This window comes from Granulicella sp. dw_53 (assembly GCF_018449545.1).
GTDB lineage: Bacteria > Acidobacteriota > Terriglobia > Terriglobales > Acidobacteriaceae > Edaphobacter.
The window spans coordinates 1-82,265 of sequence record NZ_JAAVUR010000021.1 but is presented as its reverse complement, the minus strand read 5'-3'; the positions used below and the strand labels follow the sequence as shown (position 1 = coordinate 82,265).

The 82,265-nt window shown below is 57.5% G+C and carries 61 protein-coding genes; 32 read left to right on the top strand and 29 right to left on the bottom strand.

The features are described from left to right. From HB393_RS22860 to HB393_RS22850, 3 genes are all read right to left on the bottom strand, one after another. Positions 1 to 687 (bottom strand): cysteine synthase family protein (locus tag HB393_RS22860; RefSeq protein WP_345945392.1); only part of this gene is annotated, 687 nt, incomplete at its 3' end. Between the two features lie 5 nt (positions 688 to 692). Next, positions 693 to 1,805 (bottom strand): VWA domain-containing protein, encoded by a 1,113-nt coding sequence (locus HB393_RS22855; RefSeq protein WP_345945391.1) that lies wholly within the window; start codon positions 1,803 to 1,805, stop codon positions 693 to 695. 10 nt (positions 1,806 to 1,815) lie between these two features. Next, positions 1,816 to 3,006 (bottom strand): VWA domain-containing protein, encoded by a 1,191-nt coding sequence (locus HB393_RS22850; RefSeq protein WP_255551529.1) that lies wholly within the window; start codon positions 3,004 to 3,006, stop codon positions 1,816 to 1,818. Positions 3,007 to 3,009: 3 nt separating this feature from the next. On the opposite strand from HB393_RS22850, the gene HB393_RS22845 reads away from it, so the two are divergent. From HB393_RS22845 to HB393_RS22805, 9 genes are all read left to right on the top strand, one after another. Then, complete coding sequence (locus HB393_RS22845; protein ID WP_213807526.1) at positions 3,010 to 4,851, top strand: hypothetical protein; 1,842 nt, start codon at positions 3,010 to 3,012, stop codon at positions 4,849 to 4,851. 528 nt (positions 4,852 to 5,379) lie between these two features. Next, the gene (locus HB393_RS22840) at positions 5,380 to 6,714 is read left to right on the top strand and encodes a DUF1015 domain-containing protein (protein ID WP_213807525.1); all 1,335 of its coding nucleotides are present in this window, start codon (positions 5,380 to 5,382) and stop codon (positions 6,712 to 6,714) included. A gap of 42 nt (positions 6,715 to 6,756) precedes the next feature. Continuing rightward, complete coding sequence (locus tag HB393_RS22835; protein WP_213807524.1) at positions 6,757 to 7,608, top strand: N-acetylmuramoyl-L-alanine amidase; 852 nt, start codon at positions 6,757 to 6,759, stop codon at positions 7,606 to 7,608. Beyond that, the gene (locus HB393_RS22830) at positions 7,605 to 8,255 is read left to right on the top strand and encodes a GerMN domain-containing protein (protein ID WP_213807523.1); all 651 of its coding nucleotides are present in this window, start codon (positions 7,605 to 7,607) and stop codon (positions 8,253 to 8,255) included. Before HB393_RS22835 ends, HB393_RS22830 begins: the two co-directional genes overlap by 4 nt. After that, entirely contained in the window at positions 8,252 to 9,082 is an 831-nt protein-coding gene (murI, locus tag HB393_RS22825) for a glutamate racemase (protein ID WP_213807522.1), read from the top strand. Before HB393_RS22830 ends, murI begins: the two co-directional genes overlap by 4 nt. Before the next feature lie 48 nt (positions 9,083 to 9,130). After that, a complete protein-coding gene (locus HB393_RS22820; protein ID WP_213807521.1) occupies positions 9,131 to 9,514 on the top strand; it encodes an EVE domain-containing protein in 384 nt (127 codons plus the stop codon). A 115-nt stretch (positions 9,515 to 9,629) separates the two neighbouring features. Further along, positions 9,630 to 10,925 (top strand): GGDEF domain-containing protein, encoded by a 1,296-nt coding sequence (locus HB393_RS22815; RefSeq protein ID WP_213807520.1) that lies wholly within the window; start codon positions 9,630 to 9,632, stop codon positions 10,923 to 10,925. Between the two features lie 125 nt (positions 10,926 to 11,050). Next, a complete protein-coding gene (locus tag HB393_RS22810; RefSeq protein WP_213807519.1) occupies positions 11,051 to 11,818 on the top strand; it encodes an enoyl-ACP reductase in 768 nt (255 codons plus the stop codon). A 175-nt stretch (positions 11,819 to 11,993) separates the two neighbouring features. Further along, on the top strand, positions 11,994 to 12,668 hold the full coding sequence (locus HB393_RS22805; RefSeq protein WP_213807518.1) for a dienelactone hydrolase family protein: 675 nt from the start codon (positions 11,994 to 11,996) through the stop codon (positions 12,666 to 12,668). Between the two features lie 78 nt (positions 12,669 to 12,746). Here HB393_RS22805 and HB393_RS22800 read toward each other — a convergent pair whose 3' ends face one another. The 5 genes from HB393_RS22800 to bshC all read right to left on the bottom strand — a co-directional run bounded on the left by HB393_RS22800 (position 12,747) and on the right by bshC (position 19,693). Next, positions 12,747 to 14,036 carry an amidohydrolase family protein gene (locus HB393_RS22800; protein WP_213807517.1) on the bottom strand — a complete coding sequence of 430 codons (1,290 nt, stop codon included), beginning with the start codon at positions 14,034 to 14,036 and terminating at the stop codon, positions 12,747 to 12,749. 93 nt (positions 14,037 to 14,129) lie between these two features. After that, positions 14,130 to 15,953: an ABC-F family ATP-binding cassette domain-containing protein gene (locus HB393_RS22795; RefSeq protein WP_213807516.1), complete on the bottom strand. Its 1,824-nt coding sequence runs from the start codon at positions 15,951 to 15,953 to the stop codon at positions 14,130 to 14,132. A 79-nt stretch (positions 15,954 to 16,032) separates the two neighbouring features. Next, positions 16,033 to 17,598: an acido-empty-quinoprotein group A gene (locus tag HB393_RS22790; RefSeq protein WP_255551528.1), complete on the bottom strand. Its 1,566-nt coding sequence runs from the start codon at positions 17,596 to 17,598 to the stop codon at positions 16,033 to 16,035. Between the two features lie 103 nt (positions 17,599 to 17,701). Beyond that, positions 17,702 to 18,010: a hypothetical protein gene (locus HB393_RS22785; RefSeq protein WP_213807515.1), complete on the bottom strand. Its 309-nt coding sequence runs from the start codon at positions 18,008 to 18,010 to the stop codon at positions 17,702 to 17,704. A gap of 57 nt (positions 18,011 to 18,067) precedes the next feature. Further along, positions 18,068 to 19,693, bottom strand: coding sequence for a bacillithiol biosynthesis cysteine-adding enzyme BshC (gene bshC / locus HB393_RS22780; protein ID WP_213807514.1), 1,626 nt, complete (start codon positions 19,691 to 19,693; stop codon positions 18,068 to 18,070). A 155-nt stretch (positions 19,694 to 19,848) separates the two neighbouring features. On the opposite strand from bshC, the gene HB393_RS22775 reads away from it, so the two are divergent. From HB393_RS22775 to polX, 3 genes are all read left to right on the top strand, one after another. After that, the gene (locus HB393_RS22775) at positions 19,849 to 20,472 is read left to right on the top strand and encodes an NUDIX hydrolase (protein WP_213807513.1); all 624 of its coding nucleotides are present in this window, start codon (positions 19,849 to 19,851) and stop codon (positions 20,470 to 20,472) included. 190 nt (positions 20,473 to 20,662) lie between these two features. Further along, the gene (locus HB393_RS22770) at positions 20,663 to 20,881 is read left to right on the top strand and encodes a cold shock domain-containing protein (protein WP_213807512.1); all 219 of its coding nucleotides are present in this window, start codon (positions 20,663 to 20,665) and stop codon (positions 20,879 to 20,881) included. Between the two features lie 155 nt (positions 20,882 to 21,036). Then, entirely contained in the window at positions 21,037 to 22,803 is a 1,767-nt protein-coding gene (polX, locus tag HB393_RS22765; RefSeq protein WP_213807511.1) for a DNA polymerase/3'-5' exonuclease PolX, read from the top strand. Between the two features lie 27 nt (positions 22,804 to 22,830). On the opposite strand, the gene HB393_RS22760 is transcribed toward polX, so the two are convergent. Further along, positions 22,831 to 23,328 carry an FUSC family protein gene (locus tag HB393_RS22760; protein WP_213807510.1) on the bottom strand — a complete coding sequence of 166 codons (498 nt, stop codon included), beginning with the start codon at positions 23,326 to 23,328 and terminating at the stop codon, positions 22,831 to 22,833. 142 nt (positions 23,329 to 23,470) lie between these two features. Further along, positions 23,471 to 24,157: an epimerase gene (locus HB393_RS22755; protein WP_213807509.1), complete on the bottom strand. Its 687-nt coding sequence runs from the start codon at positions 24,155 to 24,157 to the stop codon at positions 23,471 to 23,473. Positions 24,158 to 24,233: 76 nt separating this feature from the next. On the opposite strand from HB393_RS22755, the gene cyoE reads away from it, so the two are divergent. From cyoE to HB393_RS22720, 7 genes are all read left to right on the top strand, one after another. Further along, positions 24,234 to 25,211 (top strand): heme o synthase, encoded by a 978-nt coding sequence (cyoE, locus tag HB393_RS22750; protein ID WP_345945388.1) that lies wholly within the window; start codon positions 24,234 to 24,236, stop codon positions 25,209 to 25,211. 1 nt (position 25,212) lies between these two features. Further along, the gene (locus HB393_RS22745) at positions 25,213 to 25,776 is read left to right on the top strand and encodes a DUF420 domain-containing protein (protein WP_213807507.1); all 564 of its coding nucleotides are present in this window, start codon (positions 25,213 to 25,215) and stop codon (positions 25,774 to 25,776) included. 69 nt (positions 25,777 to 25,845) lie between these two features. Next, complete coding sequence (locus HB393_RS22740) at positions 25,846 to 26,088, top strand: hypothetical protein (protein ID WP_213807506.1); 243 nt, start codon at positions 25,846 to 25,848, stop codon at positions 26,086 to 26,088. A 36-nt stretch (positions 26,089 to 26,124) separates the two neighbouring features. Further along, on the top strand, positions 26,125 to 27,432 hold the full coding sequence (locus HB393_RS22735; protein ID WP_213807505.1) for a hypothetical protein: 1,308 nt from the start codon (positions 26,125 to 26,127) through the stop codon (positions 27,430 to 27,432). A gap of 79 nt (positions 27,433 to 27,511) precedes the next feature. Further along, on the top strand, positions 27,512 to 27,973 hold the full coding sequence (gene ssb / locus HB393_RS22730) for a single-stranded DNA-binding protein (protein ID WP_213807504.1): 462 nt from the start codon (positions 27,512 to 27,514) through the stop codon (positions 27,971 to 27,973). 187 nt (positions 27,974 to 28,160) lie between these two features. Further along, complete coding sequence (locus HB393_RS22725) at positions 28,161 to 29,237, top strand: oxidoreductase (protein WP_213807503.1); 1,077 nt, start codon at positions 28,161 to 28,163, stop codon at positions 29,235 to 29,237. Positions 29,238 to 29,309: 72 nt separating this feature from the next. Then, the gene (locus HB393_RS22720; RefSeq protein ID WP_255551525.1) at positions 29,310 to 31,409 is read left to right on the top strand and encodes a beta-N-acetylhexosaminidase; all 2,100 of its coding nucleotides are present in this window, start codon (positions 29,310 to 29,312) and stop codon (positions 31,407 to 31,409) included. 37 nt (positions 31,410 to 31,446) lie between these two features. On the opposite strand, the gene HB393_RS22715 is transcribed toward HB393_RS22720, so the two are convergent. After that, positions 31,447 to 32,610: a hypothetical protein gene (locus HB393_RS22715; protein WP_213807502.1), complete on the bottom strand. Its 1,164-nt coding sequence runs from the start codon at positions 32,608 to 32,610 to the stop codon at positions 31,447 to 31,449. Between the two features lie 388 nt (positions 32,611 to 32,998). Here HB393_RS22715 and HB393_RS22710 point away from each other — a divergent pair, with 388 nt between their 5' ends. The 5 genes from HB393_RS22710 (at position 32,999) to HB393_RS22690 (ending at position 42,383) form a co-directional block, all read left to right on the top strand. After that, positions 32,999 to 36,373, top strand: coding sequence for a carboxypeptidase-like regulatory domain-containing protein (locus HB393_RS22710; protein ID WP_213807501.1), 3,375 nt, complete (start codon positions 32,999 to 33,001; stop codon positions 36,371 to 36,373). Positions 36,374 to 36,417: 44 nt separating this feature from the next. Further along, positions 36,418 to 37,638, top strand: coding sequence for an alginate lyase family protein (locus tag HB393_RS22705; protein ID WP_255551523.1), 1,221 nt, complete (start codon positions 36,418 to 36,420; stop codon positions 37,636 to 37,638). 65 nt (positions 37,639 to 37,703) lie between these two features. After that, complete coding sequence (locus HB393_RS22700; protein ID WP_213807500.1) at positions 37,704 to 40,217, top strand: glycoside hydrolase family 2 TIM barrel-domain containing protein; 2,514 nt, start codon at positions 37,704 to 37,706, stop codon at positions 40,215 to 40,217. 425 nt (positions 40,218 to 40,642) lie between these two features. Continuing rightward, positions 40,643 to 41,728: a PAS domain-containing sensor histidine kinase gene (locus HB393_RS22695; RefSeq protein WP_213807499.1), complete on the top strand. Its 1,086-nt coding sequence runs from the start codon at positions 40,643 to 40,645 to the stop codon at positions 41,726 to 41,728. Further along, a complete protein-coding gene (locus HB393_RS22690; protein WP_213807498.1) occupies positions 41,721 to 42,383 on the top strand; it encodes a response regulator transcription factor in 663 nt (220 codons plus the stop codon). Before HB393_RS22695 ends, HB393_RS22690 begins: the two co-directional genes overlap by 8 nt. Before the next feature lie 70 nt (positions 42,384 to 42,453). On the opposite strand, the gene HB393_RS22685 is transcribed toward HB393_RS22690, so the two are convergent. The 7 genes from HB393_RS22685 to HB393_RS22650 form a co-directional block, all read right to left on the bottom strand. Continuing rightward, on the bottom strand, positions 42,454 to 43,476 hold the full coding sequence (locus tag HB393_RS22685; protein ID WP_213807497.1) for an acetamidase/formamidase family protein: 1,023 nt from the start codon (positions 43,474 to 43,476) through the stop codon (positions 42,454 to 42,456). A gap of 102 nt (positions 43,477 to 43,578) precedes the next feature. Continuing rightward, complete coding sequence (locus tag HB393_RS22680; protein WP_213807496.1) at positions 43,579 to 47,115, bottom strand: carboxypeptidase-like regulatory domain-containing protein; 3,537 nt, start codon at positions 47,113 to 47,115, stop codon at positions 43,579 to 43,581. A 174-nt stretch (positions 47,116 to 47,289) separates the two neighbouring features. After that, a complete protein-coding gene (locus HB393_RS22675) occupies positions 47,290 to 48,756 on the bottom strand; it encodes an amidohydrolase family protein (RefSeq protein ID WP_213807495.1) in 1,467 nt (488 codons plus the stop codon). Positions 48,757 to 49,260: 504 nt separating this feature from the next. Beyond that, the gene (locus HB393_RS22665) at positions 49,261 to 49,839 is read right to left on the bottom strand and encodes a sigma-70 family RNA polymerase sigma factor (RefSeq protein WP_213807493.1); all 579 of its coding nucleotides are present in this window, start codon (positions 49,837 to 49,839) and stop codon (positions 49,261 to 49,263) included. Positions 49,840 to 50,206: 367 nt separating this feature from the next. Next, a complete protein-coding gene (locus tag HB393_RS22660; RefSeq protein ID WP_213807492.1) occupies positions 50,207 to 50,959 on the bottom strand; it encodes a rhodanese-like domain-containing protein in 753 nt (250 codons plus the stop codon). A gap of 14 nt (positions 50,960 to 50,973) precedes the next feature. Further along, complete coding sequence (locus HB393_RS22655) at positions 50,974 to 53,778, bottom strand: serine/threonine-protein kinase (RefSeq protein WP_213807491.1); 2,805 nt, start codon at positions 53,776 to 53,778, stop codon at positions 50,974 to 50,976. A 2-nt stretch (positions 53,779 to 53,780) separates the two neighbouring features. Then, positions 53,781 to 54,383, bottom strand: coding sequence for an ECF-type sigma factor (locus HB393_RS22650; RefSeq protein WP_213807490.1), 603 nt, complete (start codon positions 54,381 to 54,383; stop codon positions 53,781 to 53,783). A gap of 356 nt (positions 54,384 to 54,739) precedes the next feature. Between HB393_RS22650 and HB393_RS22645 the strand changes: the two genes are divergently transcribed. Then, the gene (locus HB393_RS22645; RefSeq protein ID WP_255551522.1) at positions 54,740 to 56,152 is read left to right on the top strand and encodes a tannase/feruloyl esterase family alpha/beta hydrolase; all 1,413 of its coding nucleotides are present in this window, start codon (positions 54,740 to 54,742) and stop codon (positions 56,150 to 56,152) included. Positions 56,153 to 56,173: 21 nt separating this feature from the next. On the opposite strand, the gene manD is transcribed toward HB393_RS22645, so the two are convergent. The 5 genes from manD to HB393_RS22620 form a co-directional block, all read right to left on the bottom strand. After that, positions 56,174 to 57,382 carry a D-mannonate dehydratase ManD gene (gene manD / locus HB393_RS22640; protein WP_213807488.1) on the bottom strand — a complete coding sequence of 403 codons (1,209 nt, stop codon included), beginning with the start codon at positions 57,380 to 57,382 and terminating at the stop codon, positions 56,174 to 56,176. Then, on the bottom strand, positions 57,379 to 59,928 hold the full coding sequence (locus HB393_RS22635) for an alpha-glucuronidase family glycosyl hydrolase (RefSeq protein WP_345945384.1): 2,550 nt from the start codon (positions 59,926 to 59,928) through the stop codon (positions 57,379 to 57,381). The genes manD and HB393_RS22635 overlap by 4 nt, the downstream gene beginning before the upstream one ends. Further along, a complete protein-coding gene (locus tag HB393_RS22630; protein ID WP_213807487.1) occupies positions 59,925 to 62,657 on the bottom strand; it encodes a glycoside hydrolase family 3 C-terminal domain-containing protein in 2,733 nt (910 codons plus the stop codon). Before HB393_RS22630 ends, HB393_RS22635 begins: the two co-directional genes overlap by 4 nt. A 66-nt stretch (positions 62,658 to 62,723) precedes the next feature. Beyond that, entirely contained in the window at positions 62,724 to 63,482 is a 759-nt protein-coding gene (locus tag HB393_RS22625) for a glucose 1-dehydrogenase (protein ID WP_213807530.1), read from the bottom strand. A gap of 263 nt (positions 63,483 to 63,745) precedes the next feature. Next, on the bottom strand, positions 63,746 to 65,179 hold the full coding sequence (locus tag HB393_RS22620; protein WP_213807486.1) for a glycoside hydrolase family 125 protein: 1,434 nt from the start codon (positions 65,177 to 65,179) through the stop codon (positions 63,746 to 63,748). 245 nt (positions 65,180 to 65,424) lie between these two features. Between HB393_RS22620 and HB393_RS22615 the strand changes: the two genes are divergently transcribed. Both HB393_RS22615 and HB393_RS22610 read left to right on the top strand, forming a co-directional pair. Then, positions 65,425 to 67,776 (top strand): GH92 family glycosyl hydrolase, encoded by a 2,352-nt coding sequence (locus HB393_RS22615; protein WP_213807485.1) that lies wholly within the window; start codon positions 65,425 to 65,427, stop codon positions 67,774 to 67,776. Between the two features lie 111 nt (positions 67,777 to 67,887). Further along, positions 67,888 to 68,922 carry a glycosyl hydrolase family 18 protein gene (locus HB393_RS22610; protein WP_213807484.1) on the top strand — a complete coding sequence of 345 codons (1,035 nt, stop codon included), beginning with the start codon at positions 67,888 to 67,890 and terminating at the stop codon, positions 68,920 to 68,922. A gap of 129 nt (positions 68,923 to 69,051) precedes the next feature. Here HB393_RS22610 and HB393_RS22605 read toward each other — a convergent pair whose 3' ends face one another. Continuing rightward, positions 69,052 to 72,447, bottom strand: coding sequence for a TonB-dependent receptor (locus HB393_RS22605; RefSeq protein WP_213807483.1), 3,396 nt, complete (start codon positions 72,445 to 72,447; stop codon positions 69,052 to 69,054). A 261-nt stretch (positions 72,448 to 72,708) separates the two neighbouring features. On the opposite strand from HB393_RS22605, the gene HB393_RS22600 reads away from it, so the two are divergent. The 5 genes from HB393_RS22600 to HB393_RS22580 all read left to right on the top strand — a co-directional run bounded on the left by HB393_RS22600 (position 72,709) and on the right by HB393_RS22580 (position 77,481). Further along, positions 72,709 to 73,494, top strand: a complete 786-nt coding sequence (locus tag HB393_RS22600; RefSeq protein WP_213807482.1) for a DeoR family transcriptional regulator — start codon at positions 72,709 to 72,711, stop codon at positions 73,492 to 73,494. Between the two features lie 252 nt (positions 73,495 to 73,746). Continuing rightward, complete coding sequence (locus HB393_RS22595; RefSeq protein ID WP_213807481.1) at positions 73,747 to 75,441, top strand: TIGR03118 family protein; 1,695 nt, start codon at positions 73,747 to 73,749, stop codon at positions 75,439 to 75,441. Positions 75,442 to 75,552: 111 nt separating this feature from the next. Continuing rightward, entirely contained in the window at positions 75,553 to 75,891 is a 339-nt protein-coding gene (gene cyaY, locus HB393_RS22590; RefSeq protein WP_213807480.1) for an iron donor protein CyaY, read from the top strand. Positions 75,892 to 76,067: 176 nt separating this feature from the next. After that, positions 76,068 to 76,979, top strand: a complete 912-nt coding sequence (locus HB393_RS22585) for a glycosyltransferase family 2 protein (protein WP_213807479.1) — start codon at positions 76,068 to 76,070, stop codon at positions 76,977 to 76,979. An 85-nt stretch (positions 76,980 to 77,064) separates the two neighbouring features. Continuing rightward, positions 77,065 to 77,481: a cobalamin B12-binding domain-containing protein gene (locus tag HB393_RS22580; protein ID WP_213807478.1), complete on the top strand. Its 417-nt coding sequence runs from the start codon at positions 77,065 to 77,067 to the stop codon at positions 77,479 to 77,481. Positions 77,482 to 77,518: 37 nt separating this feature from the next. Here the strand turns inward: HB393_RS22580 and HB393_RS22575 are convergent, their stop codons facing one another. The 5 genes from HB393_RS22575 to HB393_RS22555 all read right to left on the bottom strand — a co-directional run bounded on the left by HB393_RS22575 (position 77,519) and on the right by HB393_RS22555 (position 82,178). Then, positions 77,519 to 78,262: an SDR family oxidoreductase gene (locus HB393_RS22575; protein ID WP_213807477.1), complete on the bottom strand. Its 744-nt coding sequence runs from the start codon at positions 78,260 to 78,262 to the stop codon at positions 77,519 to 77,521. Between the two features lie 48 nt (positions 78,263 to 78,310). After that, a complete protein-coding gene (locus HB393_RS22570; protein ID WP_213807476.1) occupies positions 78,311 to 78,763 on the bottom strand; it encodes a thioesterase family protein in 453 nt (150 codons plus the stop codon). Between the two features lie 56 nt (positions 78,764 to 78,819). After that, the gene (locus tag HB393_RS22565; protein WP_345945381.1) at positions 78,820 to 79,605 is read right to left on the bottom strand and encodes an enoyl-CoA hydratase-related protein; all 786 of its coding nucleotides are present in this window, start codon (positions 79,603 to 79,605) and stop codon (positions 78,820 to 78,822) included. 31 nt (positions 79,606 to 79,636) lie between these two features. Further along, positions 79,637 to 80,509, bottom strand: coding sequence for a hydroxymethylglutaryl-CoA lyase (locus tag HB393_RS22560; protein WP_213807475.1), 873 nt, complete (start codon positions 80,507 to 80,509; stop codon positions 79,637 to 79,639). 274 nt (positions 80,510 to 80,783) lie between these two features. Beyond that, positions 80,784 to 82,178 (bottom strand): carboxyl transferase domain-containing protein, encoded by a 1,395-nt coding sequence (locus tag HB393_RS22555; RefSeq protein ID WP_255551519.1) that lies wholly within the window; start codon positions 82,176 to 82,178, stop codon positions 80,784 to 80,786. Between the last annotated feature and the right edge of the window lie 87 nt (positions 82,179 to 82,265).

Genomic DNA, 82,265 nt, shown 5'->3' with positions numbered 1-82,265 from the left:
ACAGAAATCGGCAGCCACCCCCCCCCCCCCAATCCCCTCCACCCGATGCGAACCAGGCTCCCCGCCCTGCAACACACTCCCCTGAGGCCCCACCGCCACCATCAAAACACCCGCATCCTTGACCTCCAAAACCCCCCCAACCCCCGTAAAGGGCCCCGCCGACCCCCCCCCCCCCACGCAAGCATCCAGCCGCCCCTCCATCTGCTCCCACACCTCCACCGCCGTCGTCTGCTCATGAAAATCCGGATTCGCCGGATTCTCAAACTGCAGCGCCGCAAACGCACCCTCCGTCTCCGCCTCAAACTCCAGCGCCCGCCGAATCGCTCCCGCCATCCCCTCAGCCTCGGGAGTCCGCACCACCGTCGCACCCAGCCCGCGCATCAGCATGCACTTCTCCTCAGAGAAGTGCTGCGGAACATACAGCATCACCTTGTACCCCCGATTCACTCCAATCAGAGCCAACCCAATCCCCGTATTCCCCGCCGTGGCCTCCACGATCGTCGCCCCCGGCCGCAACACACCCCGCCGCTCCGCATCCAGCACAATCCCCAGAGCCGCCCTGTCCTTCACGCTTCCGCCCGGATTCAGATACTCCAGCTTGGCCCATATCTCCGCTCCACCCGCAGGCGCAAGCTTCTTCAGCCGCACCATCGGCGTCTGCCCTACCAAATCAAGAATGCTCTCCACTACCCTCACTGAGGCCGCTTCCCCGTATCCGTCAGCACCGGGGCGTCCGTTCCAGCCACCCCCGCCTTATTCGCATCCCCACTCACCTTCGGGAAGTACCCACTCCTCGTCCGCACCGAGAGCCGCCCCATACTCTTCCCCTTGGCCTCGACATGCACCTGCCGATATCCGCCCAGCGTAGGGGACTTCGTCGAGTGGTACGCAATCGTGTATTGCGTCCGGATATCCTGTGCAACCTCCGCAGCAATCGCGTCGACCTCCTTGATCGACCTCGGAAAGTAAGCCGCCCCACCCGTCTGCTCGCTCAGAGCCTCCAGCACCCGCCGCGCATGCCTCGCCTCGCTCTTATCCGTATCGCTGCCAAACAGCAACCCAACGCAATACACCACCGGCCCATCCAGATCCTGAATCCTGCGAATCGCCTGCTCCAGCGTGGCGCTAGAAGCATTGTCCTCGCCATCCGTAATGATCAGTAGCACCTGCTTCGGATGCTTCGCATTCTTCGTCAGATAATCCGCCGAAGCCACCAGCGCGTCATACACCGCCGTCCCGCCGCTCGACTTGATAAAGCTAAGCCCCTGCTGCAGCTTGCTGATATCGCTCGTCAGGTCCTGATCGATGAACGCCTCCCACGAGAAGTCCACCACAAACGCCTCATCCTCAGGGTTCGACAACTTCACCAGATCCAGCGAAGCCTGTTCCACCGCCACCCGCTTGTCATACATCGAGCCCGAGCTATCGATCACGATCCCCAGCGACACCGGCAGGTCCTCATGCCGGAAAGACGCAATCGTCTGCGGCACACCGTCCTCATACACCCGGAACGCATCCTTATCCAGCGTCTGGATCGACTTGCCGCTTCCATCCAGCACCGTCGCATTCAGCCGAACCTCATAAGCATCCGTCCGCAGCGTGTACTTGCCGCGCTCTTTCTCGATCGCGCTCAACCCCTTCGCCTGCGGCGCGGTCGTTGTTCCTGCCGGCGGGTCAGGATCAGGCGACGCCACCGGATCGCGATCCACCGTCAGCGGAGCCTGCGGTTGAGATGGAACCTGTTGCGCACGTCCGCACACTGCGCCGACGCTCAAAGCCAGCACCCACACCCCGAATTTCTTCACCCAGATCCCTTTACTGCGAAGGTGCATAGTACCCCTGGCGATTATGCACCGTCAGCGGAGGCAGCCCGGACGGTGGCACGAGTCTCACCTTCAATTTACGCCAGTTACCGTCCCTCTTCACCTCGGAAGGTCTGTACCCGATCACATACTCATTACGCAGCTCCGCGCTGATCCTCGCCGCGATATCGCCCAACTCGCTCACATCCCCCACCTTGAACAGCCGTCCCCCCGTCATCTCGCACACATCCGTCAGCAACGTCGGCCCCATGATCTCCTCCGTCGTCGGCGCGTACTGGTCGAAGATTCCGATCGAGTAGATCTGCACATCGCTCTCCCGAACCACCCGCCGCAACTCATTCTCCGTATACCGGCTCCGGTTGTCTCCTCCGTCCGAGATCACCAGCAGCGCCTTCCGTTCGAACTTCGCCTGCCGCAGCTTGTTAATCCCCAGGTAGATCGCATCGATCAACGCCGTCCGGTTCTGCGGCTTCAGCATCACCATGCGCGCCTCCACGTCATCTACATCCGACGTATAGTCCACAATCACCGCTGGCCGGTCGTTGAACCCCACCACAAAAAACTCATCCTGCGGATTGCACGTCCGCAGAAATTCGCTCAACGCCTTCCGCGCCCGCATAAACTTCGACCCCATGCTTCCACTCAGGTCGAACACAATCCCAATCGTCAACGGAGCGTCCTGCGTCGAAAAGCTCTTGATCACCTGGCCGATATTGTTATCGAAGATCTGGAAATTATCCCGCTCCAGCCCCGTCACCAGGCGGTTCATCGGATCTGTCACCGTCATCGGCACCAATACCAGGTTCACATCCACTCGTATCCGGGCATCCCGCCGTGTCGTAGCCTGCGCGGCGGCATTCTCCGCCCCCTCGATCACCGGCTTCATATCCTCAGGAGTCTTCTTCGGCAACGGCGGAGGTGGAGTCTGGACCTGATTCAGAGGGTTATCTTGAGCCCACGCAGCCTCCCCGCACGCGCATAGGCAAAAGCACACGACCGCCAGCCGCAATCCCAACTTCAGTACCAAGCTGGCCCGACCTACCCGTCTATCCCTGCCGCAACCGCCGTTTATATATCGCATAATGATGCCTATGCCGTCCTCGCAACCAGTCACGCCCGTGCTGCAAGTCTCTTGCCATGCAAAGACCTCAGCCAGGTACTCCGCAATGCGCGAAAGATCCATCTGATGTCTCGCTCACAAATCAACCCACGCCCGCAGACTACACCGCCCGCACCCAATTCGATACACTCGGCAGACTCCTCCGTACCCCCAGCGCCACTAAATACGCCCGCCATCAAATCCTTCACCCTCCTGACCTTCGCCTCTTTCGGCATGGCCATCCTCATCTCGCTCCTCCCGGCCGTCGGTCACGACCAGCTATGGTGCCTCTACGTCGCCCAACGCATACTCCACGGCACGAAACTATACGGCCCAGAACTGCTGGAGTCCAACCCACCCCTCATCATGGCTATGCTTACCCTGCCCGCAGCCTTGGCCAGCCTGCTGCACCTCCCCATCACACTGCTCTTCAAAGCCGGAGTCCTCCTCACAGAAGCCGTCGTCGCCCTGCTCTCGCTTCGCATCCTGCTCCTCCTCCATCCCGCCCTCACCCCCGCAAAACGCTGGTCCCTCGCCTTCGCCTTCATCTCCATCTTCCTCATCCTCCCAGCCCGCGACCTGGGCCAACGAGACCACCTCCTCGCCCTCCTCTGCCTCCCATACATCCTGTCCGCCACCCTGACTACCCGAGCCAACAAAACAACCCCCATCCCAACTCCTAAAGTAGGCAACACAGCGGGTGCCCCACCCTTTTCGACAGTCTCATCGTCGAATAGGGTGGGGTATCCGGCGAAGCCCGACCGCCTTCCTTCCCCAGCCACAGACACAACCACAGCTCCCCCGCCGCAACCACCAACCCCCAACCAAAACGACCCAACCAACCTCTCCTTCAACCTCAAAACCACCATAGGCATCCTCGCCGGCCTCGGCATCTGCCTCAAACCCCACCACGCCCTCATCCCCATTGCCATCGAAACCTTCCTCCTCCTCAAAAACCGCACCCTCCGTCAACTCCTCCGCCCGACCATCCTCTCCCTCATCGCCACCGGCATCGCCTTCCTCATCGCCATCCGCCTGATAACCCCCGCCTACCTCACCGAAATCGTCCCTCTCCTCCGAGACGTCTACTGGGCCGTCGGCCACCTGACCTTCACCCAACTCATCGCCGAATCCCTCCAACTCCACATCCTCGCTACCGTAACCCTCATCCTCTACCTCACCCTCCGAAGACCCACAACCCCAAACCGACCCGCCGAACTCCTCATCCTCGCCGGCGCCGCCAGCACCCTCGCCTACTACCTCCAAGGCACCGGCTGGTACTACCAGCAAATCCCCGCGCTCAGCTTCTTCTCCGCCGCCCTCTGGCTCCTGCTCATAGAATTAGCCGACCGCGGCCAAATCTCGACCCCTCAATGGACTCCAAAAGCAGCCTTGGCGTTGTCCATGCTGGCCCTCGCCCTCACCGCCTACTTCTCCGGCTACACCTTCGCCCATCCCCTAAGCTTCCCCTCCGGCCTCTCCAACACCCCCGACCCCACCTTCTTCACCAACCTCCCCTCTGGAACTCCGGTCGCCATCCTCTCCACCTTCGTCGACGACACCGTCCCTCCCATCACCACCCACCACCTCCTGATGGCCCAACGCACCAACAACCTCTGGGTCCTGCCCGCCATCCTCCGCAACCAGGACCCCCAGGGTCATCCCCCGCCTCACCTCATCCCCCCAGACCGCCTCGCAGAGCTCGACCGCCTCCAACACACCTGGATGGTCGAAGACCTGAACCGCTGGCGCCCCACCCTCATCCTCGTTCTCCGCTGCGAAGACCCCACCGTCCAATGCCAGGTCCTCGAAGACCGCCACGACAACCTCCTGGCCTGGTTCCAGCGCGACCCCGCCTTCCGCACTACCTTCAGCCACTACCAATACCTCCGCCGCTCCGGCCCCTACGACGCCTACACCCTCCGCTAACCAAAACGCCGGATCTCCCCAACCACAAAAGCCCCAGATGTCCCAACCACAAGCCCCCGAGTCCGAACCACAAAAGCCCGGGTGCCCCATCCTTCGCGTCTTTGTCTCTGCGAAGGGTGGGATGTAATCCGTAAATCCAGCCCCGACACGAGCCAAGTGAAAGCCCCGGGTCGAACACCGATTCAATCCCTTCATTTTTTAATTCTCCATTTTCCCCAGCAAAATCACATGTCAAGCCCCAAAACAACCTAACCCATTGACCCCAAAAGAGATAAAAGTGGCACGTTAGTTTCAGCCCATCCCATAAAATAGAACTAGAAAGAAAAAAGGCCCGGCAAAAAGCCGGGCCTCTGCACTTAACAAACCCGCAAAACACGCGGCCAACAAAGAAGGAAGTCCAAACCGAATCCGTCTGGATAGAAGACTTTGCGCAAAAACCCCGGGGGAGGGGGTCCCACAGAAAGGGACCACCCTCCCACAACCACGACCCGTACAATCACCTCAGCACTTTAGGAGAAAACAACCCGCATGGCTCGCATCTACCCCTTCCGCGCCCTCCGTTACGACACCACCCGCGTCAAGATGGAAGAGGTCGTCACTCAGCCCTACGACAAGATCACCCCGGAGATGCAGCAGCGGTACTACGACGCCAGCCCCTACAATCTCATCCGCGTCATCCTCGGCAAGCACCTCGACGGCGACACCGAAGACAACAACGTCTACACCCGCGCCTCCGAATCCCTCCACGCCTGGCGCAAAGACCGCATCCTCACCGAGGAGTCCGAGCCCGCCCTCTACGGCTACTCCCAGACCTACGCCGTCCCTCACACCAACGAGGTCCGCGAGCGCCGCGGCTTCATCGCCCTCGGCCACCTCTACGACTACGCCGACAAGGTCATCTACCGCCACGAGCAGACCTTTCCCAAGCACAAGTCCGACCGCATGAGCCTCTTCAAGGCCACCCGCGCCTACTGCGAGCAGATCTACATGCTCTACTCCGACCCCGCCTTCACCGCCGAAAAGCTCATCTTCGATAGCGGCGCAGCCGCCGACCTCGCCATCACCGACGAGTACAACGTCATCCACCGCGTCTGGAAGCTCACCGACCCGAACCTCATCAACCTCATCGTCACCGCCATGGCCGACAAGAAGCTCATCATCGCCGACGGCCATCACCGCTACGAGACCTCCGTCGCCTACGCCAAGGAGCGCAGCGCCCAGCTTAAACTCCCCCTCAACCAGCCCCGCGACGAGGACGAGAAGCTCAGCCCCGGCAATCTTCCCACTCCACCCTTCCCGGAAGCCGCCATGATGATGACCTTCGTCAACATGGATGCGCCCGGCATCACCATCCTCCCCACTCACCGCGTCGTCCACGGCCTGGAGAACTTCAGCTCGCCCGACTTCATCACCCGCGCCAGCAAATACTTCACCATCACCGAGCTAACCCAACCCGACGTCTCCGCGCTCGCCAACACCTCTGGCACCGCCCTCATCGCCGCCACCGGCGACGGCAACTACCTCCTCACCGCCAAAGCCGACATCATCGCCGAGGCCCTCAAGGACGTCCCCCACCGCCAGGCCCAGCTCGATGTCGTGCAGCTCCACTCCATCATCCTCGACAAGCTCCTCGGCCTCGATCAGGAGACCATCACCCGTCTCGGCAACGTCCGCTACATCCGCGAAGCCGATGAGGCGGTTGCCCTCGTCGCCAACGGCGAAGCCAACATCGCCTTCCTCATCAAGCCCATCACGCTCAACCAACTCAAGGACGTCTCGCTCTCCGGCGACGTCATGCCTCAGAAGTCCACCGACTTCTACCCCAAACTCCTCAGCGGCCTGGCCATCTACGCCCTCGACTAAGAAGCCAACGGAATTACAATCCACCGAGGACCGTTCCAACCAGTGATCCAGATTCGTCAGCCAGCCACCAATCTTCGCCGCTCTGCCCTGGCACTCGCCACGCTCGGCCTCATTGGCAGCTTCAACCCTCACCTCGGGGCCCAGACGACGCCAACGTTCAACCACAACGTCATCGTCCTGGACCCCGCCCACGGCGGCGCCGACACCGGCGCCCGCATCTCCGACCGTCTGCCCGAAAAAGACGTGACTCTCGCCTTCGCCCAGCGTCTCCGTCCGCTCCTCGCAGCCGCAGGATTCACCGTAATCTCAACCCGCGACGCCGACCTGACCGAGACCGCACCAAACCTCACCACCGAACAGCGAGCCGGCATCGCCAACCATGCCCGCGCACTCGCCTGCATCCTCATCCACGCCACACCCAGCGGCTACGGAGTCCATCTCTACACCTCCTCTCTCCCCGCAGACGAATCCGCCGAACCCGCCACAACGCTCCCTTGGGACTCCGCCCAAAGCACCTACCTCACTCTCAGCCTCCGACTCGCCAACGAGCTAGGAGTCACGCTCCTCCACGCCGACATCCCACCAACCCTCAGCCACGCCTCAACCCGCCCCATCGACAACCTGACCTGCCCCGCAGTAGCCCTCGAACTAGCACCCCTCGAAGTACCCGACGCAAAACCGACGCCCCTCTCTGACAACAACTACCAGCAACGCACCGCCCAGGCCATCACGGAAGCCCTCATCTCCTGGCGCAGCCACGAAGCCCCACCCTCACCCACCGCAACACCAGCAACAAAACCTGCAACACCAAAGCCAACCTCACCTACCGCAAAACCACCCGCACCAAAACCCGCTCCAGCTCCCGCGCCTGCAGCTCCAGGAGCGCCACGTTGATCCCTCGCTACCAACGAATCCTTTTCTGGACCCTCATCGCCGGCATCCTGCTCATGACGCTCTTCCTCCTGCGCGGCTGCGAACAGGCGCACAAACGCCTCACCGCGGTAGATGACGCGACTCCCATCTCCGCTCCCACCAACGCGGAGACCGAGGAGATGACCCTCTACCTCGCCAACGACGCCGATGGCTCCATCACCACCGCCACTCGCCAACTCGCCCTTCCCCAGGAACCTACCGTTCGCGCCCGAACTCTCCTGAAGTACCTCCTAGCCAACTACGCCCTTCCCGCCTCCGCGCATCCTCTGCAAGGAGGTCCAGCGGTAGACGACGTCTTCCTCATGGCTCTTCCCGGAGTCTCACCATCCGAGTTCTCGCCCGCCACAGCGCAACTCGCCATCGTCAACCTCCACGGAGCCTTCGTCGCCAACCATCCCTCCGGAATCGGAGTCGAGGACCTCACCATCCAGTCCATCACCGGCACTCTCCACACAGCCTTCCCCGAACTTACCCAGATCCGCTTCCTGGTCGATGGTCAACCACACGACACGCTAGCCGGCCACGCCGACCTCCAACGCACTTACTCCGCAATCGACACCTCCTACAAACCCGGACCTCTAGCGGTCGAAGGAGCCAACCGCCGATGACCAAAGGACCTATCATCGGCGTATTCGACTCCGGCTTCGGCGGCCTCACCGTCCTCCGCGCCCTTCTGCCCCTCATTCCAGGCGCTCACTACGTCTACCTCGGCGACACCGCTCGTCTGCCCTACGGCTCCAAGTCCCGCGAGACCATCGTCCGCTACGCGCTCTCCAGTGCCCACTTCCTCCACGCGCAAGGCGCGACACTCCTCGTCATCGCCTGTAACACCGCAACCGCCCTCGCCCTGGAAGAGATCCAGGCAGCTCTGCCTATCCCCGTCATCGGAGTCATCCAACCCGGAGCGCACGCTGCGCTGGAGGTTCACACCCGAACCTCTGCAGGTCAAGTTCTTGTCCTCGCCACGTCTGCCACCGTCCAATCCCACGCCTACATGGAAGCGCTAACGAAGATCGGTCTTAACGCCACTGAAAAGGCCTGTCCACTTTTGGTCCCACTGGTGGAAGAAGATTGGCTCCAGGAGCCCGCCAAGATCGCCGTTACCGCGGAGGTGCTTCGCATCTATCTCAGTGAGGCCATCGCCGAGGCCGCAACCTCAGAACCCAAGATACTTCTACTGGGCTGTACCCACTACCCGCTGCTTACATCTCTCATCGAGCAGACCCTCATCGCCCTTAACCATCCCATGGTCATCATCGATTCAGCAGCCGCTACAGCCCGCGCCGTCGCCGCGCAGCTTCCAGGCAACTCCTCTATCGCTGCACCAACCTGCATCTTTTACGCCACGGATTCCGTCGAAAAGTTCCAACGCCTGGGCTCGGCATTTCTCGGCCAAGATCTGGATGAAGTCCATCTCCTCGACCTCGGCGGATAGACTAACTTGGCGACCTCTCTCACTTGAATCCCAGTCCTTGGAGTCCTTATGCCTTACCTGTTGAAGTCCGAACCTGACAAATACTCCTTCGATGACCTCCTTCGCGATGGCGAGACCACCTGGGACGGCATCTCCAACAATCAAGCTCTTCTCACCCTTCGTAACATGAAAAAGGGCGACCAACTCGTCATCTACCACTCCAATATCGGCAAAGAGGCCGTCGGCACCGCCAAAGTAGTCAGCGTCGCCATGGACCCCGCGAATCCAAAGATTCCCATCGTTCGTATCAAACCGGTTAAGCGGCTCAAACATCCCAAGCCACTCGCGGACATCCGCGAAGCAGCCGTCTTTCAGGGCTCAATCCTGTTTCGGCAATTTCGACTCTCCGTTGTGCCTCTTACCGAGGAGCAGTACGACTGGCTGACTAGCTGACTCTCTTCTTAACTCTCTTCTGATCGCTACCCTCCAAAGTTGTAGACATCTCGACGCGAAATGCTGTTCGGGGATACAACCTTTCCGTAGACTACGGAAAAGAAGGAAGTCAGGAATGTCTGCAATTGCAAAATTCGATATTCGGACGCTGCTCGCATGTCAGTTGCTCTTGGCCCTCGTCTTCAGTCTGGTCTTCCTGGCGATGAAGTTGGCTTACCGCAAGCTGCATGGGATGGGTAGTCTCTCCTGCGCTTTCCTATTAGGAGTACCGGGGATAGTGCTGGTCACATTCCGCGGCTCTGTTCCCTATTTCGTTTCAGTCGTCGTCGGAAATGGCCTCATCCTCTTCGGCTTCCTGCTGATGTATCGATGCGTCCTCCGCTTCCAGGAGAATCGGCATCCCGAAGCTCGCCAGCCCTCCAGAAAATTCTGGGGCGCCGCCGCAACTGTCTTCTGCGCGATGCTCAGCATGACATGGTTTACCGTGGTGCACGATAGCATCGTTCCACGGATTGTTACCGTCTCGATTAGCACTGGCATTCTTTTTTCTCTTGTATCCGTCGAGCTCTTCCGCCAGGCTGCAGGACGTGTCGCCATGCACCTCTTCGCGCTTTCCATGATCGGCCGCGCGCTCGGCTGCCTTTATCGCGTCATCTTCACCCTCATCAAGGGCGCGCCCTCTGACTTCATGCAATCCAATAGCGTTCAGGCGATCTCCATGTCCATGGCGGTGCTCTCGGTCAGTCTGCTGGGAATTTTCTTCCTCATCATGGTCAGTGGCGAGCTCACCTTCGCCGTCCAACATCTCGCCAGCCATGACCCCCTTACGGGCGCTCTCAATCGCCACGGCATCGAGTCTATCCTCACAGCCGAACTTGACCGCGCCCGCCGCAATAAGCACCCTCTCTCCGCCGTGCTTATCGACCTCGACCGCTTCAAGTCCATCAACGACACCGGAGGCCATGCAGCAGGCGACGCCGCGCTCCGTACAGTCGCCCACGGTATCTCCAGCAGCCTGCGATCCTACGATCTTCTTGGGCGCTATGGCGGGGACGAGTTCCTACTCCTGCTTCCAGAGACCTCTGCCCTACACGCCGTAGAGGTGGCGGAACGGATTCGAACTCTTCTTACTGTCTCGACCGCATTCCTCGAACCGGCGCTCCGTCCTACCGTCAGCATGGGAGTCGCTGAGACGCTGTCCGGAGATACCGTCGAGACGCTCCTGGCTCGTGCCGACGCCGCTCTCTACGACGCGAAACATGCTGGCCGCAATTGCGTCCGCCACCGCATCACATCTGGCTCTCACCCCATACAAACTCCGGTTTCGACATCCAACCAGACCGCACCTCCCGCGATCGAGTTTCTTAAAGTCACTTCGTTCGATCCCACTCAAACCTCTTTACAGGCTTGAGTCCGGCTTAACGGGCTCCAAATCCCTCTGAGCAACCCCGCCCTCAACTGCTATCCTTACCATTGCGCCCGCAAGAAGGCGCAGGACATCGCGTCAGGATTTAGATCCACAGGAGCTAAAGCATCATGATCGACCTCACCGGCAAAGTAGCCGTCGTCTTCGGCCTCGCCAATAAGCGCAGCATCGCCTGGGCCATCGCCCAGAAGCTCTCCGAAGCCGGAGCCCGTCTCGCCATCTGCTATCAGAGCGAGCGCCTTAAAAGGGAAGCCGAAGCTCTCATTCCCGAGCTCCGCGACGCCCAGATCTTTCAATGCGATGTATCGAACGACGCCGAAATCGATGCCGTCTTCGAGCAACTCAAGACCACCTACGGCAAACTCGACATTCTCGTCCACTCCATCGGCTTCGCTCCCGCGGACGCCATCAAGAACGACTTCCTGCTCACCACCCGCGACGACTTCCGCGTCGCACACGATGTGAGTGTCTACTCCTTGATCGCCCTGGCTCGCGGCGCCGTTCCACTTATGACCGAAGGCGGAAGCATCCTGACCTTGACGTACTACGGATCGACCAAGGTCTTCCCAAACTACAACGTCATGGGCGTCGCCAAGGCAGCCCTGGAAGCCGCGGTTCGTTACCTTGCCGCCTCTCTCGGCAGCAAGAACATTCGGGTTAACGCCATCTCCGCCGGCCCAATTAAGACGCTTGCCGCACGCGGCATCGGTGACTTCTCCAAGATCCTCACCGCAGTGGAAGAGCGCGGTCCACTCCATCGCAATGTGGAACAAATCGAAGTCGGCAACGTAGCCTTGTTTCTAAGCTCTCCCCTCGCCTCCGGCATCACAGGTGAGATCACCTTCGTCGACTGTGGCTACAACATCACGGGTCTTTAGGGTTGGGCAGCAATCTAAAACCGATGCTTATTCTTCATAGGGCGAGCGTCGGTTTAGATTGTTTAAGTGCATTCGTTATTCGGAGACTCTGCTCGATTTTTATTTGATCGCAGTCACTTGGACGGTTTACACAAATCCACACTCTCAAACTTCATAACACAATAGAATCTTTCTAATGGGACACTCGATTACACTCACTTCCTCCGATGACTTCAAATTTGGCGCATACGTCGCGGAACCCGCAGCTCCCACGCACGCTGGCATCGTCGTCATTCAGGAGATCTTCGGCGTCAATTCTCACATGCGAAGGGTGACGGATGGCTTCGCCAAGGAAGGCTTTCTCTCCATCGCTCCTGCGATCTTTGACCGGGTAGAGCCCGGCGTTGAGCTGCCTTACGACCAGGCCTCCTCCAGAAAGGGCTACGGCTACGTCACCGCGCTGGACCAGAACAAAATTATCGCGGACATCGATGCCGCCATCTCTTACCTGCGCGCACAGCCAGGGATCACCAAGATCGGCGTAGTAGGCTTCTGCTGGGGTGGCACCCTCGCCTTCCTCGCCAATACGCGGCTCAATATCGATGCCAGCGTCTCCTACTATGGCGGGGGAATTCAGTTCTATCTCGAAGAGAAGCCCAAGGCTCCCTCCATCTACCACTTTGCAGAGAATGACGAGCACATCAAGTCGGATGTCTGGGATGCAGTCCGTGCAGCCGTTCCGGGCGCTCCTGTCTACACCTACGATGCAGGCCACGCCTTCAACCGCGACGTCGGTGAGGTCTACAAGTCCGAAGCGGCAGCCGAAGCCATGACTCGCACGCTGGAGTTTTTCCGCAAGGAGCTCGCTTAGCTGCAAATCAATGTGTTCTCGAACGAAGGGCCTGCAACTGCGTGGTCCTTCGTCGAGCGACCACAAGGCTTCGTAAACCTACCGTCTGTAGATCACTCCCCCCTTCATAACAAAACTTACTCTCTCAACCGCCTCGATATCCTCTAGCGGATTCCCACGTACTGCTATCACATCCGCCAGATATCCGGCTTTCAACTCCCCGATCTTCCCCTCCCAGCCCAGCAGCTTCGCCCCGTGCAGCAGATCCGCTTTCAGTACCGCAACTGGTTCCATCCCATACTTTGCCATCAGGACGAGCTCCCAAGCCTGCGTCCCATGCGGAAAAGGTCCCACGTCGCTTCCCACTGCGAAAGGTACCCCTACTGCTATCTGGCGTTTGAACTCGACCACATGTAGATCCTGTGCCTTCTGTCGCCGTGCCTTTCCTTCAGGAGTTCCTGCCTGCTCCACAAAATATTCGCTAATCGCGAAGGTAGGCACTGCAAAGATTCCCTTCTCCTTCATGGCACGCATCGTTGCGTCGCTTAACTGATCGGCGTGGTCCACACTCTCTACGCCGGCTGCGACGGCATACCCCGTTCCTGGCTCACCCGTCGCATGCACTGAAACTCCGCGTCCACTTCCACCCATACGTGCCGTCTCAGCCACGGCGGCCTTCAACTCCGCGACGGTGTACTGGTAGGGAGTCCGCAAGACTCCACCCTCATACGAATCCTTGCCCGTCTCGTAGATCTTCGTGAAATCCGCGCCACCCTTACGTTGCTCCCGGATCACCTTCACCAACTCGTCCGCCGAGTCCGCGGCATCGGCATTCGATAACACATGCTGCGCAGGGTTGTAACCGATCGCGTCTTCGTGCCCACCCGTCAGGTCGATTGCGTTACAGCTCACACGCATCCGCGGCCCGGGAATCAGCCCGCTGTTGATGGCATTCCGCACCGCGACATCCGCGCAGCTGGCTCCCTCGGTGCCCATGTCGCGCTCCGCCGTAAACCCGGCCATCAGGTCCTTTTTCGCAGCGTCTGCTGCAATCAGCACTCGTTGAGGGACACTCTCCTGCACCGTTTGGAGATCCTCTGGTCCCGGATGCAAAAACAGATGAACATGGGCATCGATCAATCCCGGCATCAACGTGACATCGCCCAGATCGATTACCTCAGCGTCAGCGGGCCTCTCGACCTTCGCGCCAACGGCCACGATGCGATCCCCCTCCACCAGGACCTCACCCGGCACCACCACCTTCCCGCCAGTAACATCGAGCATCCGCGCCGCATGCAACACGATCGTGCGCTTCGCCACCGTCGATGGCCCTTGAGCCGCATAGGAGACTGCCAACGCCGTCAGCAATCCAACGCCAAGAATTTTCATAGTCCAAGCAGCATAACAGCCCTGCCATGGACAGATAGACTTGTCGTTATTGCTTCCTGCGTTTTATTCGCATCGATTTGGGAAGATCGCCGGCTACCCGGCCTTCTCCGTCAGCTCTGCCCATCTGGCATAGAGTGCATCCGCGGCCTCCTGCGCTGTTTCCATCTCGGACAAAGCCTCGGTTAGCTTTGCCGCATCCCTTGCTACCTCGGGCTCTTCGATCTTCTCCCTGGCAGCCTGCAGTCGGTCTTCGGCTTCTTCGACCTTCCCTTCAATCGCGGCAAACTCTCGCGCCTCCAGATAAGAGAGCTTCTTCTTCCCGCCGGCCGAACTCGCGGCAACTGCCGCACTACCAGACGGAGCGACGGCGGTCCCTGCCGCTCCCGGAGCGATGGCCTCTTCGATCTTGACGCCTCTCCAATCCTCCCACTGGCTGTAATCCGCAAACGTCTGCGCTCCGCCCTTGCCGTCCAATCCCAGAACGATCGTCGAGACACGGTCCAACATGTAACGGTCGTGGGTCACCAACACCAGGGCGCCTGTGTACTCCAACAGGCTCTCTTCCAGAATTTCCAACGTCTGGATATCCAGATCGTTGGTGGGCTCGTCCAGCAACAAGAGGTCCGCAGGCTCCAGCATCAGTTTCGCAATCAACACCCGCGCCCGTTCGCCTCCGCTCAACCGTTCCACGGGTTGATTCAGCTGTTCACTCGTAAACAAAAACTTCGTTGCATAACTCGCCACATGCACGACTCGCCCTTGGTAGACCACCGAGTCCGAGTCCGGAGCCAGAGCTCGCCTTAGCGTTACGCCCTCCTCCAGCTCTCGCGTCTGGGAGAAGTACACAATCTTCAACGAGGAAGCCTTCTTCAAGGTTCCCGCAGTGGGCTCCAACTCGCCGGTCAGCAACCGCAGCAACGTCGTCTTGCCGCTTCCGTTCGGGCCTACCAGCCCGACTCGCATTCCAGAGGTAACCAGAAAATTGAGATCTTCCACAATCTTTCGATCACCCAATACGCAGCTTACCTTTTCGAACTCCACCAGACGCTTTGTCTGCCGGTCCGTCGCAGAGAAATCAATTCCGGCGCTCGACGTCTGCACTCGCGAGTTCACCTCTTTCAACTGTCCGATGAGGTCGTTGGCGTTATCGATTCGCGCCTTGGCCTTGGTGCTGCGGGCCTTCGGCCCTCGCCGCAACCAGTCCACCTCGATCTTTACCCGGTTCTTCAGCGCATCCTGGAGCTTGCTCTGAGCCTCCATATACGCCTGCTTGCCTTCGATGAACTTTGAGTAGCTTCCCTTCACGCGTAGGAGTCCATCCGCATACACGCGGTTTAACTCCACCATCTCCGTGGCGACGTTCTCAAGGAAATAGCGGTCGTGGCTCACCATCACGCAGGCAAAGTCCGCCTGGCTCAGCAACTCCTCCAACCATGAGATCCCAGCCAGATCCAAGTGGTTCGTAGGCTCGTCCAGCAGCAGCACATCAGGATGCGTTACGACAGCCTCTGCGATGGCCAGCCGCTTCCGCCAGCCGCCACTCAGCTTCGCAGCCTCAGCCTTCATATCCGGAAAGCCGGTGCGGCCGCTCGTCTCGCGCAGACGGCCCTCATGCTCTCCCTCGGCCACTTTAGCCGCGACCAATGCCTGTTCGAGGACGTCACGCACCGTCAAGCCAGGCGCAAATGTCGACTCCTGACGTACATATCCCACCCGAGCCCGCTTGCGGACAGCAACATCTCCAGCATCCGCATCTTCGTCCCCGGCCAGTACCTTCAGCAGCGTACTCTTCCCTGCCCCATTCGGCCCGATAAGCCCAATACGGTCTCCGTCATTCACAGTAAAGCTAATTTCACGAAACAAAGGCGTAGCGCCGAAGGCTTTGGTCAAACCTTGCGCATTTAAGATTGGTGGCATCTCTTCAGTCTACCGTGCGCCAATCAAATAGAGAACACGGCGGAGATCGTGGGAGCTCGATACTCCTAGTCCGTTGCTTCTATTTACCTGAATGATCGGGCAAAGCCCAAGCGAAGAGCACGCCGCCACTCCCCGTTATCAGATATTGCCGTCCATCCAGCTCATATGTAATCGGCGAGCTGCGCATCGGCGACCCTACCCCCGCATGCCATAACGTCTTTCCGTCGACAGTGTTGAGGGCAAGGAAGTTTCCCCGAACATCTCCCGTAAACGTTAGCCCGGTATCGGTTGTCAGGATGCCCGCGCCTGGATTTCCTTCCCCCAGCTCATGCTTCCAGCGGATCGTACCTGTCTGATAGTCAATTGCCTCCAGCACTCCCTTACCCCATAAGCCATAGTCCGCACCGGCCCAGCCATACGTGCCATCGGCTGGCTTCGTAAAATAGAGGCTGTAGCTGGGGTGGGCGCTCACGAGGAAGAGGCCTGTCTTGGGATCGAAGCTTGGCGAACGATAGTTAGTCAGTCCAGCCTCATCCGGCGCAATCAATCGTCCATCGGGAGCTGGTTCTTTGGCGGGGTCCGGCACCGGCTGCCCCTTCTTGTCCAAACCCTTCGCCCAGTTCACCGGTCCGAACGGAGTCGTCAGCAGGTTTTCGCCCGTCACCCTGTCTAGTACAAAGAAATAGCCGCTCCGTGACGCCTGCATCAGCATCTTTCGCGCCTTGCCCTTGAACATCCCGTCGACTAATACGGGAATCTCCACCGCATCCCAGTCATGGGTATCATGCGGGACCGCCTGAAACGCCCATGCCAGTTTCCCGGTATCAGGATTCAGGGCGACAATGCTGCAGGTGTAGAGGTTGTCTCCTGGACGAGCAGAACCGGCCAGCACCGGCGTAGGATTTCCCGTCCCCCAATAGATCAGGTTTAGATCAGGGTCATACGTTCCCGGTATCCAGGTCGTACCGCCTGTTGAGGCGTTCGGAGTGCCCGGCGGGGGAGTGACGTTCCACCTCCATTGCAACTTGCCGGTCTCCGGGTCGAAGGACTGCAGGAACATGGGGATGTTATCCAGATCCCCACCAACTCCCACCAGTACATGATTGCCGACCACGAGCGGAGCCATCGTCGTCCAATAACCCTCGCTGGAGTCCGCCACCGCGACATTCCAGCGCACAGCGCCATTCTTTGCGTTCAGGGACACCATGTGCGCGTCCGGCCCCATGAAGTAAATCCAGTCCTTGAAGATCGCCACACCGCGCTGCCCGATGTGGTCGCCCTTGTTCGGCGGGTACTGGTAGTACCAGATCTGGTGGCCCGAGCGCGCATCGACTGCCCAAAGCTTGTCGGGCACCGTAAAGTACAAGATCCCATCCACCAGGATCGGAGTGGATTTGATGCTCGCGCTCTGATCCGTCTGAAACGCCCAGGCCAGGCCCAGGTTGTTCACATTTGCCGGAGTGATCTGGGTCAGCTTGCTATGCCGGCGTCCCGAGTAGTCTCCGTGGTAGCCCGGCCAGCTATCCGCCGGCGGGTGCAGCAGCAATTTGTCATCGACGTTTTGGGCCTTTACGGGTACGACATTCGCAAGCGCCACCATACCTGTAAGCAAGAAGAGAAGAAGTGTTTTTTTTGACAGCATCATGGGCAGAAGAGAGTTTCAGAGACTTCTGATAGCGACAGCACCAGATGGGGAAGTATTGCACAAGCAGCCCTCGTAGGGACAGCCGTTCTCCGACCGTCACAACCTATTCCAAATCGAAGTCCCGAAGGGGCCGCTCCGTCATGGGACTCTCCTTTGCCTTCTTCACCGCTTCGGCAAACTTCTTGGCCATGACATCATCTTTATTCCGTTGCGCCTCGACACTCTGCGCAAAGATCGAATCCCGCCGCTGGTCGCTCTCTCGAAGAGCACGCGCCGCGTCGCCGAAGTCCTCAAACATCTTCTTCCTCGGAGCGGACGTATGCGCAATCAAGGACCGAGTCACCGGGTCGACCTTTAAAATTCCACCGCAATCCGGACACGTCACTTCAAATGGCTGATCGCTCAGACCCATGGCAGCTCACCTCAACCATCATTCTAAAACCCCACCCCGTAACACCCAAGCCAGAAACTACAGCCGGACCACGACGTGCCCCGGACAAAGATTCTCGGCCTCTTTCACCATCCGTTCTACCAGCCCATCCCCATACCGGCCTAGAAACCAAACTCCGGCCAGCACTCGCTCCTGCGGATGGCCATTGGGAAAGAGATGTAGCGTCAATGCCGCTGCATGCTTCTTCAGGCTGGCCTCCTTCTGCAACTCGAAGGTCGCCGCCACCCGCCGCAGGCGGTTCATCTGGTATCGCATCTTCGATCCCGAGACCTCTGCGGCGCGTCCCAGATTCTCATCCATAGCCGACATGTAGTCCGTTAAGGCTGTCAGCTCCGCGTCCATTGCGTTTCCAACCGCCGCCAACCGCCGCTTGCCTTCGATCGGCATCGCCCGCGCGCCCAGCCGCTGCCCCAACTCCTCTGCGGTCGACATCGCATCTGGGAGACTCACCTCGTGGTTCGCCATAACTGTAGCGATGGCCGGCTCCACCAGCGTCGCACTCAGCCGTGATAGTACCGGAGTGATGCGCCCCAGAATAGCCTCGTACGCCACCGCGCTCTGCGCAAAGTAAGCTACCTCCGCGGGACCGCCGACATATGCCGCTGTCGGCAAGATCGTATCCTGGAAGACCGGCCGCAGTAGAGCATTCGGACTGATGCGCTCCGGGGTCGCTCTCAGAATCTCCAGCAGGTCTGCCGTCGTATACGCCTTGCCCGAAGCCTTCCATCCACCGTCCGGCAGCCGGCGCAACGCCGCCCGCTCTCCCGTCGTGCCATCGATGAGAAAGAGCAGACTATGCCCCGGCAGGACTAGTACCTGAGCATGATATCCAGCGCTCTCCAGCTCCTGCGTGCGCACCAGCAGACACCTTTCCATCTCCTCCGCATGCTCGATTGCGAACCGCAGGGTGCGTTCGCCCAGTGCATGGAACTCACGTCCGGCTGCGTCCATCACAATGAGTCCCTGATCCGCGAAAATCCGCGTCATCAACCGCGCAAAGGCTCCGCCTAAAGTGGGTTTGTAGCTGTCCGTGGGGGCATAACACTCCCGCAACAACTCGCCGACGGGTCCGTATCCTAGCAACTCCTCTGCCTGAGCCAGCACGGCCTCGATCTCGGGGCCAATTTCGATCCCACCCACCGGAACCGCACCCGAGACCTTCAGACCCGCCCGAAGCGTCTCCACGGCATCTTTGGTCAAGAGTGAGACCTGGTCCACCTCTTCCAGATCGTGATCCTCAGTCGCCAGCCAGAAGACGGGTACGTGCTCCACCCCGGTCGCCTTGGTCGCCTGTTTCGCTCTCGCGACAGCCGTCGCAGCTTTTAGCAATGTCAAAAGGGGACCGCCCAGCAGACCCACCTGCTGCCCCGTCACGACAGCCCGGGCGCCAGTCCGCAACCTCTCGATATTCGCCAACGTAGCCGGCCCCGCGCCAAACTCGAGACTCTGCGCTCTTAGGGTATCGGCTAACCGCGCCGCATCGTCGATGCGTACGGGCGCCCCCATCCACTTCCCTGCAAACGGTTCTGCTCCATACCAACGGCGCACGGGAGCATCAACATTGCTCTCCGCCATCGCCAGATAATCGCGGTAAAGCTGCGATACGTGCGGCAGAATCGTGATTGGGTAACACTCAGCGCTCATCGCAATCCTTGTCTCATAATGACCGATCACAACACCTCGGCCATCCTCTCCGCCTAGCCCTGCGGAAAGATACACCGCACCTGACAGCTTACAGATAGATTTGATGGTTGGATGCCGATGATACTGTACTCGATGCAGGATGATACCGTAGGTTTATGGCCGCCTCAAAAACCAAGATACGCCCAGCCACCCCTGCCTCGTCGTCCCCTGCCAAATCCAAAGCCCAGAAAGCCCGCCTCATCTCCTCCAAGCTGGCCTATAAGGGCAAGGTCTTCTCCGTCTTTTCAGACAAGGTCCAAGAGCCAGAAGGCACGATCAATGTCCGCGACGTCATCCGTCACAACGGCTCTGTCGTTATCCTTGCCGTCGATGAGTCCAGAAACCCCAAAGACCCAGATGTCATCCTCGAGCGCCAATACCGCCACGCCGCCGGGCAATTTCTTTTGGAACTCCCGGCCGGACGCATCGAGCCCAATGAGTCTCCTCTCGCTGCGGCTAAACGGGAGATGATCGAAGAGACCGGCTACCGCGCCAAGCGTTGGACTCTCCTCACGAAGTACTTTGCCAGCCCCGGCTTCCTTGGCGAGTGGATGCAGATCTACCTTGCTCGCGATATCCGTGAAGGCGTCGCTCAACCAGAAGCCGACGAGCATATCGAAATTATCCGCATGTCGCTCTCCGAAGCGCTTCTGCTGGTAGCTTCCAACAAGATTCACGACGGTAAGACACTTATCGGCTTGTCGCTATTTGACGCCGCGCGGCGAGCAGGACGTGCGTAAGAAGCAACCCGGCTATGTTATGTACCAGACAGAGCCCTTGTAGGCTACAGTACGCAAGTACATCTCTATCCTCACTTTCGAGAGTTCCTCCAGGATGTCAGGCAACCCAAGTTCCACTCCTATTGTCACAGAACATATACACCGACCCGCATTACGCAAACCTCGGGGCGGCGCAATAGGAGAAAGAGACATGGCGCAGTACAAAGGCACCGTGAAATGGTTCAATAACGCAAAAGGCTACGGCTTCCTTGGCCGGGACGAGGGGGCCGATGTCTTCGTCCATTACAGTTCAATCCAGTTAGATGGCTACAAAACTCTCAAAGAGGGTGATGAGGTCGAATTTGACGTCATAGAAGGCGCGAAAGGTCCTCAAGCGGACCAAGTTTCACGCATAAAAGAGGCTCTTTAACTCCCATATTGTACTAGTTGCTCCATTCACTGCCCTAGTCGAATCAATCTGTTGCGGCTCTGCGATGCGCCAGCATCTGGATCAAACCGCCCGTCAGTCAAGTAAGGCATACTGAGGGGAGGAGGGCATATGTTCCGTCCTCCCCTCGAAACCTTATGGACAACATCACCATCGCTCGTCTTCTTGACGAAACAGCTTCTCTCCTCGAAATCGACGCAGCCGATCCCTTCCGCATCCGCTCTTATCGCCGTGCGGCCGAAGCCGTCGAACAGCAAACGACACAAGTCGCTCAATTGGTTGGACCAGACTCCGATCCCAAGTTGCTGCTTGCCATTCCGGGCATCGGAAAGGGTATGGCGGCCAACATCCGCGACCTTGTGGCCACAGGCTCCATGCCCCTGCGTGACGAACTTCTGCTCAAGTACAAACCCACCATGCTCGATCTGCTCCGTCTTCCCGGCATGGGTCCCAAGACGGTCGCTCTAGTTTGGTCTGCCCTCCAAGTCTGCGACATCGACGCTCTCGAAGAGGCGGCTAAGGCGGGGCATCTCGAAAAACTCCCTCGGATGGGCGCGAAGTTCACCGCGAAACTCCTCAAAGGCATCGAAGACTACCGCAAGAACTCAGGCCGCTTTCGCATCGATCAAGCTCAGGAGTATGCGGAGCGTATCAGCGCCCTCATCCGCGCCTTCCCTGGAATCGACCAGATCACTCCTGCGGGCAGTCTCCGTCGTGGACGCGAGACCGTCGGGGACCTCGATCTCCTTGTCACCGGCCCCGCATGCGAGTCCGATGTCGTCGCAGCCGCCGTTGAACATGTAGCTACACTGCCGCTCATCGACAAACTCCTCGCCAAGGGGCAAAACAAAGTCTCCTTTACCCTCCGTAACAACCTCCAGGTTGACGTCCGCCTGCTTCCCCGCGCCAGTTACGGCGCTGCCCTTCAATACTTCACCGGCTCCAAGATGCATAACGTCGCCCTTCGCCAGCGCGCCATCAAACGCGGTCTGACTCTTAGCGAATACGCGCTGCTGCGGCTGGAAGACAACGTTATCGTCGCCGCTGCCAGCGAAGCCGACATCTACCGTGCCCTGGACCTCGACTACATTCCACCCGAGCTACGCGAGAACTGTGGCGAACTCGAAGCGGCAGCCGCGCACACACTTCCCGAGCTCATCACCCTCGCCGACATCCGCGGCGATCTCCATATGCACACCGACGCCACGGATGGCCGCGACACTATCCGTCAGATGGCAGAGGCCGCCCTCGCTCGTGGTCTCAGCTACATTGCCATCACCGATCACTCCAAGAACCTCGCCATGACCAACGGCCTCGACGATGCTCGAGCCCTCGCCCACGTCCAGCGTATTCGAGAGATAGACGCCGAACTCCAGCAACAGTACGAAGGCCGAATCCGCGTCCTTCCTGGCATCGAGGTTGACATCCTCGCCGAAGGCCAGCTTGATCTCGATGACTCAACGCTCGCCCAGATGGATATCGTCGTCGCCAGCGTCCACTCTCGCTTCGATCAACCCGTCGAGCAGATGACCGACCGCGTCCTTCGTGCTCTGGAAAACCCGCACACCCGCATCCTCGGCCACCCTACCGGACGTAAAGTTCTCCGGCGCGATCCGTACGCCCTGCACATCGACGCCATCCTCAAGCGCGCTGCCGAATTAGGCGTAGCGGTAGAACACAACGCCAGCCCCGCCCGCGCCGACCTTAACGACCTCCACCTCCGACTCGCTAAACAACATGGCTGCAAGATCGTAGTCGACACCGACGCCCACGCCACCGAAGAACTCAATCAGATGCGCTACGGCATCACCCAACTTCGCCGCGCGTGGCTTACTAAAGCCGATCTTCTCAACACTCTTCCCACCGCGGAAGCGTTTCTCGCTCAACTCCGGCCTAAACCTTAGTTGGGGATTAAAGCTGCGATGAGCAGACTATTCATTCGCTGGCTTAGGCAAAACCTTTTCTACTGAAGAGTTCCTCCACAAAACCTGTGAGACAACGAGAGCCACCACAATCCCGAAGCTGACCTCCAGAAACCGGCCCCGCGCTACCGTCGCATGGGACTCACTAGAAGGCACCAACAGAACAATCGTCGCCGCCACCCCTGCCATTCGCCCAGCCCCCTTTAACCCCATAAGCTCTGGAAGCACCATGCAGGCTAGCACCGCCGCTGCATACCCCATCAGATGACCGTGCCACACAGCAGCCGTTGCCCATCCTACGATCGCACCGACCGCAGTACCCACCAGACGCTCTCTCGACACGGCTAACGTCGCGGCCGTCTCCGACTGCATGACCACCACCGCCGTTATGCAGGCCCAATACCCTTGCGAAAACGCGAATACCCTTACCAATGCCAGACAAAGACCTGCAGCTAGGGCGGTCTTTACACCATGCTTCCAGTTCACCTCATCGAGCAGTTTCGCCACGATATCTCCAGATTATTCGCACCCTTTGGCCGACCTTCTTCAAAGAGGCCAAGGCAAACTAGTCTTCCGCCGCTCCTCGAACAATCCTGAGCAAGATCGAAACCCTGGGAATGAGAGGGTGACACCCGCGCCTCATCGAAGGTCACACCGACACCCCTGAAGCAATCCTGTGAATTTCCAACGCCTCGATCACCGGCTTTGGATATCCTTCCTTCGCCACGCGGATCATCGCCCGTCCCATCTCTGCTGTCGAGGTCACATACTTCGGAAACAGCCGCTTCGCAAGTGGCAATATTGGCTCTATCAACGCGTACATTACCTGGTACGACTTCGTCTTCGACCGAATTCCGTCCAGCGGCTGGATAATTCCCGGACGAAGCATGTACGCAGCCTTGAACCCCATCCGCAGAAGTTCATTCTCCGTCTGGCCCTTCACCCGGGTCCACATCGCCCGGCTCTTTTCCGTGCTATCTGTCCCTGCTCCCGACACATACTCGAAGGTCATCTGCGGATTCAGCTTGCGCAGCGTCCTCGCCACCGAGATCGTCAGTTCATACGTGATTCGCCGGTACTGTGCCTCGCTCATCCCGCCCGAAGAGACCCCGAGACAGAAAAAGCACGCATCGAAGCCCGTCAGAACTCCCTCTACCCCAGATAGATCGTAGAGATCGGCCAGCACCATCGTCCGCAACTTGCTATCCGGCAGGCCTTGTGTCTCCACTGGACTGCGTCCGAGGGAGAACACCTCGTCGATGTCACTGTCCAAAAGGCACTCCCGCAAGACTCCCTGCCCAACCATTCCCGATCCGCCAAACAGAACTACCTTCATCGTTCCACACCTCTATCTCCGAGCCTATACCGTGCCAGAAGCTCCGCCCAACTCCAAAAGGGTTATCCTAGAGAACGTGGCTACCTCCGCGACAACCGATCACATCCTCGCCCCCGCCGAGAACCCCACAAAGGCCAAAGCCACGCCGACTCTGCTCGCCGACTACGTCACCCTCCTCAAGCTCCGCGTCACCGTCATGATCGTCATTACCGCTGGCGCCGGTTTCTATCTCGGATCGCTCCGCAGCGGCATCAGCCCCTTCCACATCGGCCTACTTCAAGCTCTCTTCGGAATCGCCGCCGTCACCTGCGGCTCTAGCATCCTCAATCAAGCCCTCGAGCGCCGCACCGATCTCCTGATGCACCGCACCGCCAACCGTCCCATGGCAGCCAACCGCATCTCTCTCGCCCATGGACTTATCCTGGGCTTTGCTGCGGTCTTCCTCGGCTCTCTCTACCTTGCCTACATCACCAATCTCCTCACCGGAACCCTCACCCTGCTGACGGCCACGGGCTACGTCGCTATCTATACCCCGCTCAAGCGCGTGACCAACATTAATACCTTCATTGGAGCCTTTCCTGGAGCCCTCCCGCCCCTCATCGGCTGGACCGCCGCCCGCGGACTGATCGAGTGGCCTGGAGTCGCCCTCTTCGCCATCCTCTTCGTCTGGCAGTTCCCCCACTTCATGGCCATCGGCTGGATGTACCGCGACGACTACGCCGCCGCAGGCGTTCGCCTGACACCCACCCTGCCCGACGCCCGCGAAGCCGCCCGCAGCACCGTTATCCAATCCCTCTTCTATGCCATCCTGATGATTCCGGTCAGCCTCTGGCCGACTACCCTCCACGTCACCGGTTATCCCTATGCCGTGGCCGCGACTATCCTCTCGCTGGGCTACCTCTTTTACACCATTCGTTTCGCCCGAATCCTTCGCCAGCCCGAGGCTCCAAGCTCCCGCGCCTATGCCCGCGACCTCCTCCGCGCCTCCGTAATCTATCTGCCGCTGTTACTGGCAGCCATGATGCTAGACGCCAAAGGACGACTCCTCTTCTAAGATGACGACACCTATTACTACCCGGCCACACGAAAACTCCGTCCGCACTCCGCCCGCCATAATCGCAGCCATTATCATCGCCTCGGCCGCTGCTAGTGCGCTCATCTGCTATCTCGTCTACTTCCATGCTCCACTCGACGTCTCCGGAACCCATCTTCGTTCCCTGCCTCTTCTAAATGCCGTCCTCAACGCCTGCTGCACCGTGGCTCTGCTCATCGGCTTCAGTTACATCCGCTCCCGGCGCATCCCCGAGCATCGAGCGGCGATGTTCACCGCTTTCTTCTTCTCTTCCATCTTCCTGGTCTCCTACCTGACCAACTTCACCCTCCACGGCGAGACCCACTTCAATCGCCTCAGCCCTTGGTGGCCTTTTTACTGGAAGCTCCTCGCCTCGCACGTCTTCCTCTCCATCGTCGCCCTTCCGATGATCCTCATCACGTTCTTCCTCTCGCTTACCGGTCGCTTCCCCGCCCACCGCCGCCTCGCCCGCTATACCTTCCCGATCTGGCTCTATGTCTCGGTCACGGGAGTCATCGTTTACATCATGCAGGCCGCCATCCACTAGACTCTCCCGCCCACAATCTCGAAGCCCATTCCGCACCAAGTTTCCGCCCTTGAGGTATGTTTCACCCCGATGAGCAAGCAGCCCGTCCTACAGTCCGACACCCGTAAGATCCTCCGCACCGGCCTCCTCATCTTTGGCACCGGAGCGCTCTCAGTCGTACTTATCTTCACTTTCTTTGGAGGCATCGGACACCAAGGGCCCCACACCAACCCTGGCTGGCTCTGCCTCATGCTCGCGATGGGCTGTCTCCCCACGGGAACGCTCACCCTCCTTCTGGCACTTCTTAAAATCATCAACGATCTTCGCCGCTAGAGCTTTGCTATCCTTGATCCGAATTCAAGGACCCTCATGCGCCGGCTCGTTGCCATGCTGATTCTCGCCACTCCGATCGCTCTCGCACAAGCTCCTCCGTCCACACTTCAACTCTCTCCCCAGGCTGCCTATAACCAGGCCGTCACGCCGATTGAGATCACCCACCGTTCCATGGTGAACTGGTCCGACATCGAGACCGCGGCCCTTACAGCCGCCATTCACCAGGCAAAAGAGGCCTGTCTGGCCCGGACCTCCGCTACCTTCAGCGGAGATGACCTTATCGCCTTCGCCCGCCTATGCGCTCTCGGCCAGCAGTGGCCCACGACCCTCACTGCCGCCACCACCTACATCAACAGCGCTGACACATCCAAGCCTCAACTCGCTCAGGCCTACTCCTTCCAGATCTCCGCCAACCTCAATCTCAACGACGAAAAATCGGCCCTCGGAGCATCTATCGCCATGCTTCAGGCCATTCCTTACGGTCCTCTGTGCGATGAGGTCACCACAACCGTTATCCGTTACCTCCAGATAGCCTTCACGTCGGACGCCCTCACTCTGCACTCCATCCGCCAGCCCATCCTCCTTCGTCTGCTCAAATCCCCGCAGCCTCCCGCAGCCATCCCGCTCCACACCCTCTTCGAGCATGCCCTCGACTTTGCTGCTCTGGAACTCTACGTCAATCAGCCTCGCCTGGCAGCTGGCATTCTCTCCGACCTCGACGCTGCGGCCCCTTCCGACATGGCTCCGGACGACGCGCTTCCCATCGCCGACGCCCGACGCCAGTATGCCCTCCTTGGAACCCGCTTCCCCTCTATCCCTGGCGCTATCAACCTGATATCCGCCACACCTACCCCGTTCAACCAGCCAAACTTCGGCTCGGCAGCTATCTTCCTTTTATTCCCACCATGGTGTGCCCAATGCCTCCGCGAGACGCAGGAGATGATCCCCGCAATCTCCCGTCTAGGCAGTAGCGATGTCCACATATACGGTCTCCTAGCCGACAATCCTCCCCCTGCCCGGCCTCAAACCCCGACCCCGCCCAACCGAGCCCGTCGAGCAGTCCCGCAGACAATTCCAGATCAGAATCCCTCGTCTGCAGTTGCCTCTGGATCTCCGAAATCACCCGTAGAGCAACTTCTCGGCACCCCGACCCTGGTCGTCTCCCCCTCTACTGTCACCAACTTCGCCGCCACTGACTTCCCTTTTCTGGTCGCGACCGACCATGAAGGCATCATTCGACTTCTCCTTCCTGCCGCGCCTGAGAACGCCTTAACCAGTGGAGGTACCGTCGACCAGATCGCCGCCCACATCCTCACAGAGTGGCCTCCTGCTCCTCAGCCCTGACGGGAGATGACCAAATCACACCCTCCTATCTGCTATCCTCAATCTTTAAAACCAAGCATTAAGACGGAGCATCATTTCCATGGCAAAAGGCGTAAACAAAGTTCTTCTTCTAGGCAACGTAGGCAAAGATCCCGAGATTCGTTCCACCGCCGGCGGCATGACCGTTGCCAGCTTCTCCCTCGCCACCGCCGACCGCCAGAAAGACGCCCAGGGCAACTGGGCCGACAAGACTGAATGGCACAATCTCGTCTGCTTCCAGCGCACCGCCGAAGTCGTCCGAGACTACGTCAAAAAGGGTACCCAGCTCTTCGTAGAGGGCAAAATCCAGACCCGCTCCTGGGATGACAAGACCAGCGGTGAGAAGAAGTACAAGACCGAGATCCTCGTCAACGAACTGACCCTCCTCGGCAGCAAGTCTGGCGGCGAATCCTCCGGTGGTGGCTACTCCAAGTCCAACACGGCCAGTTACGGTGGCGGCGCCCCCGCCTCCCAGCCAGACTATGCCGATACCGGCATCACCGATGATGACATCCCCTTCTAGGCGACGTCGCCAGGCCGAGATCTGCGTTTCTCGATGAGCCGCACGTTGCAAGTGGCTTATCGAGAGACCTAGCGGCGTAATCTTAAGGTCGAAGACGTATTCCTAACTTTGACAACCAGTAGAGCAGCCCAATGCAAGTGAGGAGTACCCATTCTCTACTCGCGGCAGATGACATAGTCTTAAGAACATGAGTGGAGACAAACAGACGATTCGGGTTGGATTGATTGGCTACGGCTTTGCCGGTAAAACGTTTCATGCGCCGCTGATCCGGTCGGTGCCAGGATTGGCTTTGACGGTCGTCGGATCGAGCAAGCTCGAAGCCGTGAGGACAGATATTCCAGAAGCTACTATCTGTGACCCTTCGGAGGTGCCAACCCATCCCGATGTTGACCTTGTCGTAATCGCTTCTCCGAATGAGAGCCACTTCCCCCTTGCCGCTGCGGCCTTGCAGGCAGGCAAAGATGTCGTCGTCGATAAGCCGTTTACCGTGACGCTCGAAGAGGCCCGTTCGCTTGCAAAAATAGCAAAGCAGCATAACAGGCTTCTCTCCGTCTTTCATAACCGGCGCTGGGACAGCGAGATCCTCGCCACGAAGGCGGTACTCGAATCGGGCGTCCTTGGAGAGGTTTCTCATTATGAGTGCCATATGGATCGTTTCCGTCCGGTGGTGCGCCAGCGTTGGCGTGAAGATCCTGGACCGGGCGCCGGACTGTGGTTCGATCTCGGACCTCATCTTATCGATCAAGCCCTCCATCTCTTTGGACTTCCCACCTCAGTGAACGCCAGCTTTGGCATTTTGCGAAAAGGTGGACAGACGGATGACTGGGCTCACGTTCAGTTGAACTACGATCGACTGCGAGTGATTCTTCACAGCTCCCTCCTCGTAGCTGGAGGCGGACCGCGCTCGGTGCTGCATGGCACACGCGGGAGTTGGATGAAGTACGGTGCGGATGTGCAGGAACGCCAACTCATGGCTGGAATGCGTCCCACTGATCCCGCGTTTGGCTATGATCCTGACGCCGGGATTCTAGTCGACGGAGCTACTGGGACACGCAGTGAACTGCCTTCCCCAAGAGGCCAGCAACAGATGTATTACGCTGGCATCCGCGATGCAATTCTGGCACAGCAGCCACCTTCGATCTCCGCAAGAGACGCCGTCGCGGTGATGGCGATCTTGGAGACTTCGTTCGAGTCGGGTGCTCGCGGGCAAGTTATGCCGTTGCCCCTGACAACAGAGGAATTCTCTGCATGGAGTCAGACCTGAACGCTGCCTGGGCATACTACGCCGGAACGCTCTAGCAAATAAGATAGACAGGAAGAAGGAGAGTTAGATCGAATGCACCAGGAATTGAGTTCTGTCCCCCGCGGCCAACGTCATGCCACTTCGCTCCTTCAGAGTTGTATGTGGGTCGCAATCGCTCCCCTTCTTTTCGCCATCTCTCTGCACGCGCAACAAAGCCTATCGATCAATACACTCCTCCCACAACCCACCAAACTGCAGGCCTCGGCTGGTGCGCTTCCTCTCACCAGCTTATTCACCGTCGCTTCCAACGCCGTCCGGAATCCCGTTCTCGCGTCTGCCACTCGCCGCATGCTCGACGAGATCGAACAGAAGACGAGTACCCAGCTTTCAAAGACATTAGGGTCTGAGACCGGCAATGCGACCCTCACCATCACCCTTACCGACCCCACTCCACAACGTCCTACTCTAGAGACCGACGAGAGCTATACCCTCAACGTCACGGCATCGAGAATCACTCTGCAGGCGGCCAACGTCTTCGGCGCGCTCCACGGTCTCGAAACTATCAAGCAACTCGTAGAGCCTCAGAATGGCGTCTACGTTATCCCTGCCGTAAGCATCACAGACAATCCTCGCTTTCCCTGGCGCGGACTTATGCTCGACGTGGGCCGTCACTTCCTGCCACTGCCGGTTATCTATCGCACCATCGACGCCATGGCTGCAGTCAAGCTCAACGTACTTCACCTGCACCTTACCGAGGACCAAGGATTTCGCCTTGAAAGCAAACGCTTCCCCCGCCTCACAGAGATGGGCTCCGATGGCCTCTTCTATACACAGGAGCAGATGCGCAGCGTCATCGCATACGCCAGCGCACACGGAGTACGCATCGTTCCCGAGTTTGATGTTCCCGGCCATGTCACAAGCTGGCTCGTAGGTTATCCCGAACTTGGCAGCATGCCGCACGACTACAAGATCGGCCGCACCTTCGGAGTTTGGGATCCGGCTCTCGATCCTACCAAAGAAAGCACCTATAAGTTTCTCGACAGCTTCATCGAAGAGATGGCCGCACTCTTCCCCGACGAGTACATGCACATGGGAGGCGACGAGAGCAACGGCAAGGATTGGAAGGCCAATCCTGCCATCGCGGCCTACATGCAGCAGCACAAGATAAAATCCACCGACGATCTGCAGGTTTATTTCAGTACCCGCGTTCTGGCCCTCGTCAAGAAACACAAAAAGCAGATGGTCGGATGGGATGAGATCTTACAGCCCAATACTCCGAAGGATGCGATTATTCAAAGCTGGCGCGGTGCAGCATCGCTCAACACGGCAGCCAGTCAAGGAAACCGCTCCATCCTCTCCGCGCCTTATTACCTGGACGCGATGAAGACCGCGGAGCGCATGTATCTCGACGATCCTATTCCGGCTGACTCTAAACTTACTCCCGAACAAACGAAGCTGATTCTCGGCGGCGAGGTCACCATGTGGGCGGAGCAGGTGACGCAGGAGACAGTCGACTCCCGCGTCTGGCCGCGCACTGCCGCTCTCGCCGAACGATTCTGGTCTCCACAAAATGTCCGCGACGTTGATGACCTCTACCGTCGGCTTGAGGTCGAATCCATCCGTCTCGATGCCCTCGGTCTCACTCACATCTCAGTTCCAAACATGGGTCTCCGCCAACTTGCCGGCAGTGAGAGAGGGGCAGCTCAACTCGCTGTGCTTATCTCGACTCTCACTCCTGCGTCCTTTCACTTCCGCTACGAACAGCAGAAGACCTCGCAACTCACTCCCATGGGCAACGTCGTCGACTTTACCCGCCCCGACCCGCCACTGCGCCAGGACTTCCGGCTTCTCGTAGAACGCTATCTACATACCACCGATGCCGAACACGAGTTGGCCCGGCAGCAGCTTGAGAGTCTCTTTCACGCCTGGATTGCGACACGCCCATCCATCGACGCACTCGCGCTCGATCATCCTCTGCTGAATGGAGTGAAGCTACGCCGCGAGCAACTTCCCCAACTCGGGTTCCTTGGAGTCCAGAGCCTCGGTTTCATCGAGGCAAAGTCTCCTCCGGATCCTGCCTGGGTCCAGACCCAGGCAGTTCTGCTCAAGCAGGCAGCCGAACCTCATGACATCGTAGACTTCGTCGTCCTTCCTCCACTGCAATCTCTCCTCGACGCTTCGCAGCAGCATTGAGACAAGGCCATGTCGTCCAACCGGAGTACCGGAGAACTTACCAGACATACATCGCTTGGATGGATGGAGCTCCGGTCTTACCTTCGACGACAGTTACCTTCAGAATTACCTCGATATTCTTATTCCCGAAGTCTCGTCCTACGCGCTCCTCGAGAATCTGCATATAGTGTGGGCTCGTAACGAACTGTGCGGCTGCCTCAGTCCCGTTTCTACCCAGGCCCGCAACGAACACTACCGGACTATCGGTCGTGGCATCTCGAAATCGGCCAAAGATGGCGTAGTCGTCCGCACTGGAATAAGGGATCGATTTATCGCGAGACCACCGCACCTCTGGATGCTCCCGATCCAGGATGGATGCCGTTGACTCTGGAGTAGAGAAACTAAAGCGGAGCGGGCTGAGGAGCCGAAGTGTCCAGGGATTGTTGTATCCGCCAACCAGAATGATGGGACGATCCCGCATCTCCGTAACGGTCGAGAAAGCGGCTGCTTCCACCTGATACTCGGCGCCACGTCGTTCGATCAATCCGCTCAGCCGGGCAATCGCCGCCACCATCTGCATCGAAACGAACGGGTACTCGTTATTCTTGTCCGCAGTCGCGGTTCCAGACAGCCGGTCAGGAGAAAACACGACGCTCCCGGTGCTGATCAGCGCCGGCAAGTCGCGCTCGCTCAATATAGGTCCCCAGAATCGGTCTAGCGCAGTCTCCCGCTTTGGCGCCCGGTACCAGAAGGACAAACCCAGAAGGACAAGAAGTAAGGTCGCAAATCCCGCAGCAAAGAACAAAGGGATGCGGTTCCCTGAGACTGCCTGCGCCGCCACGGACGCTATAGGTGGGGAAACCGTAACGGACATCTCTCCCGTCAACATAGCCTCCGAAGGAACTCCTTCGTCCGAAGGCATGGCGGTCCGGTAGAACTCCGGAATGTAAGAGCCGATCGGAAGCACAATCTGGACAGCCGAACTACCTTCCAACTCGTGATAGTAGAGCGCCAGTCTCTTCCGCACCTCGCCGGCCGTATAGCGCACGACAGTATCGCTGTTGGTGTCGTAGTCCGCAGACCGATGGAAGACCTCGACCCCGAGCGTCCGCTCTTTAATCCGATCCGAATGACCGTTCAGCGTCGTCTCCACCACGTACCGCAACAGTGCCGGATAGCGCTTGCTGTTACTGAAGTGGGAGCTCTCCAAAATACTCGCCAACTCTTGTCGCACCAACTCACGCTCAAGGTCGTTACGAGGATTCCAGATAGATCGAGTTTCTTCAACGCTAGTCATAAGATCAAAAAAATATACGTACTTCCTTAGGGAGACTCATTCCAGACGTTTATAACGTCTTGTCATTATATCCGTAACTACACGCAAATTAGACACTTACAGAAACAAGGCAAATCCAAACGGTGAGTCACTTGCAAGTGTTTATGCGATTCGCTGAGGGTTGCTCTGCTCTTAAAAGCTGCATAAGGTCGTCGCTGGAATTTGAGATTCGACTGATGCTTTAACTACTTCGACCGATCCATGGTCGGAGTGCCCTGTAGTAATGAACGCTTTTTGGTGGCCGATAAAGGCCAGAGCGTTATCCCGAGGTCGCATGCAAAATTTTCGTTCGATTCGAAGTCTTCTTCTCTGCCTTCTCCTGGTTCTATCCACGACGACCGCAGCGTTCGCCCAACTCACGACAGCTACCATTCTTGGAAATGTGACAGACTCATCCGGTGCGGCCATCCCGGAGGCCAGCGTCACAGCCACCAACTCCGAAACCCAATTCACCCGCACAGTATCCTCCAACGGTGAAGGAGCCTACAGGCTGGACTTCCTCCCCGTAGGCACCTACACGGTCCGCGTCTCTGCCCCGGGCTTTGGGGAGCGTGAGCAGAAGGGTATCGTCCTCACCCTGAACGCCGAACTTCACTTCGACGCTACGATGACCATCAGCAGCAATAGCCAAACAGTAGACGTCACCTCGGAGGTCCCCCTCGTCGAGACCAATACCTCGACCCTCGGCCGCACTGTGACCAACGTGGAAGTCGATAACCTCCCGATCGTCAACCGCAACGTCTACGACCTTCTCTCCCTGACTCCCGGCGTGCAATCGAACGCGAACGTCAATCCGCTCGGCTTCCCTCAGCAGGTCGTCTATATTAACGGCGGTACGGATAACTTCGTCGGCTCCGTCAGCTACTACCTCGACGGCGGTCTGAACATGACCTTCATCCGCAACACCGGCAATGTGCTACCCAACCCCGATGCGCTCCGGGAGTTCGTCGTCCAGACCAACAACTACAACGCCCTCTTCGGCCGCATGTCCTCCGGACTCGTCAACGTCGTCACCAAGAGCGGCACCAACCGCGTCCACGGCTCCATCTTCGAGTTCCATCGCGAGACCGCCTTCTCCGCCACCCCCGTCTTCCAGCTCGTCAAGCCACCGCTGCACCGCAATCAATTCGGTGCCACTCTGGGCGGTCCCCTCTGGAAGGACAAGACCTTCTTCTTCGGCTCCTATGCCGGTCTGCGGCAGGTTACCCCTAGCAACTACACAGGCGCGATCGTTCCAGACGCTGCGCAACGCGGAGGAGACTTCAGCGAAAATGCGATCACCCTGGGCGTCACTCCGGCCACCTGCACCTCCAATACATCGAGCGTCGTCTTCACCGTCTGCGATCCTGTGACCCGCAAGCCCGTCGCAGGCAACAAGCTCAACCCCTCGCAACTCGATCCCACAGTTCAACGGTTGCTCGCGATGATTCCGTTACCCAACGGAACAGCCGTAGATTCAGCCACAGGCCGCATCACCCACACCTACACCGGCTCGATCTCGACTCAAAACAACACTGACGAATTCCTCCTTAAGATCGACCACCAACTCGCCAGCCACCGTATTGAAGCGATGTACTTCAACACCGCTGGCGCCCTCACCCAGAGCCCCGGTGGCAACGTTCCTTGGTCCACCCAGAACTTCGTCTATCGCCAGCAGAACGGCAATCTCTCCGATACTTGGACGGTCTCGCCCAATAAGATCAACCAGCTCTGGCTGAACTACACCCGCCTCTTTGGTGGCCGTGTAAACACGCCGGCCCTTTCTTTGGGCGACTTCGGCTCAGCCTTTGCGATCCAAGGAGCACCGATGCTGCCGCAGATCTCCGTCAGCGGCTACTTCACTGCGTCGCAGGCCATCAGCGGCCCGGTTACCGGGACCAACTTCTATTCCATCCGCGATGTCTTCAGCATCACGACCGGCAAGCACACCATCGGCTTCGGAGCGGAGACCTCCCTCAACAAAGACTTGCAATATAGCTTCCTGAACAACTACGGCATCTTCGCCTTCGCCCGCAGCACGACGGCACGCACAGGAGCGGATCTCTCCGACTTCATCACCGGCCTGCCCAGCACCATGAACCAGGACTCGCCGATCAACGCAGCAGACAACTCCTTCTTCTCTGGTGTCTTCGTCCAGGACGACTACCGTCTGCTGAAGAACCTCAACCTCAACCTCGGCCTGCGCTGGGACGTGCAGACCTCCCCCGTCGATCCTCAGAACCGGCAATCGACCTTCGTCGCCGGACAGAAGTCGACTACCTATGCGACGGCCCCGACCGGGGTACTGGTCGTCGGAGACCAGGGTGTACATCGCGGCATCGTCGACACGCGCTATCACCATGTCTCGCCCCGCGTTGGCTTCGCCTGGGACCCATTTGGCGACGGAAAGACGGCCGTACGTGGCGCCTTCGGACTCTTCTTTGGATCTGTCTCCGGCAACGAGTGGAACGGCGTCTCGAACTTCCAGCCCTTCGCAATTCGTAACAAATACGCCAACGTAAAGTCCATCACGGACCCCTACGGCAACATCCCGGGAGGCAATCCCTACCCCTACACCTACAACCCCAATAACCCGCGGCCCTTCATCGCTCCGGCCCAGGTAGAAGGCATCGATAAGGCCTACCAGTGGCCCTATACCTATCAGACCAACTTCAGTGTGCAGCAGCAACTGACCAACTCCCTCGCCATGACCATCAGCTACGTCGGCTCCTTCAGCCATGATGTCCCCTTCGCCCCTGACGTCAACTATCCTCTGCTCGCATCGGCCGCCGCTCCCATCAACGGCGTCACCACCAACACCACGAACAATTTCGACAGCCGCCGCCCTATCGATCCAGGCGAACTCGGCATCGTCAACCTCATCCAATCCCACCAGCGCGCCCACTACCACGGCCTGCAGATCACCGTCGAAAAGCGCATGAGCTCACAGCTCTCCGTGAAGGGTTTCTACACCTTCTCGAAGACCCTCTCCTCCGCCTCCGTCAACAACTCCGGCGCCGTCATCGGCACCGCGCAGGACATGAACCGGCTCGACCTCGAGTACGGCAGCAGTGACACCGACCAGCGCCAGAACGCAAACATCTCTCTAGTCTGGAAGCCGAATCTCCTCACCCAATCCCCGGCCTATGTGCGTGGAGTCATCAACGGCTGGACGCTCTCCGGCATCGCCACCTTCAACTCAGGTCTACCCTTCTCCGTCACCAGCGGTGTCGACACCAACTTCGACGGCTACGTCAACGACCGCCTCAACCTATCCAACCTCGCAGACGTCGGAATTCACTCCGGCCGCTCGCGAACCGATCAGATCAAGGCCTACTTCAACCCCGCAGCCTTCTGCTCCTTCACCGGCAATGCATCCACCTGCCCCGCAGGCGTTGGACCCGGCGGTCTCGACGGCACAACCCGGCGCAACAACTTCTTCGGCCCTGGCAATCGCATGATCAACGCCGCGCTCTTCCGCGACTTCGGTGTTATCAACGACTTCAAGCTCCAGCTACGGGCTGAGGTAAACAACGCCTTCAACCTAGTGAACGTCGGCAATCCCACCACTTCGCTCAACTCCGGTAATTTCGGTAAGATCACTGGCGCGGCTACCGGAGTAAACGGCGTGCCGCGACAGATTCAGCTGGGTGCTCGCATCCTCTTCTAACCGAGAGGATGCGGCATCGCCGCGGCACACGAGGCTTTGCACCAATGTCGATGGACCGTATTCAAATCACACGAAGACACTTCAACACCGGAGCCGCCGCGGCACTTTGCCAGGCGGCCTTCGGCCCCTCTCTCTCCGCCCACGCGGCTCCTACGAAGTCCGACGGATACGCCCTGGTAGCCAGGGTCGACCACGACCGAATCCTCAAAGCGGCAAAGCAGTATCTCTCCAACAAGCCCATCACCGTGACGGCTTCCACATCGCCCCGCACCCCCGGCGGCCCCCACGACTTCTTCTCCGAAGCCGACTACTTCTGGCCCAACCCCGCGAACCCCGACGGCCCATATATCAACCGCGACGGACAAAGCAATCCCAACAACTTCTCCGGCCACCGCAAGGCCATGATCGCCCTCTCCATCCAGATGCCGGTACTTACCTCGGCATGGCTGCTCACGCGTGACCGCCGTTATGCGCAGCACGCCGCCGACCACCTCCGCGCCTGGTTCATCAACCCCGAAACCCGCATGAACCCCAATCTGGAGTTCTCCCAGGGCGTGCATGGCGTCTCCACCGGTCGCAACTACGGCATCATCGACACCTTGCACCTCGTCGAAGTCGCCCGGGCCGCCAGCCACATCTCTCCCGCAGTTCTCTCTACAGCAGACCGCGCCGCCCTCAACGACTGGTTCACCCAATATCTCCATTGGATGAAGACCAGCGAAAAGGGCATCGCCGAGAAAAACACACTCAACAATCACGCCGTCTGCTGGGCTCTCCAGGCCGCCGAGTTCGCTCGCCTGATCGGAGACACCTCTACCCGCATCGAGGTCCTCACCCAGTACGAGACCATCTTCCTCCCCAATCAGCTCGGCCAGGACGGAAGCTTCCCCAAAGAGCTCGTCCGCACCAAACCTTACAGCTACTCCATCTTCAACTTCGACGTTATGGCCGCTCTGTGCCAGTCTTTGCTCGACGCTGGTGCAGATCCCTTCGCCTTTACCCTTCCCGATGGACGTGGCATCTGCAAAGCCACCGAGTTCCTCTACCCCTACCTGAAGGACAAAGGCGCATGGCCCTACAAGAAGGACGTCGAGCACTTCGAGGCCCTACCCGTGCGTTCCCCCGGACTGCTCTTCGCCGGCCTCAAATGCAAACGCGACGACTACCTCCAGCTATGGCAGCGCCTCGATCCCGATCCCACCGATCCTGAGATCATTCGCAACTACCCCGTGCGCCAGCCCTTGCTCTGGTTTAAGTCGGCTTAGGTTCAAGCTTCATCTCGAACAACACGCTCCCCGTCCTCTCACGGGGCAGCTCAAATGGAGTACGGATGCCTCTCTCACGACGATCGTTCTTGCAAGGCGGAGCAGCAGCCTATGCAGTCGGCACATCGACTCCTACCCTGCTGGCCTCGGTCCTGCAAGCCGTCACCTCGAACTCCGGCAACACCCAGTCAGGCCCTTCTATCGTCACCCGGCTCGACACCGGTTGGGAGTTCTTCCGCGGTCCACTCGACGCCCCCTGGGAGATCGCTCACAGTCAGGACATCGCCGTCTGGCAGCCCGTCACCGTGCCACACTGCTTCAACCACTACGACGCCTGCGACCCCGAAACCCCAGCCTATCGCGGACAAGGCTGCTACCGGAAACACCTGCGCATAGCCAACCCCTTCCCCCAGGGCCGGACGCTTCTGCACTTTCAGGGCGTAGGCCAGCAGGCTGCGGTCTATCTCGGCGAAGCCCTCGTCGGCAAACACATCGGCGGCTACGACGAGTTCGTCATGGACATCACCGAAGGAGCGCAACATACCCCCGCAGGCACGGACCTGCAACTCGCCGTCGTCTGCGACAACTCGCCCGACACCGAGCGCATGCCCTCCGACCTCAGCGACTTCACCCTCTACGGAGGCCTCTACCGCGCCGTCCATCTCGTCTACGTTCCCGCCATCTCCTTAGAGGCTCTACACACCACCGTCTCCTACAGCCCAGGCAGCGTAGCAAAGGTCGCAATCACGGCAAGACTCTATACGCCCGCGGCAACACAAGGTGATCTGCAACTCAACCTCTCCGTCACCGATCCCAGCGGCCGCAAAGTCTTCCAGCAAACCCTGCACCCTCAGACATGGCAAGGTGAAAAAGAACTCGCCGCCTTCGAGCTCAAAGCTCCTCTCCTCTGGTCCCCGGATCAACCCCATCTCTACCACTGCGAGGCCTCCCTCACCTGCTCGGATGGAACCTCGGCCGTAGCCCACGCCTTCGGCGTCCGTCACACACGCTTCGAAGAGCACGGCCCCTTCTTCCTCAACGGCGAGCGCCTGCTGCTGCGCGGCACGCAAAGGCACGAAGACCACGCAGGCTACGCGGCCGCCATGCCCGACGACCTCATCCGCCAGGAGCTTCAACTCGTCAAGGACATGGGCGCAAACTTCATTCGCCTCGCCCACTATCAACAGTCCAGCCTCGTACTCGATCTCTGCGACCAGCTCGGCCTCCTCGTCTGGGAAGAGGTTCCCTGGTGTCGCAGCGGCGTCGGAACCAAACTCTTCCAGGAGCGCGGCCGCACCCAGCTTCGCAACATGATCGACCAGCATCGCAACCACCCCTCCGTTCTGATGTGGGGTCTCGGCAACGAGGACGACTGGCCCGGCGAAGTAAACGGTCAGGACAAAGAAGCCATCCGCCACTTCATGCAGGAACTCCACGAGCTATCCCACCAGCTTGACCCCACCCGCATGACCGCCTACCGCCGTTGCGACTTCGCCCGCGACATCCCCGACGTCTACTCGCCCTCCATCTGGGCCGGCTGGTACAGCGGCAGCTACACGGAGTATCGCGCCTCGCTGGACAAAGCCCGCATGACCGTCCCGCACTTCATGCACATCGAATGGGGAGCAGACAGCCACGCCGGACGCCACGCCGAAGACCCCGACCCCGTCCTCGCCCGCATCCTCACCGGCAAAGGAACCGCCGAGAAGGGCCTCGACTACAAATTCACCGGCGGTGACACCCGCGTCTCCCGCGACGGCGAATGGTCCGAGACCTACGCCTGCGATCTCTTCGACTGGTACCTGAAGACCCAGGAAGAAATCCCCTGGCTCAGCGGCTCCGCGCAATGGATCTTCAAAGACTTCACGACTCCCCTTCGCGTAGAAAATCCCGTCCCGCGAGTCAACCAGAAGGGCCTCATCACCCGCGACATGCAGCCCAAAGAAGGCTACTTCGTCTTTCAGTCCTACTGGTCGAAGAAGCCCATGCTGCGCATCTACGGGCATAACTGGCCCATCCGTTGGGGCAAGGCCGGGCAAGAGCGTCTCGTGCGCATCTACTCCAACTGCTCCTCGGTGGAGCTCTTCCTCAACGGGGTCTCCCTGGGGACCAAAAAACGAAATCCCCAGGAGTTCCCTGCCGCTGGTCTGCACTGGAACGTCGCCTTCCGGGAAGGCAAGAATGAGCTGAGAGCTGTTTCGGACGGGAAAATTGCCGGACCAAGTGGGAAGCCATTTCCATTGGCTGATGAGGTTGCATTCACTTACCAGACCACACAGTGGGGAGCCCCCAAAGCTCTCGCCCTCTCTCTCAAGCATCAGGCCCTTGGGTCAGCCACCATCGAAGCCCAAATGCTTGATGCAGCAGGAGTACGTTGCCTCGACTCTCGTGCCGTAGTGCGCTTCTCCCTCGCAGGCAATGGAAAGCTGATCGACAATCTCGGGACCCCGACCGGCTCTCGCATCGTGCAGCTCTACAACGGGCGAGCCGAAATTAGCCTCTCCCTAAAAGATGTGGTCGAAACCAGTGTCGACTCCGATGGAGTTTCGACTGCTTTTCTTCGAATACCTAGATCGTAATACTTCCATTTCCCATCAAGGGCGAAATGACGGACTCCAGACGGTGGTTGCGCCTCTCGCAGATAAAAATCGCTGCGAACAAGCGCAACATAACGTAACTCCCTGTCCACCAATCCGCAAGCTCCCTCCAAACGTACCGATACCATAGTCGACGTATTCCAGCAGTTACTCTACTTAGGAATACTTATTCCAAACTAATTACTCACTTAGACGAGGCCCTCCATGAAACCGCATGGACGGCTTCAAACCATTTGAACTAAGTCAGAAGGATAAGTAGTCTCAAAATCGCGAACACAATCATCAAAGAATGACGGCGGAGGTTCACGGCGGACGCAACAATGACATTCCCTGGAGGAAATCTTTGCTAAGATGAGAAATTATCCACTCTTAGCGATCCGGTCGACTCGTAGGACAGGAGGTCATATATGCGGCAGCATGAGTCTGTTGGTGTGCATCCAGAATCGTCGCTTGTGCAAGTTGATTCCGATTTATCTGCGACGTATCTAAGTGCTCTGATCGAACATAGTCCTATCGCCATCATCGTTTTGGACGCGGATCACCGTTATACCATGTGCAATCCGGCCTTTCGGAGGCTCTTCCAGTACAGTTCTGACGAGTTAGAATCGTCCGACCTTGACACCTTGATCGCAGCCCCGAGAGGTGTCCAGGAAGCCACCAATCTTACTCGTCGTGTATTAGCGGGAGAAAAGGTCCACACTGTAACCCAGCGACGCCGCAAGGATGGAATGACCGTTGATGTAGAACTGTACGGCATTCCACTTATGGTCAATGACCGTCTAGCTGGCGTATATGGACTTTATCAAGATGTGACCGAGCGCAACCAGGCACGCAACGCGTTCCGCACCGTCGCCGATAAATTGGAACACATCCAGCAGGAAGAGCGAAGCCGCCTCGCACGAGATCTCCACGATTCCACTTCACAGGAGCTTGCTGTACTGAACTGGAACTTGCGCAAGTTGATGCAGCTTGTGGCCGACGGAGACGAGACGATCAAGGCGCTCGTGTATCGAACCACGACTCTCGCGTACGAATGCTCGGAGCGAATTCGCAGTGCATCCTACTTGCTGCACCCTCCCTTACTGGACCACAGTGGGCTCGCAGGTGCCCTCGTAGGGTTGGCCGAGGGCTTCGAACAACGCAGCGGCATACGAGTCGACCTCACCATCCCTCGAAAACTTGGCCGCTTCTCGGACGAGGTGGAGGTCGCGCTCTTTCGAGTTGTGCAGGAGGGCCTGGCAAACGTCCTCCGCCACTCTGGAAGTACCGTCGTACACATATCACTGAAGCTACAGGCGAACTGGCTGAAACTAACCTTGGCCGATGAAGGAACAGGCGCGGAACCGCGAGAGGCACGCCGAAATACCGGTACCGGCATTAATGGTATGCGGCAACGCCTGGAGCAATTGGGTGGCCTCTTGACCATGCACTGGACCTCTAGCGGAACGACCATTACTGCGGACCTGCCGACGGAGTACAAAATCGATGCCTGATAAAGCTAAGCTGAGAATCTTAATCGCCGACGACCATGAGCTAATCCGCAGAGGCATACGAGATCTACTTGCACTAAGGAGCGACTGGGAGGTAGTTGGAGAGGCGCGGCACGGACTCAACGCTGTGAGTCTTGCCTCCGAACTAAAACCCGACCTCGCCATTCTGGATTTCTCCATGCCCCATCTTAATGGACCCCAGGTCGCCACAGAACTCTCCAGTGTCTCTCCCCAAACCCAGATCATCATCCTCACAATGCATGACTCTGAACAGATCGTCCGGGCGGTTCTCGAATCTGGAGCAAAGGGTTTTGTGCTGAAGAGCGATGCCGATCAAGACCTTCTAAGTGCGGTTGAAGCGGTCTCTCAAGGCCGTCACTTCTTTACATCATGTGTGGGAGAACTCTTACTCCAGAAGTTCCTCGGTAAAAAACTTTCGCCAGACACCGCGGAAAAGCCCCTTATTACCGTCAGAGAACTTGAAGTCATTGAGTTGCTCGCCAGCGGCCTAACCAACCGCGAAATCGCCGCTCGCCTCAACATTAGCGTCCGTACGGCCGAATCGCACCGCACCAATATCAATCGCAAACTCAATTTCAATTCGATGGCGGATTTAATGCGTTACGCGATCCGCTGCGGTATCGTCGCAATCTCCTGAGCTAGGATCGCTACCTGGGACGTACTCCTTTCATCTCTAAAAAGGTGCAAGTCCCAGGTAGCAAACTGCATTACTTACTTCCCACTGTAAAGATGTTCTTCGGGCACATCGCATGAACGCCGACGTTGCCGTCCACCAACTGGGTAATATCCAGGTCGACAGCTACGCTCGACAGCATGTACGCGTCGTCTCGCGTCATGTGCTTCTCTTCTACCAGGAAGTCGATCATGTCACGAAGAGCATGCTCAGTGGCTTCCTTCAGATCCGGGCTAAAGCCCATCGTGATGTAATGGGTCGGCGTCTCCGCCCGCGGCCACGACATTGGTTTCTTCTTGTGCACCACGAACTTGAACGTCCCGGTTAGAAACGTCTCCATCGCGGTGATATCGACCTCACCGTTGCCCTGTCCGGCATGGCCGTCACCCGCCACAAACAGCGCACCCTTGGCAGCCACAGGAATATAGAGAGTAGTCCCAGCGACCAATTCCTTGTTATCCATATTGCCAGCGTGCGCAAAGGGGGGAGCGCTGTCCAACCGGCCGTTGCCCGGAGCCACACCCATACTGCCGAAGAACGGATGCAGTGGAATATCGATTCCCGGTGCAAAATGCCCGATCATCTTCTGACGATCCAGCGGAATCAAGCGTTGACGGCTGTAAGGGAACTCCATCGGAAGGAATCCGCGATGCAAGCCAAATCCATTGCATGCGAAGTTCGCATCAATGTCGACCTTCAGAATCTGAACTTCCAAGACATCGCCCGGCTCAGCCTCTTCAACAGCCACCGGCCCGGTCAGAATATGCCCACCCGGACCTTTTTCGCTCGCCGGGATATCTGCTTTATAGATTGCATCGTTATAGGCTGGAATGTCCTCGGCCTTGATACCGCGCGCCACTAGCCGGTCCGAAGGACCACAGGTCGACAGCGCCTGAATCGTCACCGTGTCTCCGCTCTTCACCGTAATGGCGGGCTTCGTCACTGCATAGTGCCCCCACTCGATCGTGGTGGGGGTGGCAAGGAGCTTATACTCAGCGGCCAGCATTGGCATCGAACCAGCCAGCAAAACTCCAGTAGTCAAAAGCAACCGACGCATAAAAGACCTCGCAAAACATATGGAGAGAACTGTTGAAGGTTATCGAAATACAACGCTTGCGCACCGCATCCGGTCGAGCAAGCGTCACATTTCGCGTTGTTTTTAGAATACGTACTTCAATGCGAATTGGATCAATCGCGGAGCGACCGACGATGCATTAATAACGCCATAGTTCGCAGTCTGCGCTCCCGTTGAAGGATTTGCATACTGGGGGTGATTCCACACATTGAAGAACTCCGTGCGGAAGTCCAGTGTCGCATCTTCGCGAAGGCCGCCGACCTTAGTGGACTTCGCCAGAGTCATATCCCAGGTGTTGTTTCCTGGTCCGCGAGCCACGCCGATGGAGCTATTTCCATAATCCGTGGGCAAGATAGTGCTTGTGGCACTGGCAGGAGCACTAAACGGAACAGCCGGAGCCGTCACAAATACGCTCGCGCTCGGATTCAAGTACGTATTGTTCTTGATGCGGTTCAGCAAGGAGCCGCCATTCTTATTCAGAATGTCTCCATTGCCCTTACCTGGAACGAACTGCGCACGGCTTGTAGTCCCATAGGCGGTGCCATTGTTGGCATCGGTGAAGGTCAGTGGTTTACCCGACTGGAAGGTCGTCACCCCGGAGAACCGCCATCCGCCAGTCGCGACACGGGCAAACGCGCCACCGTTCTTCCAACTCGGCACCTGCCAGATATAGGCGAATACAAATCGGTTCGTGCGATCGTAACCCGCGACTCCCCAACGAGCATAACGGTTATTCGGATCGTTGCTATTGCCGCTGCCACCCGAGAAGACACCGTTCTGACCATCTCCGCCCGTCACCGACGTCATGATCTTGCTCCAGGTATAGGCGGCCTGCAAATACAATCCACTGCCGACCTGCCGTTTCAACGTCGACTGCAGGCTGTTGTAACTCGAAAAGCCATACGTCTCGATACGTGTTACTCCGTTAGGTGTAAAGCCCTGATAGGGCACGCGTGCCTGCAAGTTAGCGGACGCGACTGTGTTCGTTGTGACGCCATTGATCGGGTTCGAGGGACTGGCCAGAAAGGCTCTGTTCAGGCCACGAGACTCCGCCAGGCGCGTTCCGCGTGTTCCCACATAACCTGCTTCGATCACAAATTTATCTGGCAGCTCCTGTTGTATGTCCATGTTGTACTGCTGAACCATCGGCGAATCAATATTTTGCGCAACGCCAGTCACTGTCAAAGTGTATGCAGTCGAACGCGGCCGCCATACGCCGGGCGTAAGAACCGTCGTGAACGGCGTCTGGAACGTCGCTGCAGCATTAGCCGTTCCAGTCAAGGTCGCCGAGCTTACAAATGGCTGCCCCCCTAACGTCTGCAAGACCGAGTTGGCATTCGTCAAGGTATAGAAGACACCGTAACCCCCACGCACCACCGTTGAGCTGGCGGCTCCGAGTGGCTGCCATGCAAAACCGACACGCGGACCAAAGTTATGCAGAGGAATGTCGTTGTCCGAAAGGCTTGTGCTGCCCAACCTCGTCACACCTGCCGGAAGAGGTAGCCGATAATTGTTTGGCACAACGAAGCCCTGAAAGGTCCCGCCCACCGGTACGGGCTGGAATGGCGTTACCAGGGATGGATAGAAGCTGCTCAGCTGACCATGGTTCGCACTCACACCGCTATTCAACTCCCATCGCACGCCGGCATTGACCGTTAGATTCGACCGCAACTTGATATCGTCCTGGAGGAACATCGCCATAGACGTTCCGCGAAAGCCTTTATAGTAAGAACCCTGCTGGCTGCCGCTTGAGTTCACATTGCTAAAGGCCGAACCGTTCTGCGCGGCACTCATACCAAGAAGAAAATCCTGGAAAGTCTGGAAGCCTACGCTACCGCGCTTGTTGTTTGGGTCGTCGAAGTTGAACTGATTCTTCTCCCCCAGGAATCCGGCACGGAAGCTCTGTTTGCCATGCGTCCAACTGATCTGGTCGCTGATCTCGAATGTGTTGACGGCAGAGAACGAAACGTCATTGTTGACGCCACCTAGGTTGAAGTACCCCGTCGTGGAGATGATGGGAGTCAGCGGATAGGTCGGATCGCTCGGCGCTGTCATGCCGATCTGATCAAAGGTCAGGTTCGCTTGTGTTTGTAGACGGCCGACGCTGCGAATGTAGCCGACTAGCGCCTCATTGAGGAAGTGCGCGTTCAGTGCAGAGGTCAGCTTCAAGACTCCCACTTGGCTATTGAAGTTCGGCGTTACACCATTACCAGGCGTATTCGTGGAACTGCTGAAGGGCTGGGTCTGTGGCTGTCTCGAGTAGAAGTAACGTTGAGAAAATGTGTGCTTCGACGTGAGAACATAGTCCGTATTCACCAGAAACTGATCCTCGCTGTAATGCGAAGGGATGCTGAACGTCGATAGCCCGATAGGATTCCCATTGGTATCGGTGGTAAGGCGTTGCGGTGTCGGAATCAGGTATGTCCCGTTCGCGATCTTTTGACGTAACAAATTCAGCGCAACGGGACTGATATTGCTGCCGTCGCAAGCTACGTTCACACCGCCATTGAATGGAGCCCACTTTGCTCTGCCAGCAGGGGTAGTCGCGGTGCTTCCGTTTGGACACGCGATTTTGCCAATCGCCGCCGCGCTTCGATCGTCGGTAAGAGGAAAAAGCGAGTTACTGGCAAGCGAACTCGCACTAAGACCGTTTATCTGACGCGTCCCTTGGTAAGACCCGAAGAAGAACAGCTTGTCCTTCACAATAGGCCCACCCAACGTTCCGCCAAACTGATTTTGCTTCATCACTGCGCGCTTCTGGCCGCCGATCTTCAGGAAGGTATCGTTCGCATTTAAGACATCATTGCGGAAAAACTCCCACATCGATCCATGAATAGCGTTCGTGCCCGTCTTTGTCACAACATCGACGTTCGCACCAGCATCTCGCCCAAAGCCAGCGTCGTAATTGGTCGTCTGAATCTTGAACTCTTGCAGTGCATCCGGGTTCGGAATTGCAATGCCAGCCTGTTGTACAAAGTCGCCCGCGCGGCCTGAGCCGAAGTTATTAATGTCCGCGCCGTCCATGTGGAAGTTATTGCTGATGCTGCTCGCGCCGTTGACATATACGTCCTGCGTACCTTTGCCCAGCGAAGCCGCATTGTTTACATCACCAGCCACACCAGCCGACAACGTCAAAACCTGGGTGTAGTTACGATTTGTTAGCGGCACTTCCTGAATTGTCCTACCATCGACCACCGTCCCCAGCGTCGCGTTTTCGACCTGCAGAGCCGCCGCTGCGGAACTCACCTCGACCGTCTCACTTTCGTTTCCCACCACCATCTGCGCGTCGGCGCGCGCGGTCTCCGTAACGACAACCGTCACTGGCGCCGGCTCTGCCTTCTTGAAACCCGGCACCGCAACACTGATCCTGTAAATCTCTGGCGGCAGCAGACCTACCGTAAACTGGCCGTCTTTATCGGTCTTTACCGTACGAAGCTGGCCCGTCGCCGAAGAGGTCACCGTTACGGTCGCCCCAACAATGACAGCATTCTGCGAATCGGTCACAGTGCCGCGGATAGCGCCGGTAGTAGATGTCTGACTAAACACTGAGTGCGCCATTACTGGAAACAGCAAAGCAAATACAAGCCAGCGCTTGCGGGAGAGAAAGGAATTCCATTGCATGTCAGGACCTCTTTTAAGTGAGTTCCTTTACTATGCAGGAAGCGGTCAATTTATGAAATCCGTATAAATACTGTACTTCTCCTCGTATGTACCCGTTTTCACTATTCAATTCACCATCTAGGTCATACCAGAGTGCTTTTTGCAACACGATGGCATCTAGATGCGACCCGACTACTAGTACTGGCCATACCGACCTTTTACCGATTCGAGCAGTTTGTTAGAGTCGTATGCCGTTCCGTCTTTGAGCACGATTTCGACATTTTCGATATCTGTAATGTGGACAGAAGGATCTCCTTTGACGATCATAAGATCGGCGTCTTTACCGACCTGCACCGAGCCGATATGATCTTGCTGGCCGAGGTACGTCGCCCCGTTAAGGGTTGCGATTTTGATAGCTTCTGAAGACGTAAAGCCCGCGTCAGTGACAAGGAGTTCGACCTCGTGCTGATCGCCGAAGCCGGGCAAGGTCGCGCCATTACCAGTGGGGTCAAGGCCTGCCATAAGGAGTCCTCCTGCATCCACAAATTTATGTTCGAGCTGCACATCATTGTTGTAATTCACAGCTCCGCGCTGTAAGGCCGGGGAGTCGGCGGAGGTATTACGGCGATTTCGGTTATAGAGGTAAGCCTCAAGCGCTCCTGGCGTAAGCGTGGCAAGAGCCTTGGAACGAAGCGTAGGCTTGCCGGCCAGATTGGCCTCGAAGACCGGAAGTGTACTCGTGATAGCTACATGGTGAGCAACGAGGAGCTTGATGAGAGCAACGGCCGCAGGGCTGTCGGGCGTCATCTTGGCAAGAGTAGCGGCTCCCGTCTCGCGCGAGCACTGGTCCGGCTCCTTATCGGGGTCAAGCTGTGTGTTGACGAAAAAGCCGTGCTCCAGGTTGTCAATGCCGAGCTCTGCGGCTTCAGGATAGGTAACTGAACAAAGGTGACCAGTGACCTTGAGGTGATTGGCGTGCGCCGTACGAATGGCGGCAGCAAGCTCAGCACGGGTGATATGCATATAGGCTTTGAAGTTTGTAGCGCCAGCAGCAGTCCAGAAATTAACGAAGGCCACAGCGTCATCCGCGCCAGTGAGCGTATGCATTTGCAGGAAAATATCGTTTGTCCCTTGGAGGTAAGGAGCAGTAGGCTCCACATGGGGGCCGATAAGACGGCCAGAGTCGATTAGACGACGAAGATTAATGTCAGCGTACGGCTCAACGGAACCGGCTGTGCGGATAGTAGTTACACCGTTGGCGAGATACATACGAGGGGCCGAGAAGGTCATCTGCGGCAGCAGCGTGGGAGGTTCAGAACCAGCGGCATCGGAGTTCGGACGCTGAAGATAGTAGATGTGGTCGTGCATGCCAACAAGACCAGGAAGAACCGTATAACCGGTAAGGTCGAGCACCTCCGCGCCGGACGGCACGGAAACATCATGACCGATGCGACTAATCTTGCTGCCCTCGATAACAAGAGTCTGATCTTGGAGGACCGCACCGCCAGTGCCATCAAGGATGCGGACGTGTTGAAGGACCTTTACCGGAGAGTTTTTACCATAAAGATACTTGGCAGCGACGGAAGATGGAGAGGCACTCTGTGAGAGTGCCATGTGTGAAGAAAGCGCAAAAGCGCAAAATAGAGCGAGGGCTTTCCGCATAAGTTGACGCACTCGGGAAGTGAAATTGAAATGACGTGATTTACAAAACAATACAACAGATTTGTTGCACCTTCTCCATAGCTCCATCAAAGAATTAGTACTGCGAAACAGCCGCGGAGCTATGACCCACACTTCCGCATGCGTATAACTACTTATGACTCACGCCCAGTATCAGCAAAATCAATCTCGCCGTTCCTGCGCAGGAAATCCTAAAACTATTTTTTGGTGGATTTATCGGAGGGAATATGTTCACTACGGATATCAGACAATTGGACGTCAGTTTGCTGCTCTGAACTGGAGTCTCTCATTGCTCTTAGGACGCGAGCTTGCAGACTATCAGGGGCGGAATAAAGTGGTCGCGACTGACGGAGTATGAAGGATAATTCCTCATCCTCCTCGAGTGCGCACCTACAAGCTGCACAGCCTTTTAAATGAGCGCGAAACTCTGCGACAGGAGTTCCACGCAACTCCTTGTCGAAATAAAGCTGGGCAGTCTCGCTATACTCATCGCAGGCCTTCATTTCTAACTTCTCCCCTGCATGATTCGGACCTCGTCACGATAGACGAAAGCAGTACGCGAAGCCTTGAACGTGCCCGCGCTAGACGCGACATCACTGTTCCAGCAGGACAATCTAAAAGGCTAGCAATGTCATGATACGATAAATTTTCAAATTCCCGCAGCAAAATGATCTCGCGAAATTCCGTAGGTAGCTTCTCGATAGCCGCTCGTACCTGTTTCTCCTCCATCCTGCTCACATAGATATCGTAAGAATCTTTACCTGTATCCACTATGTCGACTGTAGAACCATCTTCCATGTCAGTCTGAACCATCTGGGGGCCGGTCCTTCGCTTCCTGAGTTGGTTAAGCCAGACATTCCGAAGTATCTTGAAGAGCCATGCTTTTATGTTGCTCTCATCTCGGAGCTTGGCCATCGCGGGAATAGCACGAACATAGGTCTCCTGCACCAAGTCCTCGGCCTCCGCATGATTTCGGGTCAAAACCATAGCGTAGCTATACAACCCATGGATGTGCTCAATGCTGGTCGTATTCGCTTGGACTAAGTCATAGTATTCGCAGGACATAAACATCGCTCCCTAGAAGTGCATGGTGATTCTGTGACGGTCAAGATGAGAGCCCTTACAATCCTGTTCAAGGACCGCTGTAGCCACAGGAAAAAACGTGGGAAACCAGCGCAGGCCGGACGCGCCGAGGTCCTTCCAGACCTTAGCTCCGGCAACCTTTAACAGTGAATTCGATTCTCTGATGGGTGAGGAACCGTATAGCTCTTACAAAGACACAGCGATAAATCGGAGGAACATGAGCACATTAAAACTGCTCGCCCGGAGTGTTAGTGCCCACGGAGGGAATAACACATTCATTGTGATTTCTCCTTCACTCTAGAATGCGCAAAACCTTCCGGAGATCGATCACCAAACTGGCACAAGAGATTTATCTATCAGAAAGTTCACGAAGCGAGACCGAGAAGTGATCCGATCCATCAACCTCAAGCTTCTCCAGGAGTACACCATCGGTCTGCCATCCCTGAACACTATCGATCAGAATGCCGATATCGCCAAAGTTACCCCGCCGCAACATGCTCGCGGCGATCGTAGAGCGATATCCTCCGTCACAGTAGAGAAAAGTGGGTTTGGAACGGTCGATGGATGCAGCTTTGGAATTAAGTTCAAGTAAAGGCACTGAGTTAGCACCAGGCAGATGCCCTTTCAGCCATTCAGCCCAACTGCGAACATCGATAAGCTGCACGGAACGCCCTCTTTGTGCGGCGCGGCGGACATCCTCTACTCGCTGTACCGGCAGGTGAGCAAGCTCGATCCCATTCTGCCGCCATTGCTTCTCGTCCGCGAGTGCGTATCCGAGGACATTCTCAAATCCGACCCTCGCCAAGCGGCTGTGGGCCTCTTGTGCGAGATTTGCACTTTCGGTAACTAAGATAAGTTTCTGTGTGGGTTCGATCAGTACCGCCGCCCAGCTTGCGAATGATCCCATAAGACCAATCTGCATTGCTCCGGCAATATGAAACGAGGCAAACTGATCAGTTGCCCGTGTGTCTAAAACAAGCGCGCCCCGGCGCTGTTCTTTCCCGAGTTGCGCTGCTGTTAGCTGCTGAAGTTGTAAAAACGCCGACAAATGAAATACCCTCTGTATGCTTATGCGCAATGGATCGCATAAGTCGATCAGCATTTGTCGTTATTTTTTTAGTTGTGCGCCGCCGCCAGTTCCAGAGGTGTTCCTGGCCTTCTAAGCAGATGATCTACCTTACGCCCTTCCCGTTCACTCTCCGGCGTAGCCGCCCTTCGCCTGCTCCAGGTATTCCAAATATCGGCGCTCTTTCGATACCATCTTTGCGACTCCTCTTCGGCGGCCACTCCTTCAACAGACGAGCGAATCGGGTCCATCGCTATGCGATGCTGCACCTCGCCCTCACTCTCCTCGCAGAAGCCTATATCGCGTAACACTAACAAACTGGGAGACGTCACATCGAACTTGTCTAAAAGTGGCATTGCAGCATTCGCATACTGCCGGGCCTTTGTAAGATTTTTCATTACCAGTTCGGCATCACTCAATTTGCAATACGATCTCATCAGATGAATACGCCCGTGGGGGCTGGCCTCTGCCAATTCTTGCCTGATCACGTTTGCCTCAGATAGGAGGCGTAACCGCTCCGCTGCAGCCCCTTCTCCACGAAGGACATCAGCTAACGCTTCATTCCGTATCGCGATCCAATGTCTTGCTCCAGCCCCATAGCGGGGAGCCATTCTCTTCGTAAGACGAAGAGAACGCTGGTACCATGTGCCAGCCGTTTCAGGGTTGGTTAGGCGAAAAGAATCGCCCATCGTCGAATAGGCAAGAGCTAGATCATAGTGCGCCTGGGCATTCATGTTGTCGGTCGCAGCCAGCATCTGCGCGATCGCAAGAGCTTTGCGGGCATAAACTTGCGCCTGCCCCGAATCGCCTACATTCAACGTATCTCTTCCTGCTAACGGAAAAGTAATCTCTTGATAAGCCAGGAAAAGCTCTCGCCTGACCTGCGAGGAGGACGGGAATCTCTGAACTAAGGCTTCTGCAATAGCGATCGCTTTTCGTCCGTTCGCAAGAGCCTCCGATTGATCCCCAAGTTCATTGAGTGTGGTCTGCTTTTCGCGATAAAGCCCAATAAGCATCTTGTCGTGATCTTCTTCGCCATTGGGACTACCTCCAAAAACCTGGAACGCCGCAGAATACTTTTCGAGAGCCTGATCTGGATTCAGAGTATGAAGATAGACATATCCGATTCCGGCGTAATTCATAGCCAGAAGGCGTTTACGAATCGGATCGTCAGGCTTCTGCTGCCAAAAGCTGTGTGCCCAGGAAAGACCCTGCTGGTAATCCTCATTCGCTTCATGAAAATTCCCTAGAAACGATTCGATATCGCCCAGGTGTTGATAAGTGTCAATGACCGCCACAGTGGTCTCGTCACCAGACATTCGGCTATGTGCCTCCATAGCGGAATGCAAAGCCTCCTGATAACTGGTGACAGCGGTCTCCGAGTTGCCTAAATTCGCAACCATAGGAGAGCCTTCCAGATCGCCAACACGTATATAGGCTTTAGATAGTTCAAGCAACAGCCGCGGATCGTTCCCGGTACTTCGTCGTAGCTCGTCCAGATATCGGAGAGCGCTATGAAACAGGGCCGCCTGCGTCTCTGTAGAAGCCGAAGAACGTTGGAGCTTATCCGTCATATCTGAGATCGCGGAATCCGCAAGCGCTCGAACCTCTTTCACCCGGCGATCGGCTATTCGAGATTGTCTCGAATAGACCAAAGCAGAGCCACCGAGAGCGACGCAGATTGCGCATGCCGCCATCAAAGGTATCTTGTGACGCTGCAAAAGCTTCTTGAATCGGTAGATTGAGGATGTCTTTCTGGCCGCAATCGGCTTGCCCTGCAGATAGCGAAGCAGATCTTCATTAAGGTGCTGAACCGAAAGATAACGCCTCGACGGATCCCGATCCATCGCCATCAAGATAATTCGGTCCAGATCCCCAGAGATCTCTTTTCTCGTGCCGCTCGATAAGTCAGAGACAGAGCTTGGCTTCCGGTTGTCCTGCTCGAGAACAAGCCTTTCCGCCGCAGCAGGTGAAAGATTTTGAAGGGTGTAAGGACGCGCGTCAGTTAGAAGTTCAAATAACAAAACTCCCAGAGAATAAATATCGGTCGCTGTTGTGAGCTGCTTTCCTTGAAGTTGCTCCGGGCTTGCATAGTCAGGAGTCATCATTCTGAAGCTGGTCTCTGTCTGGGAGACATCACTCAGAACGACCTGCGGCACCAGGGCCTTTGAAATTCCAAAGTCAATGAGCTTGACCATACCCTCTGGCGTGACCATCACATTACTTGGCTTTATATCTCGATGGATAATCAGCTTTTGATGAGCATAGTGAACTGCGGAACATACTGATCGAAACAGTTCAATGCGCTGCGGGATGGACAATGCACGGCTTTTGCTGGCGAGCGTGATCGGCTGCCCTTCCACATACTCCATTACAATGAAGGGACGGCCATCTTTCGTCTCGCCGCCATCAAGAATAGCGCCGATATTAGGATGATTGAGAGTTGCTAGAATCTGTCGTTCGATGCGGAAACGTTGAACCCGCTCCGGGGAATCAAGACCCTTTCGAATCATCTTGATCGCCACGATCTGGAAATATTGATCGTCCGAGCGGACGGCCAAATAGACGACACCCATCCCGCCGCGGTCTAATTCGCGCACCAGGAGATACGGGCCAAGTTGCAAACCAACTTCCGAAGGACTTGTAACCTTCGTTATCTCTTTAAGATCGTCCGCGATAAGAGAGCGAAGCGCATTCTCGGCATCGTTGTCACTTTCAAGAAGCGACTCTATCTCAGGAATCAGTTCCCTGTCATTGCCGCAAGCTTCTTCAATATATTGCTTCCGTTCAGTAGGTGGTCGTTGCAACGCACCTTGAAAAATCTCTTCTATCAAACTCCAATGATCGATTTTCATCTTTATTTCTTGGCCGGGTGACGTAACATTTCGCGGCGTATCCACGCTTGCCCGAGACGGAGTTCGCGACCGACAGTCGCTACCGAAATCCCTAAAACTAGGCCGATTTCTTCCGCACTCAGGCCGCCGAAAAACTTGAGCTCGATGGCTTGGCTCTTCCTTTCATCGATTTTTTCTAATCTTCCGAGCGCTTCATCCAGTACAACGAAATCCGGTGCGCGCTCCTCAGCGATGTCCATTCCTGCCTGCAGGGTAACTCGTATACCACCGCCTCGTTTTTGTGCGTTTCGTTTCCTCGCGTGCTCGATCAATACACGTCGCATCGCGTTGGCAGCGATCGAATAAAAGTGGATACGATTTTGGGCCTGTAACCTCGTCTGGTCGGCTAGACGGAGATAAGCTTCGTGAACCAGACCGGTCGGCTCTAAGGTGCAATCGCCGTACTCGCGTCTTAGCCGCGCTCTGGCTAGGCGAAGTAAATCGTCATAGATAATTGGAGTAAGTTGCTCTAACGCCGAATGGTCTCCTCGCCCCCAGCGAGCGAGTAAGCTTGTTACATCCCCCCGGTCTTCAGGCGCTGCGTTGAGAGATGCACCAATTGACATCTAGAGTGACTCCTCCTCACCTTAATACTATTTTACCGGAGAGAAAGGCCAATCGGGCCTAAGTCTGGTTTCTCTGCTCTCGAAGTATCCCACCTGCTTAGATATGCGTAGATAAATATAAAAATGAATCGAACGTCAACATGTCTCATCCACTGACGCGACTCTAACTAACGCCAGTTTGGGAGTTCGCTCATGCCCAGACCCTAAAAGACACACAGAAACGCCCTTTTCTAGCCTGAGTAACATGAGACCAGATATAGTTCGGAATCATGACTAAAGGCTTAGTCGCTTCTACGCTTGTCTTACTATCCACCTTAGTCTCCGCCCCACTCATGGCTGAGTCTTGCGAGAATCTCTTGAAGCTGGCCTCGCCGGCCGTCTCCATCACTCTTGCGAAAAAGATTGACGCCGGTGCCTTCACGTCTGGCGGAAGCCCAAAGATGTTCTCTCATCTACCCGCCTTCTGTCGAGTCGCAGCGACCCTCAAACCAACCTCAGCCTCCGACATCCGAATCGAGGTTTGGCTCCCACTCATCGGCTGGAACGGTAAATTCCTTGCAGTCGGTAGCGGTGGCTGGGGAGGCTCCATCGCCTACGATGGCATGGCCGATGCACTTCAACGCGGCTATGCCACGAGCGCTACGGACGACGGCCACTCTGGCCCGAGCGCCAGCTTCATCCAGGGCCATCCGGAGAAGTTCATCGACTTCGCCTATCGCGCCGAGCACGAGATGACCGTCGAAGCGAAGGCGCTCATTAAGACCTTCTACGGTCGTGAAGCACGCCTCTCCTACTGGAATGGTTGCTCTGGCGGTGGCCGTGAAGGGCTCCTGCAAGCTTATCGCTACCCCGACGAGTTCGACGGCATCATCGCCGGCGACCCCGCTGACGTTCGCCGCAATTCCTGGGCGCTCTGGCTCGCTGTTCAAACCTTCAAAGACCCCGCCGACTACATCTCACCCGATAAGTACTCTATGATTCACCGTGCCGTTCTCAACGCCTGCGATGCAAACGACGGATTGAAGGACGGACTCATCGGCAATCCAGAGAGCTGTCACGTCAGCTTGAAAAGCCTCGAGTGTAAGGCCGCAGACAACTCCGACTGTCTAACCCCACGCCAGATTCAAACCGCACAGACTATTATGAGCCCCGCCACCACACCCACAGGTAAAGTCCTCTTCCCGCGCCTTGAACCCGGCACTGAGCTCAGATGGACTCGTCTCGCAGGTGGTCCCGCACCCGCCGATCTTTTTCTGGATGAGTTCCGTTACGTCGTCTACCAGGACCCTAACTGGGACTGGAAGACCTTCAACCTTGAACGCGACGCGGCCAAGTCGAACGCAGTCGACAAAGACATCGACAGCCTCGATCCCCACTTAGCGTCCTTTGCGAAACATGGTGGCAAGCTGCTCCTCTACCACGGCTGGGCAGATCAACAGGTCGCTCCAGGCTCTAGCATTGAATTCTACAAATCGGTGCTGGCGCTCAGCGAAGATCCCGCACAAGCCTCAAACTGGATACGCCTCTTTATGGCTCCTGGCATGGGACACTGCTCCGGCGGAGAAGGCCCCGACAACTTTGACAAGATCAGTTTGATCGAACAGTGGGTCGAGCAGGGGAAACCGCCCGCGCAGATCACAGCTTCCCATCAAACAGCAGGCCACGTCGACCGCACTCGACCCCTCTGCCCCTATCCCCAGGTCGCCCGTTACAACGGTAGCGGCAACATAGATAACGCCGCGAACTTCACCTGTTCAAACCCACAGTAAAGCCGTAGCCTTCGAACTAAATTACCAGTCCGTGAGCGTGCCATCGAGCTTGCGAGCGATGGGAAGATAAGCGCGTTGATACGGATATTTGGCAGCCAGTAGTTCATCGATATCCACGCCTAAGCCCGGCCTATCTCCAGGATGCATATAGCCCGCCTCAAAGCTGTAAGCGTGTGGAAAGACTTCGTCCGTAAGTACCGTGTGGGGCATATGCTCCTGGATGCCGAAGTTATGAATCGCAAGTCCAAAGTGCAGTGCCGCAGCCATCGTAATAGGCGATAAGTCCGTCGCCCCATGACAACCTGTTCGGACCTGATAGACAGCGGCAAAATCTGCGGCCTTCTTCAACGCCGTAATGCCGCCTCCGTGCACGATAGTCATACGAAGATAATCGATCCACTGATTGCGAACAAGATCGTGCGAATCCCAGAACGAGCTGAAGACCTCGCCAGTCGCGATGGGAGTAACCGTGTGATCGCGAATGATGCGGAACGCCTCTTGATTCTCCGCAGGCGTGGGATCCTCCATCCAGAAGAGATGGTAGGGCTCGAGCGACTTACCCAGCCGTGCCGCTTCAATCGGCGTCAGACGGTGATGGACATCATGCAGAAGATGAACATCCTCTCCGACCTCGACCCGCAACCTCTCAAATAACTTCGGAGCGAAGTTCAGATATCGCTCGGAAGACCAAAGGCTCTCACTCGGAAGACCGCGCTCCGCAGGCTCGTAGGGCTTGCCGGATTTGGGCACGCCATAACTGGATTTCACCCCCGGCACGCCGGCCTGGGCCCGAACCGCAAGATATCCCTCCTCCATGTGCTGCTGCACACTTTCAACAGCCTCGGCAACATCGCTTCCATTGGCATGCGCGTAAACCAGCACTCCCTCCCGGCTCTTCCCTCCAAGCAGGTTATAGACAGGTGTATTGAGCGCCTTACCCTTCATGTCCCACAAAGCCACATCAACCGCTGCAATCGCGCTCATCGTGACAGGACCGCGCCGCCAATAAGCCCCACGATACAGATACTGCCAAATGTCTTCGATAGCGAAGGGATCGCGCCCAATAAGGCACGGAATGACATGCTCCTCCAGGTAAGCCGCCACGGCAAGTTCGCGTCCGTTTAAGGTCGCGTCGCCCAAGCCGTAGATGCCTTCGTCCGTCACAATCTTCAAAGTGACAAAGTTTCGATCTGGCGAACACACGATCAATCGGGCAGATGCAATCTTCATGGGCGCTCATCCTTCTGGCTATTCGTAGGAGTAATCTCGACAAAGTCTAGCGGAGCTCGTTCGCCGCCATCGGGTATGGCCTGTATCTCGACGACGTCTCCGTTATTCAGCAACACTTCACGCTTCACGAAACGGGTAGCAGTATGTCCATCTAAGCGTCGATCATCCGCCGCAGGAGGCAGAATGTCATCGGCTACCCATTGCGTCACCACTTTATTGTTCACCAGTAGCGTATAGCGCGAGATGCCGCTTCGAAGATCGTAGTAACCGACCTCAATGTTCTGCGGAGCAGCAACTCCCTTGAAGATCACACGAAGCGAGCATTCCTTCGACTCACAGATCACTGCCTTGCCACCAGAGGCTGTCTCCCAGGGAGTTCCATCGACAATCTTGTAGCCAGTGGTCTCCGCGCTCTCTGCCTCAACACGGCCCATATGGTGTCCAACTCTGCCATGCACGTCGTCGATCCCACTCTCGCGATCAAACCAACCGTTCACCGCATCTCGCCAAACCTCAGCGTGTCCTGCCTGATAGAGAAACAGTCTTTCCACCAACGCATAACGTTCCGCGTCAATTTTGCCCTGCAATTCCTCCCAGGCTTGGTGATAGCTGGCGGCGACCGCTGCTCCTTCGTAGTGCGAGTCGTAGACATGTTGAATCAGAGTCTTCTTCGTATGCAGAACATACGAATACGGAACGTGGTGCATAAAGAGCAACAGTTCATCAGGACAAGTTCCGAGCGACTCATATTGCGCTGCAACCTCCGGCGGATACTGACCGATATAGCCGGTACCCGTCCCAACGGTTCTATCCATCCCTATGCCGTTAGCGTCGGCGCGAAACCACTGCCCCCAACCGTTACGCTCTGCGCTCTCGATCCCAGGACCGAAGTGAACCCCGGTGATCTCCGTCAAGCCCCCGACACCTAGAGGGCCGGTGTAACCTTCGTAAGCCTTCCAGCTCTCCAGTTGTAGTTTGTCGATCGTATCGACAACCTCACGGCTGTTGCCCCAGGTCTGCCGCGTCCACTCATCGACGATCTCTTCTGAGGTAAGCATCGGGTTCCATGCGAGGCGCCCGTATCCGTACAGATTCGCCATCGCCATCGGATGGTGCATCCAGTTCGTATCGAGGCCGACATTCGCCACACCCACAAACCCGCCGAGCGATTGATGAAAGCTCTTACCTTCGACAATCTCACGCACCGGTGTGTTCTGCCCATTCACACGAAGGTCCGTATCGAGCGCCGTCTTCCACATGGGCACAAGAAAGACCATGTGCCGCTGCTGTCCCGTGTACTCCTGCGTAACCTGCAACTCAACTGCTTGTGCAGTGTGCTGCATCGCACCGAACAGTGGCGAGACCGGCTCTCTCACCTGAAAATCGATCGGTCCATGCTTCACCTGAATCACAACGTTGTGCTCAAACTTTCCGTCGAGAGCGCGGAAGTTGTCGTAACCAGCACGAGCGCGATCTGCCTTCAAGTCGTTCCAGTCAAGGTGATGGTTGTAGACAAACCCGCGATACAAAACAACTCCACCCCAACGTTGGAGCGGACGTGCAAGCACGTTCGCAGCATCCGCTGGCGACCTTCCGTACTGCGAGGGACCTGCCCGCCCCTCGGAGTCCGCCTTCACGACAAAGCCTGCAAGGTCGGGAATCGACTGATAGATAGCGTCGACCTTTTGTTGCCACCACGCAGCAACAGTTGCATTCAACGGATCGAACGTATCGAGGCCACCCACGATCTTCGGACTGGAAAGATCCACCGACAGGGACATCCGCACGCCCCACGGACGGAGCGCGTCCGCGATGTGTGCGAGTTCGCCGATCATCTCCGGCGTCAGCGTCTTGAGATCGCTGTTCACGTTATTTACCGTGACACCGTTGATCCCCACCGACGCCAGCAAACGGCCATACTCCCCAACCCTCGAAAGATCCGGTCGAACATGACCCCCATCGAAGAAGATCGAGCGCCCCGCATAGCCACGTTCGATTGAGCCATCAAGATTGTCCCATTGATTCACCCAGCGAATCGGAGAGCTCGGCTGCTCGCGAAGATCGGCCGGAAGCGGTTTGGACGCTGCGATCAGTTGGAGAAATCGGAACGCCCCATACAAAACTCCCTCCGGTCCCCCGCCCGCAATGACATAACCACCGCTTGTGCGATAGATATAAAATCCATCCTTCGCTAGCGCCGCTGTCGACTTACCACCGGAATGCTTCGCAGCTATCTCCTGCTCCGTCCCAATCAAGATACTCTGCGCATCCCACCTCTTCTCCGCAGAGACCATCTCGGTCCGCCCGAGCATCCGCGACAAACCCTTCTCCAATTCACGCGCGGCCGACTGCTCCGTTGGCGTGTCTCCCAGGGATACGATCGTTCGCGGCACGGCTCGATACATCGCCACATTCTCGACTGGAGCATAGCGTAGCCAGCCCTCCCCCCCCGTCTCCGCATGCAATAACCCTACGAAACCCGCTGCCATCAACACCATAGCAGTCCGGCACACCAGTGACCCGACCCGCAAAATAGCTCTACTCACTGAGAAATCTCCTGCCGTCCGTGGATGACGACCGAAGCGTTTGCCGAGTGACCATCCTTCGGCTGTGCTCCTCCCACCGAGACACCATACGTTCCATCTGTAACTGCGCGTGTCCCCTGAGTGTCCACCTGCGAGAGCTTCCGAGCATCGAGAGTGAAGTGAACATGCTTTGTCGCACCAGGAAGCAGATGGATACGCTCAAAACCCTGAAGCGCATATACCGGCGCAAGGGGCGTCCGCGGCGGCGTGAGATAGAGCTGCGCGACCTCATCACCCGCGCGATCCCCGGTGTTTTTAACATCGACGTCTACCTCGAGCGGGCTGCCTGCAGCCAGCTCATTGGTGCTCAGCTTCAAGTTCGAGTAAGCGAACGAGGTATAGCTCAGGCCATAACCAAAGCTGTAAAGAGGATCGCCCTTGTAGTAGCGATAAGTCCGGTTTGCCATCGAATAATCATCCAATGGCGGCAGGTCGCTGACATTGCGATAGAAGGTAACAGGAAGGCGCCCCCCCGGATTATTCTTTCCACTTAGAGTCTCGGCGATAGCCTGCGCTCCAGCTTGTCCCGGGTACCACCCCTCCAGAATTGCATCCGCATGCTCTTGTGCCCAGGTAGAGGCCACCGCCGATCCATTCAGCATCACCACAATCAGCGGCTTGCCACTTTGCTTCGCTGCTTCAAGCAACTGCTGCTGCGCCGCTGGCAAGATGATGTCAGTACGGTCTCCGCCAGAGAATCCGGGGATGTGGACAGGCATCTCCTCTCCCTCAAGCTCTGGCGACAACCCCACGAAGGCAACGACGACGTCGGCCTTCTTCACAATCTCCATCGCTTGATCCAATACCGGTTGGAGTGGCGCGACCCAGCTCAAAGTGAGTCCTGCGCCGAAGAGAAGCGCCTTATGCGAATACGTAACCTCGATAGGATGGGGCTTCGTATCATCGAGGTGCAGCTTTACCTGTGGTGTAGTGGATGCGTGAGATTCCTTCTCCGCTCCAATGCTGAACTCAGTGAGAACCTTGCCATCGAGTCGAACGGTAAACTTCTCCGCGTTATTGCATGGATAGCAGTGTGCGAGATTCGCGGTTATCTGGTAATCACCCGCGGCAGGCGCCTGGAACGTTCCGCTCCAACGAACAGAAAATTCCTTCGCATCTAGAGAAGGAGCCGGCGACGCGGAGTTCCAATCAAAGTTGATCTCCTTATCGACACGGACCAGCGCTGGCTTACCCGTACCCGTACCCGTATCGTTCGCAAAATACTCTGCCTTCAATCCTTCAACCGTGCCGCCCACTGCCGTTCGAAACTGAGTCCTCGGAATGACAATCGGAACATTCTCCGCATACGGAGAACCTTGAGCATAGAGCACCTTGGCCGCAGGAAATTCGTGCACGATTCCATCGACAGGCATCACCGGATTCTTAGGCACCGCGTTGTAGTTGCCTTCGATCGCCGAGAGCTCCGCCGCGTTCGGACCAACAACCGCAATCGTCTTCACGCCTCTGGCAAGCGGCAATGCATGGTTTTCATTCTTCAGCAGCACCATCGACTCACGCGCCGTACTCAGCGCCAACGCAGTGTGCGCCGGAGCAAGAGTCTCGCTAAAAGGTAACGAAGCATATTTGACCTGCGTCGGCGGATCGAACAGCCCAAGCTTGAATCTCGCCAGAAAGAGCCGACGCAACGAAACATCGAGTTCGCTCTCTTGAATGAGCCCTTTTCTCACTGCGCTCGCCAGCTTCTTATAAGTTCTGCCGCAGTTCGTATCCGTGCCCATACGAATACCGTCGACCGAGGCATGCTCTGCGTCCGGCGAATACTTGTGAGCATTCTTCTCGAAAAAGTCATCGACAGCGCCACAATCTGACGTCACGAAGCCTTGAAACTTCCACTTATCCCGAAGAATATCCTTCAGCAGAAGATCGCTGGCGCAGGCTGGCTTGCCGTCCACGGCGTTGTAGGCACACATGATGCTGTTCGCCTTACCTTCTACGATCGTGGCGCGGAACGCCGGAAGATAGGTGTCCCAGAGATCGTGTGGTGTAGGTTCGACGTTGAAACGATGGCGGCTATTCTCCGGGCCACTGTGCACGGCAAAGTGCTTCGGCGTCGCAATGACGCGGTAGTACTTCGGATCGTTCCCTTGCAGACCCTTTACAAACGAAGTGCCCAGGCGCGATGTCAGGAACGGATCTTCGCCATAGGTCTCCTGCCCACGTCCCCAACGCGGATCGCGGAAGATATTGATGTTGGGAGACCAGATCGTAAGTCCGTAGTAGATGGAGTGAACGTCATGCCGAACGGCTTCGTTATACTTCGCTCGTGCCTCGGTCGATACGACCTCGCCAATCCTCCCAAGCAGAGGTTCATCGAAGGTAGCCGCCATTCCTATCGCCTGCGGGAAAAGCGTTGCATAGCCGGAACGCGCCACGCCGTGCAGACCTTCAGTCCAGAAATCGTAGGCAGGAACCCCGAGCCTCGGGATCCCAGGCGCCGTATTCACTAACTGGGCCGCCTTCTCATCGAGCGTCATCCTGCTGACAAGATCCTTCGCACGATCTTCCATCGGAAGAGAGGGGTCGAGATACGGCAACTTTGCGCTCTCTGGAACAGCTTTGGCGGAAATCGCTCCGCTCTTCTGAGCGAGCAGATATTGCCCCACGAGCAACGTTGCTGCAAAGAACGTCGCCTTACCGAACTGTGACTTTTTATAAACCCGCGTAGCCATATTTCCGCCCTTTATTTGTGTACACGAAATTATTCGACCGACATGGAATCCGATCATGCTTTTCACTCACTGATTCACCCCACTCGCAAGCATCCCACCATCAACCACAACGATCTGTCCAGTGGTGAAGGACGTCTCTTTTCTCGCCAGATAAAGCGCGGTCGATACCAACTCCTCAGGATCGCCGAACCGATGCATGGGTGTGCGTATCAGAAGCTCCTGCCCACGCGGGCTATCGATAATCTTGCTATTGAGAGCAGTGGGGAACACCCCGGGAGCAATAGCATTCACAGCAACGCCGAACGGCGCCCATTCTACCGCCAGGGAGCGGGTCAACGCCCCAACCGCCGCCTTGCTGGCGCAGTAGGCCGCCACCTCGTGGAACGCTACAAACGTGGAAAGCGAAGCAATATTGATGATCTTTCCGGACCGCTGTTCCAGCATCTTCTCTCCAAAGACCTGGCAACCCCGAAGTGTTCCGTTTAGGTTCACGTCCATGATTCGCTTCCAGGTATCCTCGTCCATCTCCAGCGTGGGCAAGCGCTTTGTAACTCCTGCTGCATTGACCAAAATGTCGACGGAGCCAAACGCTCCCAGGACCGCTTCGCGCAAGCACTCGAGCGATTCGCGGTCGACCACATCGCTGGCAACACGAAGCGTCTTTCCGCCAAATCGTTCGATCTCGGTCGCTATCGTATCGACAGCATCGAGCGAGCGGGAGGAAACCACGACCGTGGCGCCCGCTCGCGCAAACCCCAGAGCGATCGCTCTACCGATCCCGGATGAGCCTCCGAGCACTACCGCGCACTGCCCCTCAAATTCCAGTGGATTCACCTGTTGAATAACGAATTATTTCTAGCACAAAAGTAAAGCGGCTGTCAGCAAGGCTGACGCCGCTCCGGTGACTTAATGCCACTCATTCCGCACCCACCCACGACAGGCAACGTCCGCTCACCGCAACTCGGTCAGACAACACTCATCTACAAACGGGAAGAGGCATGACTCATCGAGAGATCCCACTTGAATTCATAGGCCTCTAAGACGCGAAGAGATAAAGAAGGGCAGAAATTCGTTGCCAGCAAATTAACTTAGCTCGACAAAAGCTGTTTATCGGCCGTCTTCGCAACCAACTCCCCAAACAAGGAGTTCGCCCAAGCAAACCAACTCCTCGTAAATTTCGTGGCATCGTTGCTATTGAAGCTCTCATGCATAAAGCCCGACCCGGCGCTGGCATGCTTCAGCATCTCGATCGCGCGCAGGATCTCGGCATTCGACTCGCTCGTAAGTCCGTAGATCGTAAGGGCCATAGGCCAGATCATGTCCTTACCTTCGTGAGGTCCGCCGATGCCCTCCCCCGCGCTTCCTTGAAAGAACCACGGATTCCGTTCGCTCCAGACGAAGCTCCGTGTGCGGGCATACAGTGCCGCATCAGAAGCCCCCCCAAGATAAGGGAGAGCCAACAGACTCGGCACATTTGCGTCATCCATCAGCAACTGGCTGCCATAGCCGTCCACCTCATAGGCCCAGATGGAGCCCTGTGGAGTCTGCGCCACCGCATACTGTCGCAACGCACCCGACACCTCGGCCGCCAACGCCGCCGCTTCATTCGCCAGGGTCGTATCATGCAGAATCTTATCGGCCATCTGCGCCAGATATCCCAGAGCCGTAACCGCAAATAGATTCGAAGGAACCAGAAAAGGAAAGGTGCAGGCATCATCCGAGGGCCGAAATCCGGAAGCGATCAGCCCTACCGGCCGCACCGGAGCGCCATATCCATCAGCAGGCAAAGTCTCGGTAGGAGCCTTTGAGGCTCTCTGAAAGCGGTAGGGTCCCAGTCCATGCTTGCGCTGCTGGACGCGCATCGTCTCCACAGCCAACTTCATCGCCGCCCGCCAGCCCTGGTCGAAGGGAGCTGTATCTCCAGTCGCACGCCAATACCCATAGGCCAGCCGTATGGGATAGCACAGCGAATCAAGCTCCCACTTACGCTCCCCGACGCCACGCTTCATCTCCGTCGCATCGCTTCGGCTCCACTCCAGCGCGGGCGCATCGAGGTTCGCCATAAAAGCATTAGCATAAGGATCGATAAGGATACAGCGAGCCTGCCTGCGAATAATACCTTCGAGCATCTGGCGCAGCGCCGTATCCTTTCCCGCCAGGGGGAGATAAGGCCAAACCTGGGCGGAAGAATCGCGCAGCCACATCGCAGCAATATCACCCGTAATCACAGCCGTATCCGGCTTCCCCTCAAAGCTTCCGAACTCCACAGTCGTATCGAGCGTATTCGGATAGCAGTTCCCAAACAACCACGCCAGCTCGGGATCGCCGATCTTCCCACTCACGTTCGAAATATAGGTCTCGACCGCCGCACTGCGGAATCTCCTATCCTGCACCGGCGGACGCCGGGAGACGAACGAGCCCCCCACATCGGCCAGGGCAGTCAATGGTTGCAGTGTGGCCGAGGCTGCAGAACCTGCTGCAAGCCGTAGCATCTCTCGGCGGGTCATCGTAAAGCGCGTCATATTCGATCCATTGGGAAGTGGTTAGACATAATCTGGAGTTGAGGTCTTTCAAAGCCCCAATTGCAGCTCTAGATAGGTCAACGTGATATTTTCATTATTAAGACTTTTTGACGGTAAAACGATCATTATTATGATCGCCTCCACACATACTCCGTCTACTCTACGTCAAATAACTCGTACGTAGGCGATCATAAATGCGCCTATCAACCTTCATAGTGTTTTTGATCTCAAGAGACGGAGCGAAAGTGATTTCCAGAAGAACATTCCTCGGTGGTGTCTCTGCTGCTTGTGCAGTAGGCGCAGCCGAAACCAGTGCACTCGGCAAAGTTATTCCCGGATCCAAGAAGAACGACGCAGCATCCGATCCAGCGTCCTTGGTCGACATCAAAATTGGCACAGGCGGACACGGACATACCTTCCCCGGAGCCACGGTTCCCTTCGGCGCGGTCCAACTCAGCCCCGACACCTTCAACGACCAATGGGATTGGTGCTCCGGCTACCACATCTCCGACACCTCGATCATGGGCTTCAGCCACACGCACCTCAGCGGCACCGGCTGTGGCGACCTGCTCGACTTCCTCGTCATGCCCGGCACCGGCGAGTCGAAGATCGTACCTGGCCCGCGCAGCAACCCGGACGCCGGCTACCGCTCCCGCTTCGACCATAACGACGAACACGCCGAGCCCGGCTTCTACTCCGTTCTCCTGAAGGACTACGGCATCCGCGCCGAGCTCACAGCAACCGAGCGCACCGGCCTCCATCGGTACAGCTTCCCCACCGGCAAGGGCGCTCCGACGAGCGGACACATCATCGTCGATCTCGAACACAGCTACGCCTACAACGGCGAATCAGCCGTAGTGAACGCCTCACTGCAGAGCACCTCACCCGACACTCTCGCCGGCGGACGCACCACAAAAGCCTGGGGCAACGGACGGCAGATCTACTTCACCATGCAGTTCTCGCAGCAACCCGTTCGCGCCGTCTTCTACCAGGAAGGCACCGAGGTCCCGGCAGGCACCCAGCCGCTCACCGGAAAGTCCCTCAAATGCGTCCTCTTCTTCGACCTCACGCATCATCCAGTCATCATGGTGAAGACCGGCATCTCCGGCGTCAGCGCGGAATCCGCAGCCAATAACCTCAAAGCCGAGCTCCCCGGATGGGACTTCGAGCAGGTTCGCCGCAGCGCCCGTGACAAGTGGAATCAGCAGCTCTCCCGCATCCAGATCACTACCTCGAACGACACCCACCGGCGAATCTTCTACGCCGCCCTCTATCACGCCTCGCTCGGCCCCTCGCTCTTCGACGATGTCGACGGCAGCTATCGCGGCATGGATAAGCAAAACCATCAGCTCGATCCCGGCCAGCGCAACTACACCACATTCTCTCTCTGGGACACCTACCGCGCCGCGCACCCCCTGTACACGCTGATGTCCGCGGAGCGCGTGCCCGACTTCGTCAACACGCTGATCCGCATGGCCGAACAAAGCCCCGCAGGCATGCCTGTATGGCCGCTCCAGGGCTGCGAGACCGGAACTATGACCGGATACCACTCCGCCGCCGTCATCGCTGAAGCCTGCAACAAGGGCGTCACCGGCGTCGACTACGACCGCGCCTACAGAGTCATGCTGAAACGGGCCATGGTCGACGACATCCGCGGCCTCGGCTACTACCGCTCCAAGGGCTACATCCCCTGCGATCTGGAAGAAGAGTCGGTCAGCAAGACCTTCGAATACTGCTACGACGATTGGTCCATCGCGCACGTAGCCAAAAAGCTCGGCCACTCCGACGACGCCGCAATGCTTGTAGAGCGCTCGCGCAACTACCGCAACTACTACGACCGCTCCATCAACTTCGCCCGTCCCAAACTCGCAAACGGCCAGTGGGCCGCTCCATTCAATCCCATCGAAATGGGAACCTCCAAGAAGTGGCGCGACTTCACTGAGTCCAACTCCTGGCAGGCGACCTTCGCCATCCAGCACGACGCCGCGGGTCTCATCGACATCCTGGGTGGGCAGCAGCAGTTCCTCGCCAAACTCGACGAGCTCTTCAATCAACCATCAACCCTGCCCGCCGACGCACCACCCGACATCGCCGGCCTCGTCGGCCAGTACGCCCACGGCAACGAGCCCTCGCACCACATCGCATACCTGTACGCCTACGCAGGCCAGCCCCACAAGACTCAGGCCCGCGTTCGCATGCTGATGGAGACCATGTACAAGGCTCTACCCGATGGCCTGCAAGGCAACGAGGACGTAGGCCAGATGTCCGCCTGGTACATCATGAGCGCAATGGGCTTCTACTCCGTGGATCCCGTCAGCGGCAACTACATCTTCGGCACGCCGCTCTTCGATCGCGTCACCTTGCAGCTCGGCAAAGGCAAACAACTCGAGATCCTCGCCCGCCGAAAATCGCCCACGGACCAGTACATTCAGTCGGTCACCTTCAACGGAAGGCCCTATACAAAATCCTGGTTCAACCATCGCGACATCGTAAACGGCGCAAAGATCGTCTTCGAGATGGGCAGCGAGCCAAACCTTGCATTCGGCTCTCAACCAGCCGATGTGCCACCGTCCCTAACCCTGGAAAGCGCCACCTAAAAAGTCCCGCCCGCCAACGCGGCAGGACGCAAGTAATCCCGAATCCTCTTCGGGCTACTTGCGATACTGCCGCGTTGACGTCCCAAGCTGCACCTCGAAACGAGATCCCAAATGAAAAAACTTCTCCCCTGCCTTCTCCTAGCCGCATCGACCCTGCACGCCCAGACCAAGACCCTCTTCTATATGACGGACCACCCCGACTCGGTTCGCGATTTTACAGAGCACCAGACCAAAATCGATATCATCGTGCCAACCTGGTACGACGTAGATCCAGCCGGAATGGTCTCCGGAGAGTCCGACCCGACCGTAATGCGCATCGTGAAGCAGCGCCACATCTCACTCATTCCCATCGTCGCCATCTTCGATAAGATCGGTGTCCACACCCTGCTCACCAGCGACAAAGCCAAGACGGCCATGATCGCTTCCCTCATCTCGGAGTGTAAGCAGAACGGCTACGACGGCTTCCAACTCGACTTCGAAAACATCTCGTGGACCGACCGCGACGCCCTCTCCGCCACAGTCAAACAGATCGCCGATGCAATGCACCGCGAACACCTCCAACTCCAGATAGCCGTAGTACCCAACGCCCCCGGACACCCCGGACACACCGCCTTTAGCAAATGGATCTTCGCCGACTGGCGCGGCGTCTTCGACCTCAAGGCGCTCAGCGAATCAGTCGACCTCATCTGCCTCATGACCTATGACCAACACACCCGCTGGACCACCCCAGGCCCCGTCGGCGGATGGACATGGATGAACGAAAACCTAGACTACGCCTTGAAGGTCGTCCCGAAAGAAAAGCTATCGCTAGGCATAGCCCTCTACGGCTACCACTGGTACACCGGCGATCCGGGCGCCAACGACAAAGATCAAAAGCCAAACATCACCGCCGACTACATCAGCGCCGCCGACTCCCAAACCCTCCGCGACACCTACAAAGGCCTGGAACAGTGGGACCCCCAGGACCACACCGCCTACTTCTTCTTCTACCGCGACCAGATGCGCGAATGGATCTTCTACACAGAAAAACGCGGCTTCGCCGACCGCTACAACCTAGCCAAAGAACAACACCTGCAAGGCATCTGCGCCTGGGTCCTGGGCCAGGAAGACAACGCCATCTGGACCGTCCTACCCGACCGCCCTTAATAAAACTAATCCTCACAAAGATCAGCGCCGGCTCAAAACAACGAACCGGCGCCACAATCAAATCAAAAGTATTGAAGGTTAGAAATACTTATGGCTGACCGTTTCGCGGTCAGCCATAGGTATTCTGAGTTAGAAGTTGTAGTGCAACGAGAGTTGAATTTGCCGCGGCAGATTCCGACTAGCCGTGATCTGACCGAAATTCGTGTCGCCGATGTTATTGTTCGGATTGTCGTAGCTCGCAAAGTTGAAGACATTGAAGCCGTCGGCACGGAAGCCGATCGCCTGTCCCTCCCTAATACGGAAATCCTTGAAGACCGACGTATCGATCTGCTCGAATCCGGGTGCTCGTTCACTGCCGACGGAAGCAGTACCAAAGGTAAAGGCTGTCGCCGGTCCATAAGCACAAACGTTAGAGTCGCTGCCATCACTCCCGCAAGGACGAGCCGAGAGATCCTTACCCCACCAGTTTTGTACGGTACGGTTATGGATATGAAGTTTATGAACCTGATTGGCTCTTGAATCACCAATGGCATTCGTCCCGTCAGCGCGTGGGCCAAAGATCGAGATCGGAAAGCCTGAGTAAGCGATCGCCGTACCGGAGACCGTCCAGCCTCCCACCAGTAGATCCAGAGCACGATTTAAATTCGAGCCATAAATCTTGCCACGTCCGTAGGGAACCTCATACACAGCCGTTGCCGATAGGTTGTGCCGTACATCCTGCGCCGCCGGACCATAGTCGGCATGGCCGTTGTAGCCATTTTGAAACGAGCCATTCTGCACGTTCACATCATTATTTCCAGCGTAGTTTCCTGCGCTGTTCGTCATGGCACGGCCGTAGGTGTAGTTGATGGTGAACTCGAGCCCCTTATCGGCGCGATGACGCAACGTGGTCTGGAGAGCGTTATAGTTCATCATCGCGTTCGATTCCGTAACCAGCAGCGTGCCGGTCTGCCCTACCAGTTTCGCAAACGGAGCAACAGCGGCTGCCGGAATAGGTGCGCCCGGCGGCAACGGATCGCTAATCGCTGCCTGCGCGGTAGTGAGTTGATTACCATTGCGATAGTCCTCAATATGCTGTCCTGTCTCACCGACATATCCAATCGTAAACGTGGTCTTACCTGTGATCGCATATTCGGTCGTCAGGTTGAATTCGTTGATGTAAGCAGGTTTGATGTTCTGGGGCCAGGCTCCGAAACCGACATTATTGATTGAGCTTGCAGTAATCGCAAAACCTTGAGCCGCAGCAAACGGTGTGCCGGGATTCCCCAAACTTGGGGAGACGGCGGTCAGTTGACTGGACTGAACGAACGGCGAATTAAAGGTCAATCTCTGATTGTTAGAGTTTCCTTCAAAGAAGCTTGAGGTACCGTATCCACCGCGCACGACCCAGCTTGGCATGATCTGGTAGGCAAAGCCGATGCGGGGCATCACCTGCGCATAGTTCGGTTGGTAACATGCTGGGTTATCGCAAACGATCGAACCAGCAGGCGCACCGGCCGGGACATGTTTCGCATACTCGACCGTACCTGAGTCAAGCAACACATTCGCTGTCTTATTGTTTACCTCTGTCCATGGCTGGTTGTACTCATAACGTAGACCAAGGTTCAGGGTTAGCTTATCGGTCACCTTCCAGTCATCTTGAAAGAAGACAGCAGCACGCCACTGCCGATTACCCACCAGTGCCCCAGGGAGTTGGATCTGCTCGCTCTGCACGCGGTCGAGAACAAAGTCGGCACCGGAATATCCATCATTCAACGAATTATTCGCATTCGGAATTCCCGTAAAGCTGCCATCGTAAGTAAACTGTCCCAGCGCTCCCTGAGGGGACTGGACCATATAATTCTGTTGATAGCGAATCGCCTGAACACCCATACTCAACAGGTGCTTACCGTGTTGCCAGGTTAGATCGTCACCATAGCTGAAGGTGTTGTCACGCAAAATCTGTGGCTGAGCAGGTGTTCCAAGAGCGGTGCCACTTAAATCCTGTCCGAAGTTAATACCCGAAAAGCCAACGTACTGTTGCACCCCAAAAGGAATTCCAACTTCAGAATTTCCGTTTAGACCGAAGGCGCCGCTTGGATCGGTTGGAATGCCATCATCCCACCTCACGCGAGTAAAGCCGATACGCGCCTGGTTGACGATCTCCGGAGAGATGACGTGGACCCATGTGGCGCCGAAGATCTTCGTCGGAAAAACATTCTGCGATGGGAAGCTGATGGCAAGCACAGCGACGGTACCATCGAATGCGTCTGACTGCGAATAGAAGCCTGTGATCTTATCGGCTGCATTAGGATCCCACTCTATCTTGACGTCTCCCTGGTTATTCACTTTAAAAGTCCGCTGTGGCCCTTGGAAATTGTTCTGTGCGACCCCATCGGTCGGCGCCTGATTCGGAAGGGGGTAAAGCTCGGGATGGGCAAAGAGAAACTTTGCTACCGGATTGACAATTGGAATTTTGTTACCTGGATAGAGAGCGAAGTTATTCTCTGGATCGTGAAGCTGCGGCACTGCGGAAAAATCTCCGTTACGCATGGCCGCAGTCAAGACACTGGCGCTACCCATTCCTCCCGTGTGTTGCCGCACACCCTCATAATCCGCAAAGAAGAAGAGCTTATTCTTGTAAATAGGCCCGCCGAGCGTCCCTCCAAACTGTGTCTGAGTGAAAGGCTGAATCGCAATGTGCTGGAAGTTGTTGGACCACGAATTGGCATCCAGCTTGTCGTTCTCCAAATAAGCGTACGCACTTCCATGGAAGTGGTTCGTGCCGGTCTTCAGAACCGAAACAACGTCCCCGCCATTGACATTGCCATAAGTCGCAGGTGCATTGGCAGAGATCACCTTGATCTCCGCAATAGCATCCGGTGCTGGCGTATAACCGATCAGGTTGTTCTGCCCCTCGTTCATATCGATTCCATCGAGGGTGTAGTTGTTCGCCTGCGTCCGATTCCCGTTGACCGACGCAATTCCGCTGCTCAGCGTATTGCGCTCTAACGCATTGGTACCCTGCATCCCACCAGGCGTAGACGTCACAGCCCCAGGCTGAAACAGCGTAATCGAAGAAAAATTACGCCCATTGAGAGGCATCGTAGCAATCTGATTGGTCGAAATCGTAATCCCCAAAGTCCCATCGGTAGTATTCAGAACCGGAGCGCTGCCGCCGTTCACATCCACCGTGCTGGAAGCGCCAGCCGCCAGCTTCTCATTCAGCTTCACCGTCTGGTTGATCTCCAGCGTGAACGGAGCGACCGTCTGCGTTGAAAACCCCGCAGCCTCGACCCTCACCCGATAGTGCCCGATAGGCAGAAAGCGGATGCTGTACACGCCTGCGTTGTTGGTCGTCGCCTCTGTCTTCACGCCGGTGTCGACGTTTTCAGCCGTCACATGCGCCTCCGGCAACACTGCGCCGGTGGAGTCGGTGACTTGGCCTGTAATCGAGCCGGTGACTGTCTGTGCCTGCGCAATGGGCATTCCCGCAAACGCCGCAAACGCGCATGCACCGAAATAGTGAAAAAGTTTACTTCTCATGCAAATCCTCACTTCGTAACTGTTGGGAGTTAAATTCGGCCGAAATAAAACGCGGGCAGGGAGAATTGAAGGGAGGCGCCGCTCTTGCCAAACCGACATCAGGGAAACATTAGGAACAGGACTATGACGGTGAGAATAGAAAGAACGTTAGGTTAAAGTCAAATAAATTTGCACAATTATGCAGAATTGACATTCATATCGTCATATAAATGATGGATACCTAAAACGCCTTCAAACCCGTTCTTAGAAAGGAAGTTCCGAGTGCCGGCAAAAACAGATGATCGCGCCAACCAAATCCTTCGCCTCCTTCTTCAGAAAGGAACCAGCAGCGTGGAAGATCTTGCCGCCTCTGTCGTCTCTTCCACAGCCAGTGTGCGCCGCGATCTCATCAAGCTCGAGAAGCGCGGACTCGTCCATCGCACCCACGGCGGCGTCGAGCTCGCCGGCAAGCTCACCTACGAGCCATTCCGCTTCGACGCCGCCTTCCCTCTCCGCGAAGAGCGCTTCGCCGACGAGAAACGCCGCATCGCGTTAGCCGCGGCCGAGATGGTCTCCGACGGCGATACCATCGCCCTCTCCCCCGGCACCACCACCACCCAGGTCGCCCGCAGCCTCCGCCATCGCGGCAACGTCCACATCGTCACCAGCGCCGTGAACATCGGCATGGAGCTCGCCAGCCTGCCCAACGCCCAGGTCACCCTCACCGGAGGCACCATCCGCTGGCCCGGCTCCTTCTCCATGGTCGGTGCAACAGCCTTCAACGCCCTCCAGAAGCTCTACTTCGACAAGGTCTTCATCGGCGCGACCGGCATCCATCCCGAACACGGCCTCACCGTAATCGAGTCCGACGAAGCGCTCATCCTCAGCGAGATGATCAGACACACCCGTCGCCTCATCGCAGTCGCGGACTCCAGCAAACTCGGCATGATCAGCACCAACAAGGTCTGCGAGCCCTCGCAGATCCACACGATCATCACCGACGACAACGTCGCGCCAGAACTCGTCAAGCTCTTCGAGCAACAAAACGTCCACGTACTCTGCGTCTAAGCCAAACGAAGCGTTTAAGCCTTACGAAGCGACCCGCATCTGCAGTCTCAATCCAAGCGCAGCAGGCACACGCCTGCGCGTCATCACGCGCGTAAAGCCTCGTCTCAACGCAGCCAAGTAACACAATCAAATGACGAACCCCAGACAATTCCCTGACAACACACCTCACTCCCTTTCACTACTCTTCAACCTATACCGGACATCCAAAGGAACCGGCAGGGCCCCTGCACACAGCAAGAAAAGTGAGGCACTATGCGTTACGCAGCCCTTCCTACCCATCTATCCAGCGAAGCCAAACTTCACGCACCCTCCACAGGTTCGAAGGCAGTCACGACAACTCTCGCCGCCCTCGCCCTTGCAATCGCCTCCCTGACTCTTCCAGCGACAGCACAGACCGGTGGCGCATATAAAGTCACCAACCTGATCTCGGACGGCTCCGTTCCAGCCGTCACCACCGACGCCAACTTCATCAACCCCTGGGGAATGTCGGCAAGCCCCACCTGGTGGATCAGCGCGCAAGCAACCGGCTTCAGCTACGTAGCCCAGGCCACCGGCGTCATTCCTTTCAAAGTCATCGTCCCCGCGGCCTCCGGCCTTCCGACCGCTACTGGTCTCCCCGCCGGCTGCATCTCGACGGGAGCGCTCACCGGCTTCCTCCTGCCGAACGGCACCAAAGCCTCCTTCCTCTTCTCCACCCTCGACGGCACCATCTCCGGCTGGAACAGCAAGCTAGGCACCGCCAACGCCATCTCCCAGATCGTCATCAACAACAGTGCCGCCAAGGCCACCTACACCGACCTGGCCCTCATCACCAACACCACCGGCAGCTACATCCTCGCTGCCAACTTCGGTCAAGGCAACGCGATCGAAGTCTATGACAGCACCTTCAAGCTCGCGACCCTCACCGGCGCCTTCACCGATCCCACCCTCCCCGCCACGTACTCTCCTTACTCCGTCCACGCCATCGGAACTCAGGTCTTCGTAACCTACGGCGTCCGCACCACGACCACTCCATTCCGCACCGTAGATGCCCCCGGCAACGGCATCGTAAGCGTCTTCGACACCTCAGGTAAATTCATCGCCCGCGCCGTCACCGGCGGCAATCTCAACTCACCTTGGGGAGTAGCCTTCGCTCCAGCCAGCTTCGGCATCTTCAGCAACGATCTCCTCATCGGAAACTTCGGCGACGGCCTCATCAACGTCTACGACCCCAAGACCTACGCCTACCTCGGCCAGCTCATCGACGGAACAGGCAAGCCCCTCACCTACGCCAGCCTCTGGGAGTTGCTCCCCGGCAACACCCCCATCAGCGGAGGCGACCCAAGCACCGTCTACTTCACCGCCGGGCTCGCCGGAGAAGCGCACGGCCTGCTCGCCGGCATCTCCAACGATCCAGCGCCCACAGGAACACCAACCTACGGCTTCAGTGCCTCCACCGCATCGGCGAACGTAACCGCTGGATCCTCCACGCAAGCCACAATCAGCGCCGCCCCCACCAACAACTTCAGCGGAACAGTCACTCTCACCTGCAGCGGCCTGCCTACCGGAGCCACCTGTACCTTCGCTCCAGCTCAACTCACCGTCTCCGCCACCACCAGCGCTGTCTCCACCCTCACCATCCAGACCTCCAAAGCATCGGCGAGTCTGCAACGCAAACGCCTCGGAGGAGCCTCCCCCGCAGGCATCACCTCTGCCCTGCTTCTTCCCTTTGCTTCACTGCTCGTCTTCCGCCGGCGCTTCACCGCAATCGCAGTTCACCCATTCCGTCTCCTGGGACTGGCAATCTTCCTCATCGCCTCCACTGGATTCGTTCTGGGCTGCGGCGGCTCCTCCAACCCAACCACTCCCTCCACTCCCGGAACCCCAACCGGCCAGTCGAAGATCACCATCGCCGCCACCTCTGGAGCCATCACACAGCAAACCAGCCTCACGCTGACGGTCCAATAAATTCAAACGACTTTTCTGCGGGCCGCCTTCATCCCATGGGCGGCCTTTTTTTTGCCACCGTCACACCTCCATGCAAACCACGTTGCCTCGCCAACCAGCTAAACTGTACTCATGATCGACGAAGCCACCTTCCGCCGCGAGTCCGACTCCTCCCTCGAAGCCCTCAAGCAGTCCCTCATCGCCGCCGAGGACGACTCCGGCACCTTCGAGTTCGAAGACAACAACGGCGTCATGAACATCATCTTCGAGAACGGCTCCAGCAAGTTCGTCCTCACCCCCAACACCCCTGTCCGTCAAATCTGGATCTCCGCCCAGTCCACCAGTTACAAGCTCGATTGGTCCGAGTCCGCCCACGACTTCACCCTCTCCAAGACCGGCGAAGACCTCAAAACCCTCACCCAGCGTCTCCTCCGCGAGCACCTCGGCGATCCCACCATCGCCCTTCCCTGACCTACGCCGCTTCCCATAGTTGATAAACACATTCACGTCGGATCAAAAAGAGAGCCGCGCCGGGAGGACTTCGTGCTGTATGCTTTCGAAAACAAGTCTCACCATACTCTGACGACCCTTGATTCATTGTTGTATGCGCCATCTGCAATACTTGCCCCTAGGGAAGGTTATCGAATATGCAGTCCACCCTGTCCGTTGCAATCATCACACTCAATGAAGAGTCGAACCTCCCGCGCACCTTGGCCAGCGTTCGTTTTGCCGATGAAGTCATCGTCGTAGACTCCGGCTCAACCGATCGCACCCTAGAAATCGCCGCCTCTTATCCCAACGTCAAAGTCATATCCGAGCCTTGGAAGGGCTTCGCCGCCCAGAAGAACTCCGCCATCGAGAAGTGCACCTCCCAGTGGGTCCTCTCGCTGGACGCCGACGAAGAGCTCTCCCCCGAGCTCCAGATCGAGATACGAACCCTCCTCACCGAGGATCCATCCGCGGACGCCTATCTGCTCAAACGCCGCAATCTCTTCCTCAACCATTGGGTTCGCTTCGGCGGCTTCTATCCCGACCCCAAACTCCGTCTCTTCCGCCGCCACTCTGCCAACTTCGCGCCACCCGCCCGCTTCTCCGAGCGACCCGTCCACGAGACCATCGCCTTCGAGGGCAAACTCGAGACCCTCCGTCACGACATCATCCACCACGCCTATCCCACCCTCGAGAGCTACATCGAGCACATGGACCGCTACAGCACCCTCGGAGCCGATCTCCTCTACTCCAAGGGCAGGACCAGCCGCGGCTTCCCTGCCTTCTACTGGAACATCGCCATCGTTCCGATGTTCACCTTCCTTTGGAACTATCTCTTCCGCTTCGGCTTTCTCGACGGTCGCGAAGGCCTCCTCCTGCATCTCTACCACTCCACCTACGTCAGTTGGAAGTACGCCAAGGCCTGGCGCATCGCCCTAGCCCCTAACGCCTCCTACCAAACCAACGATCTCTCCGCCCTCCGCTCCAACCTTTCCTCATCCAGCAAGAACCTCAGAGCGCGCCAGGCAGCCTCCGACCCCGAAACCGCCAAGCAAATCTCCATCCACTAAGCTCCTATGTTTCAGCCCAATCTGGAACGGAAGAATCCCGAGCCAATAGCGCCGGCGTAAGCCCGCCAAGTATACTTTCGCTTCGATGCCCCATCCCGCACCCATCCGCGTCCTTGTAGCCAAGCCCGGCCTCGACGGCCACGACCGTGGTGCAAAGATCATCGCCCGCGCCCTCCGCGACGCTGGCATGGAGGTCATCTACACCGGCCTCCGCCAGACTCCCGAGATGATCGTCTCCGCCGCCATCCAGGAGGACGTCGACTGCATCGGCCTCTCCATCCTCTCCGGAGCCCACAACGCCATCCTCCCCCGCATCCACGACCTGCTCGTAACCCAGCACGCCGAAGACATCCTCCTGGTCCTGGGCGGAACCATCCCCGAAGAAGACATCCCTCACCTCAAACAAAACGGCGTCTCCGCCATCTTCGGCCCCGGCACACCCCTCGAGACCACCATTACCTTCATCCGCGAAAACATAAAGCCCCGCACCCTCCTCACCTAGATGGGCACTACCATCGAAGGGTGAGTCGCCACGATCCCTACCAAGGCACCGGCTCCCCAGCATGAAAGCACCCACCGGTAGGCCCATCCTCCCCCAGCGTAGCCAGCTCTACCGGAGTCCTCGCTCCCTCAGAAATCTCCATCGTCGCGTTCGGCCCACCCATCTCCGTCTTCGGCCACCCAGGGTCCGCCGAGTTCACCTTGATCTTCGTATGCCGAAGCTCATGCGCCAGATGCACCGTAAACGAGTTCAACGCGGTCTTCGAAGTATCGTAAGCAAACGTATTCGAGTCATAGACCGGCGATCCCGGCGTCGCATGGTAAGTCAACGAAGCCAAAATACTCACAAGATTCACCACCCGTCCTGCCGCGCTCTTCCGCAGCAGCGGCAACAACGCCTGCGTCAAAGCCACCACCGCAAAAAAATTCGTCTCGAAAGTCTCCCGCAGGAGCTCCTGCGAAGTCGTACTAGTCCGGTTATGCGGACGATCCTGATCCAGCAGCACCCCGGCATTGTTCACCAGAATATCCAGCCTGCCGAACCGCTCCTCAATCCACCCCGCCGCCGCCCGGACGTCGGCATCCTCCACCACATCCAGCTTCAACGCAAAAGCATCGATCCCCTCGCCCTTCAACCCCGCGGCCGCCGCCTCACCCCTGGCCAGATCCCGCGACCCCACCAACACCGTAATCCCCATCCTGCCCAACTGCCGCGCCGTCTCCAGCCCCAACCCCTTGTTCGCACCCGTAATCAGCGCAATCTTCTTCCCCTGCTCGTCCATTCGTTCTCTCCGGCTCAAGAGCCTCGGTTAGATTACCTCGTCCTCCATTCATCTCGCCTGAAGATCGACCATCGTCTGCGGATACAGCATCTCCGCATACCGCTCCGGCATCCGCCGCTTCTTCATATCCCTGCCCACCACTACATGCACTGTATGCCCCTCGCACAACAGCACCCCATCCGACTCCCGCACCACCCTGTACTCAAACCGGATCACCGCTCCCCGCAGACTCGTCAGCTCCGTCTCCACTACCAGCTCGTCGTCATACCGCGCCGGAGCCCGAAACTTCGCATTCGCCTCCACCACCGCAATCAGACAGCTCTCTTCAAGCTCCATCTGCTTGTAGCTCAGCCCCCGGGCCCGCATAAACTCCACCCGCCCTACCTCGAACCACACCAGATAGTTCGCGTGATACACGACACCCATCTGATCCGTCTCCGCGTAGCGCACCCGCACCCGCGACGCCACCACCTTCGCCTCCACATCCACACTTTGAATCATCAGACCAGTCTATCGAAACCCTTCCCCAAACCACCGTCGCCTTCTCAACACAGCGTTTATTTTGCCCAAACAGCCTTTCTCTTCTCCAGAAACGCCGAAACCCCCTCCCGAAAGTCCGCTGTCTCCCGCCCCCTGGCATTCGCCTCCAACGAGGCAGCGATCGCCCGGTCCAGCCAAACCTTGTTCTGTTCCACCAATAGCCTCTTCGTAGCCGCCAGCGCCGCAGGCGAGTTCGCCGCCAGACACTTCGCCAACTGATGCACCCGTATCTCCAACCCCTCCGCCGTCGTCAGCTCGCTCACCAACCCCAGCCGATACCCCTCCTCCGCCCCAAACACCCGTCCCGTCAAACAAAGCTCCCGAGCCTTCTTCTCCCCAATCTGCAACACCAGAAACGCCGCCACCAGCGCTGGCACAAACCCCACCCGCACCTCCGTATACCCAAACTTCGCGTCCGGAGCCGCCAGCGTAAAGTCGCACAGCGTCGCCAGCCCCGTCCCTCCCGCCACCGCCGGACCATGCACCGCCGCGATCGTCGGCTTCTCCAGCGCATACAGCGTCATAAACAGCCTCGCCGTCCGCTCCGCATCCGCCCTGTGCTCCGCCACCGACTCCTCCGCCATCGCCTGCAGATGCGTCAGGTCCACCCCCGCACAAAAAGCCTCACCCGCCCCCGCCAACACCACCACCCGGCACTCCGCCGTCGTCCCCGCCTCCGTCAACGCCGCAATTAACTCCTCCTGCATCGCCGGAGTCATCGCATTCCGCCGCTCCGGCCGGTTCAACCGAATCGTCCGAACCCCAACCACCTCAGAAACCAGAATCGTCTTATAACCCATCATTCCCTCGTCTTCCCGTTCGAACCGCGCCAGCCTACTGAACCTTAACCCCGAACTTCCGCGAAATCTCCTCCGTCGCCAGAATTAAACCATCCAGCGGTCTCATCTCCGGCAACTCCGCCCCCAACTCCCGCAGCACCGCGATCAACGTCTCCGTAGGAATATTTCCCACCAGCGCATCCTGCGCAAACGGACATCCCCCCAGCCCTCCAATCGCCGCATCGAACCTCCTGCACCCCACCCCATACGCCGCCCGAATCTTCTCCGCCGCCCCGTCATACCGCGCATGCAGATGCACCCCAATCTCCAGCTCGTCATGCACCGCCATCACATCTGCCAACACATCCGCCACCATCTTCGGAGTAGCCAACCCCACCGTATCAGCCAGCGAGATCTGCCTTACCCCGCTATCCACAAGCAGGTCACAAGCCGCCACTACCTCATCAATATCCCAGGCATCCCCATAGGGATTCCCGAACGCCATCGAAATATACGCCACTACATCCATTCCTGCCTTATACGCAATCGTCCCCACCGCCTCAAGAGCCTCCAGGCTCTCCTCCGGCGTCTGATTCTGGTTCCGCTGCAGAAACCCCGGCGACACCGAGTAAGGAAATCCCAGCGTCGACACCGCCCCCGTCTTCACCGCCCGCTCCGCGCCCTTCTCATTCACCACAATCGCAATAATCTCGACATCGTCCGGCGGATCAAGATACTCCAACACCTTCTCCGAGTCCGCCATCTGCGGCACCGCCGCCGCCGAAACAAAGCTCACCGCATCGATATGCTTGAACCCCGCCGCCACCAGCGTCCGCAAATAATCCGCCTTAATCTCCGCCGCCATCTTCAAAGGCAGCCCCTGCCAGGCATCCCGCGGACACTCCACAATCTTCACCAAATCACTCATCCCAACCCCAATCCCTCAACACATCCATTGTGTCACCCACCAACACCTCCCCAAATCCGAACTCAAAGGATCGAGCAGTCGCATTACTCTCGCGTCCCAATCAAACATCCTCGCCACCCATGAAGATGGCACCTAGAAGATGAAAGTGGTACCTAGACCTAGAAAGATGAAGATGGCACCAAAGAACCCACACCGATCCGCTCTTATCAGCTTTTCATCCCTCGAATCACCGTTACGCCTTATCCATTCCATCTGTACAAATCCGAAGTCGACCTCAAGTCTGCAAGACCCCAACATTAAACCGCCCCACCTCCAAATTCAAAGCCGTCGCCTCCAAAGCAGTCATCAGCACCTCCCGCGTCCGAACCGGATCGACAATCGCATCGATCCAAAGCCGCGCCGCGCCATACCTCGGATCAGCCTGCGCATTATAGGTAGCCTTGATCTCGTCATAGATCGCCTTCCGCTGCTCCTCCGACAAAGCCACCCCACCACGCTCCACCTGCTTCGCCCTAACCTCGGCCAGCGTCGTAGCCGCCGAAGCCCCACTCATCACCGCATACCTCGCCGTAGGCCACGCAAACAAAAACCGCGGATCATAAGCCTTCCCACACATCGCATAATGCCCTGCCCCAAAGCTCCCGCCGACGATCACGGTAATCTTCGGCACCACCGAAGTAGCCACCGCCGAAACCATCTTCGCCCCCGCCCGAATGATCCCACTCCACTCCGCATCCTTCCCTACCATGAAGCCATTTACATCATGCAGAAAGATCAACGGCACCAGACTCTGATTGCAATCCATAATGAACCGCGCCGCCTTCTGCGCACTCTCCGTATAGATCACCCCACCAAACTCCGTCCTCTTCGTCCCCGCCGCCGGACCCATCGCCACCGTCTGACTCTGGTTGATCTTCTGATTCGCAACGATCCCGACAGCTCTCCCCCCAATCCGCGCATACCCACACAACACCGTCCTCCCAAAGTCCACCTTGTACTCATCGAACTCGCTGCGATCCACGATCCGCGCAATCACCTCGCGCATGTCATAAACATTGCTCGCCCCCGGCCCCGGATCAAGTAACCCATACAAATCCTCCGCAGCAAACAAAGGCGCATCGCGCACCACATCGAACTCCACCCGGGAAAAAACCTCCCGCCCAGTCTCGCTGCCTCGAACCCCTATCTTCCCCACCAGAGAACGTAACCGTGAAAGGCACAAATGATCGTTGGGCTCCTTAAAATCCACCGTCCCCGAGATCTCCGCATGCATCGCCGCCCCACCCAACTCCTCCGCCCCCGTCTTCTGTCCGATCGCCGCCTGCACCAGCGAAGGCCCCGCCAGAAACAATCCCGAACCCTCCGTCATCAACACCGTATCCGTCATCACCGGCAGATACGCCCCACCCGCCACGCACATCCCCATAATCGCTGTAATCTGCGGCACCCCCAGCGAGCTCATCACCGCGTTATTCCGAAACACCCTGCCAAAATCATCCGTGTCCGGAAACACATCCTCCTGCAGCGGCAGAAACACCCCCGACGAGTCCACCAGATACAGCGTAGGAATCCGGTTCTCCAACGCAATCGTCTGCGCCCGCAGCACCTTCTTCGCCGTCATCGGAAAGAACGCGCCCGCCTTCACCGTCGCATCGTTCGCCACGATCATGCACAGCCGCCCGCACACCCGCCCCCCCCCCCCCCCCCCCCCCCCCCCCCCGCGCCCCCCCCCCCCCCCCCCCCCCCCCACCCCCCT

Excerpts from the sequence above, each read along its gene's own strand:
- HB393_RS22850 (WP_255551529.1), bottom strand. The coding sequence starts at position 3,006 with ATGGATCTTTCGCGCATTGCGGAGTACCTGGCTGAGGTCTTTGCATGG.
- HB393_RS22845 (WP_213807526.1), top strand. The coding sequence starts at position 3,010 with ATGTCTCGCTCACAAATCAACCCACGCCCGCAGACTACACCGCCCGCA.
- HB393_RS22840 (WP_213807525.1), top strand. The coding sequence starts at position 5,380 with ATGGCTCGCATCTACCCCTTCCGCGCCCTCCGTTACGACACCACCCGC.
- murI (WP_213807522.1), top strand. The coding sequence starts at position 8,252 with ATGACCAAAGGACCTATCATCGGCGTATTCGACTCCGGCTTCGGCGGC.
- HB393_RS22820 (WP_213807521.1), top strand. The coding sequence starts at position 9,131 with ATGCCTTACCTGTTGAAGTCCGAACCTGACAAATACTCCTTCGATGAC.
- HB393_RS22815 (WP_213807520.1), top strand. The coding sequence starts at position 9,630 with ATGTCTGCAATTGCAAAATTCGATATTCGGACGCTGCTCGCATGTCAG.
- HB393_RS22810 (WP_213807519.1), top strand. The coding sequence starts at position 11,051 with ATGATCGACCTCACCGGCAAAGTAGCCGTCGTCTTCGGCCTCGCCAAT.
- HB393_RS22805 (WP_213807518.1), top strand. The coding sequence starts at position 11,994 with ATGGGACACTCGATTACACTCACTTCCTCCGATGACTTCAAATTTGGC.
- HB393_RS22800 (WP_213807517.1), bottom strand. The coding sequence starts at position 14,036 with ATGAAAATTCTTGGCGTTGGATTGCTGACGGCGTTGGCAGTCTCCTAT.
- HB393_RS22795 (WP_213807516.1), bottom strand. The coding sequence starts at position 15,953 with ATGCCACCAATCTTAAATGCGCAAGGTTTGACCAAAGCCTTCGGCGCT.
- HB393_RS22790 (WP_255551528.1), bottom strand. The coding sequence starts at position 17,598 with ATGATGCTGTCAAAAAAAACACTTCTTCTCTTCTTGCTTACAGGTATG.
- HB393_RS22785 (WP_213807515.1), bottom strand. The coding sequence starts at position 18,010 with ATGGGTCTGAGCGATCAGCCATTTGAAGTGACGTGTCCGGATTGCGGT.
- bshC (WP_213807514.1), bottom strand. The coding sequence starts at position 19,693 with ATGAGCGCTGAGTGTTACCCAATCACGATTCTGCCGCACGTATCGCAG.
- HB393_RS22775 (WP_213807513.1), top strand. The coding sequence starts at position 19,849 with ATGGCCGCCTCAAAAACCAAGATACGCCCAGCCACCCCTGCCTCGTCG.
- HB393_RS22770 (WP_213807512.1), top strand. The coding sequence starts at position 20,663 with ATGGCGCAGTACAAAGGCACCGTGAAATGGTTCAATAACGCAAAAGGC.
- polX (WP_213807511.1), top strand. The coding sequence starts at position 21,037 with ATGGACAACATCACCATCGCTCGTCTTCTTGACGAAACAGCTTCTCTC.
- HB393_RS22755 (WP_213807509.1), bottom strand. The coding sequence starts at position 24,157 with ATGAAGGTAGTTCTGTTTGGCGGATCGGGAATGGTTGGGCAGGGAGTC.
- HB393_RS22745 (WP_213807507.1), top strand. The coding sequence starts at position 25,213 with ATGACGACACCTATTACTACCCGGCCACACGAAAACTCCGTCCGCACT.
- HB393_RS22740 (WP_213807506.1), top strand. The coding sequence starts at position 25,846 with ATGAGCAAGCAGCCCGTCCTACAGTCCGACACCCGTAAGATCCTCCGC.
- HB393_RS22735 (WP_213807505.1), top strand. The coding sequence starts at position 26,125 with ATGCGCCGGCTCGTTGCCATGCTGATTCTCGCCACTCCGATCGCTCTC.
- ssb (WP_213807504.1), top strand. The coding sequence starts at position 27,512 with ATGGCAAAAGGCGTAAACAAAGTTCTTCTTCTAGGCAACGTAGGCAAA.
- HB393_RS22725 (WP_213807503.1), top strand. The coding sequence starts at position 28,161 with ATGAGTGGAGACAAACAGACGATTCGGGTTGGATTGATTGGCTACGGC.
- HB393_RS22720 (WP_255551525.1), top strand. The coding sequence starts at position 29,310 with ATGCACCAGGAATTGAGTTCTGTCCCCCGCGGCCAACGTCATGCCACT.
- HB393_RS22710 (WP_213807501.1), top strand. The coding sequence starts at position 32,999 with ATGCAAAATTTTCGTTCGATTCGAAGTCTTCTTCTCTGCCTTCTCCTG.
- HB393_RS22705 (WP_255551523.1), top strand. The coding sequence starts at position 36,418 with ATGTCGATGGACCGTATTCAAATCACACGAAGACACTTCAACACCGGA.
- HB393_RS22700 (WP_213807500.1), top strand. The coding sequence starts at position 37,704 with ATGCCTCTCTCACGACGATCGTTCTTGCAAGGCGGAGCAGCAGCCTAT.
- HB393_RS22695 (WP_213807499.1), top strand. The coding sequence starts at position 40,643 with ATGCGGCAGCATGAGTCTGTTGGTGTGCATCCAGAATCGTCGCTTGTG.
- HB393_RS22690 (WP_213807498.1), top strand. The coding sequence starts at position 41,721 with ATGCCTGATAAAGCTAAGCTGAGAATCTTAATCGCCGACGACCATGAG.
- HB393_RS22685 (WP_213807497.1), bottom strand. The coding sequence starts at position 43,476 with ATGCGTCGGTTGCTTTTGACTACTGGAGTTTTGCTGGCTGGTTCGATG.
- HB393_RS22680 (WP_213807496.1), bottom strand. The coding sequence starts at position 47,115 with ATGCAATGGAATTCCTTTCTCTCCCGCAAGCGCTGGCTTGTATTTGCT.
- HB393_RS22675 (WP_213807495.1), bottom strand. The coding sequence starts at position 48,756 with ATGCGGAAAGCCCTCGCTCTATTTTGCGCTTTTGCGCTTTCTTCACAC.
- HB393_RS22665 (WP_213807493.1), bottom strand. The coding sequence starts at position 49,839 with ATGTCCTGCGAATACTATGACTTAGTCCAAGCGAATACGACCAGCATT.
- HB393_RS22660 (WP_213807492.1), bottom strand. The coding sequence starts at position 50,959 with ATGCTGATCGACTTATGCGATCCATTGCGCATAAGCATACAGAGGGTA.
- HB393_RS22655 (WP_213807491.1), bottom strand. The coding sequence starts at position 53,778 with ATGAAAATCGATCATTGGAGTTTGATAGAAGAGATTTTTCAAGGTGCG.
- HB393_RS22650 (WP_213807490.1), bottom strand. The coding sequence starts at position 54,383 with ATGTCAATTGGTGCATCTCTCAACGCAGCGCCTGAAGACCGGGGGGAT.
- manD (WP_213807488.1), bottom strand. The coding sequence starts at position 57,382 with ATGAAGATTGCATCTGCCCGATTGATCGTGTGTTCGCCAGATCGAAAC.
- HB393_RS22630 (WP_213807487.1), bottom strand. The coding sequence starts at position 62,657 with ATGGCTACGCGGGTTTATAAAAAGTCACAGTTCGGTAAGGCGACGTTC.
- HB393_RS22620 (WP_213807486.1), bottom strand. The coding sequence starts at position 65,179 with ATGACGCGCTTTACGATGACCCGCCGAGAGATGCTACGGCTTGCAGCA.
- HB393_RS22610 (WP_213807484.1), top strand. The coding sequence starts at position 67,888 with ATGAAAAAACTTCTCCCCTGCCTTCTCCTAGCCGCATCGACCCTGCAC.
- HB393_RS22605 (WP_213807483.1), bottom strand. The coding sequence starts at position 72,447 with ATGAGAAGTAAACTTTTTCACTATTTCGGTGCATGCGCGTTTGCGGCG.
- HB393_RS22595 (WP_213807481.1), top strand. The coding sequence starts at position 73,747 with ATGCGTTACGCAGCCCTTCCTACCCATCTATCCAGCGAAGCCAAACTT.
- cyaY (WP_213807480.1), top strand. The coding sequence starts at position 75,553 with ATGATCGACGAAGCCACCTTCCGCCGCGAGTCCGACTCCTCCCTCGAA.
- HB393_RS22585 (WP_213807479.1), top strand. The coding sequence starts at position 76,068 with ATGCAGTCCACCCTGTCCGTTGCAATCATCACACTCAATGAAGAGTCG.
- HB393_RS22580 (WP_213807478.1), top strand. The coding sequence starts at position 77,065 with ATGCCCCATCCCGCACCCATCCGCGTCCTTGTAGCCAAGCCCGGCCTC.
- HB393_RS22575 (WP_213807477.1), bottom strand. The coding sequence starts at position 78,262 with ATGGACGAGCAGGGGAAGAAGATTGCGCTGATTACGGGTGCGAACAAG.
- HB393_RS22570 (WP_213807476.1), bottom strand. The coding sequence starts at position 78,763 with ATGATTCAAAGTGTGGATGTGGAGGCGAAGGTGGTGGCGTCGCGGGTG.
- HB393_RS22565 (WP_345945381.1), bottom strand. The coding sequence starts at position 79,605 with ATGATGGGTTATAAGACGATTCTGGTTTCTGAGGTGGTTGGGGTTCGG.
- HB393_RS22560 (WP_213807475.1), bottom strand. The coding sequence starts at position 80,509 with ATGAGTGATTTGGTGAAGATTGTGGAGTGTCCGCGGGATGCCTGGCAG.
- HB393_RS22555 (WP_255551519.1), bottom strand. The coding sequence starts at position 82,178 with ATGATCGTGGCGAACGATGCGACGGTGAAGGCGGGCGCGTTCTTTCCG.